General features: G+C 64.8%; 107 protein-coding genes and 2 tRNA genes (2 of these 109 running past the window's edge). 64 read left to right on the forward strand and 45 right to left on the reverse strand.

Going from position 1 to position 113742, the window contains the following annotated elements:
* Positions 1-700 carry the 3' portion of an RluA family pseudouridine synthase gene (locus J2S32_RS06470; protein ID WP_253518672.1) on the forward strand. Its footprint begins 245 nt before the window's first position, so the window shows 700 of its 945 coding nt (coding positions 246-945); the start codon falls outside the window, past its left edge; the stop codon is at positions 698-700.
* 122 nt (positions 701-822) lie between these two features.
* The gene (gene rpoH, locus J2S32_RS06475) at positions 823-1728 is read left to right on the forward strand and encodes an RNA polymerase sigma factor RpoH (RefSeq protein ID WP_253518675.1); all 906 of its coding nucleotides are present in this window, start codon (positions 823-825) and stop codon (positions 1726-1728) included.
* 71 nt (positions 1729-1799) lie between these two features.
* Here rpoH and J2S32_RS06480 read toward each other — a convergent pair whose 3' ends face one another.
* Complete coding sequence (locus J2S32_RS06480; protein ID WP_253518678.1) at positions 1800-3134, reverse strand: amidohydrolase; 1335 nt, start codon at positions 3132-3134, stop codon at positions 1800-1802.
* A gap of 111 nt (positions 3135-3245) precedes the next feature.
* On the opposite strand from J2S32_RS06480, the gene mtgA reads away from it, so the two are divergent.
* The 5 genes from mtgA to J2S32_RS06505 all read left to right on the forward strand — a co-directional run bounded on the left by mtgA (position 3246) and on the right by J2S32_RS06505 (position 6781).
* Positions 3246-3914: a monofunctional biosynthetic peptidoglycan transglycosylase gene (gene mtgA / locus J2S32_RS06485; protein ID WP_253518681.1), complete on the forward strand. Its 669-nt coding sequence runs from the start codon at positions 3246-3248 to the stop codon at positions 3912-3914.
* 5 nt (positions 3915-3919) lie between these two features.
* On the forward strand, positions 3920-4831 hold the full coding sequence (locus tag J2S32_RS06490; protein WP_253518698.1) for a cation diffusion facilitator family transporter: 912 nt from the start codon (positions 3920-3922) through the stop codon (positions 4829-4831).
* A complete protein-coding gene (locus tag J2S32_RS06495; protein WP_253518702.1) occupies positions 4831-5400 on the forward strand; it encodes a sigma-70 family RNA polymerase sigma factor in 570 nt (189 codons plus the stop codon). Before J2S32_RS06490 ends, J2S32_RS06495 begins: the two co-directional genes overlap by 1 nt.
* Positions 5397-6116: an anti-sigma factor gene (locus tag J2S32_RS06500; protein ID WP_253518706.1), complete on the forward strand. Its 720-nt coding sequence runs from the start codon at positions 5397-5399 to the stop codon at positions 6114-6116. The genes J2S32_RS06495 and J2S32_RS06500 overlap by 4 nt, the downstream gene beginning before the upstream one ends.
* Before the next feature lie 95 nt (positions 6117-6211).
* Positions 6212-6781 carry a fasciclin domain-containing protein gene (locus tag J2S32_RS06505; RefSeq protein WP_253518709.1) on the forward strand — a complete coding sequence of 190 codons (570 nt, stop codon included), beginning with the start codon at positions 6212-6214 and terminating at the stop codon, positions 6779-6781.
* 115 nt (positions 6782-6896) lie between these two features.
* On the opposite strand, the gene J2S32_RS06510 is transcribed toward J2S32_RS06505, so the two are convergent.
* From J2S32_RS06510 to J2S32_RS06520, 3 genes are all read right to left on the reverse strand, one after another.
* Positions 6897-7139, reverse strand: a complete 243-nt coding sequence (locus tag J2S32_RS06510; RefSeq protein WP_253518712.1) for a phosphotyrosine protein phosphatase — start codon at positions 7137-7139, stop codon at positions 6897-6899.
* Positions 7140-7222: 83 nt separating this feature from the next.
* On the reverse strand, positions 7223-8488 hold the full coding sequence (gene clpX / locus J2S32_RS06515) for an ATP-dependent Clp protease ATP-binding subunit ClpX (protein ID WP_253518729.1): 1266 nt from the start codon (positions 8486-8488) through the stop codon (positions 7223-7225).
* Positions 8489-8676: 188 nt separating this feature from the next.
* Positions 8677-9372: an ATP-dependent Clp protease proteolytic subunit gene (locus tag J2S32_RS06520; RefSeq protein WP_253518732.1), complete on the reverse strand. Its 696-nt coding sequence runs from the start codon at positions 9370-9372 to the stop codon at positions 8677-8679.
* Between the two features lie 267 nt (positions 9373-9639).
* On the opposite strand from J2S32_RS06520, the gene J2S32_RS06525 reads away from it, so the two are divergent.
* Positions 9640-11736 (forward strand): TonB-dependent receptor plug domain-containing protein, encoded by a 2097-nt coding sequence (locus J2S32_RS06525; RefSeq protein WP_253518751.1) that lies wholly within the window; start codon positions 9640-9642, stop codon positions 11734-11736.
* 55 nt (positions 11737-11791) lie between these two features.
* The gene (locus J2S32_RS06530; RefSeq protein ID WP_253518754.1) at positions 11792-13135 is read left to right on the forward strand and encodes a cation:proton antiporter; all 1344 of its coding nucleotides are present in this window, start codon (positions 11792-11794) and stop codon (positions 13133-13135) included.
* Between the two features lie 67 nt (positions 13136-13202).
* Here the strand turns inward: J2S32_RS06530 and tig are convergent, their stop codons facing one another.
* Both tig and J2S32_RS06540 read right to left on the reverse strand, forming a co-directional pair.
* Positions 13203-14780 carry a trigger factor gene (gene tig, locus J2S32_RS06535; RefSeq protein WP_253518757.1) on the reverse strand — a complete coding sequence of 526 codons (1578 nt, stop codon included), beginning with the start codon at positions 14778-14780 and terminating at the stop codon, positions 13203-13205.
* Positions 14781-14843: 63 nt separating this feature from the next.
* Positions 14844-14928: transfer RNA gene (locus J2S32_RS06540), tRNA-Leu, on the reverse strand.
* 133 nt (positions 14929-15061) lie between these two features.
* On the opposite strand from J2S32_RS06540, the gene J2S32_RS06545 reads away from it, so the two are divergent.
* From J2S32_RS06545 to J2S32_RS06555, 3 genes are read left to right on the forward strand one after another with little or no spacing between them, the layout of a single operon-like run.
* Positions 15062-15283, forward strand: a complete 222-nt coding sequence (locus tag J2S32_RS06545) for a hypothetical protein (protein WP_253518760.1) — start codon at positions 15062-15064, stop codon at positions 15281-15283.
* Between the two features lie 11 nt (positions 15284-15294).
* Complete coding sequence (locus J2S32_RS06550) at positions 15295-15474, forward strand: hypothetical protein (protein ID WP_253518763.1); 180 nt, start codon at positions 15295-15297, stop codon at positions 15472-15474.
* Positions 15475-15513: 39 nt separating this feature from the next.
* Positions 15514-15798, forward strand: a complete 285-nt coding sequence (locus J2S32_RS06555) for a DUF3297 family protein (RefSeq protein ID WP_253518766.1) — start codon at positions 15514-15516, stop codon at positions 15796-15798.
* On the opposite strand, the gene J2S32_RS06560 is transcribed toward J2S32_RS06555, so the two are convergent.
* On the reverse strand, positions 15799-16377 hold the full coding sequence (locus J2S32_RS06560; protein WP_253518769.1) for a CHAP domain-containing protein: 579 nt from the start codon (positions 16375-16377) through the stop codon (positions 15799-15801).
* 121 nt (positions 16378-16498) lie between these two features.
* On the opposite strand from J2S32_RS06560, the gene der reads away from it, so the two are divergent.
* The 3 genes from der (at position 16499) to J2S32_RS06575 (ending at position 18726) form a co-directional block, all read left to right on the forward strand.
* Positions 16499-17899, forward strand: a complete 1401-nt coding sequence (gene der, locus J2S32_RS06565; RefSeq protein WP_253518772.1) for a ribosome biogenesis GTPase Der — start codon at positions 16499-16501, stop codon at positions 17897-17899.
* 2 nt (positions 17900-17901) lie between these two features.
* Entirely contained in the window at positions 17902-18402 is a 501-nt protein-coding gene (locus J2S32_RS06570; protein WP_320180798.1) for a DUF2721 domain-containing protein, read from the forward strand.
* A 117-nt stretch (positions 18403-18519) separates the two neighbouring features.
* Positions 18520-18726 carry a hypothetical protein gene (locus J2S32_RS06575; protein ID WP_253518775.1) on the forward strand — a complete coding sequence of 69 codons (207 nt, stop codon included), beginning with the start codon at positions 18520-18522 and terminating at the stop codon, positions 18724-18726.
* 87 nt (positions 18727-18813) lie between these two features.
* Here J2S32_RS06575 and bfr read toward each other — a convergent pair whose 3' ends face one another.
* The 4 genes from bfr to J2S32_RS06595 form a co-directional block, all read right to left on the reverse strand.
* Positions 18814-19305 carry a bacterioferritin gene (gene bfr / locus J2S32_RS06580; RefSeq protein WP_253518778.1) on the reverse strand — a complete coding sequence of 164 codons (492 nt, stop codon included), beginning with the start codon at positions 19303-19305 and terminating at the stop codon, positions 18814-18816.
* 124 nt (positions 19306-19429) lie between these two features.
* Positions 19430-19618, reverse strand: a complete 189-nt coding sequence (locus J2S32_RS06585; RefSeq protein ID WP_253518781.1) for a (2Fe-2S)-binding protein — start codon at positions 19616-19618, stop codon at positions 19430-19432.
* A gap of 82 nt (positions 19619-19700) precedes the next feature.
* Entirely contained in the window at positions 19701-20990 is a 1290-nt protein-coding gene (locus J2S32_RS06590; RefSeq protein ID WP_253518785.1) for a DUF418 domain-containing protein, read from the reverse strand.
* A 66-nt stretch (positions 20991-21056) separates the two neighbouring features.
* Complete coding sequence (locus J2S32_RS06595; protein WP_253518802.1) at positions 21057-22169, reverse strand: SPOR domain-containing protein; 1113 nt, start codon at positions 22167-22169, stop codon at positions 21057-21059.
* A gap of 230 nt (positions 22170-22399) precedes the next feature.
* On the opposite strand from J2S32_RS06595, the gene J2S32_RS06600 reads away from it, so the two are divergent.
* The 3 genes from J2S32_RS06600 to J2S32_RS06610 are packed head-to-tail and all read left to right on the forward strand — an operon-like array spanning position 22400 to position 24998.
* Positions 22400-23116: a ParA family protein gene (locus tag J2S32_RS06600; protein WP_253518805.1), complete on the forward strand. Its 717-nt coding sequence runs from the start codon at positions 22400-22402 to the stop codon at positions 23114-23116.
* 22 nt (positions 23117-23138) lie between these two features.
* Positions 23139-23648, forward strand: a complete 510-nt coding sequence (locus J2S32_RS06605) for a hypothetical protein (RefSeq protein WP_253518808.1) — start codon at positions 23139-23141, stop codon at positions 23646-23648.
* A gap of 39 nt (positions 23649-23687) precedes the next feature.
* Positions 23688-24998, forward strand: coding sequence for an SPOR domain-containing protein (locus J2S32_RS06610; protein ID WP_253518811.1), 1311 nt, complete (start codon positions 23688-23690; stop codon positions 24996-24998).
* A gap of 68 nt (positions 24999-25066) precedes the next feature.
* Here the strand turns inward: J2S32_RS06610 and J2S32_RS06615 are convergent, their stop codons facing one another.
* Both J2S32_RS06615 and J2S32_RS06620 read right to left on the reverse strand, forming a co-directional pair.
* The gene (locus J2S32_RS06615; protein ID WP_253518814.1) at positions 25067-26296 is read right to left on the reverse strand and encodes a dihydroorotase; all 1230 of its coding nucleotides are present in this window, start codon (positions 26294-26296) and stop codon (positions 25067-25069) included.
* Complete coding sequence (locus J2S32_RS06620; protein ID WP_253518831.1) at positions 26293-27318, reverse strand: aspartate carbamoyltransferase catalytic subunit; 1026 nt, start codon at positions 27316-27318, stop codon at positions 26293-26295. Before J2S32_RS06620 ends, J2S32_RS06615 begins: the two co-directional genes overlap by 4 nt.
* 102 nt (positions 27319-27420) lie before the next feature.
* On the opposite strand from J2S32_RS06620, the gene sppA reads away from it, so the two are divergent.
* Positions 27421-29301, forward strand: coding sequence for a signal peptide peptidase SppA (gene sppA / locus J2S32_RS06625; RefSeq protein WP_253518849.1), 1881 nt, complete (start codon positions 27421-27423; stop codon positions 29299-29301).
* Between the two features lie 79 nt (positions 29302-29380).
* Positions 29381-29455, forward strand: a tRNA-Val gene (locus J2S32_RS06630).
* A 272-nt stretch (positions 29456-29727) separates the two neighbouring features.
* Here J2S32_RS06630 and J2S32_RS06635 read toward each other — a convergent pair.
* Positions 29728-29952, reverse strand: coding sequence for a hypothetical protein (locus J2S32_RS06635; protein ID WP_253518852.1), 225 nt, complete (start codon positions 29950-29952; stop codon positions 29728-29730).
* Entirely contained in the window at positions 29921-30163 is a 243-nt protein-coding gene (locus J2S32_RS06640; protein WP_253518874.1) for a plasmid stabilization protein, read from the reverse strand. The genes J2S32_RS06635 and J2S32_RS06640 overlap by 32 nt, the downstream gene beginning before the upstream one ends.
* A gap of 252 nt (positions 30164-30415) precedes the next feature.
* Here J2S32_RS06640 and J2S32_RS06645 point away from each other — a divergent pair, with 252 nt between their 5' ends.
* A complete protein-coding gene (locus tag J2S32_RS06645) occupies positions 30416-30913 on the forward strand; it encodes an MgtC/SapB family protein (RefSeq protein ID WP_050599070.1) in 498 nt (165 codons plus the stop codon).
* A gap of 87 nt (positions 30914-31000) precedes the next feature.
* On the opposite strand, the gene J2S32_RS06650 is transcribed toward J2S32_RS06645, so the two are convergent.
* From J2S32_RS06650 to J2S32_RS06695, 10 genes are all read right to left on the reverse strand, one after another.
* A complete protein-coding gene (locus J2S32_RS06650) occupies positions 31001-31870 on the reverse strand; it encodes an SDR family oxidoreductase (RefSeq protein ID WP_253518878.1) in 870 nt (289 codons plus the stop codon).
* A 43-nt stretch (positions 31871-31913) separates the two neighbouring features.
* The gene (locus tag J2S32_RS06655) at positions 31914-32531 is read right to left on the reverse strand and encodes a flavodoxin family protein (RefSeq protein ID WP_253518881.1); all 618 of its coding nucleotides are present in this window, start codon (positions 32529-32531) and stop codon (positions 31914-31916) included.
* A 45-nt stretch (positions 32532-32576) separates the two neighbouring features.
* Entirely contained in the window at positions 32577-33371 is a 795-nt protein-coding gene (locus tag J2S32_RS06660) for an SDR family NAD(P)-dependent oxidoreductase (protein ID WP_253518886.1), read from the reverse strand.
* A 2-nt stretch (positions 33372-33373) separates the two neighbouring features.
* The gene (locus J2S32_RS06665; protein ID WP_253522991.1) at positions 33374-34555 is read right to left on the reverse strand and encodes a zinc-dependent alcohol dehydrogenase; all 1182 of its coding nucleotides are present in this window, start codon (positions 34553-34555) and stop codon (positions 33374-33376) included.
* Complete coding sequence (locus J2S32_RS06670) at positions 34555-35199, reverse strand: SRPBCC family protein (RefSeq protein WP_253518889.1); 645 nt, start codon at positions 35197-35199, stop codon at positions 34555-34557. Before J2S32_RS06670 ends, J2S32_RS06665 begins: the two co-directional genes overlap by 1 nt.
* 134 nt (positions 35200-35333) lie before the next feature.
* Positions 35334-37298, reverse strand: coding sequence for a tetratricopeptide repeat-containing sulfotransferase family protein (locus J2S32_RS06675; RefSeq protein WP_253518893.1), 1965 nt, complete (start codon positions 37296-37298; stop codon positions 35334-35336).
* 79 nt (positions 37299-37377) lie between these two features.
* Positions 37378-40023, reverse strand: a complete 2646-nt coding sequence (locus J2S32_RS06680) for a TonB-dependent receptor (protein WP_253518897.1) — start codon at positions 40021-40023, stop codon at positions 37378-37380.
* Positions 40024-40397: 374 nt separating this feature from the next.
* Complete coding sequence (locus J2S32_RS06685; protein ID WP_253518900.1) at positions 40398-42080, reverse strand: BCCT family transporter; 1683 nt, start codon at positions 42078-42080, stop codon at positions 40398-40400.
* Positions 42081-42254: 174 nt separating this feature from the next.
* Entirely contained in the window at positions 42255-42518 is a 264-nt protein-coding gene (locus J2S32_RS06690) for a hypothetical protein (protein ID WP_253518903.1), read from the reverse strand.
* 60 nt (positions 42519-42578) lie between these two features.
* Positions 42579-43232, reverse strand: a complete 654-nt coding sequence (locus J2S32_RS06695) for a TetR/AcrR family transcriptional regulator (RefSeq protein ID WP_437181919.1) — start codon at positions 43230-43232, stop codon at positions 42579-42581.
* Positions 43233-43315: 83 nt separating this feature from the next.
* Between J2S32_RS06695 and J2S32_RS06700 the strand changes: the two genes are divergently transcribed.
* On the forward strand, positions 43316-45646 hold the full coding sequence (locus J2S32_RS06700; RefSeq protein ID WP_253518922.1) for a TonB-dependent receptor: 2331 nt from the start codon (positions 43316-43318) through the stop codon (positions 45644-45646).
* Positions 45647-45700: 54 nt separating this feature from the next.
* On the opposite strand, the gene J2S32_RS06705 is transcribed toward J2S32_RS06700, so the two are convergent.
* Entirely contained in the window at positions 45701-47002 is a 1302-nt protein-coding gene (locus J2S32_RS06705; RefSeq protein WP_253518925.1) for a sulfotransferase family protein, read from the reverse strand.
* A 131-nt stretch (positions 47003-47133) separates the two neighbouring features.
* Here J2S32_RS06705 and serS point away from each other — a divergent pair, with 131 nt between their 5' ends.
* The 3 genes from serS to J2S32_RS06720 are packed head-to-tail and all read left to right on the forward strand — an operon-like array spanning position 47134 to position 50349.
* Entirely contained in the window at positions 47134-48414 is a 1281-nt protein-coding gene (gene serS / locus J2S32_RS06710) for a serine--tRNA ligase (RefSeq protein ID WP_253518945.1), read from the forward strand.
* Positions 48414-49178 (forward strand): 5'/3'-nucleotidase SurE, encoded by a 765-nt coding sequence (gene surE, locus J2S32_RS06715; protein ID WP_253518948.1) that lies wholly within the window; start codon positions 48414-48416, stop codon positions 49176-49178. Before serS ends, surE begins: the two co-directional genes overlap by 1 nt.
* Positions 49179-49230: 52 nt before the next feature.
* Positions 49231-50349, forward strand: a complete 1119-nt coding sequence (locus tag J2S32_RS06720; protein WP_253518965.1) for a potassium channel family protein — start codon at positions 49231-49233, stop codon at positions 50347-50349.
* Positions 50350-50352: 3 nt separating this feature from the next.
* Here J2S32_RS06720 and J2S32_RS06725 read toward each other — a convergent pair whose 3' ends face one another.
* Positions 50353-50751: a DUF1761 domain-containing protein gene (locus J2S32_RS06725; protein WP_253518968.1), complete on the reverse strand. Its 399-nt coding sequence runs from the start codon at positions 50749-50751 to the stop codon at positions 50353-50355.
* 77 nt (positions 50752-50828) lie between these two features.
* On the opposite strand from J2S32_RS06725, the gene rimO reads away from it, so the two are divergent.
* The 8 genes from rimO to J2S32_RS06765 all read left to right on the forward strand — a co-directional run bounded on the left by rimO (position 50829) and on the right by J2S32_RS06765 (position 61451).
* Positions 50829-52205 (forward strand): 30S ribosomal protein S12 methylthiotransferase RimO, encoded by a 1377-nt coding sequence (gene rimO / locus J2S32_RS06730; RefSeq protein ID WP_253518972.1) that lies wholly within the window; start codon positions 50829-50831, stop codon positions 52203-52205.
* 238 nt (positions 52206-52443) lie between these two features.
* Complete coding sequence (locus J2S32_RS06735; RefSeq protein ID WP_253518975.1) at positions 52444-54807, forward strand: EAL domain-containing protein; 2364 nt, start codon at positions 52444-52446, stop codon at positions 54805-54807.
* A 193-nt stretch (positions 54808-55000) separates the two neighbouring features.
* Positions 55001-55798, forward strand: coding sequence for a transglutaminase-like domain-containing protein (locus J2S32_RS06740; protein WP_253518978.1), 798 nt, complete (start codon positions 55001-55003; stop codon positions 55796-55798).
* 85 nt (positions 55799-55883) lie between these two features.
* A complete protein-coding gene (gene zwf, locus J2S32_RS06745; protein ID WP_253518981.1) occupies positions 55884-57326 on the forward strand; it encodes a glucose-6-phosphate dehydrogenase in 1443 nt (480 codons plus the stop codon).
* Positions 57316-59133, forward strand: coding sequence for a phosphogluconate dehydratase (edd, locus tag J2S32_RS06750; protein WP_253518984.1), 1818 nt, complete (start codon positions 57316-57318; stop codon positions 59131-59133). Before zwf ends, edd begins: the two co-directional genes overlap by 11 nt.
* A gap of 2 nt (positions 59134-59135) precedes the next feature.
* Positions 59136-60104 carry a glucokinase gene (glk, locus tag J2S32_RS06755; protein WP_420493538.1) on the forward strand — a complete coding sequence of 323 codons (969 nt, stop codon included), beginning with the start codon at positions 59136-59138 and terminating at the stop codon, positions 60102-60104.
* Positions 60105-60118: 14 nt separating this feature from the next.
* On the forward strand, positions 60119-60712 hold the full coding sequence (gene eda / locus J2S32_RS06760; protein WP_253522998.1) for a bifunctional 4-hydroxy-2-oxoglutarate aldolase/2-dehydro-3-deoxy-phosphogluconate aldolase: 594 nt from the start codon (positions 60119-60121) through the stop codon (positions 60710-60712).
* 82 nt (positions 60713-60794) lie between these two features.
* Positions 60795-61451 (forward strand): L,D-transpeptidase family protein, encoded by a 657-nt coding sequence (locus tag J2S32_RS06765; RefSeq protein WP_253518991.1) that lies wholly within the window; start codon positions 60795-60797, stop codon positions 61449-61451.
* 6 nt (positions 61452-61457) lie between these two features.
* Here the strand turns inward: J2S32_RS06765 and tilS are convergent, their stop codons facing one another.
* From tilS to J2S32_RS06790, 5 genes are all read right to left on the reverse strand, one after another.
* Positions 61458-62402 (reverse strand): tRNA lysidine(34) synthetase TilS, encoded by a 945-nt coding sequence (gene tilS / locus J2S32_RS06770; protein WP_367398990.1) that lies wholly within the window; start codon positions 62400-62402, stop codon positions 61458-61460.
* Positions 62398-63309 carry a tetratricopeptide repeat protein gene (locus J2S32_RS06775; RefSeq protein WP_253518998.1) on the reverse strand — a complete coding sequence of 304 codons (912 nt, stop codon included), beginning with the start codon at positions 63307-63309 and terminating at the stop codon, positions 62398-62400. The genes tilS and J2S32_RS06775 overlap by 5 nt, the downstream gene beginning before the upstream one ends.
* Positions 63310-63413: 104 nt before the next feature.
* Positions 63414-64241: a helix-turn-helix domain-containing protein gene (locus J2S32_RS06780; RefSeq protein WP_253519003.1), complete on the reverse strand. Its 828-nt coding sequence runs from the start codon at positions 64239-64241 to the stop codon at positions 63414-63416.
* Positions 64242-64381: 140 nt separating this feature from the next.
* On the reverse strand, positions 64382-66652 hold the full coding sequence (gene ptsP, locus J2S32_RS06785) for a phosphoenolpyruvate--protein phosphotransferase (protein WP_253519007.1): 2271 nt from the start codon (positions 66650-66652) through the stop codon (positions 64382-64384).
* 70 nt (positions 66653-66722) lie between these two features.
* A complete protein-coding gene (locus tag J2S32_RS06790) occupies positions 66723-66878 on the reverse strand; it encodes a YdcH family protein (RefSeq protein WP_253519010.1) in 156 nt (51 codons plus the stop codon).
* Between the two features lie 165 nt (positions 66879-67043).
* Here J2S32_RS06790 and J2S32_RS06795 point away from each other — a divergent pair, with 165 nt between their 5' ends.
* Together J2S32_RS06795 and J2S32_RS06800 are read left to right on the forward strand one after the other, a co-directional pair.
* Positions 67044-67253 carry a YdcH family protein gene (locus tag J2S32_RS06795; RefSeq protein ID WP_253523001.1) on the forward strand — a complete coding sequence of 70 codons (210 nt, stop codon included), beginning with the start codon at positions 67044-67046 and terminating at the stop codon, positions 67251-67253.
* 91 nt (positions 67254-67344) lie between these two features.
* A complete protein-coding gene (locus tag J2S32_RS06800) occupies positions 67345-67800 on the forward strand; it encodes a DUF1465 family protein (protein ID WP_253519015.1) in 456 nt (151 codons plus the stop codon).
* Here the strand turns inward: J2S32_RS06800 and J2S32_RS06805 are convergent, their stop codons facing one another.
* Complete coding sequence (locus tag J2S32_RS06805) at positions 67801-69264, reverse strand: glycerol kinase (protein WP_253523004.1); 1464 nt, start codon at positions 69262-69264, stop codon at positions 67801-67803.
* A 62-nt stretch (positions 69265-69326) separates the two neighbouring features.
* Between J2S32_RS06805 and J2S32_RS06810 the strand changes: the two genes are divergently transcribed.
* The 6 genes from J2S32_RS06810 (at position 69327) to J2S32_RS06835 (ending at position 76289) form a co-directional block, all read left to right on the forward strand.
* The gene (locus tag J2S32_RS06810) at positions 69327-70199 is read left to right on the forward strand and encodes an MBL fold metallo-hydrolase (RefSeq protein WP_253519018.1); all 873 of its coding nucleotides are present in this window, start codon (positions 69327-69329) and stop codon (positions 70197-70199) included.
* The gene (locus J2S32_RS06815; protein WP_253519021.1) at positions 70184-70873 is read left to right on the forward strand and encodes a DUF4230 domain-containing protein; all 690 of its coding nucleotides are present in this window, start codon (positions 70184-70186) and stop codon (positions 70871-70873) included. The genes J2S32_RS06810 and J2S32_RS06815 overlap by 16 nt, the downstream gene beginning before the upstream one ends.
* Before the next feature lie 70 nt (positions 70874-70943).
* On the forward strand, positions 70944-71720 hold the full coding sequence (locus tag J2S32_RS06820) for a hypothetical protein (RefSeq protein ID WP_253519024.1): 777 nt from the start codon (positions 70944-70946) through the stop codon (positions 71718-71720).
* Between the two features lie 65 nt (positions 71721-71785).
* On the forward strand, positions 71786-72772 hold the full coding sequence (gene nadA / locus J2S32_RS06825; RefSeq protein WP_253519027.1) for a quinolinate synthase NadA: 987 nt from the start codon (positions 71786-71788) through the stop codon (positions 72770-72772).
* A 24-nt stretch (positions 72773-72796) separates the two neighbouring features.
* A complete protein-coding gene (locus J2S32_RS06830) occupies positions 72797-74914 on the forward strand; it encodes a prolyl oligopeptidase family serine peptidase (RefSeq protein WP_253519032.1) in 2118 nt (705 codons plus the stop codon).
* Between the two features lie 58 nt (positions 74915-74972).
* Positions 74973-76289: a DUF2254 domain-containing protein gene (locus J2S32_RS06835; RefSeq protein ID WP_253519035.1), complete on the forward strand. Its 1317-nt coding sequence runs from the start codon at positions 74973-74975 to the stop codon at positions 76287-76289.
* 3 nt (positions 76290-76292) lie between these two features.
* Here J2S32_RS06835 and J2S32_RS06840 read toward each other — a convergent pair whose 3' ends face one another.
* A complete protein-coding gene (locus J2S32_RS06840; protein ID WP_253519037.1) occupies positions 76293-77198 on the reverse strand; it encodes a DMT family transporter in 906 nt (301 codons plus the stop codon).
* Positions 77199-77251: 53 nt separating this feature from the next.
* Between J2S32_RS06840 and J2S32_RS06845 the strand changes: the two genes are divergently transcribed.
* Positions 77252-78364 (forward strand): alkene reductase, encoded by a 1113-nt coding sequence (locus J2S32_RS06845; RefSeq protein WP_253519040.1) that lies wholly within the window; start codon positions 77252-77254, stop codon positions 78362-78364.
* A 30-nt stretch (positions 78365-78394) separates the two neighbouring features.
* Positions 78395-79270, forward strand: a complete 876-nt coding sequence (locus J2S32_RS06850; protein ID WP_253519043.1) for an HpcH/HpaI aldolase/citrate lyase family protein — start codon at positions 78395-78397, stop codon at positions 79268-79270.
* Here the strand turns inward: J2S32_RS06850 and J2S32_RS06855 are convergent.
* Both J2S32_RS06855 and lipB read right to left on the reverse strand, forming a co-directional pair.
* Positions 79267-79584 (reverse strand): hypothetical protein, encoded by a 318-nt coding sequence (locus J2S32_RS06855; RefSeq protein ID WP_253519047.1) that lies wholly within the window; start codon positions 79582-79584, stop codon positions 79267-79269. The genes J2S32_RS06850 and J2S32_RS06855 overlap by 4 nt on opposite strands.
* Positions 79581-80252, reverse strand: a complete 672-nt coding sequence (lipB, locus tag J2S32_RS06860) for a lipoyl(octanoyl) transferase LipB (protein ID WP_253519050.1) — start codon at positions 80250-80252, stop codon at positions 79581-79583. Before lipB ends, J2S32_RS06855 begins: the two co-directional genes overlap by 4 nt.
* A 59-nt stretch (positions 80253-80311) precedes the next feature.
* On the opposite strand from lipB, the gene J2S32_RS06865 reads away from it, so the two are divergent.
* Positions 80312-81136, forward strand: coding sequence for a glycerophosphoryl diester phosphodiesterase membrane domain-containing protein (locus J2S32_RS06865; RefSeq protein ID WP_253519053.1), 825 nt, complete (start codon positions 80312-80314; stop codon positions 81134-81136).
* Here J2S32_RS06865 and J2S32_RS06870 read toward each other — a convergent pair.
* On the reverse strand, positions 81133-81741 hold the full coding sequence (locus J2S32_RS06870; protein ID WP_420493539.1) for a class I SAM-dependent methyltransferase: 609 nt from the start codon (positions 81739-81741) through the stop codon (positions 81133-81135). The genes J2S32_RS06865 and J2S32_RS06870 overlap by 4 nt on opposite strands.
* A gap of 121 nt (positions 81742-81862) precedes the next feature.
* Between J2S32_RS06870 and J2S32_RS06875 the strand changes: the two genes are divergently transcribed.
* On the forward strand, positions 81863-83215 hold the full coding sequence (locus J2S32_RS06875) for an MFS transporter (protein ID WP_253519060.1): 1353 nt from the start codon (positions 81863-81865) through the stop codon (positions 83213-83215).
* Here the strand turns inward: J2S32_RS06875 and J2S32_RS06880 are convergent.
* The gene (locus tag J2S32_RS06880) at positions 83212-83556 is read right to left on the reverse strand and encodes an arsenate reductase family protein (RefSeq protein ID WP_253519064.1); all 345 of its coding nucleotides are present in this window, start codon (positions 83554-83556) and stop codon (positions 83212-83214) included. The genes J2S32_RS06875 and J2S32_RS06880 overlap by 4 nt on opposite strands.
* Positions 83557-83702: 146 nt before the next feature.
* Between J2S32_RS06880 and J2S32_RS06885 the strand changes: the two genes are divergently transcribed.
* Positions 83703-85967, forward strand: coding sequence for a TonB-dependent hemoglobin/transferrin/lactoferrin family receptor (locus tag J2S32_RS06885; protein ID WP_253519078.1), 2265 nt, complete (start codon positions 83703-83705; stop codon positions 85965-85967).
* Positions 85968-85978: 11 nt separating this feature from the next.
* Positions 85979-87013, forward strand: coding sequence for a DUF6607 family protein (locus J2S32_RS06890; RefSeq protein WP_253519081.1), 1035 nt, complete (start codon positions 85979-85981; stop codon positions 87011-87013).
* Positions 87014-87045: 32 nt separating this feature from the next.
* On the opposite strand, the gene J2S32_RS06895 is transcribed toward J2S32_RS06890, so the two are convergent.
* Positions 87046-87594, reverse strand: coding sequence for a (2Fe-2S)-binding protein (locus tag J2S32_RS06895; RefSeq protein WP_253519084.1), 549 nt, complete (start codon positions 87592-87594; stop codon positions 87046-87048).
* A gap of 37 nt (positions 87595-87631) precedes the next feature.
* The gene (locus J2S32_RS06900; protein ID WP_253519087.1) at positions 87632-88399 is read right to left on the reverse strand and encodes a class II aldolase/adducin family protein; all 768 of its coding nucleotides are present in this window, start codon (positions 88397-88399) and stop codon (positions 87632-87634) included.
* Between the two features lie 86 nt (positions 88400-88485).
* Here J2S32_RS06900 and J2S32_RS06905 point away from each other — a divergent pair, with 86 nt between their 5' ends.
* From J2S32_RS06905 to J2S32_RS06945, 9 genes are all read left to right on the forward strand, one after another.
* Positions 88486-89889: an MATE family efflux transporter gene (locus tag J2S32_RS06905; protein WP_367398973.1), complete on the forward strand. Its 1404-nt coding sequence runs from the start codon at positions 88486-88488 to the stop codon at positions 89887-89889.
* Positions 89890-89932: 43 nt separating this feature from the next.
* Positions 89933-92323: a chemotaxis protein CheA gene (locus tag J2S32_RS06910; RefSeq protein ID WP_253519091.1), complete on the forward strand. Its 2391-nt coding sequence runs from the start codon at positions 89933-89935 to the stop codon at positions 92321-92323.
* Entirely contained in the window at positions 92320-92754 is a 435-nt protein-coding gene (locus J2S32_RS06915) for a chemotaxis protein CheW (protein ID WP_253519095.1), read from the forward strand. Before J2S32_RS06910 ends, J2S32_RS06915 begins: the two co-directional genes overlap by 4 nt.
* A gap of 56 nt (positions 92755-92810) precedes the next feature.
* Complete coding sequence (locus J2S32_RS06920) at positions 92811-93176, forward strand: response regulator (RefSeq protein WP_253519099.1); 366 nt, start codon at positions 92811-92813, stop codon at positions 93174-93176.
* Positions 93177-93187: 11 nt separating this feature from the next.
* On the forward strand, positions 93188-94273 hold the full coding sequence (gene cheB / locus J2S32_RS06925; RefSeq protein WP_253519103.1) for a chemotaxis-specific protein-glutamate methyltransferase CheB: 1086 nt from the start codon (positions 93188-93190) through the stop codon (positions 94271-94273).
* Positions 94264-95130, forward strand: coding sequence for a CheR family methyltransferase (locus J2S32_RS06930; protein ID WP_253519106.1), 867 nt, complete (start codon positions 94264-94266; stop codon positions 95128-95130). The genes cheB and J2S32_RS06930 overlap by 10 nt, the downstream gene beginning before the upstream one ends.
* A 105-nt stretch (positions 95131-95235) precedes the next feature.
* The gene (locus J2S32_RS06935; protein WP_253519109.1) at positions 95236-96774 is read left to right on the forward strand and encodes a putative bifunctional diguanylate cyclase/phosphodiesterase; all 1539 of its coding nucleotides are present in this window, start codon (positions 95236-95238) and stop codon (positions 96772-96774) included.
* A complete protein-coding gene (locus tag J2S32_RS06940; protein ID WP_253519112.1) occupies positions 96771-98555 on the forward strand; it encodes a methyl-accepting chemotaxis protein in 1785 nt (594 codons plus the stop codon). The genes J2S32_RS06935 and J2S32_RS06940 overlap by 4 nt, the downstream gene beginning before the upstream one ends.
* A gap of 59 nt (positions 98556-98614) precedes the next feature.
* Positions 98615-99958, forward strand: a complete 1344-nt coding sequence (locus J2S32_RS06945) for a methyl-accepting chemotaxis protein (protein WP_253519116.1) — start codon at positions 98615-98617, stop codon at positions 99956-99958.
* Positions 99959-100022: 64 nt separating this feature from the next.
* Here the strand turns inward: J2S32_RS06945 and J2S32_RS06950 are convergent, their stop codons facing one another.
* Positions 100023-103349, reverse strand: coding sequence for an amidohydrolase family protein (locus J2S32_RS06950; RefSeq protein ID WP_253519119.1), 3327 nt, complete (start codon positions 103347-103349; stop codon positions 100023-100025).
* 29 nt (positions 103350-103378) lie between these two features.
* Entirely contained in the window at positions 103379-104407 is a 1029-nt protein-coding gene (locus J2S32_RS06955; protein WP_253519124.1) for a LacI family DNA-binding transcriptional regulator, read from the reverse strand.
* 170 nt (positions 104408-104577) lie between these two features.
* Between J2S32_RS06955 and J2S32_RS06960 the strand changes: the two genes are divergently transcribed.
* Genes J2S32_RS06960 through J2S32_RS06975 form a run of 4 tightly spaced genes read left to right on the forward strand, consistent with a single transcriptional unit; the run spans position 104578 to position 108813 of the window.
* Entirely contained in the window at positions 104578-106086 is a 1509-nt protein-coding gene (locus J2S32_RS06960; RefSeq protein ID WP_253519156.1) for a flavin-containing monooxygenase, read from the forward strand.
* 33 nt (positions 106087-106119) lie between these two features.
* Positions 106120-106878: a competence/damage-inducible protein A gene (locus J2S32_RS06965; RefSeq protein ID WP_253519161.1), complete on the forward strand. Its 759-nt coding sequence runs from the start codon at positions 106120-106122 to the stop codon at positions 106876-106878.
* A 52-nt stretch (positions 106879-106930) separates the two neighbouring features.
* Complete coding sequence (locus tag J2S32_RS06970) at positions 106931-107899, forward strand: hypothetical protein (RefSeq protein ID WP_253519182.1); 969 nt, start codon at positions 106931-106933, stop codon at positions 107897-107899.
* Positions 107896-108813 carry a GNAT family N-acetyltransferase gene (locus J2S32_RS06975; RefSeq protein WP_253519185.1) on the forward strand — a complete coding sequence of 306 codons (918 nt, stop codon included), beginning with the start codon at positions 107896-107898 and terminating at the stop codon, positions 108811-108813. Before J2S32_RS06970 ends, J2S32_RS06975 begins: the two co-directional genes overlap by 4 nt.
* On the opposite strand, the gene J2S32_RS06980 is transcribed toward J2S32_RS06975, so the two are convergent.
* The 3 genes from J2S32_RS06980 to rplK all read right to left on the reverse strand — a co-directional run bounded on the left by J2S32_RS06980 (position 108810) and on the right by rplK (position 110283).
* Positions 108810-108989, reverse strand: coding sequence for a hypothetical protein (locus J2S32_RS06980; protein ID WP_253519189.1), 180 nt, complete (start codon positions 108987-108989; stop codon positions 108810-108812). The genes J2S32_RS06975 and J2S32_RS06980 overlap by 4 nt on opposite strands.
* 165 nt (positions 108990-109154) lie before the next feature.
* Complete coding sequence (gene rplA / locus J2S32_RS06985; RefSeq protein WP_253519206.1) at positions 109155-109847, reverse strand: 50S ribosomal protein L1; 693 nt, start codon at positions 109845-109847, stop codon at positions 109155-109157.
* 4 nt (positions 109848-109851) lie between these two features.
* Positions 109852-110283 (reverse strand): 50S ribosomal protein L11, encoded by a 432-nt coding sequence (gene rplK / locus J2S32_RS06990; protein ID WP_067462399.1) that lies wholly within the window; start codon positions 110281-110283, stop codon positions 109852-109854.
* Between the two features lie 255 nt (positions 110284-110538).
* On the opposite strand from rplK, the gene J2S32_RS06995 reads away from it, so the two are divergent.
* The 4 genes from J2S32_RS06995 to J2S32_RS07010 form a co-directional block, all read left to right on the forward strand.
* A complete protein-coding gene (locus J2S32_RS06995; RefSeq protein ID WP_253519210.1) occupies positions 110539-111702 on the forward strand; it encodes a sensor histidine kinase in 1164 nt (387 codons plus the stop codon).
* Between the two features lie 102 nt (positions 111703-111804).
* On the forward strand, positions 111805-112830 hold the full coding sequence (locus J2S32_RS07000) for a retroviral-like aspartic protease family protein (RefSeq protein WP_253519228.1): 1026 nt from the start codon (positions 111805-111807) through the stop codon (positions 112828-112830).
* A gap of 52 nt (positions 112831-112882) precedes the next feature.
* Positions 112883-113260, forward strand: coding sequence for a hypothetical protein (locus J2S32_RS07005; protein WP_253519231.1), 378 nt, complete (start codon positions 112883-112885; stop codon positions 113258-113260).
* Between the two features lie 67 nt (positions 113261-113327).
* Positions 113328-113742, forward strand: partial view of a transporter gene (locus tag J2S32_RS07010; protein WP_253519234.1) — the 5' end (the start) only. Its footprint extends 698 nt past the window's final position; the window shows 415 of its 1113 coding nt (coding positions 1-415); it begins with the start codon at positions 113328-113330; the stop codon falls past the right edge of the window.

Here is a 113742-nt window from a genome sequence, read left to right on the forward strand (position 1 = left end):
GGTGTTCGAGGACGCGCATCTGGTGGTGGTGGACAAACCGGCGGGGATGGTGGTTCACCCGGCAGCGGGCAATCCGGACGGCACGCTGGTCAATGCGCTGCTGCATCATTGCGCGGGTCAGCTGTCAGGGATCAACGGCGTCGCGCGGCCGGGGATCGTCCACCGCATCGACAAGGACACCTCGGGCCTGCTGGTCGTCGCCAAGTCGGATGCAGCGCATGAAGGACTGGCGCGCCAGTTCGCCGACCATTCGATCACCCGCCGCTATCTCGCGGTGTGCGCCGGCCACCCGAACCCGCCCGCGGGCACCATTGCAGGTCGGCTCGGCCGTTCGGACCGCGACCGCAAGAAGATGGCGGTGCTGCCCGACGACACGTCCCGCGGCAAGCACGCGGTCACGCATTACGAGACCCTCAAGGCGCTGACCCACGCATCGTTGATAGAATGCCGCCTCGAAACCGGGCGCACGCACCAGGTCCGTGTTCACTGTGCGTCAATCGGTCATGCGCTACTAGGGGACCCTGTCTATGGACGCACCCCGAAGGCCCTCAGGCCCCTGCTCGAAGAGCTCGGTTTCGCGCGCCAGGCATTGCACGCCGCACGGTTGGGATTCAGACATCCTATCAGCGGCGAAAGCTTGGATTTCTGCGCCGAACCGCCCTCCGATATGCGGGAACTGATCGACCAAACCGCACGTTGAAATCGACGAAAGGCGTGTGCAATCTGGGCTGCGTCCGCTATAGGTAACCTTAGTGGCCCGAAGGTCGGATGCCCATCAGGGGTCCGCCACACGAGGTCGACGCTAGAAAGGTCAGGGTACAAGTGAGCAATACCAAAACTTTGAGCGTTCCGGCGCTCGGCGGTGAGCAGAGCCTCAACCGCTATCTCTCCGAAATCAAGAAATTCCCCGTGCTGACGCAAGAGCAGGAATACATGCTCGCGAAGCGCTACGAGGAACATGACGATACCGAAGCTGCTGCGCAGCTCGTTACCTCGCACCTGCGTTTGGTGTCCAAGATCGCCATGGGTTACCGCGGCTATGGGCTGCCGGTGTCCGACCTCATTTCCGAAGGCAATGTCGGCCTGATGCAGGGCGTCAAGAAGTTCGAGGCCGATCGCGGTTTCCGCCTCGCGACCTATGCGATGTGGTGGATCAAGGCGAGCATCCAGGAATATATCCTGCGTTCGTGGAGCCTGGTGAAGATGGGCACCACCGCTGCACAGAAGAAGCTGTTCTTCAACCTGCGCCGGATGAAGAAGAACCTCGACGCTTACGAGGACACCGATCTTCATCCCGACGATGTGACCAAGATCGCCACCGATCTCGGCGTGCCCGAGCAGGAGGTGGTCAATATGAACCGCCGCATGCTGATGGGCGGCGATGGTTCGCTCAACGTGCCGATGCGCAATGGCGAAGAAGGTTCGGGCGAATGGATGGACTGGCTCAAGGACGATGGTCCGTTGCAGGACGAGCTGGTCGCCGACGCGCAGGAATCCGAAGTGCGCCACGACATGCTGGTCGAGGCGATGGACAGTCTCAACGAGCGCGAGAAGCACATCCTTACCGAACGGCGCCTGACGGAAAACCCGCAGACGCTGGAGGAACTGAGCCAGGTCTACGACGTCAGCCGCGAACGCATTCGCCAGATCGAAGTGCGCGCGTTCGAAAAGGTGCAGAAGGCGATGAAGACCATCGCCGGTGACCGGCTGCTGGCCGGCGTGGCGTAAGGCAGACGCAAACCGACACTGAAAAGGCCGCCGATACCCTGGGTGTCGGCGGCCTTTTCGTATCACCAGTTCTAACCGGCGGGTGCCAAGTCCAGCACCGCGGCGACCATTGCCTCGGTTCCCAGAGTCACGCTCTCGCGCGGGGCGATCTTGAACAGCGGCGAGTGATGCGACGGGACCGGCGGTCCGCCATTTGCTGCCGCGTCGAACGCAGCCTGAGGGGTACCGCCGACCGCGAAGTAATAGCCGGGGACGCCATACTCCTCGGCCACGAAATAGGCGAAATCCTCCGCTCCCATGCCGCGCTGCTGGAACGGGATGAAGACATCCTCGCCAAGATCACGCTGCATCACCGCATTCAGCCGGCGCGCCAGCGCGGGATCGTTATTGGTGACCGGGGTCCCTTCCGAAACGCGGACCTGCACGGGCATATCGTCGGGCAGGCCATGCGCTGCGCCGATATTGACCGCGATCCGTTCGATCGCGGCAAGCAGCTGCGCCCGCGTGCCCTCGTCATTGGCACGCACGGTCAGTTGCAGATCGGCGCGGTCGGAAATGATGTTGTGCTTGGTGCCCGAATGGAAGGCGCCGACCGTGATCACAGCGGGTGACAAAGGCTCGACCTCGCGGCTGACGACCGACTGCATCGCAGTGACGATCTGCGAGGCGATATAGACCGGGTCGCGGCCCGCGTGGGGGCTGGCCCCGTGCGCGCCCACGCCGGGCACCATGATGTCGACCGAATCCGCGCTCGAATACTGAATGCTTTCCGAGGCCGAAATCTTGCCCGCGGGCAGGATCGAGGCGACATGGAATGCCAATGCGTAATCGGGCGTGCCGAAGCGGTCGTAAAGCCCGTCCTCCAGCATTGCCGCCGCGCCGCCGACGCGTTCCTCGGCCGGCTGCACGACGAACATCAGCGTACCCGACCATTGTTCCCTGGTCGCCATCAGCCGCCGCGCGGTGCCGACCATCGAGGTGATATGCACATCGTGGCCGCAGGCATGCATGACCGGGTATTCCTGGCCATCCTGCCCGACCTGCGTCGCCGTGGACGCATAGTCGAGGCCGGTCTTCTCGGGCAGCGGCAGCCCGTCCATATCCGCGCGCAGCAGGATCAGCGGCCCGTCGCCATTGCGTACCATGCCAACCACGCCCGTTCCGCCGACGCCTTCGGTCACCTCGAGACCCGCGGCGCGCAATTCCGCCGCCATCCGCGCGGCGGTTGCGGTTTCGAGGAAGGACAGTTCGGGATTGGCGTGAAAATGGAGGAACAGGTCTTCGAGGTGGCTGTCGTAATCCGCCGCCACTGCCTGCTTCACTGCCGCGGGATCTGCCGCTGCGGGCGTCGCCGCCCATGTCAGTGCCACTGCCGAAGCGGCCAGTCCGAAAATTGCCTTGCGCATGAAAATGTTCCCTCCAGGCCCCCGTGGCCGCGCGGCGAAGTAAGCATGCGTGGCGGCGCGCGGCAAGCAGGCAGATTGCGTTGCCCTGTCCCCGCGGCTAGATGCGCTGGCATGCGCTGGCTGGTCCGTTTCCTGTTCAAGACATTGATCGGCTTCGTGGGCCTCAGCCTCGCGCTCGTCCTGCTGTTCAAATTCGTGCCCGTGCCGGTAACCGCCACCATGCTGCTCGACGGCAATGGCATCACCAAGGACTGGACCGCGCTGTCCAATATCGACCGCAATATGGTGCGCGCGACCATCGCGGCGGAGGACGGGAAGTTCTGCACCCATGACGGGTTCGACCGCGAAGCGATCGAGAACGCCATCGCCAGCAATGCGCGCGGCGGACGGATCCGCGGCGGCTCGACGATCAGCCAGCAGACCGCCAAGAACGTCTTCCTGTGGCAGGGCGGCGGCTATGTCCGCAAAGGCTTCGAAGCGTGGTTCACCGTGCTGATCGAACAGATCTGGGGCAAGCGGCGGATCATGGAAGTCTATCTCAACGTCGCCGAAACCGGCATCGGCACCTACGGCGCGGAGGCTGGCGCGCGCCGCTATTTCGGCAAGTCCGCCGCCTCGCTCACCCCGCTCGAAGCCGCGCGGATGGCCGCCGCATTGCCGCTCCCCAAGGAACGCTCGGTCGTCAATCCCCGCGGCTGGCTGGCGCGCCATGGCAATACGATATCCGCACGGATCGGGTCGGTATCCCGTGACGGCCTCGATTCCTGCGTCTATCGGTAGGGTCGATGGGAGCGGGTCACAGCCATTCGCATGATCACGGGCATGGGCACAGCCATGCCCCCGCCGATTTCGGCAATGCCTTCCTGATCGGTATCGTGCTCAACACCGCATTCGTGGCGATCGAGGCGGTGTATGGCTGGATTTCCGGTTCGATGGCGCTGATCGCGGATGCCGGGCATAATCTCTCCGATGTCCTCGCCCTGCTGCTCGCATGGGGCGCCAGCGTCGCTGCCAGACGCCCCGCGTCGGAGCGGTTCACTTATGGGTACAAGAGCTCGACCATCCTCGCCGCGCTGGCCAATGCCGGGCTGCTGCTGGTGGCTATCGGTGCGATCCTGTTCGAGACGCTCAACCGGATTGCCGAACCCGCCCCGGTCGCGGGCGAAACCATGGTGGTGGTCGCCGGGATCGGCATCGTCATCAATGCCGGCACCGCTGCGCTGTTCATGCGCGGACAGCACGATATCAACATCCGCGGCGCGTTCCTGCATATGGCAGCCGATGCGCTGGTCAGCCTCGGCGTGGTCATCGCGGGGCTGGCAATCATCATGACAGGGGAGCGCTGGATCGACCCGGCGGTAAGCCTGGCCATCGTGGCAGTGATCGCCTGGGGGACCTGGGGCCTGCTGAAGGACAGCGTCGCCATGAGCATGCTCGGCGTGCCCAAAGGCATTTCGGAGAACGAGGTGCGCGCCTATCTGTCCGGCCTGCCCGGGGTCGCAGCGGTGCACGATTTGCATATCTGGCCGATGAGCACGACCGAGACCGCGCTGACCGCGCATCTGGTGATGCCGGGCGGCCATCCGGGCGATCCGTTCCTGCTCGAACTGGCGCATGAACTGGAGCATCACCACCGCATCGGCCATCCGACGATCCAGATCGAAACGACCCGCGCCAATTGCGGGGCGGGCTGCTGATGCAACCCGTCAGCCAGGAAGCCCGCGATCGGCTCAAGGCTGCCATGAGCCGGCTCGCCAGCGGCGACCGCGCGGCGCTGGAGGACATCTACCGCGCGACCTCGGCGAAACTATTGGGCATCTGCTACCGTATCTTGGGGGACGAAAAGGAAGCCGAGGACGCATTGCAGGACGTCTATCTCACCCTCTGGCGGCGCGCGGATCGCTACGATCCGGACCGCGCCAGCCCGATCGCCTGGCTGGCGACGTTCGCGCGCAACCGCGCGATCGATCGCCTGCGTACGGGCAAGGTGCGCCGGGGTTCGGTATCCGAGGACGAGGCGGCACCGCTGGCCGACGAGACACCGCTTGCCGAAACCATGCTGATCGACGCCGAACGCGAAGCCCGCGTGCATGGCTGCCTCGACACGCTGGACGACACCCCGCGCGATGCCATCCGGACCGCATTCTTCGAAGGCCGTACCTATGCCGAGCTGGCCGACCGCATGGACGTGCCGCTGGGAACGATGAAAAGCTGGATCCGCCGCGGCCTCGCCAAGCTCAAGGCCTGTATGGAGGCGGGTGAATGACCGCCGACCAGACCCTCGCCGCCGAATATGCGCTCGGCCTGCTCGAAGGCGAAGATCTGCTGGCGGCGCGTGCACGCGTTGGCAGTGACGCCAAGTTCGCTGCCGAGGTCGATCAATGGCAGGAACGCCTCGCTCCGCTGGCCGACCATATCCCCCCGCGCCTGCCGCGCGCGGAGGTGTGGGAACGGATCGAAGCCGAGCTGTTCCGCGATACCGGCAGCGCCGAAGTGGTTTCGCTGCGCCGCAGCCTGCGCCGCTGGCAATGGGCGGGCGGGCTGAGCGCAGCCGCCGCCGTGGTGCTCGCCTTCCTTGCGCTGCCGCAATTGACCGGCCCCGGCGATACGCTGCCCGATATTGCGCAGGGCCCGGCTACCGCTGGTCCGCCGCTGGCCGCCAACATGCCCATCGCGGGAACGCCGCTGCGGCTCGACTTTACCTATCTCCCCGCCGAAGACAGCCTGCTGGTCGGGGCGATCGGGCTGACGGCGGACGGGGTCCACGATCACGAAATCTGGTTCGTCCCGCCCGAGGGCGAGCTGGTATCGCTGGGTATCGTGACGCCTGGCAAGGTGGTCGCGCACGATGTACCCGATGCGGTTGCGCAGGCCTTGCACGATGGTTCGCAGCTGGTGCTGACCCGCGAACCGCTCGGCGGCAAGCCCGCCGATGCCGGGGCGGGTCCGGTGGTCGCGGAGGCCCGTTTCACCGCTATCTGAAAATAAATCGAGCGGCTGCGTGCATCCGGCGCGTAGCTCCTTGCGTAACTCGGTGCACAGGCTGGACGGGGCCTGGCGCATAAGGAGAGTTACACATGCCGATTTCCAGCACGCTCAAGGCCGCGGCCTTCGCATCGATCGCCGCCATGGGCAGTTTCGCCCTCATGACCGGGACCCCGGCGTTTGCCGACCACCACGCCAAGGCAGCCGAAGCCAACCAGCCGAACATTGTCGAAACCGCAATGGGCACGGGCGTTCACGCCACGCTGGTCGCGGCGGTCAAGGCCGCCGATCTCGTCGAGACGCTGTCTGCCCCCGGCCCCTATACGGTCTTCGCCCCAACCGACGATGCCTTTGCCGCTTTGCCCGCAGGCACCGTCGACACGCTGCTCAAGCCCGAGAACAAGGACCAGCTGACCTCCATCCTGACCTATCACGTGGTCGCGGAACGGGTTCCCGCCGCGGCGCTGACGCAGGCGATCCGCGGCGCGGGCGGAAGCTATGAATTCACGACCGTCGCCGGCGAGACGCTGAGCGCGCGCTTCGACGGGCACACCATCGTGGTCACCGACGGCGCGGGCCGCGAAACCAAGGTCGTGCAGGCCGATGTCGATACCGCCAATGGCGTGATCCACGTGACCGACGGCGTGTTCCTGCCCGGCTAAGCCATCCCCACGGGTGCCGATCGGGTCACTTCCATCTCCGCCCGGCACTCCACTGTCCCCGTCCGGCGCTCAGCAGAGGCCGGGCGGGGTTTTTTGTGGCAAGGACGAAGCCTGCTCAGCCGATAAAGCGCGTCATCTTGCGCTCGAGCAGGTCGATTAGGTGGGGGTCCATGTACCGATAGCGATCGGGTATCCCGAGGCAGACGATCGGTGTCGAACCCAGCGACGATCTGAACTGCCGCCGGACGGCGGTCCGGTGTCTCTGTTCCATCACGAAAATGCGGTCCGCCCAGCGCACCAGCTCGTCATCGAGCGGCGTGTCGGCTTCGGATGCAATTCCGGCAGAAAGGACATCCACGTCCTTCCTGCCGGAAAAAATATGCTCTGCTGTCGGACTTCGCCAGCGGTTCTTCCCGCAGACGAACAGGAAGCGCTGCCTGGTCAGGCCGCCTCTTCCTCGTCCTTCTTGCCGCCATGGACCTGGATCGGCTCTTTCTTGCCTTCGACCACGTCCTTGTCGATCACGATTTCAGTGACGCCGTCCATGTCGGGCAGGTCGAACATCGTGTCGAGCAGAATGCCTTCAACGATCGAACGCAGTCCGCGCGCACCGGTCTTGCGCTTGATCGCGCGTTCGGCGATCGCGCGCAGCGCTTCGTCGGTAAAGGTCAGCTCGACATCCTCGAGCTCGAACAGCTTGTGATACTGCTTGGCGATGGCGTTCTTCGGTTCCTGCAGGATCGTCACCAGCGCATCGACATCGAGGTCGTGCAGCGTGGCGATGACCGGCAGGCGGCCGACGAATTCGGGGATCAGACCGAATTTGAGCAGATCTTCCGGTTCGCTCTTCTCGAGCAGTTCACCCACCCGCCGCTTGTCCGGATCGGCGACATGCGCACCGAAGCCGATCGAACGCTTCTGCAGGCGGTCGCCGATGATCTTGTCGAGCCCGGCGAAGGCCCCGCCGCAGATGAACAGGATATTGGTCGTGTCCACCTGCAGGAATTCCTGCTGCGGATGCTTGCGTCCGCCCTGCGGCGGGACCGAAGCGGTGGTCCCTTCCATCAGCTTGAGCAACGCCTGCTGGACGCCCTCGCCCGATACGTCGCGCGTGATCGAGGGGTTTTCCGCCTTGCGCGTGATCTTGTCGATCTCGTCGATATAGACGATGCCGTGCTGGGCCTTCTCGACATTGTAGTCGGACGACTGGAGCAGTTTGAGGATGATGTTTTCCACGTCCTCGCCCACGTAACCGGCTTCGGTCAGCGTGGTCGCATCGGCCATGGTGAAAGGCACGTCGAAAGTGCGCGCCAGCGTCTGCGCCAGCAGCGTCTTGCCCGAACCGGTCGGACCGACGAGCAGGATGTTCGACTTGGCCAGTTCGACATCGCCGGCCTTCGCGCCATGCTTCAACCGCTTGTAGTGGTTGTGCACCGCGACCGAGAGGACGCGCTTCGCGCGTTCCTGGCCGATCACATAATCGGCGAGCGTGGCGCAGATTTCGGCCGGCGTGGGAACATCGCCTTCCTTCTTGCCGGTCAGCCCTGCCTTGGTTTCTTCGCGAATGATGTCGTTACACAGTTCGACACATTCGTCGCAGATGAACACGGTCGGGCCCGCGATGAGCTTCCTCACCTCGTGCTGCGACTTGCCGCAAAAGCTGCAATACAGGGTCGATTTACTGTCGGTTCCGCTCAACTTGGTCATATCCTAACGTCTTTCCCGCGTCCCCATCAGAAGGCTCCAGACTGTAGGGGCCATGGGGTATGGGTCAATATCCCAGGTATCACACACCCCTTGCCACAGTCTGAAGCGGCAGGGTTGCCCAATTCCTACGACATTCTTGCAACAGTCCCGCGCGGGCACACTACCCGCGCCGGAACCTGAGTGCCGTCCTATTCGGGCGCGCCGCCCGAACCTTCGGCATCGCCGTTTTCGGATTCGGGACGGGTTTCGAATACCTTGTCGACGATACCGAACTTCATCGCCTCATCGGCTTCGAGGAAGGTATCGCGGTCCATCGCCTTCTCGATATCGTCGAGGCTCTGGCCAGTGTATTTCACATAGAGGTCGTTCATGCGCTTCTTGATGCGCAGGATCTCGCGGGCCTGGATCTCGATATCCGAGGCCATCCCGCGCGCGCCGCCCGAAGGCTGGTGCACCATGATCCGCGCATTGGGCAGCGCGATCCGCATCCCCGGCTCGCCCGCGGCAAGCAGGAACGAACCCATGCTCGCGGCCTGACCCATACACACCGTCGACACGCGCGGCTTGATGTATTGCATCGTGTCATGGATCGCCATGCCGGCGGTCACCACGCCGCCCGGCGAATTGATGTACATGCTGATCGGCTTCGAAGGGTTCTCGCTTTCGAGGAACAGCAGCTGCGCGGTGATGAGCGAAGCCATGCCGTCTTCGACCTGCCCCGTCACGAACACGATGCGTTCGCGCAGCAGGCGGCTGAAGATGTCGAAGCTGCGTTCGCCGCGGCTGGTCTGCTCGACCACCACGGGCACGAGCGCACCGGTTACGGGATCGGTGGTGAACTGGCCCTGCGCGCCGTGGGCGTTGCTGCCGAACAGGTCGATCATGAATAGTCCTTTTGTCGGGTCAATTGGCCGCCTATGTCGCCATGCATCCCGGGATGTTCAAGGGCCTTAACCCTCGAAAGCCGCGGATATGTCGGATGCGGCCAAGATCGGGGCACTTTCTCGGCCTATATGGAGAGGCATACACTACAGGTTGCTGTCCGGAATCCGTTTGTCGGACGTGGAACGACATCGGTCGAGGCGCCATTGGCCCGCTCGCCTACACTCGTAGACGAACGCTCGACGAGATGGCGGGGAGGCTAATAAACCATGACTTTACGTTCGTTGACGCTGGCAGCGTCTACCCTTGCGCTGATTGCCGCTGCGCATGCGCCGGCCCACGCCCAGGGCAGCGACGATGTGGCGGATACCGCCACCCCGGCAACCGCGCCAAGTGCGGGCGCGCAGGTGTTCGAGCCGGCCTATTTCGACCAGTTCGCACCGCGCAATGCGCTCGACATGGTCGATCGCATCCCCGGCTTCTCGATCAGCGGGGGCAATGACCAGGGCCAGCGCGGGCTTGGTCAGGCGACGCAGAACGTGATCGTCAATGGCGAGCGCCTGTCGAGCAAGTCCGAAAGCGTGCACGACCAGCTGCGCCGCATCCCCGCACCCGATGTAATCCGGATCGAGATTCTCGACGGCAATGCCACCAGCATCCCGGGTCTGACCGGGCAGGTCGCCAATGTCGTTTACACCACCACCGGCTCATCCGGGCAGTTCGAATGGACGACCGGTTTCCGCCCCTACAACACCGCGGCGCAGCTCTTCGGCGGTGAAATCTCGGTGATCGGCAGCAGCGGCGCGCTCGATTACACGGTCTCGCTGTCGAACGAGAACAACCGTTTCGGTGCGGATGGACCGGTCACCATCACCGATCGCGACGGGGCGCTGATCGAACTGCAGGACACCAAGTTTTCGGGCCGGTTCGACAATCCCAAGCTCTCCACCGCATTCTCCTACGATTTCGGCGGCGGCGTGCTGGCCAATCTCAACCTCAGCTACGGGGTCGACTACTATTCGCGCCAGGAACCCGAAACCGGGACGCGCGCATCGGGCGAAACTCGCACCCGCGAATCGCGGACCGATGAAGATGGTCCCTTCTACGAGCTGGGCGGCGACATCCAGTTTCCCTTCGGCCCCGGCTCGCTCAAGCTGATCGGCCTCGAGCGGTTCGAGCGCGATAATTACGCCTCGACGCTGATCGACAGGTTCTCCGACGGCAGCCCGTCGCGGGGCTCGCGCTTCCAGCAGACCAACGGCGAAGGCGAGCGGATCGGGCGCTTCGAATATGACTGGCGATTGTGGAAGGCCGACTGGCAGCTGTCGGGCGAGGCCGCCTTCAACCGGCTCGACCGGCGTTCGAGGCTGTTCGAACTGGCCCCCGGCGACGAATTCGTCGAGCGCGCCTTCCCGCAAGGCACCGGCGGGGTGACCGAAGATCGCTACGAAGCCAGCCTCAGCGTCTCGCGGTCCCTGTCACGCACGCTGTCGGTCCAGCTGATCGGAGCAATGGAATTCTCGACCATCGAGCAGACCGGCTTTGCCGCCAATTCGCGCAGCTTCAAGCGGCCCAAGGGATCGTTTGCCGCGACGTGGAAACCGCGCGACGATTTCGACGTCTCGGTCACGCTGGCGAAACGCGTCAGCCAACTGTCCTTCGGCGATTTCCTCGCCTCGGTATCGCTCAACAACGACAATCAGAACGGCGGCAATAACGAGCTCGTCCCCTACCAGAGCTACAATGTCGAGATCGAAGCCAACAAGACCTTCGGTCCGTGGGGCTCGATCAAGCTGGAAGCCCGCAAGGCGTGGTTCGAAGATTTCATCGACTGGTTCCCGCTGCCCAATGGCGGCGAGGCGCGCGGCAATATCGGCGATGCGGACCGGCTCCATCTGCAGGCCAATGCGACGCTCAACCTCGACCCCGTCGGATTTCGCGGTGCGCGGCTCGATGTCGAGGTGATCAAGCGGTTCATGAATGTCACTGATCCCTTCACCGGTCTGGAGCGCCCCTTCTCCTACGACCAGGAAGGCGCGTTCGAGATCGATTTCCGTCACGATATTCCCGGCAGCGCCTGGGCGTGGGGCGCAAGCCTCGATCACGATGACCCGGCGCCCTATGCGCGGCGATACGAGGAGGGCCGCGAATGGGAAGGCCCTGTGTGGGGCGGGCTGTTTATCGAGCACAAGGATGTATTCGGCCTCACGGTTCAGGCCCGCGCGAGCAATCTGCTGGGTGCGCGCAACTACTTCCGCCGCACGGTCTATGACGGCGAGCGCCCCGATGGCGATATCCGCTTCGAGGAGTATCAGGACCGCCGCATCGGCCCGATCTTCCGCCTGACCGTGAGCGGGGATTTCTAGGGCCTCGCGGACCCCTCCCGCGTTCCACGCGTTAGGCGGAACAAGGGAGACCATCTTGGAATTCGATCCGCGTATTGTGATGTTCGTCGTTTTCGGCGCGGGGCTGACGCTGGCCGTCACGCTCGAGCGGTGGCTGGCGCGCTACTGGCTGTCGCTGCCGATCCTCTATGTCGCGGTCGGTTTCGCGGTGTGGTCGCTGCCGCTGGGGCTGCCGCATTTCAACCCGACGGTCGACGGCTTCGATGCGATGACGCTGGAATATGCCACCGAGTTCATCGTCATCGCTTCGCTGATGGCCGCCGGGATCGCGATCGACCGGCCGGTCAGCTGGGTCAACTGGCGCCAGATCTGGCCGCTGCTGGTGATCGCCATGCCGCTGACGATCGGCGCGGTGGCGCTGCTCGGCTGGTGGGGCCTGGGACTGGCCCCCGCGAGCGCGATCCTGCTAGGCGCAGCCCTGGCCCCGACCGATCCGGTGCTGGCGCGGAGCGTCCAGGTCGGCCCGCCGGGCGAGGACCAGCGGCACGACGTCCGGTTCAGCCTGACGGTCGAAGCCGGGCTCAACGACGGCTTCGCCTTCCCCTTCACCTATCTGGCAATTGCCGCGGTCGGGATGACCGCACTGGGCGGCTGGACGCTCGAATGGGCCGCGCTCGACCTTGGCTGGCGGATCGTGATGGGCTGCGCGGTCGGCTGGGCCGTGGGCCGCATCGGCTCGTGGTATGTCTTCGAACGCGAAGCCGATTCGCCCATGGAAGAGATCGACGAAGCCAGCGAGAGCGCCGCCCAGCCCAGCTATTCGACCAGCGAGGGATTGATCGTGCTCGGCACGCTGCTGCTCGCCTATGGGCTGGCCGAACTGGTCGAGGGCTACGGCTTCCTCGCGGTCTTCGTCGGCGCCGTGACCGCCCGCCAGCGCGAGAACCGCAGCCGCTATCACAAGATCAGCCACCACTTCATCGACCAGATCGAGCAGATCGTGCTGGTCGCGGTGCTGTTCGGCTTTGGAGCGATGCTGGCAAGCGGCGTGCTGTCCGCGCTGACCTGGCCCGCCGCGCTGGTGGGGATTGCGCTGATCTTCATCATCCGCCCGATTGCGGGTCTGCTCGCAGAGCTGAACTGCGATCTGCCGGTGGTCGGCAAGCTGGCGGTAGCGTTCCTCGGGGTGCGCGGAATGGGTTCGATCTATTATCTCGCCTATGGCCAGAACCACGCCGACTTTGCCCAGATCGACCTGTTATGGGCCACGGTCAGCTTCACCATCCTGCTATCGATCGTGGTCCATGGCGTCGTTTCGGGGCCGCTTATCCGCCATGTCGAGAACCGCCGTGCGCATGTCCATGCCGGGCAGGATACCAGCATGGCCGCCCTATCGCCCGAGGCGGCAAAGCCGGAATAACATCGCCCAACGACAAGGGGCGGCGAACCGTAGTCCGCCGCCCCTCGCGTAACCCGTTGGTGCGGGATTATTTCTTTGCGGCGGCCTTCTTGGCGGGCGCTTTCTTGGCGGCCGGCTTCTTGGCAGCGGGCTTCTTCGCCGGAGCCTTGTCCTCGTCCTTGGCGGCAGCAGCCTTCTTCGGCGCGGCTTTCTTGGCCGGCGCCTTCTTGGCGGCGGGCTTGTCGTCCGCGTCCTTGGCAGCATCCTTCTTGGCCGGAGCCTTCTTCGCGGCGGCCTTCTTGGCCGGGGCCTTCTTCTTCGGCTTTTCCTCGGTGGTCTCTTCCGCTTCGATCGCGGCTTCGAGTTCCTCGCGGGTCACTTCCCGGTCGGTGATCTCGGCCTTGTCGAACAGGAAGTCGACGACCTTGTCCTCATAGAGCGGCGCGCGCAGCTGGGCGGCGGCCATCGGTTCGGACTGGACGTACTGGACGAACCGCTCGCGGTCTTCGGCGCGATATTGCTGCGCTGCCTGCTGGATGAGCATGTTCATCTCGTTGGCATTGACCTCGACGCCGTTCTTCTGGCCGATTTCCGACAGCAGCAGGCCAAGGCGGACACGGCGTTCGGCGATCTTGCGGTAATCGTCCTTCTCGTCGTCCATTTCCTTGAGCATGGCTTCGGCATCGTCCGACTGCGCGGCTTCCTGCTGGAGCTGGGCCCAGATCTGTTCGAATTCGGCTTCGACCATGCCCTGCGGCACGGCGAAATCGTGACCGGCGGCCAGCGTGTCGAGCAGCTGGCGCTTCATCTGCGTGCGGGTGAGGCCGGCAGTTTCCTGCTCGAGCTGGCCGCGCAGCAGTTCCTTGAGCTTGGCGAGATCCTCGAGGCCGAGGTTCTTGGCGAACTCGTCGTCGATCGCAGTGTCGGTCGGGACCTTGACCTGCTGGACGGTGATGTCGAATTCGGCATCCTTGCCCTTGAGGTTTTCCGCCGGGTAATCGTCGGGGAAGGTCACCGTGATGGTCTTGGTGTCGCCGGTCTTCACGCCCGTAAGCTGTTCTTCGAAGCCGGGGATGAACTGGCCCGAGCCGATCACCAGCGGGGTGTTTTCGGCCTTGCCGCCTTCGAATTCGGTCCCGTCGACACGGCCGACGAAATCGATGATCAGCTGGTCGCCGTCGCCGGCCTTCTTGGTCTTGGCAGCGTCCTTATAGCTCTTGTTGTTCGACGCGATCCGCTCGACCGCTTCCATGACCTGCTCGTCGGTCACCGGAACGGTCAGGCGTTCGAGTTCGAGGCCATCCACTTCGGGGGCGTCGATTTCGGGAAGGATTTCGACTTCGACGCTGAGCGAGGCATCCTTGCCTTCTTCATAGCCCTCGTCGATCTCGACCTTCGGCTGCATCGCAGGGCGCAGCTTGTTGTCGGCCATCACCTTGTCGACCGATTCGCGGATCATGTCGTTGACCATCTGCGCGTGCAGCTGTTCGCCGTGCATCTTGCGGACCAGGTTCGCCGGCACCTTGCCCGGGCGGAAGCCGGGCATCTTCACCTGCGGGGCGATCTTCTTGACTTCGCTGTTGACGCGCTCGTCGATTTCCTTGGCAGGAATGGTGACGGTGTAGGCGCGCTTGAGGCCCTCGTTGGCGGTCTCTTTGATCTGCATGGGTTGAAACTCGTGACTTTCCAAAAGCGACTATGTGCAAGGGGATTCGCGCGGCGGCGGCACTGGTGCGGGCGAAGGGACTCGAACCCCCACATCTTTCGATACTGGTACCTAAAACCAGCGCGTCTACCAGTTCCGCCACGCCCGCTAACCCGAACGAAGCTGCGCGTTGGCGACATGCGCTACGCGTGTAGGCGCGTGCCTCTAGTAGGATGCGACCAAATGCGCAAGCGCGGCGACGGGTGAGGGAACGGCTTTGCGCGCGCACGTGTTTTGTAATCATGCACGACTACGATAAACCCAAGCCGCCGGCCAATACTCCGCCGGTCATCGATCCCGGGGCACAGCCGGAAAGTCCGGCCGGACCGAAGGCCGATGGCGAGGTGCCTGCCGAAGACACAGAAGACGAAAAGGTCGAAGTCGAGAAAGCGCTCGGCAACGCGCAAGAAGGCGGTCGCGACGGTGCGGGTGAAGCCGCGCTCGACAGTCCGCCACCCGATTGAGGATACCATATATGGCGACGCAACCCGACCCCGATCCCGACACCATCAATCCCGGTGCACCCGACGAGATGCCGCCCGCGAGTCCGCCCGACGAGGCACCGATGCATGAACCGCCCGGTTTCGAGCCGCCGCAACCCGACTTCGACGAGCCCGACCGCGGTCCCGATGAAACACCCCCGCCGCCCGATTGATCTTGCCCGCGCGCGCGCGTCGCAGTATCGGCGCGCGCCATGAGCGAAGAAACCAAGAGCCAGACCCCGCCCGATCACCTTTCGGTCAATCCGGATAGCGAGCATTTCAAGATGGAAGCGCTCGAGCGCGGCGTCGGCATCCGCTTCAAAGGCAAGCAGCGCACCGACATCGAGGAATATTCGATTTCCGAAGGCTGGGTGCGCGTTCAGGCAGGCAAGACCGTGGATCGCCGCGGCAAGCCGCTGACGATCAAGCTGACGGGTCCGGTCGAAGCCTGGTTTGAAGATATGGGCGACGAACCGCCGGTGGCCAAGGCCGACTGATCAGTCTGCGAAATCGGCGAAGGCGCTGAGAAACCTCTTCGAGGTTTGCTTGCGCGCCGGGGCCATTGCGATCTGGCGGCGCGGCTGCGGCTTCCGATCGCTATAGATGAAGCCATCGACCGGCCAGGCCGTCGTCCCGACCTTGCCCAGCGGGGCGTACCAGACGCGCACCTCGCTCCAGTCATTGTTGGGCGAAACGTCGACCGCGAGCACATCCTTTTCGATCTGACCGCGGCGGCCATTGATCGGCGACCAATTGGCGTGATCGAGCAGCACCCGCCGCGAATCGAGCACGCGGCTGACAGCGGCCACATGACCTAACTGCATATTGCGATGCGCGCTGAAGGCCATCACTGCGCCGGGACGCGGGGTGGACCCGGTGGCGTAGCGGCCTTGCGCCTGGTCCCACCAGGTATGTGCATCGCCGTATATCTGGATACCTGAGACATCGCGCGCATAGGGTACGCACTGGAGGTAGGCGTCCAGTTCCGCGCCTTGGGCGGCGAAGGTGTCGAAGTCCTCGGCAAGCGCAGGTGTGGCGCAGGCAAGCAAGGCGATCACGGCAAGATTCTTCCTCATACCGGCAGGATTATGCCGGTTAAGCTTATCGCGATCTTTCCACTTACGGTTAACGTGATTTAACCATGATCCCTGCTGCCGCTTGCAAAGCGGCGCGCAAAGCGCCACTTGCCGCGCCATCATGGTGCCCTCCTCCTCCAAGCCAACGGTGATCATCATCGGCCGGCCCAATGTCGGCAAATCGACGCTGTTCAATCGGCTCGTGGGCAAGCGCCTAGCGCTGGTCGACGACCAGCCCGGCGTCACGCGCGACCGGCGCTTCGGCAATGCGGAAATCGCCGGGCTCGAGTTTCAGGTGGTCGACACTGCCGGGTGGGAGGACGAAGACCCCGCCAGCCTGCCCGGGCGGATGCGCATGCAAACCGAAGTCAGCCTCGAGGGCGCCGATGCCGCGATGTTCGTGTTCGACGCGCGCGTCGGCCTGACCCCGCTCGACGAGGAAATCGCCCGCTGGCTGCGCGGACAGTCGGTCCCCGTAGTGCTCGTCGCCAACAAGGCGGAAGGCACGCAGGGCGACGCCGGCATCTACGAAAGCTTCTCGCTCGGCTTTGGCGAACCGGCCGGCATCAGCGCCGAACACGGCGAAGGCATTGGCGACCTGTTCGAACGCCTCTGGCCGATCATCGGTGACAAGGCCGAGGCGGCTGCCGAAACGCTCGAACTGAGCGAAGAGGATGAAGAGGCGCTGCTTGCCGGACCGCTTAAGCTGGCCATCGTCGGCCGCCCCAATGCGGGCAAGTCGACGCTGATCAACCGCATGCTGGGCGAAGACCGCCTGCTGACCGGTCCCGAAGCCGGGATCACGCGCGATTCGATCGCGGTCGATTGGGAATGGCATGACCCGCGTAGCGGCGAAGACCGCGAAATCCGGCTGATCGACACTGCGGGCATGCGCAAGAAGGCGCAGGTCATCGACAAACTCGAACGGCTTTCGGTCGCCGATGCCCGCCGCGCGGTCGACTTCGCCGAGGTCGTCGTGCTGCTGCTGGATGCTACCCGCGGTCTCGAATCGCAGGATCTCAAGATTGCCAGCATGGTGCTCGAAGAAGGGCGCGCGCTGATGATCGCGATCAACAAATGGGATGTCGCCGAAGGCGCCAGCGCGCTGTTCAACGGCATCCGCGAAGCGCTCAACGAAGGTCTGGCGCAGGTCCGCGGAGTGCCGCTGTTCGCGGTCAGCGCGAAGACCGGCAAGGGTATCGACCAGATGCTCGGCGCGGCGTTCGACCTGCGCGAAGCATGGAGCCGCCGTGTGCCCACCGCCGCGCTCAACCGCTGGTTCGACGATGCGCTTGAAGCCAATCCGCCGCCCGCCCCCAAGGGCAAGCGGATCAAGCTGCGTTATATCACGCAGGCCAGCATTCGCCCGCCGCGTTTCGTGGTGTTCGGTACGCGGCTCGATATGCTGCCCAAGAGCTATGAACGCTATCTGATCAACGGCATCCGCGACAAGCTGGGCTTCGACGCGGTGCCGGTCCGCGTGGTGCTCAAGAGCCCCAAGAACCCCTTCCAGAAGGATTGAGTTTGCCGCTGCTCGACATCCTGTCCGGCGTCGGCGCTTTCGACCTGATCGAGCGCACCAGTTCGACCCTGCGTGTGCAGCAGGTCGTCCAGCTCAGCCTCGCGCCGGCCTTCCTGCTTGCTGGGATCGGCGCGGTGATGAACGTCATGACCAACCGGCTGATCTGGGTCGCCAACAAGATCGAGCGGATTCTTAACGCGGGGGAAGATGGCGATGTCAAAGCCATGCGCGCCGAACTGCCCGCGCTGGAAATGCGCCGCAATTACGCCCAGCGCGCGGTCATGTTCAGCACCGCTTCGGCGCTGGCGATCAGCGTGGTCATCGTCCTATTGTTCGTGAGCGCCTTCGTCACCACGCCGCTGGGCACGCTGGTCGCTGCGACATGGGTGATGTGCATGGGACTGCTTGTTGCAGGGCTCGCGTCCTTCCTGATGGAAACCCGCACCGCCGCCCGCCGCAACCGCGAACGGATCCGCGAACGCCGGGCTGCCGCCAAGTCCTGACGCAGTTTGCGCCCCGCGCGCGACCGACCGAAGTCATTTGCGCGACGATTGGCGTAAAAACGTCGGCCACGGTTCATCTCCACCTGTCATAAACGCGGCGGGGCAAGGAGGTGAGATATGAGCAAGCTCCGCGTTTCAATCCACGGGCATCCCAATCGCGCGGACGACCAGTTCGCCCTCGAAGCACTCGACATCGCCACTGCATTGACGATTGCCGATATCAACGTCGGCACGGGCGATGCGGAAATCTGGGATGGCGAGCAGCGGCTGGCCCGCCTGTCCAAGCACGGCGGCGTCCACGCGACCTTCTGGCGCGTCACCTGACCGGCGGTATCTCGGGACCGAACACCAGCGGGACGAGGCGTGGCAAGGAGGCTGAGACTGCGTGGCTTCGAATGAGCCGGCTCTAGGTCAGCCCGCTTCGCCGCCGCCCACCGGCTTGCTGTTGAGCTGAACATAGTTTTCCAGTCCCATCCGCGCGATCATGTCGAATTGCGTTTCGAGGAAGTCGACATGCTCTTCCTCGCTGGCGAGGATGTCTTCGAAAATCTGGCCCGTGGTAAAGTCGCGCACGTCCTGACAATAATCCGCCGCTTCCTTGAGCAGCGGGATCGCTTCCATTTCCATCGCCAGATCGGCCCTGAGGATTTCCTCGACCGTCTCGCCGACCTTGAGCTTGTGGATCGCCTGGAAGTTGGGGAGCCCGTTGAGGAACAGGATCCGCTCGGCGAGGATGTCGGCATGCTTCATCTCGTCGATCGATTCGTGCCGCTCGTATTCGGCGAGCTTGGTCACGCCCCAATCGGCCAGCACGCGATAGTGCAGCCAGTACTGGTTGATCGCGGTCAATTCGTTGGTGAGCGCCTTGTTGAGGAACTCGATGACCTTGGAATCGCCTTTCATGGCCGTGTCTCCTGGCTGCTGGATGCGGCGCAGCTATGCGCTTTTCCACCGGCGCTTGGCAAGGTCGAAGGTCGAAAAATCGGCGTAATTCCGCCAGTTGCGAGCAATTCTTGTTAGCGGAAAGTCACGCCGCAGCAGAGACGAGACCGAACTCGCGTTCTTCCTGCAGGATGTCGTCGGCATCGTCGAGACAGGTTCCGCAGCACGGTGCCTTGCCCAGCGCGGCGTAGCACGCCTCGGCATCGCCCGAGACGTGACGCGCCGCGCGGCGCAGTTCGCTTTCCCGGATCGCGTTACAGATGCAGACGTACACTCGACAACTCCTGCGATTGACTCGCATGAGCAGTTCTAGTGAGAGTCGTTCTCATTATCAAGCGTCGTTTTCCACGGCACGCTCAGCGCCGCAGCGGGAACATTTGCCAATAGGTCAGGCAGCGCCACAACCATTCGAGCGGGCCGAACCGGAAACGCCCCAGCCACGGTTTCGACCAGAGCAGCATGAGCGCCCAGGTGGCGAGCATGACCAGATAGAGCTCGCTGCGCCCCAGCTCGCCATAAAGCCCGCCTGCCCAGCCGTGGAACACCAGCAGCATAATCAGCGATGTGCCGATGTAATTGGTGAACGCCGCACGTCCTGCCGCCGAGATCCGCTCCGCCAGCCAGCCCGATGTGCACGTGCCGATCACCGCGAGCACCGCGGCGAAGCCGAGGATGACGGGCAGGCGCGGGAGCATCGAAAAGCTCATGAAAGCGGCGAGCGTGCTCCAATAGGAGAACCCGATCCCCTTGACCCACAGCGCGATCAGCAGGGTCACCGCGCTTCCGATCGCGATACCGGCCAGTCCCCAGCGCAATTGCCGGCCCGGGTTTAGGCCGCCGCTGAACAAGCCGAAGCGGTAAAGCGCCATGCCGATCAGCATCAGCGGTACGGATTCGAACGCGAAGAGGAACAGTCCGAACAGCGGGTCGCCGCCATGCTCCGTGATGTTGTGGCGCACGTAGTCCGGGTAGGAGCCTTCGGCGATGACCTGCCGCTCGGCCTGTCCCTCTTCGAGCGTGGTTTCCTTGTCCGCGGGCAGTTGCTCGCGCAATTCGGCATAGGCGGGCTGTTCGCCGAGCGACGTCTCGGCGATGAAATAGGGGGCAGCAGTGAAGCTGGCGACCATGGCGATCCCCGCAGCATATCCGAGCAGACCGACGATCAGCTGGGTCTTGGCCGCCCAGCGTATGCCGATCATCGTGACAAGGCCGAACACGGCATAATAGATCAGAATGTCGCCGCGCCAGATCAGGTAGAAATGCACCAGCCCGAACAGCAGCAGCCAGAACAGGCGGCGGACCTGGAGCTCGCGCCCCTCGCCCTTGGCCCAGGCCTTCTCCATGAACAGATACAGCCCCGCGCCGAACAGCAGCGTGAACAGGCCGCGCATCTTGCCGTCGATCAGGACGAATTGCGCCACCCACATCCAGTCTTCCGCGTCGCTGTGCGGGACGAGGAAGCCATCGGGGTACATATAGGCGGAAAACGGCTGGCCGAAGGCAACGATATTCGCCGCCAGGATACCCATGACGGCGATGCCGCGGATGAAATCGAGACTGACGATGCGGTTGCCCGCGAGCGCGCTCGGCAGCGGATCGTCCCCTGCAGTATCGGCGATCGCCGCCCGATCGTTCGCTTGGCTCATTTGGTGCCCCCTTCGCCTGCGGGCCTTAGCCCCGACAAGCGGAAGAGCAACCCATGTCCTTGCGCGCTACCGGGTAACGAGGCAGCCCTGCCCGCTACGCTTGAGCGAAGCACAGGCCGCCGCCGCCTGATCGCGCGTGGCATAGCCGCCTGCCAGCAGCTTGGTCAGCCGCCCCGATTTCTCGAGCAGGCGGGTGCGCCCGGCAATTTCGCTGCGACCGGCCAGCTGGCTCCATAGCCGTTCGGCATTGCCCGGCACGCCAAACGCGCCAAGCTGGACCTTCCACGGACCAGTGGCTGCTGCCACGCGCGTAACTGCCGCGGGGGCCGGCGCGGGAGATGAGGGAACCGGGCTGGACGCCACGACCACCGCTTCGCGCGAGAGAGCTTCCTCATCCTGCCGCGCGACGACTGTCGGGCGCGAGGCGGGGAGCGTGTAATCCGCCCCCGCGGTTGCCGGTGCAGAGGCCGCAGTACTGCCCGCGACACGCGGAGTCCCGGCGGGGCGCGTCGTCGGCGCGGGAGCGGTGACCACCGGCCCGGTCGGCGCATCGGTGCCCAATGCGAGGTCGACCGCGGCCAGTTCGCGCGCGCGCGCCGCTTCGGCCTCGGCCTTGAGCGATGCGGCGAGCGGCTGTGCGGCCTGTCGGTCCTCGAGCGAGATATATTCGTCCATCTGCGCCAGCGCGCCGCGTGCCTGCGGCAAGCCCGCCGAATTGGCCAGCGTCAACAGCGCATAGGCGCGGCGCCAGTCCTTTGCGACGAGATCGCCGTTGAAATGCGCGATGCCGAGCAGATATTGCGCGCGCGGATCGCCGCGTGAGGCAGCGGCCGAAACATAGGGCAGCGCTTCCTCGCGCGCGCCGCGCTGGAATAGCAGCAGCCCGTAATTGTCCGCCGCCTTCACATGTCCCTGCGCTGCGGCCAAAGCATAGAGCGCCTCGGCCTGCTGCGGATCGGCGTCGAGCCCGCGGCCCAGCCGGTAAGCCTGCGCCATGTTGAACTGCGCATCGGGGTCGCCCTGCGCGGCGGGCCCGGCCCATTCGCGCACTGCGGTGGCGAAATCGCCCCGCGTCCAGGCATCGACACCGGTCTTGACGTCGGCCTGCGCCGGAACCGAAACCATCGTTGCCGCGGCCATTGCGCCGGCCAGCCATGCTGCTTTCGCCACTCGTAGCATCGTACCCTTCCCATGCGACGACGCGCGGGAACGCGCCGGATCAGCGGCATCCTATAGTAAATCACTCGTTAGCAAAGTGTTGCGAGGCGTTTTGCAGCGTTCGGCCCTGACCAAAGTCGCATCCGGTTAACCCAAAATTAGGGGTAGTCTGCGATTTCCATGACAAGAGCGCTGCAAAGCAAAGCAGCACGAGTGAATTGAATACTGGCGCAAACCAGGGGGACCAAGTCTTGCGTGTACTGGCATTGGCATCGCAGAAGGGCGGATCGGGCAAGACCACGCTCTCGGGACATATGGCCGTTCAGGCCCAGCGCGCCGGCGCCGGTCCCGTCGTCCTGATCGATATCGATCCGCAGGGGTCGCTGGCCGATTGGTGGAACGAGCGCGAGGATGAATATCCCGCTTTCGCCCAGACCACCGTCGCCCGCCTGGCAACCGATCTGGCCATTCTGCGCCAGCAAGGTTTCAAGCTGGCGGTGATCGACACCCCGCCGGCCATCACCATGGCCATCCAGTCGGTTATCTCGGTCGCCGAACTGATCGTCGTCCCGACCCGTCCCAGCCCGCACGATCTGCGCGCCGTGGGCGCCACGGTCGATCTGTGCGAACGCGCCGGCAAGCCGCTGGTGTTCGTGGTCAATGCCGCGACGCCCAAGGCCAAGATCACCTCGGAGGCCGCCGTCGCGCTGTCGCAGCATGGCACGGTCGCGCCGATTACCCTGCACCACCGCACCGATTTCGCCGCCTCGATGATCGATGGCCGCACGGTGATGGAGGTCGACCCCGAAAGCCGCTCGGCCGCCGAGGTCACCGCGCTGTGGAAATATATCGCCGACCGTCTGGAAAAGAACTTCCGCCGCACGGTTTTCGCCGCGCCCAATTCGCAATCCGCGATGCCCGGCGTCCATCGTCCTGCCGGTGGCTTTGGCCGCCGCGTAGCCCAGTAACAGGAAGGGCGGAGACTCCCGGATGTCTGACGCCAATTTCGCCTCTCTTTCCTCGACCCTGCTGGCACGCAAGGGCGGCGCGAAGCCTGCCATGCGCCCCCAATCGGGGATTCTCGGCCCGGTCGACGGCAAGGAAGCCGCCGCCAGCCTCGAGGATCTCGGCTGGAACGACATGGGCGAGAGCGAGCAGGCCCCGGCCGATCCGGCCGAGGAAAAGGTGGTCGCGATTACCTCGCGCGCCGCGAATGAAGCGGGCGCACCCAACCAGGTGCGCGAATCGCTGACCAAGATCCAGGCGCAGCTCGAACGCCCCGCCCAGCCCCGGCCGATGGTCCGCAAGGCCGCCGCCGCGCAGGGCAAGCGCGCAGCCTTCACGCTGCGACTCGACCAGGAACGCCATCTCATGCTGCGTCTCGCCTGCACTGTCCGCGGTCGCAGCGCGCAGCAATTGGTGACCGACGCGCTTGACGCGTTGCTCGCCGAAATGCCCGAAATCGCAAGCCTCGCTGCCCAGGTCCAGCGCGGCGAATAAGCACATTAACGACGTGGGATCGCCTTCAAGGGGGTAATTATGAGCATCGAGACGAAAGCCAGGAACAAGCGGTTCGTCCAGCTCGCCGTCACCACGGCGCTGGCGACGACCGCGCTTACGGCGTGCACCGGCAAGGCTGCACCGAGCCATTCCTATTCGGCTGCGCATGCCGAACAGGCGCTGAGCAAGGGCCGCACCTCGAAGGCCGTCCAGCACGCCGAAGCGGCGGTACTGGCCAGCCCGCGCGACGCCTATTCGCGAACGCTGCTGGGCAATGCCTATCTCGAAGACGGGCGCTTCGCATCGGCCGCGACGACTTTCGCCGAGGCCGTCGAGCTGGGCGACACCGCCCCGCGCACCATCATCAGCTATACGCTGGCGCAGATCGCCATTGGTGATCAGGTCGGCGCGCTGGCCACGCTCGATCAGTTCGAAACCGCGCTCGACCCGGCCGATTTCGGCCTGGCCATCGCGCTCGCCGGTCGCCCCGACCACGGCGTCCATGTGCTGAGCAATGCGCTGCGCGCGGGCCAGAACACGCCGAAGGTTCGCCAGAACCTCGCCTATGCCTATGCGCTGCAGGGCAATTGGCGCTCCGCACGCATCATGGCGGCGGAAGACGTGCCCGCGGGCGAAGTGGGCGACCGGATGGCCCAGTGGGCCGCGGTCGTCCGCCCCGAAGCCTTTACCACCCGCGTTGCCAATCTGCTCGGCGTAGAGCCGCAGGCCGATCCGGGGCAGCCGCAGATGCTCGCCCTCGCCAATCATCCCAGCTTCAACATGCTGGCCGCGCAGGAAGTGGGCGAGCTGGAGGCCGTGGCCGAGCCGCAGGGCGATTTCGCCTTTGCCGAGGAACTTCCCGCAGTGGGCGCCGCGCCGACCATCGACGATCGTGGCGACGCAGCGCTCGCCGACGGCGGCCTTGCGCCGAGCATCGGCGGTGTTCGCTATGTGTCGCGCGAAGTGGTCCAGCAAACACCGGTCCAGTCGCGCAAACCCGTTGCCCCGCGCATCGCGGGTACCGCAGCGCCCGCCAGCACTGCCCGCAGCGGCGACTACAACGTCCAGCTTGGCTCGTTCTTCTCGATGTCGGATGCCAATGAAGCCTGGAAGCAGTTCCAGAAGCGCTATCCCGAACTCGGCGATGCCGAGCGCGTGATCACCGAGGCGCGCGTCAATGGCAAGATCTACTACCGCGTCGCGGCTGCCGGTTTCGCCAAGGCATCGGCCGATTCGATGTGCCGCACGGTCAAGGGCAAGGGCGGCGGCTGCATCGCCTATGCCTCGAGCCGGCCGCTGCCCGGCGCGATCGACGTTGTTGCCGGTGACATGCGGGTCGCCGCACGCTAGTCGGCCCACCAAACCAGACCACCGAGCGACCCCGTCCGGAGTAATCCGGGCGGGGTTTTTCGTGGCGCCTAGTGGTGGATTCGCACCCCGCCCTTGAACAGTGTCTTCACGCGCCCCTGCGTCGGCTGGCCGTCGAACGGCGTATTGCCGGCGGTGGCTTCCATCCGGGCGCTCTGGATTACCCAGGGCTGGTCGGCATCGACGATCGCGATATCGGCTTCGAGCCCCACCGCGATCGCACCGGCATCGACCCCGAGGATGCGCGCAGGCGCCGTCGCCACCAGCGCGAAGGCCCGCGCCATATCGATAACCTCGTCGCGCACCAGCGACAGCGTCATTGCCAGCAGCGTCTCGGCCCCTGCCATGCCCGGCTCGGCATCGGCAAACGGCAGCCGCTTGTCTTCCGGGCCGCGCGGATCGTGGCCGCTGGCAATGACGTCGATCGTCCCGTCGACGATCGCCTCGCGCACCGCTTGGCGGTCGTCCTCGGTGCGGAGCGGCGGCGACAGCCGGGCGAAGGTCCGGAAATCGACCGTCGCCAGATCGGAAAGCATGAAATGCGCCGGCGTGACGCCGCAGGTGACGGGTAGTCCGCGCGCTTTCGCTTGGCGGACGATGTCCAGCCCCGCCCGCGTGGTGACTTGGCGGAAATGGATCCGCGTGCCCGCCAGTTCGGCCAGCGCAATATCGCGGGTGAGCGCGATTGCCTCGGCTTCGGCAGGTGCGCTTGGCAGGCCGCGCCGCGTGGCGATTTCGCCCGCCGTAGCGACCGCGCTGCCGACCAGCGCGGCATCCTCGGCATGGGCGACCACTACAAGGTCGAGCATCGCGGCATATTGCAGCAGTCGCAGCATCGCCCCCGAATCCGCGATCCACTGCCGCCCGGTGGCAACGCCGCGCGCACCGGCAGCGCGCATCAGGCCCAGTTCGGCAATCTCGCGCCCTTCGAGCCCGCGGGTCGCGGCGGCGAGCGGATGGACCCAGAAATCGGGCTTGCCGCTCTTGGCGATGTAGGAGACCCGACTGGGCAGATCCAGCGGGGGGGATTGGTCGGGCATCAGCGCCGCACGCGTGATCCCGCCGAAATGGAAGGCGGGCTTGTCGATCGCAAACACGCCGAGATCGACCAGGCCGGGGGCGACCAAACGGCCCCTCGCATCGACGATTTCATCGCCATCCTGCGTTTCACTGCCGATCGCCTCGATGCAGCCGTCGACCAGCCGCAGCGCACCTTCGCGCACGCCGTCGGGTGTGACCAGCCGGCCACCGGTGATCGTCAGCGGGGTTTGCTGCTTCATGCCGCGTCTCCCCAGCCGGTTACACCGCGGGCACGGCGGGTAAGCACGTCGAGCGCGGCCATGCGGATCGCGACGCCCATCTCGACCTGCCGGGTGATGATCGACCGGTCGATCATGTCCGCCACCTCGCTGTCGATCTCGACCCCGCGGTTCATCGGACCCGGATGCATCACGAGCGCATCCTTCGAGGCTTTCTCCAGCCGCTTTGCAGTCAGTCCGTAAAGGTGATGATACTCGCGTGCAGAGGGGATGAACTGGCCGCTCATCCGCTCGGTCTGCAAGCGCAGCATCATCGCGACATCCGCCCCGTCGAGCGCCGCGTCGAAATCGTGGAACACTTCTGCACCCATCGCTTCGATACCCACCGGCATCAGCGCCGGCGGCGCACAAAGCCGCACAGAGGCACCGAGCGCCTGCAGGCAGAGCAGGTTGGAGCGCGCGACACGGCTGTGCAGGATATCGCCGCAGATGACGATCCTGAGCCCGGTAAAATCGTCCGCCGTCTCGCCCCGGTCGCGCAGGGCATGCCGCAGCGCGAGCGCGTCGAGCAAGGCCTGGGTCGGGTGTTCGTGCTGCCCGTCGCCCGCATTGAGCACCGGGCAGTCGACCTTGTCGGCAATCAGCTGCGTCGCCCCGCTCGACCCGTGGCGGATGACGATCGCATCGGCGCGCATGGCGTTGAGCGTGATCGCGGTGTCGATCAGCGTCTCGCCCTTCTTCACGCTCGACTGCGCGGCATGCATATTGACCACATCGGCGCCAAGGCGCTTGCCCGCGATTTCGAAGCTCAGCAGCGTCCGCGTCGAGTTTTCGAAGAAGGCGTTGATGACCGTGAGACCCGAAAGCACGTTCTCGTGCTTGGTCGGCTGCCGGTTGAGCGCGACCCATTGCTCCGCCTCGTCGAGCAGGAAGAGGATTTCGTGCCGCTCCAGCTGGCCGATCCCGATCAGGTCGCGGTGCGGGAAAGCGAGCGCACCCGCCGGATAGCGGGCCGCAGGGGGCGAAGTTTCCGTCGATGTCATTGAGACCACGCCCTTAGTCGAGGGGTATCATGTGCTCAAGCGCTTTCCGGTGGCAAAGCGCCACGCCCTCCCCTAACTCTCCCGCAACAGGAGATTTTACGCATGCAGTTCGCCGGAAAAGTGTGGCGCCTTTTGGTCGGCATCAAGGACGGGCTCGTCCTTTTGTTCATGCTGTTGTTCTTCTCCGCCCTGTTCGCAGTGCTGACTGCGCGCCCCAGCCCAGCTGCGGTGCGCGACGGAGCGCTGCTGCTCGATCTCAACGGCGTGGTGGTCGAGGAACGGACGCGGATCGATCCGCTCGAGGCGCTGCTGTCGGGCCAGACCCCGATGGGCGAATACCAGGCGCGCGACCTCGTCCATGCGCTCGACGAGGCGGCGGGGGACGAACGGATTTCGGCCGTGGTGCTCGATCTCGACCGCTTCATGGGCGGCGGGCAGGTCCATCTGCAGGAAATCGGCGAAGCGCTCGACCGCGTGCGCGCGGCGGAAAAGCCCGTACTCGCCTATGCCACCGCCTATAGCGACGACGGCATGCTGCTGGCCGCGCATGCAAGCGAGGTGTGGGTCAACCCGATGGGCGGCGCGGTCGTCGCCGGCCCGGGCGGCGAACGGCTCTATTACGCCGGTCTGCTCGACCGGCTGAAGGTCAACGCGCGGGTCTACAAGGTCGGCGACTACAAGAGCGCGGTCGAACCCTACAGCCGCGCCGACATGTCCGACCCGGCGCGCGAAAACGCCCGTGCGCTCTATGAGACATTGTGGGAAGAATATCGCGCCAATCTCAAGAAGGCGCGGCCGGCGGCGGATATCGAACGCATCACCACGCAGCCGGTCGCCTGGATCGAAGCCGCGCAGGGCGACCTCGCCACGGCCGCGCTGCAGGCCGGGCTGGTCGACCAGATCGGCAGCCGCGCCGACTTCGAGCAGCGCGTCGTGGAGCTGGTCGGCGAAGACGAATGGGGCGACGGCGCGAATGCCTATCCGCACACCAGGCTCGCGGTGTGGCTCGAGGACAATCCGCTGCCGACCCCCGGCCGCCCGATTGGCGTGATTACCGTGGCGGGCGAAATCGTCGATGGCGAGGCCGGCCCCGGGGTGGCGGGCGGCGACCGGATCGCCGCGCTGCTCGACGAAGCGCTCGAGGACGAGCTGGCCGGACTTGTCGTCCGCGTCGATTCTCCCGGCGGATCGGTGCTTGCCAGCGAATTGATCCGCGAGGCAGTGCTGCGCCACAAGGCGCAGGACATCCCGATCGCAGTCTCGATGGCCAATGTCGCAGCGAGCGGCGGCTATTGGGTTTCCACCCCCGCCGACCGCATTTTTGCCGAGCCCGAGACGATCACCGGATCGATCGGCATCTTCGCGGTCATCCCCACCTTCGAGGAAACCGCAGCCGCAGCCGGTGTCACCAGCGACGGCGTGCGCACCACGCCGCTGTCGGGCCAGCCCGATCTGATCGGCGGCTTCACCCCCGAAACCGACGCGATCCTGCAGGCCTTCATCGAAAACGGATATGAGGATTTCCTCGACCGCGTCGGCGAAGCGCGCGGCATGACACGCGACCAGGCCGATGCGGTCGGCCAGGGCCGCGTCTGGGATGGCGGAACCGCACGCCAGTTGCGGCTGGTCGATGAATATGGGGGCATGGAAGAGGCGCTGGCGTGGACCGCCGCGCAGGCCGACCTCGGCAGCGACTGGCATGTCGTCTACCTCGGCACCAACCCGTCGACCTATGACACGCTGCTGCGGCAATGGCTGATCGGCGATGGCGAGGAAACCGGATCGGGCGGCGATGTCTTCGCCCGCATGGCGCGCGGACAGGCGAGCGTGGTGACGCAGGTCGCCGCCGATGCCGACCGCCTGCTCGGTGCCAAGGGCGCGCAGGCCTATTGCCTCGCCTGCCCTTCGCCGGACGCCGGGCAATCGCAGGCCAGGGCGCCCGACGGCTGGCTCGCGCGGATCGCTGCGCTGCTGTTCGGCTAGGGTGCTTGCCATGCGCCGATTCGCACAGTAAAGGCGCGCCCCTGCCCTGCCGCGGCTCCGCCCGCGCGCACCATCGGGCGGGCGCGTAGCTCAGTGGTAGAGCACACCCTTCACACGGGTGGGGTCGCAAGTTCAATCCTTGCCGCGCCCACCATCTTTTCAGTGACTTAGAGGAGATGGTCGGGGTTTCCATGAAAAGAACGTGAAAAACGTGGGTGGTCCTCGGCGAACATCGGCGGTTATCTCCCCGCCACATTCCGTCAGGCTGCTCTTGGTGGAATCTGCCGGTCAGCTAAGCGCCCCCATCCCGGACGTTTACGGCTACTTTTGGATGCCCTTTTAGCTATCGCGCGCCGCGAATTCGAAAAGCAGACGCAGAGCCGGAGACTACCAGCGGTCCGCGGGCTGCTTGGCTAAAAGTGCCCTTCAGCAGTCAAGATCAGAACGCGGTTCTCCAACCAGCCACACGCCTGTAGCCGCCACCAGTTCCATCGAACAGATCGGCGCGCCATCTTGGTAGAGATCGGCTTGGCCGGCTTTGACCATGGCCTTGGCCTTGTCCAGAGCGCCGGCAATCGAGAGACATTCGAAGTCGATCTCTTCAATCACTGAGTTGTGATCATCGCGGGCGCGCAGCTTGTAACTGTGCATCACTTGCTTTCCGCCCCGTTTCGCGCGAACTCTGTTGGCCGCCCCGGCCGGAGCCGGACTTGTTGCCGCCGCCACTTTCCTTGTTGATGGTCGCCCAGGCGCGGCGTTCGGCCTCTTCCTGCGAGATGCCGCGGTCCTCGTAGCTCTCTTCGATATGCTCGGCCTTGCGCTTCTGCTTGTCGGTGTATTTGTCCTTGTCTCCCTTCGCCATCACGTTTCTCCTCGTGTCGTGTCGAGACCCGTCCGCACTAAGAAAATATATGAGCAACCCCGTATAGGGCAAGGGTCCCACGAAGATATTGCCTCACCTTTGCAACGGGTTATCGTAGGAGCGCTGCCCGGCTGTCTACATAAGAAAGCATCCGACCCGGCGATTGCAGCACTCGGGTTGGTTGTCCTATCAGCTTGCGGCGAGCGCAAAGGCCCCATCCCGGGACCGGGGCAGAAAGCGGAATAGCGAACCATGGAACTCAACCCTGTCACATCCCTCGAATGGCTCGATTGGGATATCATCAGCCGGCTTGGCGTGGCTGCAATTCTCGGTCTGGTCCTGGGGCTCGATCGCGAATGGCGCGGCCATGCCGCCGGCATGCGAACGCATGGCCTGATCTGTGTCTCGGCAGCGGCCATGGTCGTGTCGATCATGGCCCTGTACCATCAGCTCGACGGTCCGCGGATGGACCCCCTGCGCCTGTTCGAGGCAGCCGGAGCGTTCATCGGGATAATCGGGGCCGGCCTGATCGTCTTCAGCAAGGGCCAGCTCCACAATCTGACGACGGCGGCGCATCTATGGCTGGCGACCATGGTGGGTATTGCCTGCGGTGCTGCGCAATGGCCCCTGGTGGCGATTCTGACCGTTGTCAGCCTGATCATGATCACGGTCCTGCGGGTTGCGGAGGACAAGTTCGGCAAGGAGGATCGTAACATCGCGCGCTCAATCGGAAGGTCGCCCGACGAATAGGCGTCCGCGCCGGACCCGCATCTTCGTCGGGGCAGCCCAAACTGGTCAGCCGCGCTGTGCCGCCCCCTTACTCGGGCAGCCGGGAGGTCACATCATCGGTTTGCCGCCGGTAACGGCGATTGTGGCTCCCGAGATGTAGCTCGCTTCATCGCTCGCCAGCATGACGTATGGCGGCGCGAGTTCGGCGGGCTGCGCGGGGCGGCCGAGCGGATAATCCTTCCCGAATTCGGCGACGTCCTCTTCCGGCATGGTAGAGGGGATAAGCGGTGTCCAAACCGGGCCTGGCGCGACACAGTTCACCCGGATTTCCCGGTCTGCCAGCAGTTGCGCGAGGCCGGCCGTGTAATTCTGGATCGCTCCCTTCGTGGTCGCATAGGGCAGCAGCGTGGGATTGGGCTGGTCGGAATTGATCGACGCCGAATTGATGATCGAACTGCCCTCACCCATGTGGGGCAAGGCGGCTTTGGCGAGATAGAACATCGCGTGGATGTTGGTGGCGAAGGTCCGCTCCCACTCCTCGTCGGGAATGTCCTCCAATGTCTCGAAAGTCATCTGGTGGGCAGCGTTGTTCACCAGCACATCGATCCCGCCGAAGGTGCGGACAGCCTGGGCGATTATCGCCCGGCAATGCGCCGCATCGCTGATATCGCCACGCATCAAGGCGCATTTGCGCCCCGCTTTTTCGACCCATTCCTTCGTTTCCTGCGCGTCGTGATCCTCGCACAGATAGGCTATCAGCACATCCGCGCCTTCGCGCGCGAAGGCGATAGCGACCGCGCGACCGATCCCGCTGTCACCGCCGGTGATGACGACCCTTTTTCCTTCGAGACGGCCGGAGCCCTCGTAGCTGTCTTCGCCGTGATCGGGCTTGGGGTGCATTGCCTCGGTCGCGCCCGGAACCCGCTGTTGCTGTTCAGGCAGGGGCGGCTCGATCCGGTTGGTGGTTCCTTGTCCCATGATGATCTCCCAGGAGATTACGGAGTGTGAGAGTTCCGGGCCGTCAGGACTTCGTCCCGGGGTAGGTGTCGCCTGCGAGAAGTTTGGCGAGATGCGCGGCATTGATCGCGCACATCTGCGCGGTCTCGGTCACCGCATCGGGGGTTTCGGCCAACTCCTTGAAGTCGGTGCTGCCCATCGCCTCGCCGACCCAATAGCAGGCCGCGCCCGCCGGGATCGTCCAGCCGGTGTCGTTGAGCGACTGGAACAGCTGCGCCGAACTCCAGTGCGCGCCATCCTCATTGCCGACGATCGCGGCAATCGCCACCTTGCCAAAGCTCGGCATCCGGCCCTGGTCGTCGGTTTCGCTGGTGAAGGCATCCATGCGTTCGAGCACGCGTTTGGCGACCGACCCGATCTGGCCCATCCAGATCGGCCCGCCGAAAACCAGGATGTCGTGGCTCAGGATTTTCTCGCGAATACCCGGCCAGTCGTCACCCTCGCCCTCGTCCGACGTCACGCCCGGCGGGACGTTGTAATCGGCGATGCGGATGGTTTCGGACAGTTCGACATCCTGCTCGGCCAGATGCTCTTTCAGCACGGCGATCATGGCGTCGGTCGAGCTTGCTTCGCCCGAAGATTTCTTGAGCGAGCAGTTCAGGGCGATGGCGGTGAGAGGCATAGGTGTTCTCCTCGGTTTCTTGCAGATTGGCGAAGGCGCGCGGGCCTAGCGATCGTCGGGTTCGGCCATGCGCCGGTGCATCTGTGCCAGCACCGTGTCGGGGATCACGCCGGCGAACATATCCTGGATCTTGTTCATGAAGCCGCTGACGGTGTGCGCGTCCCCTTCGAGAAGGGCCTTGTAGCCCGCCTCGGCGACCATGGCGGGATCGTCCTTGCTGTCCGATTTGCCGACATCGGTGTTCTCGAGCCCGGCGCGGTCGAAGAACTGGGTATCCGTCGGACCCGGCATCAGGCACGAGACGACGACGTCGGTATCCTTGAGCTCGTTGCGCAGCCCGAAGCAGAAGTAATCGATGTAGCTCTTGGTGCTGTTGTAGACGAGCTGGAACGCGCCGGGGATGTGCCCCGCGATCGAACCGGTCACGAGGATGCGGCCGGCGTTTTTCGCCCGCATCTTCTGCCCGACATGGTGCAGCAGCCAGGTCGTGCCGGTGACATTGGTGTGGATGACATGGGCGATGTCCTTCCACTCCTGATCGAGGAACGCTTCGCCCAGCCCGTGGCCGGCATTGGCCAGCAGGACATCGGGCGTACGGTCGCCGAGCGCCGTCACGAGGGTTTGGAGGCCATCGCGGGTGGCGAGATCGGTTTCAACCGTCTCGACACCTGCGGCACCGCACTGCCGCGCGGCGGCTTCGGCCGCGCCAAGATCACGGTCGGCGGCGAGGATGAGGTCGCAGCCATCGCGGGCCGCCAGCTTCGCGAGCTCAAGCCCGATGCCGCTCGAAGCACCGGTGATCACGCATAGCCCGGACAGTCTGTCGATTTTCCCGGCCATGATCAGTTCTCCATCCCAGGCTTCAGAATGACCTTGGTCCATTCATTCTGCTGCTCTTTGAAGTTCTTGTAGCCCTCGGCCGCCTGTTCGAGCGGCAGCCGGTGGCTGATCAGGAACGTGGTATCGAGCGTGCCATCCTCGATCTTCTCGAGCAGCTGCTTGGTATATTTCTGGACATGGGTCTGGCCGCCGCGGACCTGCAGACCCTTCTCCATCATTGCTCCGAGCGGCCATTTGTCGGTCATCCCGCCATAGACGCCGGGGATCGAGACCTTGCCGCCGAACCGGACCGCGAGAATCGCCTGCTTCAGCGCGCTCGCGCGGTCGGCGCCCATGCCGACCTTCTGCTTCACCACGTCGAACATGTTGTCGATCGCGAAGCCGTGCGATTCCATGCCGACCGCGTCGATCACCGCATCCACGCCGATCCCGCCGGACATTTCCATCAGGGCCTCGCGCACATCGGTCTCGCGGAAGTCGATAATCTCCGCGCCCAGCTGCTTCGCCAGCGCGAGACGGTTCGGATAGTGGTCGATCGCGATTACCTTGGATGCGCCCATCACAATGGCCGACTGGATCGCGAACAATCCGACCGGGCCGCAGCCCCACACCGCAACCGTATCGTCAGGCTGGATGTCGGCATTTTCCGCCGCCATCCAGCCGGTCGGGAGGATGTCCGAGAGGAACAGCACCTTGTCGTCCTCCAGATGGTCGGGAACGACGATCGGGCCGACATCGGAAAAGGGCACGCGGGCGTATTCGGCCTGTCCGCCGGAATAGCCGCCGGTCAGGTGCGAATAGCCGAACAGCGCGGCCATCGGCTGGCCGTACAGCGTCGCCGACATATCCTGCTTTTCAGCCGGGTTGGAATTGTCGCAGGCGGAATACTGCTGCTGCTTGCAGTGGAAACAGCCGCCGCAGCTGATCGTGAACGGCACGACGACGCGCTGCCCTTTCTTCAGATTGCTCGCAGACCCCGTCTCGACGACTTCGCCCATGAATTCATGGCCCAGCACATCGCCCGGCGCCACGCCGGGAATGACGCCATCGTAAAGGTGAAGGTCGGACCCGCAGATGGCCGTGCTGGTGATCTTGATGATCGCATCGCGGGGATTGATGATTTCCGGATCGCTGACCGTGTCCACGCGAACGTCGTTGGTTCCATGCCAGGTAAGTGCTCGCATCATCCGTTCTCCTGCTTGGCTGCACGGGTTTCGTCCCGCGTTCGCGCCGATGTCGCTATTTCCCCGGTTTCCATGAGCATCTTGAAACGCTTCAGATCATGCCGGGCCTGGACCTGCGGCTCGCGCAGGAACAGCTTCGCCACCGCTCGGCCGAGCGCGCCTGCAGGCGGGTCGTAGGCCATCACCAGGCTGACCCTGGTTCCGCGCTCGCCCGGTGCATCCTCGAAGCGAACTTCGCCGCTGGTCTCGATCTCGGAATCCTCGACCGAGCGCCAGGCGATCACCTCGTCCTGCTTCTTGCTGGCGATTTCGGTTTTCACCGCTACCGTCTGGCCCGCGGGGGCCTTGATCCGCCAGGTCGATGCCCCGTCCGCGCCGGCTTCGATCGCCTCCACATTCTCCATGAATTGCGGCAGGTTGGAGAAGTCCGACCAGAATGCGAACAGTTCGGCTCGCGGCTTGCGGATGGTTACCGATCGGCCGACCTGCGCGTTGTCGCCTTCAGGCCGGCGTTTGGTATGGTTGGCGGCATCGTCATATCCGCGATTTTGGTGCCTGTTGGACAGGAACGCTCCGAATGCGATCGCTCCGGCAGTAAGAACGACGCCGCCCAATCCGGCGCCGATTTTCGAATTTTGAGACATAGATTTTCTCCGCGACATGATGACGCAGCGAATTCCCGCTCAAACAGTTCCGGACATTTTCGGCGAGGCGTTGGTGGGTTGGGGTCAATCCTACCGAGGCACTGTTCGGCGGTGCTGCGGGCCGCGTGCGGGCCTCAGCCGTGCTCGCCCAGCGCCTCGCGTAGCGGGGCGAGCCATGGCTCGTAGGGTTTCCACGCATCCTGCCCGCTACGGTTGATCGGCTGGCGGACCTGCTCGCTGCTCGCGGTGCGCACCGCGCGGCGGGTCGTGTGGAAGGCAAGGCATTGGTCCTCGAACGGCAGGCCGAGATAGTCGAGCATGCGGCGCGTCTGCCCTTCGAGATCGTCGAGCACGTCTTCGTGCTGCACGCGCAGGATCTTGCCCGGCAGCACCGCGTCCCAATGGTCCATCAGTTCGACATAATCGGCATAGTAACGGCCGATCTCGGGCAGGCCGTAGGTGAACTCCTGCCCCTCGGCGAACAGCTGCTTGAAGCCCGAGAAACAGCAATCCATCGGCGCGCGGCGCGCGTCGATGATCTTCGCATTCGGCAGGATCAGGTGGATCAGGCCGATGTGGCGGAAATTGTTCGGCATCTTGTCGATGAAGAACGGCGCGCCCTGCCGGTGCACGCGGGTATCCTCGATGAACTTCGCGCCGAAGGCGGAAAACTGTTCGGCGGTCAGGTCATGCAGCACTTCGGGATAGCGCGACTGCCCTGCCCGGCGCCCGCGCAGGCGGTGGGCCAGCGCGAGGATGTTGGGCAGTTCCAGCGTCCCGTCGATCTGGCTGTGGCTGGCGAGCACCTGCTCGAGCAGCGTCGAACCCGCGCGCGGCAGGCCGAGAATGAAGATCGGATCGGGTGCCGGATCGCCCGCGCCGTCATGTTTGGCAAACAGCTCGGGCGTGCAGATGTCGCGCTGCCGGGCCAGTTCGGCGCTCATCGCGTCGGCGCTGTAGCGGGTCTGCGCGCGCTTGAGCGTATTGCCGCGCTCGTAGTGCACGAAGCTGTCCGCGTAATCGCCGCGGTCTTCTAGCGCCTTGCCCAGCGCAAAGGACAGGTGGACCCGGTCCATGAAGGCGAGATCGGGACGCGCCGCCTGCTCGCGCATCCGTTCGATCTCGTCGTCGGTGAAGCGATAGGTCTTGAGATTGGCGAGCGCATACCACGCATCGCCATGGTCGGGTTTGGCCGCGAGCGCCGCCTGATAGCTGGCAACCGCATCCTGCTGAGCGCCAGTGGTCTTGAGCGCATGGCCCTTGCTGGTCAGCGTCGCGGGATCGCGCGGCAGCTTGGCAAGCACGGCATCGAACAGTTCGAAGGCGCGTTCGTAATCGCCGGTCTGCATGCTCTCGATCGCCAAATGCGACTGGAATAGCGGATTGTCGGGATCGCGCGCATGGAGCGCTTCGGCCTGTTCGCGCGCCGCCGCGAATTTCTGCCGCCGCCGCAGCGCATCGATATAGTCGAGCCGGATCTGGATGTTGTCGGGTTCGAACGCCTGCGCGCTGTCGAGCAGGAACTCCGCATCGTCGAGAATCCCCAGCTTGATGCCGATCTGCGCCAGCAGCCGCATGCCTTCGACATTGCGCGGATTGGCACGCAGGAAGTGGCGGCAGATTTCCTCCGCCCGCAGCAGCCGGCCTTCGTGGAGATGGTGGGTGACCGCGACCAGTTCGCGCGGGAGCGCGGCGATACGTTCGGCCTGCGCGCGGGCCGCCTGTGCTTCGGCGGGGCGTCCGCGGGCCTGTTCGAGCTCGGCCAGCGCGCGCCAGCTCGCATCGAGCGCGGGATTGAAGCGTGTGGCGCGGCCGAAAGCAGCGATGGCGGCGGGGACATCGCCCGTCGCGCGCGCAAGGTGCCCGGCTTCCTGCCATGCGCGGCCGTATTCGGGCATGGCGGCGTGGAGCGCCGCCAGATGCCGGTCGGCCTCGTCGAAAAGTTCGAGATAGCGCGCTGCGACCGCGGCCAGATACAGCGCTTCGCCATCAGCCGGATCATCGACGAGCAGAGGTTCGACCAGGGCCGATCCCTTGGCGAAATCGCCCGCCTGCAGCGCCTGCTGCGCCTGCGCCAGCCTGTCGTCGCGTGTCGTCATTGCCTGCGACCCTTACAAAGGGAAACGGCGGAGGCGAACCCGTGTTCGCCCCCGCCGCCCCGTTTTCCAAAGCCAGCGATCAGTAGTCGTAGCCGACCCTGATACCGACCGTCAGCGGACGGTTGGTGCTGATCCGTGCGCGATCGTTGACGTAATTGCCCGAGATCTGCGCGCGTTCGTCGAACAGATTGTCGCCGAACAGCTCGAACTTCCAATTGTCCGAGGTGATCCCGGCGGCGAAATCGACCACGGTGTAGCTGTCGAGCTCGAGCTTGTTGATCTCGATCACATCGGTGAACTTCGACGCCGAATAGCTGACCTGCGGCTGGACATAAGCGCCCAGCGTCGCGGACAGGTCCCATTCGTAACGGACGCGCAGATTGCCCTGGAACGACGGCGCGAACGCAAGGTCCGAACCCTCGACGACATCGGACGTCGGGATCAGCACTTCGGTGATCTCGGTATCGAGCACCGAGACGGCACCCGCGACCGTCAGCCCCGGCGCCGAATAGGGCGCGAAGGTGAAGTCCGCCTCGACGCCCTTGATCCGCGCATCCGCGGCATTGGCCGAGAAGAACAGATTGGTGATCGAGGGATCGAAGATCGTCGTCTGCAGACGGCTGATGTCGACATAGAAGGCGCTGCCGTTGAAGCGGAACTGGCCATCGGCAAGATCGAGCTTCCAGCCCAGTTCGTAGTTCTGGACCTCGTCGGTCTCGAGCTCGAACGGCACGGTGAAGCCCGCGCCATTGGTCGCGCCGCCGGGCCGGTTGAGCATGCCGGGACGGAACCCTTCCGAATAGGTCAGGTAGAACAGCAGGTCTTCGGTCGGGGTGACCGTTGCCGTCGCCTTGTAGATGAACCCGTCGGTCTTGGCCGTATCGGGCGCGCGGACGGCGTTGAACACCTGCTGCGCCTGCGTTGCCGAAAGACCTGCTGCCTGGATATCGGCAAGGCTGTCATCGAGGTCGAAGGTCTGCCGCAGCGAGGCATCGCACGAGCCGATGAAGGTGTATTCGCCGTCGCCATCGTACAGATCGTTCAGATCGGTGCCGAAGGCGTTGGCATCGGTGGCCGCGCCGCTGTTGCAGAAGCTGCCATTGGCGCTGCCTTCGAAATCGACTTCGATATCGTAATAGCGCGCGCCCAGCGTGACGGTGAGCAGGTCGGGTACGATGTCGAAGCTGGCTTCACCGAAGATGCCCCACTGCTCGTCCGTCCGGCGGATGTCGTTGCGGAAGATCGTTTCGGCGGGGAACGGGCCGGGATCGGTGGTGAACCCTTCCTGCGGGAAGTTCGGGGCAAACGGGCCGAAGGGCTGCGCAAGGACATTGCCCGGATAGGCGAAGTCATTGCGTTCCTTCAGCTCGAGGTCCGAATAGAACCCGCCTGCCGTCACGCGCCAGCGGTTTTCCGCCGGCGTGCTGAAACGCAGTTCCTGCGTGAACACAGTCGTCTTGCTGGCCGAGGTCACATAGAGGTTGGGTGCCTGGCAGGTCCCGCTCGGATCGGCCGCGCCGGGATAGCTGACGCTGCCGTCGCAGATGTAATACGGCAGGTACTGGCCGACGAAGAGATAGTCCGAATAGTCGACGCGCTGTTCGGTCTCACGATCGGTGTAGGCACCAGTATAGACCACATCGAGCATCGCCAGGCGGCCTTCGACCGTCCAGCTGGTGTTCGAGAAATCGTCTTCGAGCCGGTCTTCCTCGTAGCGCTGGATTTCGAGGTCATCGAGACCGCCGAGTTCGGGATCGGCGAAGAACACGCCGTCGCTTTCGACGCTCTGGCGCGAATGCGCGACGGTCACGGTCCAGTCGGGGGTGATTTCCCACAGCGCGGTCGCCCGGAAGCCGGCGTATTGCGTGTCGTTGAAATCGTCTTCGACCATGCCGGCGTTGTCGGCATCGATGAAGTTCACGTTCGACAGATCGGCGCCGGCCTGGAAGCCGCCGCGCAGCGGGCTGACGGGCACGCCGTTCGAACGCACCGTTCCGGCGGGACGGAAGCGGGCGCTTTCGCTGGCGTTGCGGGTGCCCGCGACATTGTCGACATAGCCGCCCTGATCGTCGAGATAGACCACACCACGCAGCGCGAAGGTGTCGGTGACGGGCACATTGACCATCGCATCGACCTTGTAGCTCGACTCACCGCCCTTGGTGAAGGACACGCCGGTGTTGAACCCGGCATCGAAGCCGCCAAGGTCGGGCTTGTTGGTGATCAGGCGAACGACGCCGGCCTGCGAACTGGCACCGAACAGCGTGCCCTGCGGACCCGAGAGCACTTCGATCCGCGCCAGATCGGCGGCATAGACATCGAGGTTGCGGCCCGGCTGCGCGAGCGGCTGCTCGTCGAGATACATGGCGACATTGGGCGCGAGACCCGCGACGCCCGCAGTGGTGAGGTTGGGCGTGGTCGAGGCAAGGCCGCGAATATAGATCGTGCTCTGGCCCGGGCCGCTACCGCCCGCAGTGACGGTCGGCAGTTGCTCGAGGTAATCCTCGAAGGTGTCGATGGCGAGCTCTTCGAGCCCTTCTTCGCCGATCGCGGAAACCGACACGGGCACGTCCTGCAAATCTTCGCTGCGCTTCTGCGCGGTGACGATGATGACGTTGACGCCGCCCTGGCGTTCCTGCGTGGCAGGCGCGGTGTCTTGCGCCGCAACAGGTGCGGCGGATGCAATAGCCAGCGCGCCCAATGACGCACCGCTTACAAGATATTTCATTTCGGGAAGCCCTCGCTCTCGATTATGTCTCAATTGCCTCGCGGACAGACCCCGGTCCGACCGGCAAAAACAGGGCGCGAATTCAGATTGAACTCTTCGCCCTCGAAAGCAGTAACAAGCTAAATCGAACGCGACCACCGGAGACACCGGATAGGCGGGGGATTATGGTCACGCCTGTGACATCGAAACAACATTTAATTCCGCCAGACAGATTACTTTTTCACTCTGTCATGAAAATCCCAAATATTCATTTTGGGGACTTATAATTTGAAATTGCGCCTGGACTTTACTTATATGATGCGCAAATACCCACCAAGTGGCCGCGGATATCCATTTCGATCCGCCACCAATTGCCCAAAACTCTAGGAAAACGGTTACTTGCCGGCAGCGATTTCGTTGCAGGCCTGCGCAGTAGTGGGCACCCCGTGATGCTTGCGCCGCAGGTCGTAGGCCACCGCCTTGAGGATCGCGACGCCCATGATCGCCACCACGAAGCTGAACGGCAGAGCGCCGATGATCATGGTGATGCGGATCGCATCGATCCCGCCGAGGATCAGCATGCTGCCGACCACGAAGGCCAGTGCCGCACCCCAGAACAGGATGTGATGACGCCGCTCGCCTTCGCTTTCCCCAGCCCCATTGATCGTGTTGACGATCAGGATGGCGCTGTCGGCGGAGGTGATGAGGTAGGTCATCAGCAGGAGCACCACGAGGCCCGACACGACCGAAGCTATAGCGGGGTCGAGAAGCACCGCCAGCGTGGCGAACAATTGGTCCGAGATCCCCGCCTCGAGAATGCTGCCCTGCGCCGCGCCGCTCAGTTCGAGATCGATCGCGGTCCCGCCGACGATGGTCATCCACGCAAAGCACATCAGCGAGGGCACGAGGATCACGCCGAGAACATATTCGCGGATCGTCCGTCCGCGCGAGATGCGCGCGATGAACATGCCCACGAACGGCGCGAAGGCGATCCACCAGGCCCAGTAGAATACCGACCAGTCGAGCTGCCATTGCACCAGCGCATCGCCGAATTCACCGCCGCCCTGGAACAGGGTCAGCGAATTCGGAACGAGCGTGCGGATGTAATCCCACGTGCCCACACCCAGCAGTTTCAGGCCGTAGAGGCCCGAGCCGGCGACGAGGAAGAGCGCCAGCAGTGCGAAAGACAGGCCCATGTTGAGATTGGAGAGCCATTTGATCCCCCGGCCCACGCCGGAGAGCGCGCTCAGCGTGGAGGCACCGACCAGCACGAAAAGCGCGACGATCACCGCGAGGGCGGAGGACGACCCGTCGGGATCGAGCAACCAGTCGCCCAGTCCCAGGCGGGCGAGACCGGCGACAAACTGCTCCACGCCAAGGCCCATTGTTACCGCCACGCCGAGGATGGTCGCAACGACCGCGACGATATCGACGACATGGCCCCACCCGCCCGAGAGACGCAGGCCGAACAGCGGTGCGAGCGCCGAGCGGATGGTCAGCGGCAGATCGCGGCGATAGGCGACATAGCCGATCGCCAGCCCGACCAGCGCATAGGTGCCCCAGGCGGCGAAGCCCCAGTGGAGGAAGGTATAGACATAGGCGGGACGGATCGCTTCGGCGGTCTGCGCCTCGATGGTACCGCGGATAATGTCGGGATTGTTTGCGAAATGCGCCATCGGCTCGCCGGTCGAATAGGTGAGCATGCCGATCCCGATGCCCGCGCCGAACAGCATGGCGAACCACGAGAAGCGCCCGAACTCGGGTTTCTCCCCGGGATTGCCGATGCGCAGGCTGCCCGACTGCGGGACGATCGCGAGCACGAAACACACCAGCATCAGGAACGCCACAAGATAGACGTACCAGCCGGAGAACGTGGCGATGATGCTCGAATTGGCAGCGGTGAGCGTCTCGCTCGCGCTGACCGGAAAGAAGATCGCCCACATGATCAGCAGCGAGACGATGATCTTCGAGGGGATCGTCACTTCACGACTGAAGCCATCGTAAAATCCGCGGGAGGCGGTCTTGATCGGTAAATCTATCAGCGGAGGCTCGACTGGATAATCGGTCTCGGCTGTCATGCTATCTCCTGCCCTTGCACACCCTGGCGGGTGCGAAGTGGTCGTATGTTTCGGGGGGACCGTGTGGGGGAAGCATAGAAAGCGGGGCGCAAGATGCAAACGTCTTGTCCCCGAAACGCAGAAGGGCCGCCCATCGGGGCGACCCTTCGCTAGTCCAAAACGGACGAGACGGTGTCAGGCAGCCTTGGCCTTGGCCGTGCCCGCGGGCGCCGTCGAGGTGTGCGGCGGGGTGGTGGTGTCGTCGCCCGCCTGCTTCTTGTCGATGACCTTCTTGACGACGTAGCCGCCAACGCCGAGCGCAACCATTGCAGGCAGGCTCATGCGGCGCAGGACGCTGGTGGCGACCACGCCGAGCGCGGCACCGCTGGCGCCCCCGATACTGCCGGTTTGCTTGGCGAGCCTGTCGCCGACGAATGCTCCGATTACCTTGCCGATCATGTCGATTTCTCCTTTGGAAAACCAACGGCCCCGCCGCCCGGTGGTTCCAGAGAAGCGAGGCTAGCGCCCGATCCCCTGCGTCAGCAAGATATTGGCACGGCGCGCGATTTCCGCGAAATCGGGGTCGCCCTCGCGTCCCCAGATGACATAGCGCAGACCGAGGAACACATTCATCCCCATCAGCGCCCAGGCTTCGGGTGTCCCCAGCCCCGGGACGAATTCGCCACTCTCGCCGCCCTGCCTGAGCCGCTCCTCGATGCGGGCGCCGATGGTTTCGTAATGCGTACGGTAGCTGTCCGGATCGACGAATTCGGCTTCGTCGATAATGCGGTAGATTTCCTTGTGCTCGGCGGCGAATTCCAGAAAGGCGCGCAGCGCGGCGCGTTCGATCTCGAGTGCACCCATCGACGGGTCGAGCGCCTCGCGCGCCGCCTTGCCGACGCCCGCGCTCATATCGGAAACCAGCGCGCGGAAGACCGCATCCTTGCTGTCGAAATAGGTATAGAACGTGCCCAGCGCGACGCCGGCACAGCGGGTGATCCCGCTGATCGAGGCTTCGTGAAACCCCTTGTCGGCAAATTCGGTCGCGGCTGCATCGAGCAGTTTGCGCAGCGTTATGCGCCCACGCTCGGTGCGCGGCGTCTTGTCGCTCGGGCGGTGCGTTGCGGCCAATGTCGATCCCTTCGAATGCGCGGCCAGCCTATCAAATCGCACCCCCTGCGCAACAACAAACTTGAAAGGTGGTTCAGGTTTCAGTATTATGCCCTCAACAAGATAATCGGGAGGGAGATACCGAAATGCGTCCGACACAGATTCTAACCGCCAGCCTGCTTTGCGGTGCAGCGACCGCGGCACTTGCCGCAGCCCCTGCACAGGCCCAATCCGCCAGTGACGAAATCGCCGAGGCCGCACCCGCTGCCGACGACAATGTCATCATCGTCACCGCGCGCCGGCGCGAGGAGCGGCTGATCGACGTGCCGGTGGCCGTTACCGCAATCAGCGGCGAAGAGCTTTCGCGGCGCGGTGCGCTCGACATTACCGATGTCGGCCAGAGCGTGCCCAACGTCACTCTCGAAGCCAGCCGAGCGACCAATTCGACGCTGTCGGCCTTTATCCGCGGGATCGGCCAGCAGGACCCCGTTTCGGGCTTCGAACAGGGCGTCGGCATCTATCTCGACGATGTCTATCTCAACCGCCCGCAAGCCGCCGTGCTGGATATCTATGATGTCGAGCGCATCGAAGTCCTGCGCGGTCCGCAGGGCACGCTCTATGGTCGCAACACGATCGGCGGCGCGGTCAAATACGTCACGCGGCGCCTGCCGCTCGATCCCTCGATCGAAGTGCGCGCGACTTACGGCACCGACGACCAGGCCGAAGGCGTAATTACCGCCTCGGCGCCGATCAGTGATCTGGTTCGCGTCGGCGGATCGGTCGCGCGGCTGTCGCGCGGTGGGTTCGGCGACAACCTCACCACCGGTCTGGAAAACTACAATAAGGATATCTGGGGCGGCCGGATGAGCCTCGAGGTCGGCGGCTACGGCGAGCCCGGCTTCATCCGCATCCAGGGCGATTACACCAAGGATACGAGCGATCCGCGCGGCGGCCATCGGCTCATCCCTGGGCTGGTGTCGGGCGCGCCCGTGCTCGACAATGTCTTCGACACGCGCGGGGCGCTCAACGATCCCGAGCAAGAGGTCGAATCCTACGGTCTGGCGATGCATGCCGAAATCGAGCTGAGCGACGCGCTGACGCTGCGGTCGATTTCCGCCTGGCGCAAGGATGACAGCTATTCGCCGATCGATTTCGATGCGCTCCCCGCGGTCGATCTCGACGTGCCCGGCGCCTATCTCAACGAACAGATCAGCCAGGAATTCCAGCTTCTGTGGGATAATGACGGACCGTTCGCCGGGCTGCTCGGCTTCTACTACCTCGATGCCAAGGCGGACACGCTGTTCGATGTGCGTATCTTCACCACCTTCGCCGGCCTGACCGCTTTCACCCAGGCGAATGTCGATACCGAAACCTTCGCCATCTTCGGCGACTTCACCTATGATCTGACTGACCAGTTCAGCCTGTCGGTCGGCGGACGCTATACCTGGGACGAACGCAGCGCGGAAATCTTGCGGCAGAACTATCTCGGCGGCGGGTCGCCCGAGTTCGGCGGGGCGGGCGTACCCTTCGGGGCCGCAAGCACCGATTTCAACGGCAGCCGCGAGTTCAAGAAGTTCACGCCGCGTGCCTCGCTCAGCTTCATGCCGACGCCCGATCACAATATCTACGCCAGCTATTCGAAGGGCTTCAAGGGCGGCGGCTTCGACCCGCGTGGGGTCGGCACCAACGCACCGGCAGCTACGCCGGGGGCGCCGACCGATGCCGAAGTGGCCGCGTTCCTCAGCTTCGCACCCGAAGAGGTCGATAGCTACGAAATCGGCTACAAGGGCAATATCGGCATTCTCAACATCGCCGCCGCAGCCTTCTATGCGGACTACACCGATGTGCAGATACCGGGTTCGGTCGCCTGTGAAGTGGGCGGATTGCCCAGCTTCTGCGGCGTCGTATCGAATGCCGGCAAGGCGACCTTCAAGGGGGTCGAACTGGAAGCCAATGCCCGCTTCGGCGGTGGTTTCGGCCTTGCTGGGTCGCTCGGCTACATCGACGCGCAATACGATGAATACATCACCAATATCGGCAACACGCCGACCGATGTCGCCGGATTCCGCGTGGTCCAGAACACGCCAGAGGTAACCGGCAGCATCACTGCCAGTTACGATACGCCGGTTGGCGCAGGCGATCTCTATCTGGGAACGACGCTGTCCTATCGCAGCAAGACCAGCCAGTTCGAAATCCCCAACCCCTATCTCGACCAGGGCGGCTATGCGCTGCTCGACGCGAGCGTGGTCTATAGCGCGCCCGACGATCGCTGGAGCGTGGGGCTGTACGGGAAGAACCTGCTCGACAAGGAATACAAGACCAGCGGCTACACCTTCGTTGCCACCGATCCGGTCACCGGCGACATCGTCAATGGTGCCAATGGGTTCCCCGTCCCGACGCTCGGGCCCGAGGGTACGCTTACGGCGTTCTACGGCAACCCGCGGCAGGTCTTCGCCACGGTTACCTTCAGCTACTGATCGACTGAGATTGGCAAAGGGGCGGGAAGTTCGCTTCCCGCCCCTTTTGCTTGCCTATTCGGCCAATCGCATGCGGGGCAACGCCGGAGCGTCGCCCACCGGAATGCCGTATGTCTCGGTATAATCCGCAAATAGCGCATCCACCTCGCCCTCGCCCAGCCCGAATTCCTCGAGACTGTAGCGATGCGGGTGCCGCTTGAGCCGGGCCGAACGGTCGAGATAGTCTTCCATCCCTGCGACCGCGGGTTCCATCTCGAGATCGAGGAAGCGGTAGACGCGCTCCATCGTGCCGCGCCAGTCGGTTTCCATGTCTTCGTACTGGACATCGATCATCCTCTCGCGCGGGATCGCGTCGCGCGCGGCGCGCATCCGGGCGATCATGGTCGCGGTCTTGCCCAGCCAGTCGCGGCCGGTCTGCGCGGGATCGTTGTGATCCGAATAGATAATGGTCTGGTTCCACGCGAGCGAGGCAGCGCTGCCGACCACCTGTTTGGGATCGCGGTGGGTGAAGATCAGCCGCGCGTCGGGGAAGACTTCGAGCAGCGCGGGCAGGTCGAGCATGTGCTGCGGCGTCTTGAGGATCCACGGGCGCAGCGAACTTTCCTGCTGCGACCAGCCGATCAGGCGCAGCAGGTTGGCCATGTGCCGATAGGCGGGAATGGCGCTCTCCTCGTGGCACCATTCGGCATAGGAAGGCACGTTCCACTGCGCTTCCCATTTCATGCCGTACATCGAGGCGGCAACGAGGCCGAGTTCCTCCTCGGGCTCGTAGGCGCCGGTCGGATGGATCGACAGCGTGCGCGGATTGGCGAGCCGCGCGACCTTGAGGATGCGTGCGGCCAGCTTGGGCCGGAAGTCCTCCGCCTCGCCGGCGAGCACCTGCTCGAACTCGGGCCGCGGCACCGGGCTGATCGTTTCGAAACTGCGCAGATGGGCAAAGCGCTGGTCGGCTGCGAGCAGGCGGTGAAGCCGCGTGGTGCCCGACCGCATCGGGCCGACGATGACCACCGGGTTCTTGAGCGGGCGGGCGAGGATTTCCGGGTGCCGCTTGAACCACATCTGCGTGTAGAGCCGGTCGCGCAGCACGTGGTGAAACATCTTCATGGCGGAAAATTCGCCTGCCGCGTTGAGCTGGGCTTCGCGTTTCACGCTGTCGAGCAGGACGTCCAGGGGGCGTTCGAACCAGCGATCGCCGAAATCGTCGAGCCCGGTGGCCTGTACGGCCTCTTCCATGAGGAAGTCCTTTTCCAGCCGCGCCGGGTCCATCAGCCCGAGCTTGCGTCCGCCCCGGAGCACCCCGTCCGCAATATCGATAAAGCGCGTGCGGCGCGGCGGCTGGATCGGCTGGTCGTTCAAGCTGGCAGCCCTTTCAAGCTCTTCGATGTCCCCCTGAACGTCCGGGGCCTAAAGCGGTGCCCGCAAAAGGACAAGGTCGCCCCGCGGGAAGTGGCTGGCCAAGCGGGAAACGAAACGGCATAGGCCGGGCCATGCACGACATCGCTTACATTCGCAGCAATCCGCAGGAATTCGACGCCGCCCTCACCCGCCGCGGGGCCGAACCGGTGGCCGACCGCATCGTCGCGCTCGACGCGCACAAGCGCGAGGCGACGACCAAGGTCCAGCAGGCGCAGAGCCGCCGCAACGAGGCGTCGAAAGCAATCGGCCAAGCGATGGGCCAGGGCGATAAGGACAAGGCCGAAGCGCTCAAGGCCGAGGTCGCCGAGATCAAGGCCTCGATGCCCGAATGGGAAGAGGCCGAGCGCGCTGCGGCAGCCGAGCTGGACCAGCTGCTGGCGACTTTGCCCAACCTCCCCGCGGAGGATGTGCCCGATGGCGCGGACGAGAGCGACAATGTTGAACTGGCGCAATGGGGCGAGAAGCGCAGCTTCGATTTCGAACCCCGCGAACATGCCGATATCGGCTCCGCGCTGGGAATGGACTTCGAAACCGGCACCAAGCTGTCGGGTGCGCGCTTCACCTTCCTGCGCGGCGACATCGCGCGGCTGCACCGCGCGCTGGCGCAGTTCATGCTCGACAAGCAGACGCGCGAGAACGGCTATACCGAATGCAACCCGCCCGTGCTGGTGGGTGACGACGCGATGTACGGCACCGACAAGCTGCCCAAGTTCGCGGAGGATAGCTTTCGCACCACCGATGATCGCTGGCTGGTCCCGACCTCCGAAGTCCCGCTGACCTATTCGGTCGCAGGCGACATCCTTACCGGTCTCGCGCAGCCGATCCGCCTGACCGCGCATACGCTGTGCTTCCGCTCCGAAGCAGGCTCGGCGGGCCGCGACACGCGTGGCTTCATTCGCCAGCACCAGTTCGAGAAGGTCGAGATGGTCAGCATCTGCCGGCCCGAGGACAGCGAGACGGAGCACGAACGCATGACCAAATGCGCCGAGGGCATCCTCGAGGCACTGGAACTGCCCTATCGCCGCATGCTGCTGTGCACTGGCGACATGGGCTTTGGCGCGCGCAAGACCTACGACCTCGAAGTCTGGCTGCCCGGGCAGGGTGCCTATCGCGAGATTTCCTCCTGCTCGAACACGGGCGATTTCCAGGCGCGCCGGATGAATGCGCGCTATCGCCCCGAACGCGAGAAGAAGACCGCTTTCGTCCATACGCTCAACGGTTCGGGCCTCGCAGTCGGCCGCACGCTGGTGGCGGTGATGGAAAACTACCAACAGGCCGATGGCAGCGTCGCCGTCCCCGAAGCGCTGGCCCCCTATATGGGCGGTGTCACCAAACTGGAGCCTGCAGCCTGATGCGTATCCTTCTGACCAATGACGACGGCATCCACGCGCCGGGTCTCGCGGTGCTCGAGAAAATCGCGCGGCAGTTCTCCGACGACATCTGGATCTGCGCGCCCGACGAGGAACAGTCGGGCATGGGCCATGCGCTTACCCTCACCCGCCCCGTACGCCTGCGCAAGCATGGCGAACGCCGCTTTTCGGTGACCGGCACGCCGACCGATGCGGTGACCATGGGTCTGCGCAAGGTGATCGAGGCGCAGCCCGACGTGATCCTGTCGGGCGTCAACCGCGGCGCGAACCTCGCCGACGACATCACCTATTCGGGCACCGTCTCGGCGGCGATCGAGGGCGCGCTGGCGGGCGTCCGCTCGATCGCGATGAGCCAGGTCTATACCAAGGAGACCCGCAACAGCGATTCCGCCTTCGCCGCTGCGACCGAATGGGGCGCGCGGGTGCTCGGCCCGCTGCTCGACACGCCGCTGCCCAAGCGCACGCTGGTCAATGTGAACTTCCCCCCGATCGCGCCCGATGCGGTCAAGGGCGTTCGCGCGGTGCGGCAGGGGTTCCACGATTATTCGCGCGGCACGGTCGTCGAAGGACGCGACCCGCGCGGCTTCCAGTATTACTGGTTCGGCCTCGAGGCGATCGAACACACGCTCGACCACGGCACCGACCTCGAGGCGATCGACGAGGGCTATATCTCGGTCACCCCGCTCCAGCTCGACCTGACGCACCATTCGTCGCTCGGCGCGCTCGCGGCACGCTACGAAGGCTGAGCCGACGCTATGCTATTGACCCTGCGGTCTTCCGCGCGCACCTAGGCGGCGCATGAGCAGCGAGAAAAAGGTCGACCGGATCGCCGCAAGCACGCGGGTGCGGACCTATCGAGGGCCCAGTTTCCAGCCCTTGCGCCGCGCGGTGAAATTGCCCGTCTGGGGCGATCTGGGGATCCGGCTTGGCGCGGCGCTGTTCCTGATTTTCGTCGTGGTGCTGGTCCATTGGTGGGACCGCGAGGGACTGGTCGACAATCTCGACGGCGAGGTCAGCTTCCTCGACGTCGTCTATTTCACCATGATCTCGATCACCACCACCGGGTTCGGCGACATCGCCCCGATTTCGGACCGTGCCAGGCTGGTCGAGGCAGTCATCGTTACCCCGATCCGCTTTGCGGTGTTCTTCATCTTCGTGGGCACCGCCTACAATTTCCTTATCAAGCGCAGCTGGGAGAAATGGCGCATGGCCCGCATCCAGGAACAGCTCTCGAACCATATCGTGGTGCTCGGTTACGGCATCTCCGGCTCCGAGGCGGTGGGTGAACTGATCGAACGCGGCACCGATCCCAGCTGCATCGTGGTCATCGACCCGAGCGAGGATCGGCTGCACGAGGCCGAAGCACTCGGCTGCAATGTGATGGCGGCCGACGCCACGCGCGACCAGACGCTGAAGGCAGTGCGCATCGCCGAAGCGCAGAACGTGCTGGTTTCGGCCGGGCGCGACGACACGACCATCCTGATCACGCTCACCGTGCGAGCGCTGGCGCCGCACGTACCGATCAGCGCAGTGGTTCGCGCCGACGATAACGAATCGCTCGCGCGGCAGGCGGGCGCGAACAATGTCATCAACCCGGTTCGCTTCACCGGCCTGCTGCTGGCCGGCAGCGCCAAGGGCGAACATATCGCCGACTACCTCGCCGATCTCGCGAGCGTGTCAGGCCGCGTCCAGCTGGTCGAACGCGAGGTCACCGAAGAGGAATGCGGCAAGACCATCGGCGAGCTGACCACCGGCGGGCGCGGGCTGCGCGTCTATCGCAACGGACAGGCGCTCGGCTTCTGGGAAGAAGAATGCCAGAGCCTGCTCGCGGGCGACATCGTGGTTGAAATCATCCCGACCCCCAATGGCGAAACCCGCGGCGACGGGCACGACCGCGACGATCTGGACAATGGCTAAGCGCTAGCGGAAGAGCAGGAAGACCCCGCCCATCGCCGCCATGCCGACGATGAAATGGCCCGCATCGATCAGGAAATGCGCGAGGGTCTTGCGCAGGTAGAGATAGTTGATCCCGATCGCGGGCACCATGATCGTGGCGCCGAAGCCGAGCGCCATCATCATCACCGCCCGATCGCTTGCGCCGCTGCGCGCGATCCCGTGCCACAGCGTCAGCGAAATCACGAGTTCGGCCAGAAACGTCAGTCCGAAAATCAGCGCCATATTGCCGCTCTGGATTTTCTCGTCGCTCATTCCCGCAGCCTTCTGCCAGGCCTTGGAAAACAGCACGCCATACCAGATCGCGCCCACCAGAAAGAATGCCAGCGCGCCCAGCAACACCGCCAACCAGTTGATTTCGGCCATATCCCATCCTCCCCATGTCTCTCGATGCGCAGGAAGCTAGCCTAATTGGGCGCACGGGTGTAGGGGCGCGCGCAATCATGAGCACGACCACCACCGCAATCCCCGACCAGAAGAAGGTCGGCATGGTATCCCTCGGCTGTCCCAAGGCACTTGTCGACAGCGAGCGCATCCTCACGCGGCTGCGCGCCGACGGCTATGCGATGAGTCCCGATTACGCCGGGGCCGACGTGGTGCTGGTCAACACCTGCGGCTTCCTCGATTCCGCCAAGGAAGAGAGCCTGCAGGCGATCGGCGAGGCGATCGCGGAGAACGGCCGCGTCATCGTGACCGGCTGCATGGGCGAAGAGGCCGACGCGATCCGCGCCGCGCACCCGCAGGTGCTCGCAGTGACCGGCGCGCATCAGTACGAACAGGTCGTCGATGCAGTGCATACGCACGCCCCGCCCAGCCAGGGGCCCTATGTCGACCTGATCCCGCAGCCCGACATCAAGCTGACTCCGCGCCACTACAGCTATCTGAAGATTTCCGAGGGCTGCAACCACTCCTGCGCCTTCTGCATCATTCCCGATCTGCGCGGGAAGCTGGCCAGCCGCCGGATCGACGCAGTGCTGCGCGAAGCCGAGAAGCTGGTTGAGGCGGGCACGAAGGAACTGCTGGTCATCAGCCAGGACACCAGCGCCTACGGTGTCGATACGCGGCACGAGGAACGGCTGTGGAAGGGCAACCCCGTCCGCGCGCATATGACCGACCTCGCGCGCGAACTGGGCCAGCTCGACATCGGCGGCGGCACACCGCCCTGGGTGCGGCTGCACTATGTCTATCCCTATCCGCATGTTGACGCGGTCATCCCGTTGATGGCCGAGGGCCTGCTGACGCCCTATCTCGATATTCCGTTCCAGCATGCGAGCCCCAAGGTGCTGCGCGCGATGCGGCGCCCCGCAAACGAAGCCAAGTTCCTCGAACGGCTGAAGGGTTGGCGCGAGATCTGTCCCGAGATCGCGATCCGCTCCAGCTTCGTGGTCGGCTTCCCCGGCGAGACCGAGGACGATTTCAAATATCTGCTCGACTGGCTCGAAGAAGCCCAGCTCGACCGCGTGGGCGCGTTCCGCTTCGAACCGGTCGAAGGCGCGCGGGCCAACACCCTGCCCGATCCGGTACCTGAAGAGATCAAGGAAGAACGCTACGCCCGCGTGATGGAAGTCACCGAGCGGATCAGCGCCGCCAAGCTGGCGGCCAAGGTCGGCAGGAACATCCCGGTCATCATCGACGAAGTGGGCGAACCCGACGAGGACGGCGATGTCGGCGCGACCGGTCGCAGCGAGGCCGATGCCCCCGAAATCGACGGCGCGGTGTACCTGCGGAACGTGCCGCAAGGCCTAGCCCAGGGCGATATCGTAACTGTCTCAATTGAGGACAGTGATGCCCACGATCTGTTCGGGGTGGTAACCGAGTAAGCCCTCAATGGGCCGTTAACCTAGTGAAGTCACGCAATAGGCGTGGATGCAAGACATTGTTATACAACATATAATCTGCTGCGCGCGGCAACGAGACCGGCGGCAAGCGTGAATTCCCTTCACTCCAGTTCCTAAACCGGAATTTACCTTCGCAACCCGCGGCCCGGTTGGGTTACGAGGGATTCGCGCCCGCACCATCAAAACTTTCTTAAACTTAAGAGCGCCATAAGGGCGTTCGATGGGTGACCAACGCATCTCGAACCTTGCCGGGCCAATCCTCGCCCTTGGCCATTCGCTGTTCAGCGGACGGCTGATCGAGCGCCTGCGCCACATGCTGTGGGCGGGGCTGGTGAGCCTGGCCCTGTACGCCGTCTTCTTGCTGCAGCCCGCCGAACAGATCCTGTGGATGATCCAATCGCGGGTTGCCGATCGCACCCCGACCGGCGACGTGGTCTTCGTAGCTTCGAACGACGCGCTGAACGATCCGAACATCCCCCAGAGGCGGTACGAAGTGGCCGCCGCGCTCGACGAGCTGGACCGCCGCGGTGTGGGGAAAGTCTTCCTCGACGTAGCCTTTGCGGAATCGAACGATCCCGTCGCCGACGACCGACTATCGCGCGCCATCGCCGATCTCGGACCGCGGATCACGCTGGTCGACCGGATCGTAGAAGGAACAGGCGTCGAAGAGGTTCGCCGCGCCACATCGCCCACAATTGCCGGACCTGTAGCCCGGGTCGTATCCGATCAAACAGATCGCGACTGGCTGGGTTTTGCATGGAACCTACGCTACGCCTACACCATCGAGGGAACGACGATCCGTTCCTTCGGGGCCGCGATCGCTGGCGTTGAGGGAAGCCCCAAGTCCAGGTTCACGGTGGATTATGGGTTCCGCCATGATCTCATCCCCACCCTGCCCATTGCTGCTTTGGCGACGAGTGCCGAAGACGCGAAGATGCCAATCGAGATAACCGGGAAAACGGTTGTGGTGGGGCACACGGGCCAGGTTCCGGGAAGCCAGCAGCCCATCCCGCGCAAGATCGATGCAGCAGCCAGCTATGTCGATATCTATGCTGGTGAGACGCTCAAGGCAGGCCACACCGGCATCCTGCGCGGACCAGTGGTCCTGTCCCTGTTTGCCGCGCTTCTCCTCATAGCATTGCTGCTTTGCGCGAGCCGCAAGCATCGCTGGGTTGCCTATGGCGGGATCGTCCTTGTTGCACCGACGATCCTTATTTTGACCGCGAAGATCGGCGTCCGCGTCGAACTTTCCTACGCTCTTGCATTTCTGGCGATTTACGCCGTCCTGCGCTCGCGCATGCGCTGGAAGCGTCGCGTCGAAATGGTCAATCCGGACACCGGACTGCCGAAACTGCGCGCGCTCGAGGCGCGGCTGGTGCGCGATTCGATCGGCAACGGTCACATCGTCATCGCCAAGATCCAGAATTACGAACGCGTTTTGAAAACGCTACGGGCGGACGACAAGGGCAGCTATGTTCTCAAGCTCGTCGACCGGCTGCGCGCCGCCGATCCAAACCTCGCGGTTTACAGCGAAGGCCATAGCCTCGGCTGGCATGTGGCGAGCGACGAAACCGATGCAGTCGTAGAGCATCTCGAAGGACTGCGCGCGATCTTTGCCGCCCCGGTCCAGGTCGGCGGATTCTCGGTCGACGTAGGGATTACCTTCGGGGTCGCATCGATCGAGGGCGATCCGCCCGCGCGCCTGGCTGCTGCCGTCGCGGCGGCCGAGGAAACGTCCGAAGCCCATAATCCGATCGCCATCGCCGAAACCGGAACCGAAACCGACCTTCTGTGGGACATCTCGCTCCGCGCGCGGATCGACGAGGCGATGGAAGCCGGCGAGATTTACTGCGTCTACCAGCCCAAGATCGACCTCGCGTCGAAATCCATGGTCGGGGTCGAAGCGCTGGTACGCTGGCATGATCCGGCCCGCGGTTTCATTTCGCCGCTGCACTTTATCCAGCAGTGCGAAAAGGCCGGGCGGATGGAGCACCTGACCCGCTACGTCCTGCAAAGCGCCTGCTCCGCTGGTCAGCTCCTGCATTTCCGCGGCCGGACCATCTCCATGTCGGTCAACATCTCGGCCACCCTGCTGGGCGACATGCGCGTGGTTGGACTGGTGCGCAATGTGCTCCAGGCGACGCGGTTCGATCCCCAGTATCTGACGCTCGAGATCACCGAGACGGCGCGCATCTCCGATCACAACGTGGCTTCGAGCATCCTTCAGGAACTGCGTTCGATTGGCGTGCGCATTGCCATGGACGATTTCGGCGTCGGTGCGGCCAGCTACGAAGCGTTCTACGAATTGCCGTTCGACGAGATCAAGATCGACCGGCTTTTCATTACCAATATCGCCAAGGACCCGAAGGCTCGAGCCATCGTGTCGAGCATCGCGGCAATGGGTCGCGAAGCGCGAATCACTGTGGTGGCAGAGGGCCTCGAGAACCCGCAGGACATCGCCTTGCTCGAGCATGTCGGGTGCCAGCAGGTGCAGGGTTTCGCGTTTTCTCGTCCTCTCTCATTGTCCAATCTTTTGGAATATCAAGACTTTACGTCAGACAGGGCCATCGCAAACATGGTTTAGACTTTACAAACAGACATGGTTAATGAAATATAACTCTTGAGCAATCAGGAGGTACGACCATGTGGAATTTCTGGGAATGGCTGTTCGACGGCTGAATTTCATAACTTAAGTGATTCAAAGGGCCCCGTTTACGGGGCCCTTTTTCGTTTAGCAGGTGCGAAACGAACCTGCGGCTGCGGCGTTGACCCTTCATATGCCGATCTCCATCGAAACCCGCTTCGCCTTCCACCTGCCCGCACCAACCGATGTGCTGCTGCAATTCGAGGTGGCTGCCATCCCCGAACAGACGATCCTGTCGAGCGAGACGCGGCTGGGGGACAGCGAACATTGTGCCCGCGTCCCCGCGCGCGACCATATCGGCGAACGGATCTGGATCCGTGCCGAGGGCGATTTCGAAGTCGACTATCGCGCACGCGTCGAACTCAACCGGCAACTCGATACGCTGGAAGATATGGCCGCCCTCGCCCCGCACGAGCTGCCCGGCGAAGCGGTCGAATACCTCTTCGACAGCCGCTATTGCCCGGCCGACGATTTCCAGTCCTTCGTCGAAGCGCAGTTTGCCGGCACCACCGGCGGTGCGCGGGTGGCCGCGATCCGCGACTGGATCGCCGAACATTTCACTTACACGCCCGGCAGTTCGACCACCGAAACCGGGGCGGCGGAAACCTTCATCTCGCGCAAGGGCATCTGCCGCGACTATGCGCATGTTCTGGTGACGCTCGCGCGCGCCAGCACGATCCCCGCGCGCTATGTCGCCTGTTTTGCCCCCGGCGTGCAGCCTCCCGATTTCCATGCGATAGCAGAGGTCTTCCTGGCCGACCCAAGCCGCGCCGACGGGGGGACCTGGCAGCTGGTCGATGCGACCGACATGGCCGACCCGGCCGAAACCGTAAAAATCGGCGTCGGCCGCGACGCCGCCGATGTCAGCTTTCTCACCAGTTTCGGCCCCAACGACTTCCGCTCCAGCTCGGTCAGCGTGAAGAAAGAATAGGAATGCAGGCGGCTGGTGTGCATGAGTTGGCGCTGGTAACCGCATCGACCAGGAGTGACCAACCGATGATTGCCTGCCCCCGCGCATGAGTGTGAACGCCGACCGCCTGCTGCTCTTCGGCGCGACCGGAGACCTCGCGCAGCGCATGCTGCTGCCCTCGCTCTGCGCGCTGGATGCCGACGGCCTGCTCGAGCCGGACCTCAAAATCGTCGGCACCGCCCGCTCGGAAATGACCACGCGCGAATATCGCGACTGGGCGCGCGCCGCGCTGGAGAAAAATCTCCCCGACCACCGCCGCGGCGGTGTCGCCACCTTCCTCAACCGGCTCAGCTACGTACCCGTCGATGCCACGACGCCCGATGGCTATGACGAGCTCGCCAAGGAAGTCGGCGCCTATGACAAGGGTCTGGCGATCTTTCTGTCGACCGCGCCCAGCCTGTTCGAACCGACCATCGACGGGCTCGTCCATGCCGGGCTGACCGAAGGCAATGTCCGCATCGGGCTGGAAAAACCGCTCGGCACAGATCTCGCCAGCAGCGAGGAAATCAACAATGCGGTCGCCAAGGCGTTCAGCGAAGACCGCATCTTCCGCATCGATCACTACCTCGGCAAGGAGACGGTGCAGAACCTGCTCGCGCTGCGCTTTGCCAATCTGCTGTTCGAGCCGGTCTGGAACGCGACCTATATCGACCACGTCCAGATCACCGTCGCCGAAACGATCGGGCTGGAATCGCGCGTCGCCTATTATGACGACAGCGGCGCCTTGCGCGACATGGTGCAGAACCACATGCTGCAATTGCTCGCGCTGGTAGCGATGGAGCCACCGACGAGCTTCGATTCCACCGCCGTGCGCGACGAGAAGGTCAAGGTCCTGCGCGCTCTGCGACCGATCGCGAAGGGCGAAACCGTGACCGGCCAGTACCGCGCGGGCGCGGTCGATGGGGCCGCGGTCCCCGGCTATGACGAGGAACTAGGCAAGCCCAGCGACACCGAGACCTTCGTCGCATTGAAGGCGCATGTCGACAATTGGCGTTGGAAGGGCGTGCCCTTCTACCTGCGCACCGGCAAACGCCTGCCCGAACGCGTGACCGAAATCGTGATCCAGTTCCGCTGCGTCCCGCATTCGATCTTCGAAGGGCGCGGTGCGAGTACCAAGCCCAACCGCTTGGTTATCGGCATCCAGCCCGAGGAAAACGTCCAGCTGTCGATGATGGCCAAGGTGCCGGGGCTCGACCGCGAGGGCATCCGCCTGCGGCAGGTCCCGCTCGATATCGCCATGCCCGACGCCTTTTCGGGCACGGTCCGCCGGATCGCCTACGAGCGCCTGCTGCTCGACCTGATCGAAGGGGACCAGACGCTGTTCGTCCGCCGGGACGAGGTCGAGGCGCAATGGGAGTGGATCGATGCGATTCGCGCATTGTGGGAGCATGGGGAAATCACCCCCAAGCCCTATGGCGCGGGCAGCTGGGGGCCCAGCGCGGCCATCGCGCTGGCCGAACGCGACGGAGTGACCTGGCATGACGAATAAACCGCTCAACGACACGATCCACCGCGTCACCCAGCGGGTGATCGACAATTCGCGCGACAGCCGTAGCGACTATCTCGACCTGATGGACCGCGAAGGCGACCGGCAGGTCAACCGCGGCTCGCTATCCTGCTCGAACCTGGCGCACGCCTTTGCCGGGGCGGAGGAAGACCAGGCCGCGATCATGGCCGCGCGGGGGCCGAACCTCGGCATCGTCACCGCCTATAACGACATGCTCTCCGCGCATCAGCCTTACCACCGCTACCCCGAGCGGATGAAGATCTGGGCGCGCGAGGTGGGCGCTACCGTTCAGGTCGCCGGCGGCACCCCCGCCATGTGCGACGGAGTGACGCAGGGCGAAGCGGGGATGGAACTGTCGCTGTTCAGCCGCGACACGATCGCGCTGTCGACCGTCGTCGCGCTGAGCCATGCCATGTACGATGGCGTCGCGCTGCTGGGCATTTGCGACAAGATCGTGCCGGGCCTGCTGATGGGCGCGCTGCGCTTTGGCCATCTCCCCGCTATCTTCGTGCCCTCCGGCCCGATGGGGACCGGCATTTCCAACAAGGAAAAGCAGCGCGTCCGCCAGCTCTATGCCGAGGGCAAGGCGACCCGTAAGGAACTGCTGGCAAGCGAGATGGGCAGCTACCATTCCGCGGGCACCTGCACCTTTTACGGCACTGCCAATTCCAACCAGATGATGATGGAGATGATGGGCCTGCACGTGCCCGGTGCGGCCTTCGTCCAGCCGGGCGCCAAGCTGCGGCAGGAACTGAGCCGCGCGGCCACGCACCGGCTCGCGGCGATCGGCAAGTCGGGCGACGATTACCGCCCCCTCGCCCGCGTGGTCGACGAAAAGTCGATCGTCAATGCGGCGATCGGCCTGCTGGCCACGGGCGGATCGACCAACCACGCGATCCATATCCCTGCGATGGCGCGCTCGGCAGGCATCCGCTTCGACTGGGCCGATCTGGCGGAATTGTCCTCTGTCATTCCGCTCGTCGCACGCGTCTATCCCAATGGTTCGGGTGATGTGAACCATTTCCACGAGGCGGGCGGGATCGGCTATGTGATCGGCACGCTGCTGGATGAGGGCCTCGCCCATTCCGACATCATGACCATCTGGGATGGCGGGTTCGAAAGCTATTCGCGCGAACCCGGCATGGACGGCGATGCGCTGACCTGGCGCGACCCGGGCCCCTCGGGCGACAGCGAGATGCTGCGCCCGGCCTCCGCGCCGTTCGAACCCGACGGCGGCATGCGTCTGGTCGAGGGCAACCTTGGCCGTGCCTGCTTCAAATCCTCCGCCGTCGAACGCGAGCGCTGGATCGTCGAGGCACCGTGCCGCGTGTTCGAGACCCAGCATGAGGTGAACGAGGCGTTCAAGCTGGGCGAGCTCGACCGCGACGTTGTCGTCGTGGTCCGTTTCCAGGGTCCCCGGGCCAATGGCATGCCCGAACTGCACAAGCTCACTCCCGCGCTCGGTGTCCTGCAGGACCGCGGATACCGCGTCGCGCTGGTCACCGATGGCCGCATGTCGGGCGCATCGGGCAAGGTCCCGGCGGCGATCCACTGCACACCCGAGGCGCGGGGCGGCGGTCCGCTGTCGCGGCTGCGCGATGGCGATATCGTGCGGGTCTGCGCCGCCACGGGGACGCTATCCACCGAGGCCGATCTCGACAATCGCGATCCCGCCATGGCGCCCCCGCCCGAGACCGGCATGGGCCGCGAGTTTTTCGCGATGTTCCGCGCGAATGCCGATGGCGCCGAACAGGGTGCCTCCTCGATGCTGGCGCTGGCCGGGCTGTGAGCGTGGATCTCGTCAGCGTCGATATCGGGGGCACCCATGCGCGGTTCGCACTGGCCACCGTGCATGACGACGGGACGATCGTTCTCGGCGAACCCGAAACGCTGCACACCGACGAATATGCCAGCTTCCAGACCGCATGGGAGGATTTCCGCAAGCGGATGGGCGGCACCCTGCCCCCGCGCGTGGCGATGGCGATCGCGGGGCCGGTGGGGAGCGATGTCATCCGCTTTACCAACAATCCGTGGATCATTCGCCCCGCGCTGATCAAGCAGAAGCTGGGCGTCGAGAACTACTTCCTCGTCAATGACTTCGAAGCGGTCGCACATGCAGTGGCGCGCGCGCCAGAGGAGCAGTTCCTGCACCTTGCCGGGCCCGACGAACCGCTTACTGCCGATGGCACGATCAGCGTGCTTGGTCCCGGCACCGGTCTGGGCGTCGCCCACCTGTGGCGCTCGGGCAGCGATTACCGCGTGCAGGCGACCGAGGGCGGCCATATCGATTTCGCCCCGCTCGACAGTATCGAGGATGCGATCCTTGCCCGGCTGCGCAAGCGCCATACGCGCGTATCGGTCGAGCGGGTCGTCTCCGGACCGGCGATCGTCGACATCTACGAAACGCTGGCCGCAATGGAAAAACGCAAGACGCGGGACGAGGAAGATATCGCGATCTGGACCCGCGCCATGAGCGACGAAGAAAGCCTCGCCGCCGCAGCGCTAGACCGGTTCTGCCTGTCACTGGGCAGCGTCGCGGGCGATATCGCGCTGGCGCAGGGCGGCTTTGGCGGTGTCGTGATCGCGGGCGGACTCGGCTATCGTCTGCGCGACCATTTGCCCAAATCGGGTTTCGCCCAGCGTTTTCGCGCGAAGGGGCGCTTTGCTCAATTGATGGCGACCATTCCGGTCAAGCTCATCACCCATCCCCAACCGGGCCTGTTCGGCGCGGCTGCAGCCTTTGCCAGGAGACACGCTTGACCATTGCCGACATCATGCAGACCGCGCCGGTTATTCCAGTGATTGTGATCGATGAGTTGGAGCATGCCGAACCGCTCGCGCGCGCGCTGGTGGCGGGCGGGCTGCCAGTGCTGGAAGTGACGCTGCGCACGCCTGCCGCGCTCGATGCGATCCGCGCAATGCGCCAGGTCGAAGGCGCTGTGGTCGGCGCGGGGACGGTCACCAACCAGTCCGAGCTTGCCGCTGCAGTCGATGCCGGCAGCCAGTTCATCGTTTCGCCCGGGCTGACCGAACCGCTGGGCAAGGCTGCCATTCGCGCGGATATTCCCTTCCTGCCGGGCATCGCCAATGCGGGCGACATCATGCGCGGGCTGGATATGGGACTCACTCATTTCAAATTCTTCCCCGCGATGGCCGCCGGCGGCCTGCCCGCGCTCAAGGCCCTGGCCGCACCTTTCGGACAATGCCGCTTCTGCCCGACCGGAGGTATCTCGCTGGCCAATGCGCCCGAATGGCTCGGCTTCGATCCGGTCCTGTGCGTCGGCGGTAGCTGGGTCGCCCCGCGCGGCGCCGTCGACGAAGCGGAAGTCGAGCGTCTGGCGCGCGAAGCCGCCGCGCTGGCTGCTTAGTACCACCGCCGATCCGTCCCTGTGCGGGGCGTTCTTTCCAGCCTAGGTGGAAAATTCACCCATTCATGCGCATAATGGGTAGATGGACGTGATTCTGAAATGGATCGGCGGGGGAACCGTCGTCGCAGCGCTGGTGCTGGCGGGCGTCGCTGTGGGTGGCCGTGCAACCGCCGAAGCGGAAACGCCCGATGTGGTGGCCGCCGCGCCCGAGCCGGCGGTAGAACCGGTCGAAGTCCATGGCGCGCTTGCAGCCAAGGCAGTGGCCGATGCCAAGCGGCTTTACACTGTCCGCAGGATCCTGCCGATCGACGGACCGATCAAATATGGCGAGTGGCATTGGGACGACGAAGGCGTCCCCGATGGCCCGCTGCTGGTGACCGTCGACCTCGAAGCGCGGGTGATCTCGATCTTTCGCGGCGGGTATGAAATCGGCGCCGCGGCGGTGATGCTCGGCACGGACGAGCATCCGACCCCGACCGGTGTCTTCCCGATCCTGTGGAAGCAGCGGCACAATGTCTCCGAGAAATACGGCAATGCGCCGATGCCCTGGAGCATGTTCCTGACCACCGACGGGGTCGCCATCCATGGCGGCAGCGTGGTCGAAAACGGCTATGCCAGCCATGGCTGCATCGGCGTGCCCGACGACATCGCCAAGCGTCTGTTCGCGATCGCCAAGAAGGGCGACAAGATCGTGATCACCAGGGGCGAGCAGATGACCGTCGGCGACAGCATCATCTGATGTGTGTCAGCCGCTGCGACGCGGCGGTTCGGGCGTACAGATAAATCTATCGCCGCGCCGTTCGACCAGCACACCCGCGATATTGCCGCGCCGATCCGCCGCTTTCAGGAATGCGGCGACCTCGCCGTGCGAAATCTCGCCGCCAAGAATGGCAATGGCACGTGCGACCAGCCGCGCGGAGGTATCGCGCGTGGGGCCGACCGGCACCGCAACGCGTGCATCGCCGATCACAGCCGCATCGTCCCACAATTGGTCCGCGACTATCTCTAGCGCCTGTTCCGCCTCCTCCAAATGCGACGCGGAACGGGCCAGCGCCATGGGGTCGATCCAGTCGGCTGCCTCCAGCGCACGCCGGATACGCACCCGATCGTAGCTTTGGTCGCGGTTGCTCGGGTCCTCGGCAAATGGAGTTCCCAGACGCTCGACGAGATCGCGTAGCTCCTGCTTGCGGAACGCGAGCAGCGGGCGAAGCACGGGAACCGCGCAGCCCGCGATCATCGTCGACGAGCGGATGCCTGCAAGCCCCGCCAACCCGCTTCCGCGGTTGAGGCGCATCAGCAGCGTTTCGGCCTGGTCGTCGGTATGGTGCGCCGTGGCGATCGCGGCCAGTTCGCGCGCCTGCGCCCATTTGCCCAGTGCCGCATAGCGCGCCGCACGCGCGCGGTCCTGCACATTGCCCTCATCCACGCTGACATTGAGCAAACGGCACGGGATGCCCCGGTCCGAGCAGACCCGCGCGACCAGCGCGCATTCCTCGGCTGCCTCGGCGCGCAGGCCATGGTCGACCGTCGCGACCTCGATCGCATCGCCGAGCAGGTCATGCGCCAATGCCAACAGCGCCATGCTGTCGGGCCCGCCCGATACCGCGAGGCCCAGCTTTCCGTTCAGCTGGAAGCGGTCAAAAGCCGCTTCGAAGCGCGCTAGCAGCGCGGGAGCGATATCCCCGTCAATTGCACGTCACCTTGCCGCGATTGGCCTCGTACTGGCTCTGCAAGCGGCCCGCGGCGAGCGCGGGATAGGTTTCGGAGAATTCGGCCAGCGCGATGCAGGCACGCCGCGTGTCATCGAGCGCGATCATGGTCTCGGCAAGATACAGGAGGCTGTCACCCGCGCGCGCGCCGGTCTTGTCTTCCTGGTAGTTTTTGAGGAACCACGGCGCCGCTTCCTTGGCCTTGCCGTCATCCAGATAGGCCCGGCCGAGCAGGTTGCGGCCATAGGTCGTGCGCCAGTGATCGGGATTCTGCTCGACGAACAGCGTCAATTGCTGCTGCGCTTCGGGGAAGAAGCCCGCATCCCACAGGCGGAAGCCATAGGAATATTCGTCGTCCGCCGCATCGTCGGTCTGCGGTTTGGCAATCGCCTGCACTGCGGCGACACGTTCCTCGCTCGGCCCAGCGGGCGTCGCCGTCGCGGCAACATTGCGCGTTGCGCCCGTACTCGCGGCAGGCGTGGCAGTGGGCGTCGGCGCCGCGACCGTGGTCGATCCCCTACCACCTTCGAGCGTATCCATCCGCTCGCTCAGCAGGCGGATCGCATTGGCGTTTTCCTCGTTCAGCGCAGTCTGGCGCTGGAGTTGCGCTTCGAGCGCGTCGAGCCGCGTCAGAATGTCGGTCACCGCCGTGGTCGACGTGCTCGGCGCGGTCGAGGAAACAGTCGGCTGCGCCGAGATCTGGGGTTCGAAAAAGCGCCCGTCACCGCCGGGGAAGACCTTGCGCTGCAGCGCCCGCACCTCGGCTTCGAGCCGGCGCATGCGCGCTTCGTCATTGCCGTCCTGCGGCAGCGCCGGCGTCGCAGTCGCCAGCAAGGCAAAACCCGCCCCGAGAAACGACAGGTTGCGGGTAATCGATCCGAAAGTCATCGGGAGGCTCCTGGTGGGATGTCCGTAGGCGGCGGAAATTGCCCTAGCCCCGCGAATCTGTCGAGGCCATGAAACGCGCTTATCCCCCCTTCGGAAGGGGAAAATTAACCGCCGTCGGCGGCAGGAGAGGCGGGAGTTGCCGGTCGTTCGGCGCGCGCCAGCAGGGCTTCGGCGGTGATCGGCGCGTCCTTGATGACCTCGTCTACTTCGGACAGCTTGGGGACCGAACGGCCGCCCACGGTGATCGCCAGCGCATAGGGCCGACCGGTCCAGACCTGCGGCCCTTCGGCATCGGCGGGCACGGTGAAGCTGTCACCCTCGGCCATCTGCGCCTCGTACAGACGCTCGCCATTGGCGTCGTAAAACTTGACCCAGGTACCATCCATCTCGCTGGTGAAGACCACCGGACCCGCAGCCGCGGGGGCCGCTGCCTGCGCGGGTGCATCGCCGTTCGCGGCCGTGTCCGCAACCTCGGCCTTCGGGTCCTGCAGCGGCGCAGGCCCCATGCCGGGGGCAAAATAGCTGCTGTAGAAGGCGTAGATCCCGCCCAGCAGCAGCACGGCTGCGAACAGCGCGAACCACGCCAGTCCGCGCCCCGGGACGCGCGCCGGATCGCCGGGCTCGAACTTGGCGGGCGCATCGCCGGCATCTTCGCCATCGGCCAGCTCCAGGCGGGCCTGTTCCACGATCTCGCGTTCATCGAGCCCAACCAGCCGGGCATAGGTGCGCGAGAAACCGACCGCATAGGTTCGTGCGGGGAGATCGGCGAGCCGACCGTTCTCGATAGTCAGCAAATGGCGCTGCGGTATGCGAGTCTCTGCCGCGACCTGCGTCAGCTCCATCCCCGCGTCCTCGCGCGCCTGCTTGAGCCGCGCGCCGACGGTGCCGGCTGGTACAACCGGTTCCTGTTCAAGAATTTCTTCGTCGCTCATGCGATCCCCGATAATGCGATCCTGCGGTTTTCCCGCATGTGGTCTTGACGCAGGAAAAGCGAACCCGCGGTACGCCTGTCAAGCATGCATCATAACACAGTTGGTATCTATGGACGAGAAGAGGCGGTTTCGCGACGAAATCAGTCGAGATCGATATCGCGTTCGCTCGCCCATTTGTGCAACTCGGCGCGCATGTCTTCGGGCGGGGAAGCCAGCAGGCGCGTCATATGCTCGGTCAGTTCGGCCAGATCGACCTTGCGCACCAGTTCCTTGATCGGGCCCACCGCGGCGGGCGTGATCGACAACCGCCGATAGCCGATCCCGAGCAGCGCCAGCGCTTCGAGCCGCCGCCCGCCCATTTCGCCGCAGACGCCAAGCCGGACATTCTGCCCGACCAGCGTCTGCGAAACGCGTGCTAGGAAGCGCAGGATAGCCGGGCTGAGCCAGTCGTAGCGCTCCGCTAGCTTGGGGTTGGCGCGATCGGCTGCAAACAGGAACTGCGTGAGATCGTTGGTCCCGACCGAGATGAAAGACAGCTTGGGCGCCAATACGTCGAGCATGTCGGCCAAGGCCGGCACTTCGAGCATGCAGCCATATTCGATCGTTTCGGGCACCAGCTTGCGCCGGTCGCGCAGGAAGGCGAGCTGTTCGTCGAACACTTTCTTCCCGGCATCGAACTCCCATGGCTCGCTGACCATCGGGAACATCACCGAAAGCGTGCGGCCCGCCGCGGCTTCAAGCAGCGCCCGCGCCTGGGCCTTGAGCAGCCCTTCGCGTTCGAGCGAGAGCCGCAGCGCGCGCCAGCCCATCGCCGGATTCTCTTCCCGCTCGGCCACGGCATTGGCGAGATAGGGGACCACCTTGTCGCCGCCGATATCGACCGTGCGGAAGATAACCGGCTTGTCGCCCGCCGCGTCGAGCACATCGCGATAGAGCCGCATCTGGCGGTCGCGCTGCGGGAGGGTGGAGGACACGAGGAACTGGAATTCGGTGCGAAACAGCCCGACGCCGTCCGCGCCGCTCATCGCCAGCGCGCTCATGTCGTCGCGCAGGCCCGCATTCATCATCACGGTGATGCGCGTCCCATCGCGGGTGAAGGGCTCGACATCGCGCAGTTCGGCGTAGGCAGCCTGTTTTTCGCGCGTCCTGGCGAAGCGGGTCTCGAATGCCTCGAGCACCTGCTGGTTGGGGCGCAGAGTGACCCGCGCCCTGTCGGCATCGAGGATCACCTCGTCGCCTTCGGCCACCCGCGTCCGGATACCTGTGACGCGGCCCAGTACCGGAACGCCCATGGCGCGCGCCACGATCACGACATGCGCGGTGAGCGAGCCTTCCTCCAGCACCACACCCTTGAGCCGGCGCCGGTCGTATTCGAGCAGTTCGGCCGGACCGAGATTGCGCGCGAACAGAATCGTGTCACGCCGCAGCCCCTGCGTCGCCGCCGTGCCAAGCTGGCCAGACACGATCCGCAGCAGGCGATTGGAGAGGTCCTCCAGATCGTGCATCCGGTCCTGCAGCAGCGCATCGTCGATCTCGCGCATGCGCATGCGGGTGCGCTGCTGGACGCGTTCGATCGCCGCCTCGGCGGTCAGCCCGCTGTCGATCGCCTCGTTGATCCGGCGGCTCCAGCCTTCGTCATAGGCGAACATCTTGTAGGTCTCGAGCACTTCGACATGCTCGCCGCCCTTGCCGAATTCCGCTTCCTTGCCGAGCGCGTCGATCTGGTCGCGCATCTTGTCGAAGGCGCGATAGACGCGCTGGCGCTCGGCTTCGATATCCTCGGCCACGACCTGATCGATCTCGATCCGCGGCTGGTGGAAAACCGCGTGGCCTGCCGCAAGGCCTTTCACCAGTGCCAGTCCCTCGAGCACATCGTTCTCGACATGCGTAACCTCGAGGTCGATCGGCCCTTCGCCATCGACCAGTTCCTTGTGCGCGATCAGTTCCGACAGGACCATGGCGGTGGTCTGCAACGCCTCGATCTCGATTTCCTCGTAGCGGCGCGGATCGACATGCTGGACGCACAATACGCCCACAGCGCGTTCGCGGTAGACGATCGGCACACCGGCAAAGGAGTGGAACTTTTCCTCCCCCGTCTCGGGGCGATAGGCGAAGTCGGGGTGGGCCTTGGCCTCGGCCAGGTTGAGCGTTTCGATATTGTTGGCGATGGTCCCGGTAAGGCCCTCGCCCACGGCCAGCCGCGTGACGTGGACCGCTTCGGCATTGAGGCCCTGCGTCGCATACAGCTCCAGCGCGCCTTCGCGCAGCAGGTAGATCGAGCAGACCTCGCTCGACAGGCTCTCGGCGATGATCTCGACCACGCGGTCGAGTTTGTGCTGTGCATGGGTACGCCCGGCCATGACCTCGTGCAGGCGCGTAAGTATCTGGCGGGCGGAAGCAACTGCGGACATGCCTCAGCCTATAGCAAATAACTGGTCGGGCGGAAGCGGGGCACGTGGCCCCGCCCCCCGTTTGCCATTGTCAGCAGGAAGCGATCTCTTCCTTGATCCGGAGTTTCTGCTTCTTGATCTGCTGGATCATCGCGATGTCGGGTGCCGGTCGGATCTGTTCCTCGTGCAGGCGGACCTCGAGACCGGCGTGCTTGGCTTTGAGCGCGTCGACATGGGATGATTGCATCGGGTTGTCTCCTTGACGGTTGTTTGACCCCAGGAGCGACTCGTACGCTTGCGCGGAACGAGCCGCAGACCAGGTAACAAACCACAGGATTGCCAATTTACAAAGAGCCTTGTTGTGGGCATGCGACAAAGCGGTCGCGAGGGGCGATTGTCCGGAAAGGTCGGCGTGAACGAACAGGAACTGCGCAAGAGGCTCGCGCTGCTCCGCAGCGAGCATCGCGATCTCGATGTCGCGATCGCGGCACTGACTCACGCGGGCGAGCAGCGGGGCTTTACCGACCAGTTGCAGATGGCCCGGCTGAAAAAGCGCAAGCTCGTGCTCAAGGATCGGATCGCCGCGATCGAGGATGTGCTGCTGCCCGATATTATCGCCTGATTCCCGTAGCTTGCGCCGCACCCGCTGTCTTGTGAGCGGCGCCGTGGTTAATCCGCTGGAAGGAATGACGCGAAATGCGTAAGAAAAGCGCATGTCGGCCCGCGATATCAACGAAGAGATCATCGAAGATCTCTACAGCGCAGCGCTTATGCTCGCCGATGATGCGCGCGCGGCTTTCGACCTGCGCTGTGACGATACCAGCGCCGATCCCGACGACCTGACGCGCGTAGCGCTGTCGATCGAGGGGCTGCGCGCGACCACCCGGTTGATGCATGTGCTCGCGTGGTTGCTCAACCAGCGTGCCTATATGGCGGGCGAGCTGTCCGAGCAGCAGCTTGAGCGCTGCGGCACCCTGCCCGAGGAACGCGAAGCCGATGCCGACAATCTTGCCCGGCTCGAACCGAGCACCCGCGCGCTGATCGAGGACAGCGAGCGGTTGCATGCGCGCGTGGCACGGCTCGATCGCCACCGGCGCTCGCAAGTCGTGGCAGCCACGCCGGTTGCCTCGCTGCAAGGGCGGATTGCGCAGGCCTTTGCCACCGGCTGATCAGGCGGCGGTCAGTGCCCGCGCGTAACGTGCCAGGCGGGCTTCGCGCACGTCCCCGGTCATCTGCGGATTGAACGTTTTTCCGCCGCCGCGCATGGCCTGCGCGGCCTTTTCGAGACTAACCTGCATCCCGCATCCCACAGCAGCGAGGATGGCGGCGCCGAGCGCGGTCGTCTCGACGAAATCGGGCCGTTCGACTTCGAGAGCGAGAATATCGGCCAAGTCCTGCGCCATCCAGTCGTTGGCGCTCATCCCGCCGTCGATATGCAGGCGGCACCAGGGGGCCCCGTCCGCGGCGAAGGCGCTTGCCAGATCATGCGTCTGGTGTGCCATCGCCTCGAGCGCCGCACGCGCAATCTGCGCGCGCCCGCTGGCAAAGCTGAGGCCCGAAATGACCCCGCGCGCATCGGGGTTCCAATGCGGCGCACCCAGCCCGGCGAGTGCGGGCACGATCACCACCTCGCCGCTATCCTCGATCGAGCGCGCCAGATCCTCGGTCTCGGCAGCGCTGCCGATCAGGCCAAGCTGGTCGCGCAAATACTGGATAAGGCTGCCCGCGACGAAGCATGAACCCTCGATCGCGTAGGTTCGCACACCGTCCTGCTGATAGAGCACCGTGCCGAGCAACCGATGCTCCGAGCGCGGGATGTCCTGCCCCATATTGGTCAGCACGAAGGCCCCGGTGCCGTAGGTCGCCTTGGTTTCGCCGAAACCAAGGCACCCCTGCCCGATCGTCGCCGACTGCTGATCGCCCGCCAGCCCGCAGATCGGAACCGCCGCGCCCAGCCACTGCGCAGCGCAGGTCGCCAGCTGCCCATGCGTGTCGACCACTTCGGGCAAGGCGGCGCGCGGCACGCCGAACAGTTCGCACAGATCCTCGTCGAACTGCGCCCCGTCGAGCGGGAGCAGCAGCGTGCGGCTGGCATTGCTCGCATCGCTCAAATGCGCGCCGCCCGACAGTTTGTAGACCAGCCAGCTCTCGACCGTGCCGAGGGCCAGCGTGCCGGTTTGCGCAGCCGACCGGACACCCTCGTCATGGTCGAGCATCCAGCGCATCTTCGTGCCCGAGAAATAGGGATCGAGCAGCAGGCCGGTGCGCCGCTGCACTTCCGGTTCATGGCCATATTGCTTCATGCCCGCGCAGAAGCCCGCGGTCCGCCGGTCCTGCCACACGATCGCACGTGCCAGCGGCTCGCCGGTCTCGCGGTCCCAGGCAACCACCGTCTCGCGCTGGTTGGTGATGCCGATGGCGGCGATCCTGCCGACATCGTCTCCGGTCACTTCGCGCGCGCAGGCGAGCGTCTTGTCCCAGATCTCGGCGGCATCGTGCTCGACCCAGCCGGGCCTGGGATAATGCTGCGTCAGCGCCTGCTGCGCGACCGCTTCCATCGTGCCGTCGGCGGCGAACATCATGGCCCGTGTGGAGGTGGTCCCGGCGTCGAGGACGAGGATGCAATCGGCCATGCTGTCTCCCATGCAAGCGGCGAGACGTGACATGGCGCAGCCTAGTCCCCATATGCAAGGGCATGGCTGGACCTCCTCCCAAACCGTGGCCGACCGGCAAGGCGATGCAACTCGAGCCGCTGGTGCGGCGCGTGCTGGCGCCGAACCCCTCGCCTTATACCTACACCGGGACGCAATCTTACATCGTCGGTATCGGCGATGGCTGCGCAGTGATCGATCCCGGCCCGGACGAGACCGAGCACTTGCTCGCGCTCGATGCCGCGATCGGCGAGGAGCACGTCTGCGCGATCATGTGCACGCATACGCACCGCGACCATTCGCCCGCAGCCAGGACGCTCGCCGCGCGCACCGGTGCGCCGATCGTCGGCTGTGCCCCGCTGGTGCTCGACGACAGCGGCCCGCGCGCCGATGCCTCCTTCGACCGCACCTATGAACCCGACAGGGTCATGGAAGATGGCGAACAGATGACCGGCCCCGGCTGGACGCTGACCGCGGTTGCCACGCCCGGACACGTGTCGAACCACCTGTGCTTCGCGCTGGAGGAAAGCGGCGCGCTGTTCACCGGCGACCATATCATGGGCTGGTCGACCAGCGTCGTGATCCCGCCCGATGGCGACATGGGCGACTATATGAAGAGCCTCGAGCGGCTTTATGGGCGCGAGGATCGGGTCTTCTACCCCGCGCATGGCGAGGCAGTCGACAAGCCGCGTCAGCTCGTGCGCGGGATGATCGGGCACCGCCGCCAGCGCGAGAACCAGATCGTCCGCCTGTTGGGTGACGGCCCGCACGAAGCCCCCGATTTCGTCGGCAAGATGTACAAGGGCCTCGACCCCAAACTGCACAAGGCGGCCGAAATGTCGGTAACCGCGCATCTGATCGATCTGGAACAGCGCGGCCTTGTCGCCCGTTCGGGCAATACATGGCAGACGATCTGAAAACCGCCGAACAGACCATCGCGCCTGAACTGGGCGAGGAGCGCCCGCTGGCGCGCGTCCAGGCGGTGCCGTGGCTGATCGTCATCGTTCTGCTTGCGGCAGTCGCCTGGCTCGGCTGGCGGGCCTTCTTCTACGAGGAAGAAGGCGACCCGGTGGGCAGCGCGATGCTGGCGTTCGAGAAGCAGAATTCGCTGACCGTCTTTTCCAGCCGCTTCGAGGTTGTTGCCGAGAGCGTCGACCGGCGCGGCGTGCTGAATATCGACCTGCTCGAAAGCCGGCAGGCGGCGATCATTCCAGCGACGGTCGAATACCGCCTCGACCTGTCGACCATGGACCGCGACCGGTTCGCCTGGGACGCGGAAAGCGAAACCCTTTCGGTGGTGCTGCCGGCGCTGCGCATCTCGCGGCCCAATCTCGACGAGGCGGCGCAGAAAACCTTCACCGAAGGCACCTATGTCAGCCGCGATGCGAGCGCCGACCTTGCACGCAACAATTCGCAGCAGGCCGAACGCAAGGCCGCTGCCTTCGCCAAGAACCCCGAAGTGCTCGCACTGGCACGGCAGGCCGCAAAGGATGCGGTACGGCAGAACCTCGCCATTCCGTTACAGATCGCCGGCTATGGCGATGTGACGGTCGCAGTCCGGTTCGACGGGGAAGCCCCTCCCGGAAATTGACGCCTCCCGAACCGCCGGGTAGCTTCCTCCAAAAATAGCCAGGTCGCGTTTTTGGAGGAGATACGGGATCATGGCGACCATTCATCCGCCGCAGGTTGCAGCGCCGCGCGAACAGACGCGGTTTTTCTTTGTCATGGCTTTGGTCATGGCGCTGGTGATCGTGGGCGGCTTCACCCTCCAGCTGGCGATGGGCCGGTCCAGTTTCGCGGTCCCTGCCGCCTATCACCTGCATGCCGCGGTCTTCATGGGCTGGATCGGGATCTATCTGATGCAGCACGTCACCGCGCTGCGCGGGCAATGGGCATGGCATGCCGGTTTGGGCCGGATCGCCTATCTCTGGATCCCGCTGATGCTGGTCTTCGGCAGCGTGCTGATGGTGGTGGTTGCGCGGCGCACCGGCGGGCCGTTCTTTTTCCACGTGAGCGAGTTCCTGTGGAGCAACATGATGCTGCTGTGGTGCTTCGGCGGGCTCGCCTTCTGGGCGCTGCGCCGGCGGCGCTACACCGGTTGGCACAGGCGCTTGATGCTGTGCGCCATGGCGATCCTGACCGGACCCGGTCTCGGCCGGATCCTGCCCCTGCCGCTGATGATCCCGCATGCCTGGACGATCACCACGCTGGCTACGATGGTGTTTCCCGTGATCGGCATGATCGCCGACAAGCGCGCCAACGGACGCGTGCATCCCGCCTATCTGTGGGGCCTCGGCATCTACGCCGCCGTGTTCGTCCTGTCGTTGCTGCTCGCCCATTCGGAAGCGGGCATGGCGATTACCCGCAGCGTCATCGCGGACACGCCGGGCGAACTGCGTCCGATGGAGGCGTTTCTGCCGCCCGGCTTCACAATGTAGGAACGCCCTCGCCTTCCGGGCCGTTCAGTCTATAAGCGCCCCAAACGCAGCAGACGGGACCCCACATGACCGCACAGACCGACCTGCCCACCGGCCAGGACCTGCTCGCCGAGATCAATCGCCTCCGCAAGGAGAAGAACGCGATCATTCTCGCGCATTACTACCAGACCGCCGATATCCAGGACCTTGCCGATTTCGTCGGCGACAGTCTGGAATTGAGCAAGAAGGCCGCCGAAACCGATGCCGATGTCATCGCCTTCTGCGGCGTGAAGTTCATGGCTGATACGGCCAAGATCCTCAGCCCCGAAAAGATCGTGGTGCTGCCCGACATGGACGCGGGCTGCAGCCTCGAGGACAGCTGCCCGCCGGACAAGTTCAGGGCCTTCCGCGAAGCGCATCCCGACCATATCGCGCTGACCTACATCAATTGCTCGACCGAGGTTAAGGCGCTCAGCGACGTGATCGTCACCAGCTCCAGCGCGGAAACGATCATCAGCCAGATTCCCGAGGACCAGAAGATCATCTTCGGCCCCGACCGGCATCTGGGTGGCTATATGAGCCGCAAGTTCAACCGCGAGATGCTGCTGTGGCCGGGCGTGTGCATCGTCCACGAGGCCTTCAGCGAGACCGAGCTTCTGAAGCTCAAGGCGCAGCATCCCGATGCGCCGGTCGCCGCGCACCCCGAATGCCCGCCGACCATCGTCGATCATGCCGATTACGTCGGTTCGACCAGCGGCATCCTGCAGTTCGCGGAAACCTTCGAGGGCGACACGCTGATCGTGGCGACCGAGCCGCACATCATGCACCAGATGGAAAAGGCGCTGCCCAACAAGACCTTCATCGGCGCGCCCGGCGCCGACGGCAACTGCAGCTGCAACATCTGCCCCTACATGGCGCTCAATACGATGGAGAAGCTCTACGCCTGCCTGCGCGATCTCGAACCGCGGATCGAGATCGAGGAAGGCCTGCGCCTCAAGGCCAAGCAGAGCCTCGACCGCATGCTCGAAATGGCCAGCGGCACGATCGGCAAGGGCGATCTGGGCCGCGTATAGGATACTATTTCAGGGAGAGAATTGATGGTCGCACGTCTGGCGCTGGCCGCCGCGCTCGTTTTCACCGCCGCACCGATCGCAGCGCAGGAGGGCGATGCGGAGGATTCGCATATCTGGCTCGAGGAAATCCAGGGCGAACGCGCGCTGGCCAAGGTCGACCAGTGGAATGCCGATACCGAGGCGGTGCTGACCGCGCAGGCGGAATATCCGCTGGCCAAGGCCTGGGCCAGGCAGATCCTCGACGATACGCGGCAGATCGCGATGCCCGATGCGATCATGGGCGATCAGGTCACGAACCTGTGGCGCGATGCGGACAATCCGCGCGGGTTGTGGCGCACCGCGACGCTCGAGAGCTATCTGGCGGGCGCCCCCGAATGGCGCACACTCATCGATGTCGACCAGCTGGGTGAGGACGAGGGCCAGAGCTGGGTATGGCACGGCGCCAACTGCCTTGCGCCCGAATACACCCGCTGCCTGGTCTCGCTTAGCCCGGGCGGAACCGATGCCGACGTGGTCCGCGAGTTCGACATCGCGACCGGCGCCTTTGTCGAAGGCGGGTTCACGCTTCCCGAAGCCAAGTCGAATGTCGCCTGGTATGACGAGAACACGCTGTTCGTCGGCACCGACGAAGGCGACGGATCATTGACCGATTCGGGCTATCCGCGTCTCGTCAAACTGTGGGAGCGCGGAACCGATTTTGCGCAAGCCCGGCTGATTGCCGAGGGCGAACAGACCGATATCAGCATGAGCGGCTTCTCGGTGCTCGACGGCGAGACCCGCTATCGTTTCGTGCGCCGCGGCCCCAGCTTCTGGACCAGCGAATATGCGCTGGTGACCGACAGCGGCGACACCGTCGCGCTGCCAATGCCCGAGGATGCCGAGTTCGAAGCGGTGCTTGGCGGCTTTGTGATCGGCAAGCTCAATTCCCCGATGGAAACATCTGCGGGCACCGAACAGCCCGGCGCACTGCTCGCCTGGTCGCTCGACGACGTGCTCGACGGGGGCGATCCGCAGCCCTTTGCGGTCTTGCGTCCGAGCGAAACGCAGGCGGTCGAACAGGTCGCGGCGTCGGAAAACAAGCTGTGGGTCAAGGTGCTCGACGATGTGTCGGGCAAGCTGATCGAGCTTACGCCGGGTTCGGATGGATGGTCCGCACGGGCCATGGACTTGCCCGCCAACAGCACCATCCAGATTGCCGAGACCACCGGTACGGGCGACACCGCTTTCGTCACCGTGGAAAGCATGCTGACCCCGCCGACGCTCTATGCCGTGCCCAGCGACGGATCGCCCGTCGCGATCGCCAGCGAGCCGGCACAGTTCGATGCGAGCAAGTTCAGCGTTGAGCAGAAGTTCGCCATTTCGAAAGACGGTACCAAGGTGCCCTATTACCTCGTTCGTCCGAAAGATGCCGAAGGTCCGCTGCCCACGCTTATTCACGCCTATGGCGGGTTCCGCGCGGCGCAGACGCCCAAATACCTTACCGCCGAACCCTATCGCAGCGGTCCGCTTGGCCTGTTCTGGGTCGAAAGCGGCAATGCCTATGTCCTCGCCAATATCCGTGGCGGCGGTGAATACGGGCCGCGCTGGCACGAAGACGCGCTGCGCGAAAAACGCCAGAACAGCTTCGACGATTTCCATGCGGTGGCCGACGATCTCGTCGCCAACCGGCTGGCTACCCCGGGCCGTATCGCCGCTTCGGGCCGCTCGAACGGCGGCGTGCTGGTCGGCGCGGTAGCGAACCAGCGCCCCGATCTATACGGCGGGATCATTTCGGGCAGTCCGCTGATCGACATGAAGCGCTACAACAAGCTGCTCGCGGGCGCATCGTGGATGGCCGAATATGGCAATCCCGACGTACCGGCAGACTGGGCCTTCATGCGCGAATGGTCGCCCTACCAGAACATGCGCGATACGCCCGACGTCCCCGCGGCGTTCTACTATCTCTCGACGCTCGACGACCGTGTGCATCCCGGCCACGCGCGCAAGGCGGCGGCCAAGCACGAAGCCTGGGGCCAGACCTTCTATTATCACGAGTATCGCGAGGGCGGACATTCGGTCGGATCGGACCATGAAGAAGACGCGAAGCGCGCCGCATTGCTGCTCGCCTATCTCAATCGCGAGATCGGTAGCGGAGCGGACTAGGCACGGAGATGGGCTTCGCGCGTTCATCCCCTGACCGCAACTGGCAGGGGATGGGCGCGTGACCGCCGACATACGCTTTTTCTGGGCACGACTGAACGCGAATTACTGGTTTTATCCGGCGCTGTTCTCGATCATGGCGGGCGCGCTGGCGTTCATCATGGTCTGGCTCGACCGTGCGGGGCTGGCCGAATTCCTCAACGAAGTCGACTGGATCGTGCCCGCGCGCCCCAAGGGGGCGGCGGACATGCTGACCGTGATGGCGGGGAGCATGATCGGCGTCGCCTCGACCGTGTTTTCGATCACCATCGCCGCGGTCGCCTATGCCAGCGGCAATTACGGTCCGCGGCTGCTGACCAATTTCATGGAGGATCGCGGCAACCAGCTGAGCCTGGCGACCTTCATCGGCAGCTTCGTCTATGCGCTGATCGTGCTGCGCGCGGTGCGGGCCGAAGATGAAACCCCCGCCGCGCTGGCCGATGCCACCGCCACCGCCCTGCCCGGCTTTACCCCGCAATTGTCGCTGCTGGTCGCCTATGTCCTGATGGGCCTGTGCGTCGCGGTGCTGGTGTTCTTCCTCAACCACATCCCGTCGAGCATCCGCATCAACAAGGTGCTCAAAGGTATCGGGGAACGGCTGCTCGAGGCGGTCCGCGAGACCTATCCGGTCGAAGACGAGTTCTACGAAGCAGTCGAACCCAAGGGCGGCAAACCCTTGACCGCACGCGGCACGGGCTATGTCCAGCTGGTGGACTTCGACGAATTGGTGAAGATCGCGCGCGATTGCGGCTGCACCATCTCACTGCGCGTGCGCACGGGCGACTTCGTCCATCGCGACATGCCGTTCCTGGATGTCGATGGCTGCGATCCCGCGACCATCGATGAACGCATCCGCGGCTGTTTCACACTCGGCTCCACCCGGACACCCGAACAGGATCCCCAATTCCTGATCGACGAACTGGTCGAGATCGGGCTGCGCGCGCTGTCCCCCGGGATCAACGATCCCTTCACCGCGATCACCGCGCTCCATTGGCTGGGTGCCGCGACCGCAGAGATCGGACGGCGGGACTTGCGCAAGGATATCTGCGGCGAGGATTGCGACGATTGTCCGGTGATCCCGCTGCCCGACGATTTCGCCCACTACGTAAGCCGCGGATTCGGCGCGATCCGCAGCGGGGTAGCGAGTTCGCCCACCGCAGCGGAAGTCATGCTCGATACGCTTGCCAATGCCGCGGTGCCGATCCGCGACGAGCGCCGCCAGACGCTGCTCAAGGACCAGGCCGACAAGCTCGCGCGGCAGACGCGGCTGGTGCTTGTCGGCCCGGACCTCGACCGGTTCGAGCGTCACGTCGCACGGTTCAACAAGGTCTTCTGGTAGGGGCTAGCGAACCCGGCCCGGCCGCCCCGCGCGCGCCAGCACCAGCGCGGTACCGACCAGCACCATCCCGACGACATCCAGCGGCGCCAGCAATTCGCCGAATGCCAGCCAGCCGACCGTGGCGGCAATGGCGGGCTGGGTCAGCAGCGCCATCCCGATGATAAGCGGCGGGAAATGGCGCAGCGAGAAGACCAGCAAGCCCTGCCCGACAAGCTGGCTGCTGAGCGCGAGCACCAGTACCGGCGTCCACCCCGCGTCACCCGGCCACACCGGTTCGCCCGCAGCCAGCGCGATGGCGAGCAGCAGCGGCGCGGCGATGAGGCTGACCAGCAGCAGCACTGCCCACGGCCCCAGTGCGGCCCGTGCCCGCTGGGCGGGAAGCAGGTAGAAGGCATAGAAGATACCCGCTGCGAGGCAGAACAGGTCGCCCACGAAGGTGGTCGCGGAAATCTCGAGGCTGCGGCCCAGCAATATGCCCGCGCCGAGCAGCGCCGCGAGCACGCCCACCCCTTCCTGCCCCGACGGCGCACGCCGCGCCGCGATGATGCCCCAGGCCATCAGGATCACGCTGCCCGAATTGCCGAACAGCGTGGCATTCGCGAGCCGGGTCCGCTCGATCCCGACATGCCAGCTGGCGAGGTCGACTGCGAAAAACGCGCCGGCGAGCAGGCACAGCAGCACCAGCCGACCGTCGATCGGTCCCGGCGAACGGCCGCGCCAGGCAAGCAGCGCCAGCACCGGGAGCGGCAGCAGAAGCCGCCAGAAACCGGCGGAGACGGGGCCGGTGTCGGACAGCCGGACGAGCCATGGACCCAGCGCCAGCGCGATGTTTCCCGCGACCAGCGCGGCGAAGTGCCATGCACTCGCCTGAAAGCCATTCTTGTCAGGTGTGGCGGTTGCGCTGCCCATGACCCGCCCCTAGCTCAATGGCCAACACGCGCTAGCAAAAAGGATTTGCCCGCATGCACGAAAGCCTGTTCCAGCCGCTCACCATGGGTGCCCTCGAAGCGAAGAACCGTATCTTCATGGCACCGCTGACCCGCGGCCGCTCGACCCAGCCCGGCTCGGTCCCCAACGAGATGATGGAAACGTACTATCGCCAGCGGGCGAGTGCCGGCCTGATCATTTCCGAAGCCACCGGGATCAGCGTCGAAGGCCTCGGCTGGCCCGCCGCACCGGGGATCTGGAGCGACGAACAGGTCGAAGGCTGGAAGCCTATCACCGACGCCGTCCATGCAGAAGGCGGGCTGATCGTTCTCCAGCTGTGGCACATGGGCCGCCTGGTGCACCCCGATTTCCTCGGTGGCAATCCGCCGGTGTCCGCCAGCGCGACCACCGCGCCGGGTCATGCGCATACTTTCGAAGGGCGCAAGGATCACCAAGCCGCGAGGGCCCTGTCGGTCGATGAAATTGCGCGCGTGGTCGAGGACTATCGCCATGCCGCCGAGAACGCGAAGAAGGCCGGCTTCGATGGCGTCCAGCTGCACGCGGCGAATGGCTATCTGGTCGACCAGTTCCTGCGCGACAGCACCAATCTGCGCGATGACGATTATGGCGGCAGCCCTGAAAACCGCAGCCGCTTCCTGCGCGAAGTGCTGACCGCGCTGGTCGATGTCTGGGGTGCGGACCGCGTTGGCGTCCGCCTGTCGCCCAATGGCGAGACGCAGGGCTGCGACGACAGCGACCCGGCAGCTACCTTCGGCGCCGCCGCCCGGGTGATCGAGGAACTCGGCGTCGCCTTCCTCGAATTGCGCGAACCGGGTCCCGACGGCACCTTCGGCAGCACCGACGTTCCCAAGCAAAGCCCGCTGATCCGCGAGCTTTATACCGGCGCGCTGGTGCTCAACAGCGACTACACGCCCGAGGGTGCGGTGGCTGATCTCGAGGCCGACCGGGCCGACGCGATCAGTTGGGGCCGCGACTTCATTTCCAATCCCGACCTGCCGGCACGCTTCCGGACGGGCGCGGAGATTGCGCCGAATGTGAATGTGCCGCATAGCTGGTATGGTCAGGGACCTGCCGGATACATCGATTACCCGATGCTAACTAAGCAGGAGCAAGCTGCGGCCGAGTGAGTCGCCGTGCGGCGACACTTCGGAGGCTGAATGCGGTCGTGGATACTCATCCCGGCAGATAACGAGAAGGCGATCGGCTCGGCAGCGGGCACGGGGGCCGAGGCAGTGGTCATCGACCTCGCCCGGCCCCTTCGTGCTGCCCAGCAGGCCACCGCCCGGATCGCCGCGACGACCTGGCTGCGGCTGCATCGCGAACAGCTGGTGGCGCAGCGCAAGTTCGAACGCTGGGTGCGCATCCCCGCGCTCGGCACCCCGCACTGGCGCGATGATCTGGATGCCGCGATGGATGGCTCGCCGCACGGGATTGTGCTGTCGCACTGCCGCGGCGCGGACGATATCCGGCAATTGGCTTCGGTACTGTACGAATTCGAGGACCGGCTCGGGCTGGCGGCAAACATCACGCGGATCATGCCCGAACTGGGTTCGACCCCGGCCGGCGCGCTGACGATCCGTCGGCTGGCCGACGAGCTGCACCCGCGCGTGTCGGCACTGACCTGGGATGCGGTCGGGCTGGCCCATGCCATCGGCGCGCGCCGGCTGCGCGGGCCCGGCGGACGGTGGGGAGACGCGCTGGCGCAGGTCCGCGCGCAAATCCTGCTGATCGCCCATGCCCGCGGCATCGGCGCGATCGAACACCCGTTCCGCGATGTTCGCGACGGCGAAGCGGCTATCCGCATTGCCGATGCGGCACGGGCGGACGGGTTCACCGGCATGTTCGCCATCCATCCGGGGCAAGTCGAGGGCATCAATGCCGCCTTCGCCCCCCTCGAAAGCGAAATTTCCGACGCGCACAAGATCGTCTCGACCTTTGCGACCAATCCCGGGGCGATCTCGTTGTCGGTGGGCGAGCGCCGCGTGGGCCAAGCCGATCTGGAACGCGCCAGGCGGCTGCTCGGCGAGGACTAGTCCCCGGCGGGGTCGTCGCCCGCTTCTTCCGCGATCACCGGAGCAGGCGTAGGTTCGCTGGCTTCCTCGGGTTCGGCCGACGCTTCGCTGGCTGGCGCCGCGGCAGACGGCTGGCTCGGCGCTTCGCGTACCGGTGGCGACTGCGAGCGCAGCCGGTCGAGCGGAATCATCGCATCGCTGATCGTTCCGCCGATTACTTCACCCTTGGCGTTGCGCTCGGCCTCGACCTCGGTCTCCGCCGGGGGCGTATCATCGCCGCAGCCGGACAGGATCGCGGTGGCAGCGACAAGCAAGACAGCCGGACGTATCATCATGGCAGCGCATTGGCCTTTCCTTCGAGCGCCGCGAGGAAATCCCCGAAGCGCGCCCGCAATGCCTCATCGAAGGCCGCGGGCGCAAGATCGATTCCCAGCCGTTCGAGGCTGGTCACGCCGAACTCCTCGATCCCGCAGGGGACGATCCCGGTAAAGTGCGACAGATCGGGCGCGAGATTGACCGAGAAGCCGTGCATGGTCACCCAGCGCCGCACCCGCACGCCGATGGCACCGATCTTGGCTTCGCGGCCGTCGACATCTTTCGTCCAAATGCCGACCCGGCCCGCGCTGCGCCAGCTGGTTACGCCGATATCGGCCAGCGTGGCGATCACCCAGCCTTCGAGCGCATGGACAAAACCGCGCACGTCGCGTCCGCGTTCGCGCAAGTCGATCATCGCATAGCCGACCCGCTGGCCCGGCCCGTGATAGGTATAGCGCCCACCGCGTCCCGCCTCGACCACTTCGAAGCGCGGGTCGAGCAATTCGGCCCCATCGGCGCTGGTCCCCGCGGTATAGACCGGCGGGTGTTCGAGCAGCCACACCATCTCGCGCGCCTCGCCCTCGGCGATCGCACGATTGCGCGCGGTCATCACCTCGAGCGCATCGCGATAGCCGATGCGGCCCGGCTCGGCGCGCCATTCGACGGTTTCGGGGGGTGCAGACGACATGCACGATTGCGTGGCGACTGGCGAAGCGCTTATCAAGAGGCAAACGGGAGAGCCGCTGCATGAAATTCGATCTCGACACCGCGTGGAAAGACACCATGGGGCTGCTGTCACGCAATTTTGGCCTGCTGGCGGTGCTGGCCGGCGTCTTCTTCTTCCTGCCCTATGCCGGGTTCATGATCGCCGTGCCCGAAATGGGCGCTATGCAAAGCGCGCAGGCAGGCGGTGACTTCGAAGTCGTGATGGCGGCGGTGACCGAGCTGTATCTCGAATATTGGTGGGTGTTCCTGCTGCTCGCGCTGATCCAGGGCGTCGGACTGCTGGGGATGCTGGCACTGGTCCGGCGACGCGCCAACCCAACCGTGGGCGAAGCGCTGGCGACCGGCGCGCGCTCGGTCCCCAGCTATATCGCGGCGCAATTGCTGCAGACCGCGCTGATCGTGATCGTCGCGACGCTGCTTCTGACCGTCGGCGCGCTCACCGGCTTGAGCGCGCTTGCGGTGCTTGGCGGGATCATCGCTTTCGTCATCACCTGCTATATCGTGACCAAGCTGTCGCTTGCCGCCCCGGTCATTGCGATCGAGGGGCAGCTCAACCCGGTCAAGGCGCTACAACGCTCGTGGTCGCTGACCCGCGGCAACAGCATGCGCCTGTTCCTGTTCTACCTGCTGCTGACGGTCGCCTTCATCGTGGTATCGGCGGTCGTCTCGCTGGTCCTCGGCCTCGTGTTCGCGCTTGCCGGGGAACAAGGCGCGCTGCTGGGCGAGGCGATCGTATCGGGGCTGCTCAACGCGGTGATGATCGTGCTGATGGTGTGCGTGATGGCAGCGGTGCACACGCAGTTCAGCCGCTTGGCTACCGCCCCGCAGCCCGACGCCGAAGACTAGCTTTCGCGATCCTTCCAGCCCCAGAAGAGCTGGCAGGGAAGCACGTTGAGCAGTTCGAACCCGCGATCGATGCGGCGGAAATGGCGCGCCATGAAGTCGCGCGCCTTGGCCGAGAACTGGTAGACAAGGAAGGCCCCGCCCGGGCGGATCACGTCATAGGTCGCCTGCGCAATCGCGGGGCCGACGCCATCGGGCAGGGTCGAGAAGGGCAGGCCCGACAGCACGTAATCGGCGCCGTCATGGCCATGCGCCTTGACGATCTCGACCACATCGGCGGCCGATCCGTGGACCGCATGGAAGCGGCTGTCGCGGAAATGCTTGCGCAAATAATCGACATAGAGCGGGTTGGTGTCGATCACGATCAGCGTACCGTCGCGCCGCAAGCGGTCGAGCACCGGCTGGCAGAAAGTGCCGACCCCGGGGCCGTATTCGACGAACACCTCGCACTGGTCCCAGTCGACCGGGGCGAGCATCTTGCGGATGGTGAAGCGCGAAGACGGGATGATCGAGCCGACCATCCGCGGTTCTTCGACAAAGCCACGGAAGAACACTCCCCACTGGCCGAAGAAACGCGCTGCGCGTGTACGCAGCCGGGGCCGCGAAATGGTGCCAACGCCCTGATGTCCGGTCAAAATCGCGTACCCTGTGATTGTTTCACTAAGGCGCCGGTTTGCCAGTCCCGCTGCACCATTGCAAGGAGCCGAGCGCGCGCCTACCGCCTTGGCGATGGCCGATGTCGAACCCACCGCCCCGCTGGCACCGCCGCCGCCGGCGCCCGCTGCGCGCACCATTCCGCGCGGGCGGATGGCGCTGCTGTTCGCGGTCATGCTGACCACCGCGGCGGGCAATACCGCGATGCAGTCTGTAATGCCCTCGATCGGCACTTCGCTGGGCGTGAACGATGTGTGGATCAGCCTCGCCTATAGCTGGTCGGCGCTCCTGTGGGTGATCTGCGCACCGATCTGGGCGCAGAAATCGGACCAACGCGGACGCAAGGCGATGATGGCGCTGGGCATGCTGGGCTTCATCGCAAGCTTCTTATTGTGCGGGCTCATGCTGTGGCTGGGACTGGCGGGTATCCTCCCGGCATTCTGGGCGTTGATGCTGTTTGCTGCGGCGCGCAGCCTCTATGGCGGGTTCGGCAGCGCCGCGCCGCCCGCGGTCCAGGCCTATGTCGCCAGCCGCACACCGCGTTCGGAACGCACGCAGGCCTTGTCGCTGATTGCGTCGAGCTTCGGGCTCGGCACGGTGATCGGCCCCGCGCTTGCGCCGCTGATGGTGATGCCCGTGCTGGGCCTTGCCGGACCGTTCCTGGTCTTCGCGCTGATCGGGCTGGTTACGCTGATCGCGCTGCGCCTGCGGCTGCCCGACGACGAACCGCAGTTCGCCGCGCGCGGCAGCGCCTATGACGCGCCTTATTCGGGCGGTCCGACTGCCGAGGTTTCGAAGGACGAGGATGAGGGCGACGAGCCTGAACCGGGTAAGCTGCGCTGGTTCGAACCGCGTCTGCGCCCCTGGGTCATCTCGGGCCTGCTGGGCGGGCATGCGCAGGCCATGATTCTGGGGATCGCGGGCTTCCTCGTGCTCGACCGTCTTGGGCTGCGCGGCGATCCCGCAGCGGGGGCCGGACCTGTCGGGCTCGTGCTCATGGCGGGCGCAATTGCCACGCTGCTGGCGCAATGGGGGCTCATCCCGCGGCTCGACCTCGGGCCGCGCGCGGCTTCGTTATGGGGCATCGCCATCGCCGCGGCGGGTACAGTGGTCCTCGGTCTGGGCCAGACCATTCATACCATCGCCCTGGGATATTCGATCGCCTCGCTTGGCTTCGGCCTGTTCCGCCCCGGGAATACGTCAGGCACATCGCTGGCGGTGACCCGCGCCGAGCAGGGCCAGGCAGGCGGGGTCACCGCCTCGGTTGCGGGCGCGAGCTTCATCTACGCCCCCGCGCTTGGCGTCTGGCTCTACAGCCATTCAGACTGGCTGGGCTTCGGGCTGATCGTCGCGCTATGCGCGATCGTGTTCGTCTATGGCTCTCGCGCGCTGCAAGCCGACGCTGCGCTGACGCAGGACCGCCGCTAGAGAATTTCGAGCACGGTGTCCTGCGGCCGGCACAGGCGGACGCCCTTGTCGGTTTCAACCAGCGGACGCTCGATCAGGATCGGGTCGGCCGCCATCGCCGCCAGCACATCCTCCGCCGCAGCCTCGGGCAGGCCGCGCTCCGCAGCATCGGTTCCCCGCAGGCGCAGGCCCGCGTTCGGAGTGATGCCCGCATCCTTGTAAAGCTGCGCCAGCTTCTCCGCGCTCGGCGGATCCTTCAGATATTCGATCACCTCGACCTCGACCCGCGACAGGTTCTCGAGGATGGCCAGCGTCTTGCGCGAAGTGCCGCATTTCGGATTGTGCCAGATAGTCGCTTTCATCGGTACGATCTCCTTTTCCGGCTCGCTACGCCAGCCAAACCCCGACGAAAAGAGGGCATTGTCGAAAATCCCAGAGACTTCTTGCAAATGCGACTGACTCGCAATATCAGCGCGGCGGACGCAAAACATCATCAACAGGGAAAATCATGGGATCGACATTCGAACGCACTGCGCGCGCCTCCGGCATGGCAGCACGCCAGCGGCTGGCCACACTCAAGCTGGGCTCGGCACTCGCCGCGCTAGCCGCAGCGAGCCTTCCGGCGCTGGCTATCGCTGCCGAAGAGGATTTGCCGGGAGACGACCAGATCGTGGTGACGGCCACGCGCACCCCGCTCCAGATCGAGGACGCACCGGCCACGATCACCGTGATCGACGACGAGCAGATCGCCGATGAACTGGCCACTGACATCAAGGACCTCGTGCGCTACGAACCCGGTGTATCGGTGCGCCGCGCGCCCGCCCGCTTCGGTGCCGCGCTGGGTGCGACTGGCCGCGCGCGCAACGAAGACTTCATCATCCGCGGCATCGGCGGCAATCGCGTGCTGATCCAGGTCGACGGCATCCGCAGCCCGCAGGGCTTTTCCTTTGGCGCGCAGGATGCGGGACGCGGCGGCTATACCGACGTCTCGTTGGTCAAATCAGTCGAGATCCTGCGCGGCCCGGCTTCCGCCCTATACGGCAGCGACGGGCTGGCCGGCGCAATCAGCTTCACCACCAGCGACCCGGTCGATCTCGTCGAAGCGGGACAGCGGTTCGGCGGATTTGTCCGCGCCTCCTATTCGAGCGCCGACGAGGAGTTCACCGAAACCGCCGCGATCGCAGGCCTGTTCGGCGATCTTTCGGCCATGCTGTCCTACACCCGCCGCGACTTCCACGAGCTGGAAAACGCGGGCGAGGTCGGCGGTCTGGGTAGCGGGCGCACGCTGCCGAACCCGCAGGACGGGACCTCCGACGCATTCCTTGGCAAGCTGGTGTGGGATACCGGCGCGCACCGGGTGCGGCTGTCGGGCGAATATCTCGAGACCGAAGTCGCCACCGATGTCCTCTCCGGGCAGGGTCCGGCCTTCCTCTTCGGCCCCTTCCCCAGCTGGATCGTCGACGATCTGACCGCCCTCGACACTACCGAACGCGGCCGCGTGTCGCTCGACTGGACCTATGTCGGCGAAGGCGCGATCGATTACGCGCATGCCGCGGCCTATTACCAGACGGGCGAGGACGTGCAGTTCACCGACGAGGACCGCTCGCCCGTCAGCGCCACACCGCGCCCCGATCGCGAGCGGCTGAACACGTTCGAGAACGAAGTCTATGGCGCCTCCGCAGAAGCGCGCAGCGTCTTCGGCAGCGACGCCTTCCGCACCACGCTGGCCTTCGGCGGCGATGTCAGCTGGACCCGGCAGGAAGGGCTGCGCGACGGGACCGAACCGCCGTTTGGCGAGGTATTCCCGACGCGCGCCTTCCCTGCCACCGACTTCATGCTCGGCGGCGTGTTCCTCGCCACCGAATTCACCTTCCTCGACGGGGCGGTGACGCTGTTTCCCGCGCTGCGGTACGATTTCTACGATCTCGATCCGACCGACGATCCGCTGCTGCCCGATTTCGCGGGGTCTGCGCAGAGCGATGATCGCCTGTCGCCCAAGCTGGGCGTGACGGTGAAGCTGGCGGACGATGTCCTGCTCTACGGCAATTACGCCCAGGGCTTCCGCGCGCCGACACCGTACCAGGTGAACAACTTCTTCGAAAACCTGGCCTATGGCTACACCTCGCTGCCCAATCCCGATCTCGGCCCCGAGACCAGCGAGAGCTGGGAAGCCGGGATCAAGTTCTCGACCGAGGCAGTGTCGCTGCAGATTGCCGTCTTCACTGCCGACTATGACGATTTCATCAGCCAGCAGGTGGTCGGCGGGTCGTTCACCCCGATGGACCCGGCGCAGTACCAGTTCGTCAATTACGATGCGGTCGAGATCGAGGGCGTCGAGGCCAAGGCGAGTTTCCGCATGGAGAACGGCTTCTACAGCCGCTTCGCGATCGCCTATGCCGATGGCGACATCCTGTCCCCGGGCGCGGCATCCCGCCCGCTCGACACGATCGACCCGCTCAATCTGGTGGTCGGCATCGGCTATCGCGAGCCGCAAGGCCGCTTCGGCGGCGAGCTGATCGCAACGCATCACGCACGCAAACCGCTCGACGAGACCGACGGCGGCTATCGCCCCGATGCCTTCACCATCCTCGATGCCACGGCTTTCTTCGCCGTGACCGACGCGCTCAAACTGCGCGCGGGCATCTTCAACATCTTCGACGAGAAATACGCCTACTGGCAGGACGTCAGGGGTCTCTCGGCCACATCCACCACGACCGACGCCTATACCCGGCCCGGCCGCAATGCGAGCGTTTCGCTCAGCTTCCAGTTCTGAGGGAGGACACCATGACCAACGTACGAACTTTCTTCCGCACCGCCCTTCTCGCCACCGCACTCGTCGCCGCACCCGCACTGGCCGACGGCCCGATCGCGGACCGCGGCGAAGCAGTCGAAACCGCGCAATTCGAGCGCGACCGCGCCACCATCCTGAGCATGGCAGGCGACTACAAGGTCCGCTTCGACATGCAGGAATCGACGCCCTGGATGGCGGGCTACGAACCGCTCGAACGCAAGATTTCGGGTGGGCACGAATCGGTCCGCGTGATCGAGGATACCGGCACCAGGATCATCCTCCAGCACCTGCTGGTGGTCGGGTCCGAGGGCGAGGAATTCGTTATCAAGCACTGGCGCCAGGACTGGGAATACGAGCCCGAGAAAATCCTCGCCTATACCGGCCCCAACAGCTGGGAATGGATGGAAATGCCCGAACGGCTGCGCAATGGTCGCTGGTCGCAGACGGTCTATCAGGTCGATGATAGCCCGCGCTATGCCGGGTGGGGCGAATGGCAGGACAGCCAGGGTATCCGCCGCTGGCGTTCGAACTGGACGTGGCGTCCGCTTGCCCGCCGCGATGCGGTGCGCGGCCCGGTCTACGATCGTTATGCGTCGATCAACCGCCACCAGCTGACCCCCACCGGCTGGATCCATTGGCAGGACAACACCAAGATGATGCCCGACAGTGCGGGTGAGGACGGACTTGCGCCGGTGGTGCAGGAATATGTCCTCAACACCTATGACCGGTTCGACGGTTACAACGTCGCGGCCGCCGACGAATACTGGGCGGCGACCGCGGATTACTGGGCAGCCGTACGCACGCAATGGGACGCGGTGGCCGAGGCAAATGGCGGGATCGCGATTGCCGAGGAAGCGCAGACCGGAACGGTCATCTCGGGCCGCCTGCTGACCATCGCCAACGAGATCAAGGATGGCGCGCTGAGCGAAGCCGATGCCATCGCCGAGGCACGGCAGCTTATCACCCAGGCCACTGCCGAAGGCGCCGCAGCGGCGGCTGAAGTGGCCGAGGCCAACGGCGAATATTGATCACACCGCCGGGTGCGCGGCTGCGCGCCCGGCTATTCGCGCGGTTCGGGGGCGCTGATTGCGGGGACTTCCTGCGCGGCGTCCCCCGCGCTGATTCCGGGCGCGGGTGCGGCGCTGATCGTCTCGGCACGACGCGTCACCCGCCCCGCACGCTGGATCGAACGGACCAGCCGCGGATAGACCCCGCAGCGGCACAGATTGGGGATCGCCGCCTTGATCTCGGCTTCGGACGGCGCAGGGTTCTTGGCGAGCAGCGCGCTCGCCGCCATGACGATGCCCGGCGTGCAATAGCCGCACTGGATCGCCTGTTCGGCCACCATTGCCTGCTGCACCGGATGCGAGCGGTCCCGGCTCAGCCCCTCGATCGTGGTGATGAAGCGCCCTTCGGCTTCGGCAATGGTGATCAGGCAGCTGCGCAGGGCCTCGCCGTCGACATGGACCATGCACGCGCCGCAATCACCCTCGCCGCAGCCGAACTTGGTGCCGGTAAGGTTGGCCGCATCGCGCAGCGCCCACAGCAGGGGGGTGTCGGGATCCATCAGGAAGCGGAGCGGCTTCCCGTTGACGGTCATGCCGGTCATGCGCGCTGTGCCTTACGTCCTGCGCCTGTGGCCGGGTTTAGGATTTCCAGCTGTCGTCGATCTTCGACACGCGGCGCTTCCACGCTTCGAAATCGAACACGCCCGCGCCGCCCTGCGATTGCATCACCGACAAGTCGCGCTGGTGCACGTCGACGACTTCCTGCGAGATCACATTGGCTTCGCCCTGGCTGAGCGTGGCGACCTGGATTTCGCAGGCCCGCTGGAGCGCCCACATCTTCACGAACATTCCCTGGATGGTCTTGTCCATCACCACCGGGCCGTGATTGCGCAGCATCAGGATCGAATGATCGCCGAGGTTCTGGACCAGCCGTTCGCCTTCTTCACTGCGGACGGTAACGCCCTCGAAATCGTGATAGCCGATCTGCCCCTGGAAATTGCAGGCGTAGAAATTGGTCGGCACCAGCCCGTCCTTATGGCTGCACACTGCCATCGTGGCAGTCGTGTGGACGTGGCAGATCGCATTGGCGCGGGTGCCCAGCTTTTCATGGAAATAGGCATGCTGCGTGAAGCCCGCCTTGTTGACCATATATTGCGACGGGCCGACATTGTTGCCCTCGACATCGATCTTGACCAGGTTCGACGCGGTAACCTCGTCGTAGAGCAGCCCGAAAGGGTTGATCAGGAAGACGTTTTCCTCGCCCGGCACCGCCACCGAGATATGGTTGTAGATGCTTTCGCCCCAGCCGAGATGGTCGAAGATGCGATAGCATGCCGCAAGATCTTGCCGCGCCTGCCATTCGGCATCGCTGCATTCGAAATCGCGGGTCTTCATTTGCGTCGCCATGGCAAGCTCTCTCCGTAAGGGGTTTTGTTTGAGGACCTGTATCGCACGGGCGGGCGCGAGTCGGCAAGATGGCAGGACTTGGCGCTATGCAAGCCAGCCCCGCCCCGCTAACGCCGCCCGCGATGAGCGAGATGGCCAAACTCACCCGCGGGAGTATTCGCGGCCATCTTGTCAGCCAGACGATGCCGATGATCTTCGGCGTCGCGGCGATCATGTCGGTCGGGCTGATCGATGCCTATTTCATTGGCCAGCTGGGCGCGCAGGAACTGGCGGCAGTCAGCTTCATCTTCCCCATCACCATCGCGCTTTCGAGCCTTGGCGTCGGCGTCATGGTGGGGATCAATTCGGTTATCGCCCGCGCGCTGGGCGAAGGCGACGTTCCGCGCGCGGAGCGGCGGGCGAATTTCGGCGCGGTGTTCGCGCTGGGCGCCGGACTCGTGCTCGGGCTGGGGCTTTATCTGCTGCTCGATCCGCTGTTCCGGCTGATGCAAGCGTCGGAAAACCTGCTCCCGCTCATCGGCCAGTACATGCGTCCCTATGCGCTCGGGCTACCGATCATGCTGCTGCAGATGGGCCTCAACGGCGTGCTGCGCGGACAGGGTGAGGCGCGCAAGACCAGCTATGTCTCGCTGACCTATTCGGTGGCCAACTGGATCCTCGATCCGATCCTGATCACCGGCGCATTCGGCATTGCCGGTTTCGGCATCGCCGGTGCCGCCTATGCCACGATTGCCGGGTTCTTCATCGCGATCCTCGTCGCGCTGTGGCTGATCCGCGGCGCGAAACTGCACATCCACCCCGCCGCGATCCGCGATTGCGATGTCGGCGCTTCGAGCAAGGCGATCCTCTCGGTCGCCGCGCCCGCCGCCTTTTCGAACGCGATCAATCCGATCGGCCTGTCGGTCCTCACCGCCCTGCTTGCCAACCAGGGCGAAGCGGCGGTGGCGGGCTTCGGTGCGGCCGGGCGGCTGCAGAGTTTCGCGGTCGTGCCCCTGCTCGCCCTGTCGGGATCGATCGGGGCGATCGTGGGACAGAACTGGGGCGCGCGGCGACCCGATCGGGCACGCCGGGCGATGTGGTGGTCGGGGCTGTTCTGCATCGGCTATGGCCTGGCGATCGCGCTGGTCCTGTTCTTCACCGGCGACTGGTTTGCCGACATCTTCACCGACGATCCCGCAGTGATCGAGGAATTCTCCCGCTATCTCGCGATTTCGGTCTGGGGCTATGCCGGTTTCGGCCTGCTGATCGTGGCCAATGGCGCTCTCAATGCCGTCGACAAGGCGGGCTTCGCGCTCGCGCAGAGCGCCGCGCGCGTGTTCCTGGTGATGCTGCCGTTCGGCGGGCTGCTGCGTGCATATTGGGGCTCGCCCGCGATTTATGCCGCCGAACTGGTCGCCAACCTGGCCGGCGGGGCGCTGGCCGCGTTCATCGTCTGGCGCGTGCTGCGCGCACCGTCCGAAAAGGGCGGCGCCGCCCAAACCAATAGTTAACCATCCTCGTCCATAGCCGTTCGCATCGTACGAGGGGCTTACAATGATGGATGACCTGCTGGCGGATTTCGTGGCCGAAACCCGCGAAATGCTGGAAGCGAGCGGCGGCGAGATCGTCGCCTGGGAAGCCGATCCTTCGGACAAGGCGCGGCTCGATACCATTTTCCGCTTCGTCCACACGGTGAAGGGCAATTGCGGCTTCTTCGATTTCCCGCGGCTGGAAAAGCTCAGCCACGCGGCCGAAGACACGCTGGCCGAATGCCGTTCCGGACGCCGCGAACCCGACCGCGCGCTGGTATCCGCCGTCCTCGCAATCATCGACCGCATCAGCGAGATGACCGATTCGATCGAAGCGGGGGAGGAATATCCCGAAGGCGGTGACGACCAGTTGATCGCCGCATTGCAGGCAGGCGCAACCATCGAAGTCACCGGCGGCGCATCGTCGCAGCCCCCTACCGAAACACCGGCCGCAGCAAGCGAGGAAGACGCCGCGCCGAAAGCCGCGCCCAATGCGGGTGTCCAGCGCTCCATCCGCCTGCCGACCGAATTGCTCGACGAAGTAATGAAGGGCGTGTCGGACATGGTCCTTGCGCGCAACGACCTTGCGCGCCGCCTGCGCGAAGCGGGCGAACAGCCGACTATCGATGGCCCATTCGATCGTCTCAGCGCGATCCTTGCCGACGTCCGCACCTCGATCACCCGTATGCGCATGCAGCGGCTCGAACATCTGTTCACCTCGCTGCCGCGGCTCGTCCGGGACCTGTCGAACGAGCTCGGCAAGCAGGTCATGGTCGATTTCGAAGGCGGCGAAGTCGAACTCGACCGCGAAATGGTCGAGATGGTCCGCGACCCGCTCACCCATATCATCCGCAATGCCATCGATCACGGGCTCGAAGGCCCGGGCGAACGCCTCAAATCGAACAAGCGCGAAATCGGCCTGCTCAAGTTTGCCGCGCGTCAGGCGGGCAACCAGATCACCCTGACCATCACCGACGACGGACGCGGGATCAACACCGATCGGCTCGCGGCCAAGGCCGTCGCGGCAGGCATCTACAGCCAGTCCGAAGTCGACAAGATGTCCGAACGGCGGCGGCATTACCTGATCTTCGAACCCGGCCTCTCGACCGCCGACCAGGTCAGCTCGGTATCGGGCCGCGGCGTGGGGATGGACGTTGTGCGCGCCAATATCGAACGCGTCGGCGGCTCGATCGACGTTGCCACCAAGCCGGGCGAAGGCACCAGCTTCTATCTCAAGCTGCCGCTCACGCTGAGCATCATCGCCGCGCTGACCGTGGGAAGCAGTGGCCAGCGCTACGCGATCCCGCGCAGCTATGTCGAAGAAATCGTCTTCGGTTCGAGCGACCATGTCGACTTTGCCGAAGCGGGCGAACGCCAGCTCATGACCTTCCGCGGCAAACGTGTGCCGTGCCTCTCGCTCGGCGAGATCCTCGGCACCGAAACCAACCGGGACACCGACTGGCAGGACAAGACGCTCGTGCTTATCCGCCTTGCCAGCGAGGATGTCTTCGCGCTCGCGGTCGACCGGGTCTACGACCACGAAGACGTCGTGGTGAAGCCGATCGCACCCGCAATCATGGAGACCCGGCTCTATGCCGGGACCACGCTGCTCGACGATGGCCGCCCGATGATGCTGCTCGACCTGCCGAGCATCGCCGAACAGCGCCAGCTGGTGAACGAAATGCGCAGTTCGACCCGCGTGGACGAAGAAGAACAGGTCGAACGCCGCAAGGCCCATCCGGTCATGCTTTTCACCGGCCTCGACGGGCGCCGCCGCGCGGTCCGCCTCGAACTGGTCCGCCGCATCGATACGATCGCGCGCGAAGCGATCGATATCGAGGGCGCCCGCGCCCAGGCGGTCATCGACGGAGCGATCTTCTCGCTCGTCGGCCAGGAATATGGCGACCTGCCCGAAGACAAGTGCCGCCTGCTGCGCCTCTCGGATGGCGAATGCGAAGTGGTCTATGCGGTGCGCGAGGTGCTCGACGCTGCCGATATGGATGGCGACATCATCCCTTCGCATGGCGATACTTCGGTCGAGGGCGTCACCCTGATCGGCGACCAACCGGTCCCGGTGATCGACGGCCATGCGCTGTTCGCCAAGCACCACGCGCCGCGCCGCACCGAGCAACCGATGTCCTGCCGCCTGCCCGCCGATAGCGATTGGGCCCGGACCATTCTCGAACCGCTGGTCGAAGCTGCCGGCTACCGCGTTTCCACCGACGAAACCGAGGAAGCCGACCTCGCGATCGAACTCGCCGAAAACGCGCCCATGGCAAGCGGGCCGGCGCGCCGCGTGATCCGCCTGCGTCCCGAACCCGAATTACCCGAGACCGCGGACGACACCATTTACCGCTACGACCGCGACGCATTGCTCGACGCGCTCAAGCAAGCTCGCATGGGGAAGACAGCATGAACGAACTCCTGCTCATGTGCCTGATCGCCGGGCGCCGTGCGGCGATCCCCGCGATTCGCGTCCAGTCGGTGATAGAGATCGACGACATCACGCCCATCCCGGGCGTACCGTCCTTCATCCGCGGGCTGACCGCCTTGCGCAGCCAGGCGCTCACCGTGATCGATTGCCCGGTCGCGCTCGGCTTTACCGGCCGGCAGGATACCTCGGGACAGCGCGCCGCCGTGGTCGATGTCGAAGGGCATCTCTACGCGCTGCTGGTCGATGAAGCCTATGATGTGGGCGAGGCACGGAGCGATCCGGTCGGGGTTCCCGGCGGCTTTGGCGAAGGGTGGCAGGCCGCCGCGCGCGGCATGGTCGAAACCGATGGCGGCCCGACCCTGCTGATCGATGTCGAAGCGCTGGTTTCAGGACCGATCGCGCAGGCGGCTTAAGCTAATAGTTACCTACTGACTCTACGAATTGCTGGGAAACACCAGAGGGTATTAGAATGAAATCTTGCCTTATCGTCGACGATTCGCGCGTCATCCGGAAGGTTTCGAGGCATATCCTCGAGACGCTGGGCTTCCATGTCGAGGAGGCCGAGAACGGCCAGGAAGGCCTCGACAAATGTGCCGAGGGGATGCCCGATGTGGTCCTGCTCGATTGGAACATGCCGGTGATGACCGGTATCGAATTCATCACCCAGCTGCGCCAGCGTGAGGGCGGCGACAAGCCCAAGGTCGTGTTCTGCACGACCGAGAACGATGTCGCGCATATTCGCGAAGCGATCAGCGCGGGCGCCGACGAATATGTGATGAAGCCGTTCGACCACGAAACATTGCAGATCAAGCTCCAGCTTGTCGGCATGGCCTGAGGAGGCGTGACATGGGCGCGCTTCTCCGTTCCGAACCCGTAGCTTCCGACCCCTCCAACCCCACTTGCGCCGATCCGGTGCGGGTAATGATCGTCGACGATTCGCTGACCGTGCGCACGGTGTTCACGCGCATGATCGGGCTCGAAACCGACATGGAAATCGTCGCGACCTCCAATACGGCGGAAAGTGGGCTTAGCGAGCTGGCTTCGGTGACTGCCGACGTCATGCTGCTCGACCTCGAGATGCCCGGCATGGGCGGGCTCGAGGCGCTTCCCAAGATCATGGAAGTCGCACCCGAGACCAAGGTGCTTGTCATCTCCTCGCTCACCGCCGACGGCGCGGAAGCGACCGTCAAGGCGCTTTCTCTGGGTGCCGCCGACACGATGCTCAAGCCGCGTCCGGGCGGTTTCAACGACGATTACAAGTCGACCCTGCTGGGCAAGATCCGCGCGCTCAAGGGCATTGCGCCCGACGCGAACTCCGCCTCCCCCGCTATCAAGGGATTCGGCAAGCCGCCCCAGATCGTCGCCATCGGCGCCTCGACCGGCGGGATCCATGCGCTCAACCTGTTCCTCGCCCAGGTGCCGAAGAATTTCGACCTGCCGATCCTGGTGACGCAGCATCTTCCGCCCAGCTTCATCCCCGTGTTCGCCCAGCAGATGGAAATGGCTGCGAAACGGCCTGCGATCCTCGCCGACGAAGGCGTGCGGATCGAACGCGGCAAGATCTATATCGCGCCCGGCCATGGCCATATGGTGGTGCGCAAATCGGGTGGCTTTCACACCCTCGGGCTCGCCTATCATCCGGTGAAGAGCGGCTGCATGCCCTCGGTCGATCCGATGTTCGACACGCTGGCCGAAGCCTATGACGGGCATGTCGCCGGCGTCCTGCTGTCGGGCATGGGCCGCGACGGTAGCGATGGCGCCCAGTCGATCGTGTCGGCGGGCGGAACGATCTTCGCCCAAAACGCTGAAACCTGTGCTGTCTGGGGCATGCCCCGCGCCGTGACCGAACTGGGACAGGCGGCTGCCGTTCTGCCCCCGGCCGAACTCGCCGACGAGTTGCTCGCGAGCGCGGGAGCCGACGCATGGCGGTAGACGACGCTTCGCATCGCATCATCGGTGAACTTCTTGCACAGCGTACAGGACAGCAATTGACGGAAGGGCGCCGCTGGCGTGTCTCGAGTGCGCTGTCCGGCCTGTTCCGCGAATTCGAGATCGAGAATGTCGATCAGCTTGCCTGCATGCTGGAACGCCCCAGCGAGCAGCAGTTGGCCACCAGGGTGGTCGAGGCCCTGCTCAACAATGAAACCTATTTCTTTCGCGACAACGCCTATTTCTCGGTGCTCGCCAACCAGGTCCTGCCCGACCTTGCGCGCAAGCGCGAAGCACGCAAGCGGCTGACGATCTGGTCGGCCGGCTGCTCGACCGGGCAGGAAGCGCTGAGCCTGGCGATGATCTTCGCCGAACAGCCTGCCCGCTGGGCCGACTGGACGATCGAGATCCTCGGGACCGATGTGTCGAGCAAGGCGATCGATACCGCGCGCGACGGGCTTTATACCCAGTTCGAAATCCAGCGCGGGATCAGTGTCGCGCAGATGCTGAACTTCTTCGTCGAGGACAAGGGGCATTGGCAGGCGACCGACAGGATCCGCGCAATGACGCGTTTCCAGCAACACAACATCCTCGACTTTCCGCCCTCGCCGGGCCGGTTCGATCTGGTGATGTGCCGCAATGTCCTGCTCTATTTCGATCCGCAGACCCGTGCGACCGCTTTCGACCGGCTCGCCAGCGGTATTGCGGCCGATGGCTGGCTGATGCTCGGCGCGGGTGAAACGGTGGTCGGGCAGACCGAAAGGTTCAAGCCAGCCGAATTCGGATCGTCGCTTTATGCGCCAATTCACGAGGACACGTCCTTGGCCGCCGCACCGCGCCAGCGGGCCGCCGGGTTCTGACTTCACCCGTCGAAGCTTCGCCAAGGTAAACCGCTGATTTACCCTTATTTAGCGAATGAACTCTAAGTCACTGCAAGGATCGTAATAAGAGGCGTGTGTTGAGGGATGACGGTGGGCTCGTACCAGTCTGACGAATGCGGCGGCACGCGGACGATCATCTTCGGTCCGATGGCTGCACTCGTGGGCATTTTCATCCTGACCTGGCTGGTCGCGCTGGCCAATCGTCACCTCGACTTCAGCTCGCCGTCGGTCATTCTCGGCTTCGGTGCACTGGCGTCCAGCGTCGCAACCGCCATCTGCGCCTATCTCGGTGTGCGCTACCTGCGCCGCGTGGATCAGCTCTCACGCAGCGACAGCCTCACCCTGCTGCCCAATCGCCGCGCGCTGCATTTCGATATCCAGCAGGAATACCGGCAGGGCCATGAGGTCGCGCTGGCGATGATCGATCTCGATGGCTTCAAGCAGATCAACGACCATTACGGGCATTTCGTCGGGGACGCCGCGATCCGCGAATGCGCCGAAATCTTCCTACAGGTCAGCGATGGCGAGGCGACAATCTATCGCCTTGGCGGCGATGAATATGCGATGATGATCGGCGGCCCGGTTGCCGGAACGCTGCTCGAAGGATTGTGCCGCCGGATCATCGACCGGCTGACCAAACCCATCCATGTCGAGGACCGCCGGCTGACACTGGGGGCCAGTATCGGTCTCGCTCGCCGGACCATGCAGGACGACGTGCCCTCCTCCGAATTGCTCCGCCGCGCCGACATTGCGATGTATGCCGCCAAACAGGGCGGCAAGATGCGTTGCACCTGGTTCAACACCAGCTTCGACCGCAGCCGCGAACAGCTCAAGGAAATGGATGACGAGCTGCGCCATGCGCTCGCCAATGACGAGTTCCGCGTACACTACCAGCCGCTGGTCGACAGCAATACGCGCGAGATCGTGGCGGTCGAATGCCTGCTGCGCTGGGCGCGCCCAGACGGCAAGGAACTGGGACCCAACGTGTTCATCCCCGTCGCCGAACAGAGCGGGCTGATCAATGCGATCGGCCTGTGGGTCATGCGCCAGGCCTGCTGCGATGCGCTCGCGTGGGACGACATCACCTTGTCGGTCAACATTTCCGCGGCGCAATTGCGCAATCCCGAATTTCCGATCCAGCTGGGGCACATCCTCGAGGAAACCGGCTTCGATGCCCACCGCCTCGAACTCGAGATTACCGAGACCTGCCTCGTGCTCGACCCGGTGGTCGCCGAGCGCAGCCTGGCGGTCATTCGCAGCTTCGGGGTCAAGATCTCGCTCGACGATTTTGGCACCGGTTATGCCTCGATCGGCTTCCTGCGCCAGTTCCGCTTCGAAAAGCTCAAGCTCGACCGCAGCCTGGTGGTCCAGGCGAGCGAGGACGACGGCAGCCGCGCGATGATGCTCTCCAGCATCACCGTGGCGCGCGCCATGAAAATGGCGGTCACCGCTGAAGGCGTCGAAACCGAAGAACAGGCCGCGATGGTCCGCGCCGCCGGGTGCGACCAGATCCAGGGCTGGCTCTATTTCAAAGCCATGCCGCCCGAGGAAATCGGGCAGCATCTGGGCAAGCCGATCGCGCTCGCCCGCAAATCCAAGAACAAGGAAACCAAGGTCGCATGAGCGCGCTTGATGACATGGTCAACGGCATGGTTGCCGAACACGAAGTTTCGTCGCCCGGTACTGTACCCGAAAGCTCGGCCTATCGCACCGCGCCGGACGAGGAAGTTGCCAGCGGCTGGAAAGGCTGGCTGTCCAACCGGTCGGTCGGCGAGAAGCTGCAGAGCATTTCGCACGCCAATATCGCCGTGGTGCTGCTGTGCCTGACCGCCACCTGCCTCGGCGGGTATTTCGCGCTGGAAGCGCGCACCGAACGCATGGCGATCACTGCCGCGGCCGTGTCCGCCGAGCGGATGGTGGCAGATACCAATGAAGGCCGGCTGTTCGTGCAGCGCTATGCCGTCTCGGGCGAGCGCAGCGATCTGGTCGCCGCGCAGGATGCATTCAACGACACCGACCGGGCACTGAGCGCGCTCGAGGGCCAGGTGACCGATGTCGCCCCCTCGGTGCTGCCGCAGATCGACCAGCTCGACGCAATGCTCACCCGGATGCGCCTGCGCATCGATGCTGCGCAAAGTTCGCGCGGCACGCAGGAGCAGTGGCAGGAATTTTCCGACAGCGTGTATCTCGAAGGGCAGGATTTCGTCGATCTCGCCATCACCTCGCGTGAGGAAATCGAGCGGATCGGCGAAGAGTCGGACGCCGAGTCACAGGGAATGGTGATGTGGATGTTCGCTGCCTTCTTCATGGTAGCCGCGATCGGCATTGCGATCGCGATGCTGAGCGCGCGTTACCTCGGCCGCGATGTGTCGACCACGCTGCACCGCATGACCCATGTCGCGACGCGCCTCGCCAATGGCGAGAAGGACATGCATATCCCCGCGACCGGCCGCTATGACGAGATCGGCGATCTGGCCCGTGCATTGGAGGTCTTCCTCCAGCGCGCCTGGCAGCTGGAAAAGCTTTCGCAGGAACGCGAGGCCGAACGCCGCGAGCGTGGGCAGGACATGGTCCGCTTCGCCGAACGCTTCGAAACCACTGTCGGCGAAGTCGTCAACGGCGTGGCCTCGGCCTCGGCCCAGCTTCGCGTCACTGCCGGATCGATGGCCACCGCCGCCGAGCAGGCTTCGACCAAGACCTCGAACGTCACCGTCTCGATGGAGCAGGCCTCCAACGGGGTTACCGCAGCCGCGGCAGCGTCGGACGAATTCGCCATGTCGATCAACGAGATCAGCCGCCAGGCGTCGCATTCCGCCAACCTTGCGCGCAAGGCCACCGATGCCGCGAGCGGAGCCGATGAAACGATTTCCGCACTGGCCAGCTCGGCCGAGCAGGTCGGCCAGATCGTCGAACTGATCCAGTCGATCGCGCAGCGCACCAATCTGCTCGCGCTCAATGCCTCGATCGAGGCCGCGCGTGGCGGCGAAGCCGGACGCGGGTTTGCCGTCGTCGCCAGCGAAGTGAAGGAACTGGCCGCGCAGACCAGCCGTGCGACCGAAGAGATCGCCGACCAGATCCGCGCGATGCAGGATTCGACCGGCGCCAGCGTCGGCGCGCTGCGCTCGATCGCGGGCCAGATCAAGGAACTCGAGACCACCGCCACGTCGATCGCCAGCGCGGTCGACCAGCAATCGGTCGCCGGACAGGATCTGGCGCGCAGCATCGACCTCGCCGCGCGCTCGACCGATGAAGTGTCGACCAATATCGGGCAGGTCCGCGAAACCAGCCTCGCGACCGGTGCGGCGGCGAGCCAGGTGCTCAATTCCTCGACCGAATTGGAAGCGCAGGCCGGCACGCTCAAATCGCAGGTCGCGCAGTTCCTCCAGCTCATCCGGGCAGCTTAACGCGATCTCAAGCATTCCCCCTTAGGGTTGATGCAGCCTTAAGAGGGGGATGCTTGGGGATGAACGCGCATAGTTCGATTATAGCGGACGACTTGGCCAGCGAAATCGCGGAAGTCGAAATCGCCGATGCCATGGATGGTGAAGAGCTGACCGGGCTGAGTGGCTGGTTCATGCGGCGAACGCTCGCAGCCAAGGTCAGGATCGCTTCGGTGTTCTCGCTCGGCGGGCTGGCCGCGATCACCACCTTCGCCCAACTGGGCTTCTTCTTTCCATCTTTCGCCCCGACCGCGCAGGTGCTGACGCTGGTCGTCGCGGGAATATCGCTGCTCGTCGGGTTCGCCAGCATGCACTTCGTGCTGCGGCACATCGTCGAGCCCTTCATCACGCTCAAGGACGGCATGGCGCGCCTCGCCCAGGGCGAACGCGACATCGAAGTGCCCGACACGCACCGACAGGACGAGATCGGCGACCTTGCGCGCTCGCTCTCGGTGTTCCTGCGCTCGGGGCACAAGCTCGACGAGCTCTTTGCCGGGCGCAAGAAAGCCTCTGCCGAGCGCAAGGCCGAACTGATCCGCATGGCCAACGATTTCGAGGGCGGCGTGAGCGATGTCGTCAGCGGCGTGGCCACGGCGGCCAGCCAGCTCAATTCGACCGCTTCGGGAATGGCCGCGATTGCCGACCAGGCAGCCGACCAGTCCAACCAGGTCACCGCCTCGATGGAGCAGGCCAGCGGCGGGGTTACCGCTGCGGCTGCCGCATCGGACGAATTTGCCATGTCGATCGGCGAGATCAGCCGTCAGGCCTCGCATTCCGCCGAACTCGCGCGCAAGGCGACCGATGCCGCCAATGGTGCCGATGTCACCATTTCCGCGCTGGCCAGCTCGGCCGAGCAGGTCGGCCAGATCGTCGAGCTGATCCAGTCGATCGCCCAGCGTACCAATTTGCTCGCGCTCAATGCCTCGATCGAGGCCGCGCGCGGCGGCGAAGCGGGGCGCGGTTTTGCCGTCGTCGCCAGCGAAGTGAAGGAACTCGCCGCACAGACCAGCCGCGCGACGCAGGAAGTCGCCGAGCAGATCCGTGCGATGCAGGATTCCACCGGTGCCAGTGTCGGCGCGCTACGTTCGATTGCCGGCCAGGTGAAGGAACTGGAATCGACCGCCATCTCGATCGCCAGCGCGGTCGACCAGCAATCGGTCGCCGGCCAGGATCTGGCGCGCAGCATCGATGTGGCGGCACGCTCGACCGAAGAGGTATCGGCCAATATCGGTCAGGTTCGCGAGACCAGCCTCGCGGCGGGCGCTGCCGCGAGCCAGGTGCTCAATTCAGCTTCCGAACTCGAAGGCCAGGCGGGCGCGCTCAAGAGCCGCGTCGATGCTTTCCTGAACCATATTCGCGCCGCCTGACCGCGGCTGGACAGGCGCCGAAACCGGCGGCGCGGGGTCGTTTCCCGCGCCGCCTTTTTTCGGGTTATTCCCACCAATAGGGCAGGCGCCGGGCAGAACCGGTCTCGACCTCGTTCATGGTGCGCGCATCGTACAGCCGCCCGCCCAGCATGACGCGGTCGATCTTGTCCGAATTGCGGATGTTCTCGCTCGGGTCGGCGGACAGCACGAGCAGGTCGGCGAGCTTGCCCACTTCGAGGCTGCCGATATCGCGGTCCATGCCCAGCGAACGGGCGGATTCGATGGTCCCGGCACGCAGCGCCTCGACCGCGGTCATTCCGCCGCGGGCAAAGCTCCACAGTTCCCAATGCGCGGCGACCCCGGCCTGCTGGCCATGCGCGCCAATGCTGACCTTGACCCCGCGTTCGGCGAGCTTCTTCGCTTCGCGCGCGGCTTCATCGTCGACGAAGGCCCAATCGGGGGCGGTTACGCGGCGTGCGGTCTGCGCAATCAGCTGGCGCGGCGGCGTGTGGACCATCAGCGGGGTGTCGAACACGTCGGTCGCCTGGCGCCAGTAGGGATCGCCGGCGAGACCGCCATAGGTCACCACCAGTGTCGGCGTGTAGTTCGACTGCGATCCCTGCCAGAACTGCAACACGTCCTCGTAGAAGACCTCGCCCGGGACATTGTGCTCGATGGTCGAATTGCCATCGGCGATCAGGTTCATGTCCATGCCGAACAGCGAGCCGCCCTCGGCCACCACGAGCATGTTTTCCGCGCGCGCCGCTGCGACCACCTGCTGGCGCTGGTCGCGCCGGGGCTGGTTGTAGTTCTTGATCGAAATCCCGCCCTGCGCCTTGATCCGCTGGATATGCGCCAGCGCATCGTCATAGCTGTCGATCCGGGCATAGACGCTGGGCGCCTTCGCGCCGTAGACGATTTCCGCAGTCGAGAAGATGCGCGGGGCGAGCAATTGCCCCGCCCGCTGCCGTTCCGAAGCCGAGAAGATCATGCTCGCGCTCGACGAGGGATCATGCAGCGTCGTCGTGCCCATCGCGAGGTTCTGCACGAGCGACCAGTTCTGCTGCGGGACCAGATCGCCGACGCCCTGCGGGCCATGCGCATGCGCATCGACCAGGCCCGGCATGATCGTCTTGCCGCCGGCATCGATCACCGTCGCCCCTTGCGGGACCGTGACACTCGACGCGGGGCCGATCGCGGCGATCCGGTTACCCGTGATGACGATGGTGCCATTGGCGATTTCGCCTGCGCCCTCGCCCGCCATGGTGAGGATTTTCGCGCCGGTGATGGCAACCGTGCCGCGCGGCTTGTCGGCCGCGATGGTCCGTTCGAGCGAGGTACCGCTGGTCGGCGGGACGAATTTGGGGGCGTCCTTGTCCTTGGGCGCGTTGGCGAACATCGACGCGACGCTGGCACGATAGAGCACCGGCCCCATCGTCCAGGTCAGCATGTCGCCATCCTGCGTCCAGCCGATGTAATCCGCCCCGCCCTTCGACGCGCGCACGACTGGCAGCGAACTCGCCTTTTCGCCCACGGTCACCGCCTGCCCGCCGGGCATCAGCGGCGTGGCGAAGACTTCGTAATTCTCGCGGAAAGCGACGAAATCGCCGCGCGGGCTGACGTGGTATTCGGTCGCCAGCTCGCCTTCGGCATGGACCTGCCGCGCCTCGCCATCGAGATCGGCGCTGAGCAATTGCAGCTTGCCGTCCTTGCGGCCGAGCATGAACACGCGGTCGCTCGATGCGCCGAACTGCGGGTTCGAGGTATCGCGGGCAACCAGCTGCGCCGCCCCGCCACTCGCGCTGACGCGGTAGATGCCCTCGTTCTCCGAATATTCGGGTGCGGTCAGATACCCGCCCGAGCGCTTCTCGAAGACGATGGTCGAGCCATCGGGCGAGAAGCGCGGCTGTGCGTAATGCCCGGGCATGCGGGTGACGACGCGTGCGCCCGAGCCATTGGCATTGGCGCTCATCACCTGGCCGAGCCCGTCATCGGTCCAGCGGATATAGGTGATCCGCCGCCCGTCGCGCGACCAGGACGGCCAGAGTTCGAGCGCCGCGTCGTTGCCCGAGGTCAGCCGCCGTGCGGTGCCCCCTGCGACCGGCTTCGCGTACAGCTTGCCGAGGCTTTCGAAGACCACCGTACGCCCGTCGGGCGAAACGCTGGCGAAGCGCGGAATTTTGGCGGTGAAGCTGTCGGGCGCCACCGGGATGGCCGGATGCGGCGCATCGGCCACGCCGCGCGTATCGTTGACGGTGAAGGGAATCACGCTGTCGCCGCTGCCATCGGCGGCCACGCGGCGTAGCTTGCCCCCGGCCCACAGCACCAGCGCATTGCCGTCGGGGGTCCAGTCGATCAGCGGGTAGAACCCGTGGACCGCCCAGGTTTCCTGCATGTCCATATCGAGATCGCCATAGATCATGCGCTGCTCGCCGCTGGCGAGGTCCTTGATCCACAGCTCGGTCTGGTCCTTGTCGCGGCGGATGAACGCCAGGCTGTTGCCATCGGGCGAGGGCTGCGGGCGGACCGCACCGCCAAAGCCGCTGACCGCGGTGGTGACTTCGCCTGTCGCCAAATCATAGCGTTCGATGGCGAAGGTGCCCTGCGTCGAATCCTGCGCATATTCGAAGATCGGCCCCGGGGTGACATTGCGAGAGTAATAGACTGCGCCGCCATCGGGCGAATAGACCGGTTCGCCCAATTCCTTCTGCAGCGTTTCACTGGCGCGCGCGACCAGCTTGACGCCGCCGCCGCCCGAGACGTGGTAGAGCCAGATCTCGCCGGTGCCGAGCGAACGCTGGGTGGTGAAATGCTTCTTGGCTACGATGTAATTGCCATCGGGCGACCAGCTTGCCTGGTTCAGCAGGCGGAACTCCTCCTTGGTGAGTTGGCGCTTGTCCGATCCGTCGGCGTTCATGATCCAGATGTTGTCGCCGCCGCCGCGGTCGCTGGTGAAAGCGATCCGGCGGCCATCGGGCGAGAAGCGCGGCTGCACTTCCCATGCCAGCCCTTCGGCGATCCGCGTCGGCGTGCCGCCCGTGATCGGCATGGTGTAGACGTCGCCCAGCAGCGAGAAGGCGAGCATCCGGCCGTCGGGCGAGACATCGACATCCATCCACGTGCCTTCGTCGGTGCGGATCGGCACTTGCCGGATCGTTGCCCCGCGCGGCGCGGTGACGTCCCATTTCTCGGCCTCGCCGTCGTCGGCGGCCGGATTTGCAGTCGCCGGGGCGGCATCGACCGTCATGCCGCTGCCTTCGGCGGGACCACTTTCTGCCGAGGCGTCGACCTCCTGCTCCTCGACCGGATTGGGGCTCGGCTCGGAATCCTGCGCATAGGCCGCCTGGCTGGCGAAGAGGACGGCAAGGACGGAGGCAATACTGGTTTTCATGGCTATCTCTCTCACAGGAACAGGCAAGGTCAGCGCACGCTGGCGCGCTCGACAAGATGGACCGCGACGCGCCGCTCGGGGCGCTCCGCTTCGGAGGCAAGCGCGGTTTCGACCAGCAATCTGCCGGCCAGCGCAAAATCGGGTTCGACAGTGGTCAGCGGGGGCGCGCTGAAGGCGCCCGAGCCCAGCCCGTCGAAGCCGATCACGGCAACATCGTCGGGGACCGAAATCCCGCGCGCGGCGAGTTCTTCGAGCGCGCCCAGCGCCATGGCATCGCAGGCGAAAAACAGCCCGTCGAAGCGCGCGCCGCTATCGACCATCTGGGCCGTGGCATTGCGGCCCTGCGACACGCGGTCCTCGCCCGCGCTCACCACCGCCTCGCCCGGTGTCAGGCCCGCGGCTTCCATGGCGCTGCGATACCCCTCGTACCGCTCGCGGAACTGGCGCTGGGAAGAGGTCGGATCGCCAACGAAGACGATCTGCTTCGCCCCGCCCTGCACCAGCCGTTCGACCGCCAGCTGCCCGCCCGCGCGGTTGTCCGAGCGAACCCAGACGCTGTCGTCGAAGGGCGAGCCCCAGAAGGCCATACGCGGCGCTTCTTCGGCGCAATTGCGGAAATAGTCCCACGCCGCTTCATTTGTCGCAGTGCCGATGACCACCACGCCATCGGCATGGCGCCGTGCGACATAATGGCCGAAGAATTGTTCGGGCTTGGCCTGGAACGACACCAGCGCTTCATAGCCTGCCTCGGCGGCGGCGGCGCAGGTGCTGCCCAGCAGGCTGTAATAGAACGGGTTGATCGCGGTTGGCCCCTCCCCGTCGCGGCCGATGACGACGATCGCGATGGTCCCGGTCTCGCCCCGGCGCAGCCCCGCGGCGCGGGCATTGACCTGATAGCCGAGTTCCGCGGCGGCGCGCTCGACTCGGCTGCGGGTCGCTTCGGTAATCGTCTCCGATCCCGCCAGCGCGCGGCTCACGGTTGACTGGCTTACTCCCGCCCGCTCGGCCACGTCGATCGATGTAACCCGCCGCGGCTCGGGCTTGTCGCTACTGGACATGCTCTGACGGCTCTCCCTTTGCGGCTGCCCTACCGCAGGCTTTTGCCGAAAGCGAGAGCGAAGCGCCATGCTGCGGACCCCGCGCGTGGGAGCGGTTAGGTTGCGTGCTGCAACTGAGGCTGGCGCTACGCCGCAGTCTAGGTTACGTTCGCGTCTCTTGGGAGAGAACAATGAAGAATACGGCGACCGATTTCGACGTGATGATCGTAGGTGCGGGGATTTCCGGCATCGGCATGGCGGCGCATATGAAGGAAAAGACGCCGGACCATGGCTTCGTCATCGTCGAACGCCGCGAGAATCTGGGCGGGACCTGGGACCTGTTCCGCTATCCCGGCATCCGCTCGGACAGCGACATGCATACGCTGGGCTTCGATTTCGAACCGTGGAAGCACGAGAAATCGATCGCCGATGGCCCCGCCATCCTCGATTATCTCGACGACATCGTCGACGAGCGCGACATCCGCAAGCACATCCGCTTCGGGCACAAGGTGCTCGCCGCCGACTGGCGCGAGAGCGAGGCGCGCTGGCATGTCACGCTGGAAACGAGCGAAGGCGAGCGCAAGCACCTGACCGCCAATTGGCTCTATCTCGGATCGGGCTATTACGATTACGACGAGGCCTATGATCCGGGCTTCGATTTCGGCGACTTCGAAGGCACGGTGATCCACCCGCAGTTCTGGCCGCGGGACCTCGATTATACCGGCAAGAATGTCGTCGTGATCGGTTCGGGCGCGACCGCCGTCACCATCGTCCCGTCGATGAGCGACAAGGCGGCCAAGGTGACGATGCTGCAGCGCACGCCGACCTGGATGTTCAGCCGTCCGGCCAAGGACGCCATGGCCAATTTCCTGCGCAAGATCCTGCCCGAGAAGGTCGCCTACCGGATCACCCGGTGGAAGAATATCACGCTGCAGGACATCGGTTTCAAGCGCGCGCGCACCAAGCCGCAGAAGATGGGCGAGGCGCTGCACAAGCGTATCCGCAAATCGCTCGGCGAGGATTGCGATCTGGCGCCCTTCACCCCGCCCTACAATCCATGGGACCAGCGGCTCTGCCTCGTCCCCGACGACGATCTGTTCACAGCGCTGAAGAGCGGCAAGGCCGATATCGTCACCGGTCATATCAAGGCCTTCGAAAAGGGCGGTGTGCGGCTGACCGACGACCAGTTCATCCCTGCCGATATCGTGGTCACCGCGACCGGTCTCAAGCTGGCGGTGGCGGGCAAGATCGCGCTGTCGAAGGAAGGCCAGCAGATCGATCTGTCCAAGCACTTCTATTACAAGGGCTGCATGTTCTCGAACGTGCCCAACCTGGCAGTGGTGTTCGGCTATCTCAACGCCAGCTGGACGCTGCGCGCGGATATCAATTCGGATTATGTCTGCCGCGTACTCAACACCAGCAGGAAGCGCGGCGTCGACGTGACCGAGCCGATCCTGACCGCGCAGGCCGAGGCCGCGATCGAGGAGGACGACATCTTCGATTTCTCCTCCGGCTATATCCAGCGCGGCAAGGCGATCATGCCGCGCAATGCGGTGGCCTATCCCTGGCGGCTCAACCAGGAATATGTCAGCGATCGCAAGCGCATGAAAGACGACCCGGTCGATGACGGCGTGCTCGAATTTCGCCGTCACGGGGCCAATGCCCGCGGCGCCGACGAGCAGCTCGAAGCAGCGGAGTAGCTTTCGCCTGCCAACCGCGTTACGCCAGCCGTCATGACCGAACGCATCTACACTGCCGGCCTCGTCGTGATCGGCGACGAGATCCTCTCCGGCCGCACGCATGACAAGAACATCGCGCAGATCGCCAGCTGGCTGCAGGTACAGGGCATCCGCCTGTCCGAGGTCCGCGTGGTGCCCGATGTCATCGAGCGGATCGTCGAGGCGGTGAATGCGCTGCGCGAGAGCTACGACTATCTCTTCACCACCGGCGGGATCGGCCCGACGCATGACGACATCACCGTCGATGCAGTGGCCGCGGCACTGGGCGTCCCCGTAGTCGTCCATCCCGAGGCGAAGGCGATGCTGGAACGCTATTACGCCAGCATCAACAAGGAACTGACCGAAGCGCGGTTGCGGATGGCCCGTGTCCCTGAAGGGGGCGAGCTGATCCCCAACCGCATGTCGGGCGCACCCGGGATCAAGCTGGGCAATATCCATCTGATGGCCGGGGTGCCGCATATCACCGCGGGCATGCTCGATGCGCTGACCGGCACGCTGGAAGGGGGCGCTCCGCTCCTGTCCGAAACCGTCGGCTGCTGGACACCCGAAAGCGAGGTCGCCGATATCCTGCGGCAGGTCGAAAAGTCCCACCAGGACTGCCAGATCGGCAGCTATCCGTTTTTCCGCGAAGGCCGCGTCGGCGCCAATTTCGTCGTCCGCTCGACCAGTGCGGAAAACCTCAAGAGCTGCGTCGACAGCCTGTGCGACGGGCTTGCCACCGCCGGGTTCGACTTCACCCCCGGCGGCATCTGACCGGATCGAACGGTCATCGCGCTGCTGCCGGGTGCATGCTAGGGTGTCGCCGATGACCGCGGTCTACATCACCATCGATACCGAGTATTCGGCGGGGCTGGCCATCCGGCTGGGGCTGCATGCGCGCGAGGCGGTATATGCCCGGTCGATCGCCGGCCACACCGCCGATGGCGCGGTAGGTATCGAGCATCAGATGGAAGTGATGGATGCGCATGGGATCAAGGGCGTGTTCTTCGTCGACCCGATGCCCGCGCTGGTCTGGGGCACCAGGGCGATCGCCGAAGTGGTCGAGCCGATCCTGGCGCGGGGTCACGAGGTGCAATTGCATCTTCATCCGGAATGGATGGAAATCGCCGGGGACGCCAATCCGCTGAATGGCCGAACCGGGCGCAATCTGCACGATTTCACCGAGGACGAGCAGGTCGAACTGCTCGAACTGGCACGCGAATATCTGATGCAGGCAGGGGCGCCTGCCCCCACCGCCTTTCGCGCGGGGAATTACGGTGCCGACGATGCCACGCTGCGCGCCCTGCACCGGGTCGGCATTCGCTATGACAGCAGCCATGTGCCGGGGATTGCCGGGTCGGACTGCCGCATCGGCCTGACCTCCGCCAACCGCGAGGTGGTCCGCCGCGAGGGAACGATCGAGGTGCCGGTCGGGTCGATCCGCAGCTTCCGCGGCCAGCGCCATGCGCAGATCACCGCGCTGTCGCATTGGGAAATGGCCGCCGCGCTGCGCTTCTGCGTGCGCGAGGGCGTGGCGATGTTCAATATCGTCAGCCACAGTTTCGAGCTGATGAGCCACGACCGCACCCGGGCCAATGCGATCGTGCGCGGCCGGTTCGCCAGGTTCTGCGAGACCGTTGCCGCGACACCCGGCGCGCATGGTGCGACCTTCACCAGCCGCCCGCCGCAGATCGGCGATGGCACCGGGGCGGCAGGCATGCCGCATAGCGAAATCCGCAGCGCGGCGCGGGTCGCCGAACAATTGGCCTCCAACGCATTGTACGGGGCATCGTGAGCGACGGTTCGATGCACTCCTACCGGATTCCCTTCTTCATTGGGTCGCGCCGCCTGCTGACGGTCGAGCGCGAGGTCGCCACGCTGGCCTTCTCGCTCAGGGATATCCTCTCCGAGCGGACCCCGGCGGTGCCGTCGCTCAACAATGTCGAGGGCTTGCGCGTACTGTCCGCCCCCCAAGCAGGCGAAGCGCGGCTGCGTGAGGCGATGCCGGGCTTCCTGATCGGCGGGCGCGAGGAATATGCGCGCAGCTATATCGACATGGCGCGCGGCTATGACCAATACTTCGCGCGGTTCTCGGGCAAGACCCGGAACACGCTGCGCCGCAAGCGGCGCAAGTTCGAAGAAGCTTCGGGCGGCGTGCTCGACCTGCGCACTTATCACTCGCCCGATGAAATGGACGCGTTCGTCCGGCTGGCGTTGCCGCTGTCGCAGCGTACCTACCAGGCGCGGCTGCTTGATGCGGGCCTGCCCGAAAGCGAAACCGCCCGCGCCGAAATGCGCGAACTTGCCTGGCAGGATCGGGTGCGCGCCTTCCTTTTGTTCCTCGATGGAAAGCCGGTCGCCTATCTCTATCTGCCGATCGAACGCGACACGCTGGTCTATGCGCATCTGGGCCACGATCCCGACCATGCCGGCCTGTCACCCGGTACCGTGCTCCAGCTCGCGGCGCTCGAAACTCTGTTTGCCGAGAACCGCTTTCGCTATTTCGATTTCACCGAAGGCGAAGGCGCGCACAAGGCGTTGTTCCGGACCGACAGCGTCCACTGCGCCAGTTTCCTGATGCTGCGCCCGAGCTGGATCAACCGGACGCTGCTCACCGGCCTGGAAGCCTTCGACCGGACGGTCGCGACGGGTAAACGGGTCGCGCAGCAGACCGGCGCGGAGACCGCGCTGCGGCGATTCCTGCGTTAAAGGTCGATGTCCTTCTGCGGACGTTCGGCAACTTCCTCGCGCAGTTCGCGCGCGCCGCGCTCGGCCGCGCGATCGACCGACCTGGAGGTCTTGCGATTGCGCAGCCAGGCATAGACGAGCGCTGCGAGAAGTAGGATCGGGCCAAGGACGGTGGCGACGGGAAGAATGGCTTCCATGGAAAATCTCCTGCGTATCTTGCCCCATCAATGCCCCAGCTCCGCGATCTTTCCGATCGCCCATGCAAAAGGGCCGGCAGGTCTGCACCCGCCGGCCCTTTCGGAAATGTATTCGGCCATAGGAAGGCGCAGCGTTCCCGCGCCATCGTTACGGGCGTAAAAGCGTCAGGCGCCTTCGACTTCGGCGAGGTCGACCTTGAGGCCGGGACCCATCGACGACGTCAGCGTGATCTTCTGGACATACTTGCCCTTGGATCCCGACGGCTTCGCCTTGACGATCGCATCGGTCATCGCCTTGAAGTTCGCCTTCAGGTCTTCGTCCTTGAACGACAGCTTGCCGATGCCCGAGTGGATGATGCCCTGCTTCTCGACGCGGAATTCGACCTGGCCGCCCTTGGCGTCCTTCACGGCCTGTTCCACGTTCGGGGTCACGGTGCCCAGCTTCGGGTTCGGCATCAGGCCCTTGGGGCCCAGCAGCTTACCGAGGCGGCCGACGACACCCATCATGTCCGGCGTGGCGATCACGCGGTCATAATCGAGATTGCCGTTCTGCATGTCTTCCATGAGGTCTTCGGCACCCACCTTGTCCGCACCGGCAGCAAGAGCCTTGTCGGCATTGTCACCCTTGGCGAAGACGGCAACCTTGACGTCCTTGCCGGTACCGCTCGGAAGCGACACCATGCCGCGGACCATCTGGTCGGCGTGGCGCGGGTCGACGCCGAGGTTCATCGCGACTTCGACGGTCTCGTCGAACTTCGCCTTGTATTCGCGCAGCGTGGCGATGGCCTCGTCCACGCTGTAGAGCTTCTCGCTGTCGAGCTTGGCGACAGTCTGCTGCTTCTTGGTCTGCTTTGCCATGGTCTTAGCCCTCCACCACGTCGAGGCCCATCGAACGCGCGCTGCCTTCGATGATCTTGGTGGCCTGTTCGATGTCGTTCGCGTTCAGATCCTTCATCTTCTGCTCGGCGATTTCGGTCAGCGCCGAACGCTTGATCGATCCGGCAGAAACCTTGCCCGGCTCCTTCGAGCCCGACTTGAGCTTGGCGGCCTTCTTGATCAGGAAGCTGGCCGGCGGGCTCTTGGTGGTGAAGCTGAACGAACGGTCGGCATAGACCGTGATCGTGGTCGGGATCGGCATGCCCTTTTCCAAGCCGTCGGTGGCGGCATTGAAGGCTTTGCAGAATTCCATGATGTTCACGCCGCGCTGACCCAGCGCAGGGCCGATGGGCGGCGAGGGATTGGCGGTGCCGGCAGGCACCTGCAGCTTGATATAGCCGTCGATCTTCTTGGCCATGAATGGCCTCCTTTCTCACTGTTGCCGCGGCACTTTCGAACCGCGGCTCATGGTAAGCGGTCCAGCGGTCCGCCTTGGCGAACCTCCCGCACGGGTTTCCCGAGGATGACTTGGGAAGGCGCGCACATAGCGATCTGGCCCCCGAATGCAAGCGATTCGCCGCCTCGGTGGCGTTCAAGAGCGGGTATAAGGGAGGTGCCCAACTATCGCGCCACGCCCACCATGCTACCACAAGTTCCCGCTAGTGGAGCACACATGCAGAACTTCATCGAAATCTGGCAATATATGCCGCATGGCATGTGCCTGCTGTGGCAACCCTGGCTGGTGGCATTGTGGGCCGGCAGCGACCTGCTGATCTTCCTGTCCTATACCGCCATTCCCTTCGCGCTGCTGACGGTGTTGCGCAAGCGCAAGGACATTCCCTTTTCCGGCCTCGTGGTGTTGTTCGCGAGCTTCATCCTGCTGTGCGGCCTCACGCATCTGATGGGTATCGTCACCCTGTGGTATCCGATCTATCCCTGGGTCGGAATGCTGAAGCTGGCGACCGGCCTCGTGTCGGCGGCCACTGCAGTGGTCCTGTTCCGGCTGATCCCGACACTGACTGCGCTGCCCTCGCCCGCGCAGCTGGCCGAAGCCAACCAGCAGCTCGAGGCGGAAGCCGCCGCCCATGACGCGACGCTGGCCAAGCTGGAAGAACTCGTCAGCGAGCGAACCGAGGAATTGCGCGTGGCCAACGCCAATCTCGCCGTCCAGGCGCGCGAAGCAGTGCACCGCAGCGCCAATCTGCTCTCGGTCGTCACCTCGCTCACCCGGCAGACGGCGCGCGGGCACGAGCGGACCGATGAATTCGTCGATACGCTGCTGGGCCGCATCCATTCGCTGGCCCGCGCCACCTCGACCGTTATCCGCGGGGACGACAACTATTCGGGCGACCTTGCGACAATCGTCAAGCTGCAACTCGAACCCGTCCTGCTGACCTATGGCGAGCGGATCGACATCCAGGGTCCGCCCACGCAGATCATCAGCGAAGCGGCGCAGCAGATTTCGCTGGCGATCCACGAACTGGCGACCAATGCGCAGAAGTACAGCTTCGCGCGCGATCCCGGTGCACGGGTGGCAATCGCCTGGACGGTCGAGGATCGCGACGGAAGCCAGCTGTTCACGCTGACCTGGCGCGAGGACCTTCCCGGCGGCGGCACAGCCGAAGAACCGTCTGCGGAACAGGCCGGGTTCGGTACCACGCTGCTGACGCGGATCGTCCCGCGGGTGCTGCGCGGGACCGCCGTGCGCACGCTGGCCGACGGCAAACTCGAATACCGTCTCGAAGCGCCCGCGTCCGCCGTGCTGGCCGACCCTGCCGATACCGCAGCGGCCGCGCTCGCCGCGCGGCTCGTCGACGAGAATTTCGACGACGATTAGGCGGCATTCCCGGCGCAGCACGCGGCGCGCCGGTCGGGCGGGGTGCACCCCTGATCGACCTGCGTTCGCGCGGTGCGCGATTATCGTCTATGGCTATGGATCATGAGCAAAGCTCTGACCTCGATCGCTGTTGCCGCGCTGCTGAGCATGGCTTCCGCCTCTTCCGCCCAGGACCCGTCAGCGGCAACCGTGCGCATGCCCGAACTGCCGTCTGCCGGGTTCGACGAGACGCTGGCCATCGGCGGCGAGGAAATCGGCGCACGCAAGCTGCGCAGCCGGATGACCGTCGATGTCATGGTCAACGGCACAGGCCCGCATAAATTCGTCGTCGACAGCGGGGCGGACAGCTCGGTGGTGGGCGAAAGGCTGGCCGGGCGGCTCGCCATGCCCGCCGGTTCCCCGGCGATGCTGCACGGTGTGACCGAGAGCAAGCTGGTCGACCGCGTATGGGTCGACGAGATCGTGCTCGGCCCCACGGCGACGACCGATCTCGAACTGCCGGTACTGGACGAACGCGACCTCGGCGGAGACGGAATGATCGGGCTCGACGCGCTGGTCGAACAACGCCTGCTGCTCGATTTCGAGAAACGCCATATCAGCGTGGACGACGGCTTCACCCCCGAACCGGTCATGGACGGCGTGATCGTGGTGCGCGACCGCCTGCAGCGGGGCCAATTGATCCTGACCGAAGTCAGGGTCGGCCGGCAAACGGTCGAGGCCGTGGTCGATACCGGGTCGGAAATCACCATCGGGAACCGGGCGCTGCGGAACCGGCTGGCGCTGAAACGCGCGGGCAATTTCAGCAAGATCAAGGTCTATGGCGTCACCGGCAAGGAGATGGAGATCGACTTCATGCTGGTGAAGGAGATGAAGCTCGGCCCGATCATGCTGCGCAATGTACCGATCGCCTTTGCGGATATTCCGCCGTTCGCGGTCTTCGGGCTGGAGGACAAGCCCTCGCTGCTGCTGGGCACCGATCTGATGGAGAACTTCCGCCGGGTGTCGCTCGATTTCAAGGACCGCAAGGTGCGTTTCCAGTTGAAGAAGTGCAAAGCCACTTCGCTGGTCCTGCGCACTACCACGATCGCGTCGCGCCTGCGCGCGGACCGGTCGACCGCGTGCAGCTGACCCGCGCAACCGATATTGCACCGCCGCTGCAGCGCGCTTAAAGGCGCGGCCGATGGAAGGCGTGCGTTCTACCAAGGCGATCTGGCTGTTGCTGGCGGCAACGCTGTTCCTGCGCGCGCTGGTCCCCGCCGGGTGGATGCCCGATACGGGCAGCGGCAGCGACGTGATCGTGGCCAAGATGTGCAATTCATCGATGGTGGTCACCATCCCGCTCGACCGCGAGCCTGCGCCCGGCGACAGCACCGCGCATCAAAGCGGGACCTGCCTGTTTGCCGGTTTCGCCGGCGACGCGCCCTTGGCACCCGCAGATCTCGCGCTGGTGGCTGCGCCGCCGGTGGAGCAGCAACCCGTTGCCATCCTCGCGGCGCTGCTGCTGCAGCGCACCGCCTTCCTGCTGCCGCCCGGTCGCGGACCTCCTGTCGCCGTCTGACCGGCGTTTCCCGTCGTCTTGGGGAGCGCCGCATCTCGGCACACCCATTTCACGACAGGAATATTCAATGAAACACGCTTTTGCGCGCGCCGTCCTGGCGTCGCTGCCGCTGCTCGCCGCCTATCCCGCCTATGGCCAGCAGGCCCCAGAGGGTCCGCCCTCAGCGGAAGAACCGATCGTCGTCACGCCGGTGGCGGTCTATCCCGCCGCCGGGCTGATGAACGGGCATACCCATGACGGGGGCGAGTTCATGATCGGGCTGCGCTACACCCGCAACAGCTATTCGGGTGCCAACCAGTCGGGCACCGATGCGGTGTCCGATGCCGAAGTGCTTGCTGCGGGCTACACCGTTGCAGCGAGCGAGATGACCATGGACATGGTCATGCTCGACCTGATGTATGCGCCCAACGACACGCTTACCTTCATGGTCATGCCGCACTGGATGCGCCACGAAATGACCATGGTCGGGATCGATCCGGCCA

Origin of the sequence: Qipengyuania citrea, assembly GCF_024171405.1 — a bacterium.
Taxonomy (GTDB): domain Bacteria; phylum Pseudomonadota; class Alphaproteobacteria; order Sphingomonadales; family Sphingomonadaceae; genus Qipengyuania; species Qipengyuania profunda.

Bases quoted from the DNA above. Each gene is read 5' to 3' on its own strand.
- J2S32_RS06480 (WP_253518678.1), bottom strand. From the start codon at position 3,134: ATGCGCAAGGCAATTTTCGGACTGGCCGCTTCGGCAGTGGCACTGACA.
- mtgA (WP_253518681.1), top strand. From the start codon at position 3,246: ATGCGCTGGCTGGTCCGTTTCCTGTTCAAGACATTGATCGGCTTCGTG.
- J2S32_RS06490 (WP_253518698.1), top strand. From the start codon at position 3,920: ATGGGAGCGGGTCACAGCCATTCGCATGATCACGGGCATGGGCACAGC.
- J2S32_RS06495 (WP_253518702.1), top strand. From the start codon at position 4,831: ATGCAACCCGTCAGCCAGGAAGCCCGCGATCGGCTCAAGGCTGCCATG.
- J2S32_RS06500 (WP_253518706.1), top strand. From the start codon at position 5,397: ATGACCGCCGACCAGACCCTCGCCGCCGAATATGCGCTCGGCCTGCTC.
- J2S32_RS06505 (WP_253518709.1), top strand. From the start codon at position 6,212: ATGCCGATTTCCAGCACGCTCAAGGCCGCGGCCTTCGCATCGATCGCC.
- clpX (WP_253518729.1), bottom strand. From the start codon at position 8,488: ATGACCAAGTTGAGCGGAACCGACAGTAAATCGACCCTGTATTGCAGC.
- J2S32_RS06520 (WP_253518732.1), bottom strand. From the start codon at position 9,372: ATGATCGACCTGTTCGGCAGCAACGCCCACGGCGCGCAGGGCCAGTTC.
- J2S32_RS06525 (WP_253518751.1), top strand. From the start codon at position 9,640: ATGACTTTACGTTCGTTGACGCTGGCAGCGTCTACCCTTGCGCTGATT.
- tig (WP_253518757.1), bottom strand. From the start codon at position 14,780: ATGCAGATCAAAGAGACCGCCAACGAGGGCCTCAAGCGCGCCTACACC.
- J2S32_RS06545 (WP_253518760.1), top strand. From the start codon at position 15,062: ATGCACGACTACGATAAACCCAAGCCGCCGGCCAATACTCCGCCGGTC.
- J2S32_RS06550 (WP_253518763.1), top strand. From the start codon at position 15,295: ATGGCGACGCAACCCGACCCCGATCCCGACACCATCAATCCCGGTGCA.
- J2S32_RS06555 (WP_253518766.1), top strand. From the start codon at position 15,514: ATGAGCGAAGAAACCAAGAGCCAGACCCCGCCCGATCACCTTTCGGTC.
- J2S32_RS06560 (WP_253518769.1), bottom strand. From the start codon at position 16,377: ATGAGGAAGAATCTTGCCGTGATCGCCTTGCTTGCCTGCGCCACACCT.
- der (WP_253518772.1), top strand. From the start codon at position 16,499: ATGGTGCCCTCCTCCTCCAAGCCAACGGTGATCATCATCGGCCGGCCC.
- J2S32_RS06575 (WP_253518775.1), top strand. From the start codon at position 18,520: ATGAGCAAGCTCCGCGTTTCAATCCACGGGCATCCCAATCGCGCGGAC.
- bfr (WP_253518778.1), bottom strand. From the start codon at position 19,305: ATGAAAGGCGATTCCAAGGTCATCGAGTTCCTCAACAAGGCGCTCACC.
- J2S32_RS06590 (WP_253518785.1), bottom strand. From the start codon at position 20,990: ATGAGCCAAGCGAACGATCGGGCGGCGATCGCCGATACTGCAGGGGAC.
- J2S32_RS06595 (WP_253518802.1), bottom strand. From the start codon at position 22,169: ATGCTACGAGTGGCGAAAGCAGCATGGCTGGCCGGCGCAATGGCCGCG.
- J2S32_RS06605 (WP_253518808.1), top strand. From the start codon at position 23,139: ATGTCTGACGCCAATTTCGCCTCTCTTTCCTCGACCCTGCTGGCACGC.
- J2S32_RS06610 (WP_253518811.1), top strand. From the start codon at position 23,688: ATGAGCATCGAGACGAAAGCCAGGAACAAGCGGTTCGTCCAGCTCGCC.
- J2S32_RS06615 (WP_253518814.1), bottom strand. From the start codon at position 26,296: ATGAAGCAGCAAACCCCGCTGACGATCACCGGTGGCCGGCTGGTCACA.
- J2S32_RS06620 (WP_253518831.1), bottom strand. From the start codon at position 27,318: ATGACATCGACGGAAACTTCGCCCCCTGCGGCCCGCTATCCGGCGGGT.
- sppA (WP_253518849.1), top strand. From the start codon at position 27,421: ATGCAGTTCGCCGGAAAAGTGTGGCGCCTTTTGGTCGGCATCAAGGAC.
- J2S32_RS06635 (WP_253518852.1), bottom strand. From the start codon at position 29,952: ATGCACAGTTACAAGCTGCGCGCCCGCGATGATCACAACTCAGTGATT.
- J2S32_RS06640 (WP_253518874.1), bottom strand. From the start codon at position 30,163: ATGGCGAAGGGAGACAAGGACAAATACACCGACAAGCAGAAGCGCAAG.
- J2S32_RS06645 (WP_050599070.1), top strand. From the start codon at position 30,416: ATGGAACTCAACCCTGTCACATCCCTCGAATGGCTCGATTGGGATATC.
- J2S32_RS06650 (WP_253518878.1), bottom strand. From the start codon at position 31,870: ATGGGACAAGGAACCACCAACCGGATCGAGCCGCCCCTGCCTGAACAG.
- J2S32_RS06655 (WP_253518881.1), bottom strand. From the start codon at position 32,531: ATGCCTCTCACCGCCATCGCCCTGAACTGCTCGCTCAAGAAATCTTCG.
- J2S32_RS06660 (WP_253518886.1), bottom strand. From the start codon at position 33,371: ATGGCCGGGAAAATCGACAGACTGTCCGGGCTATGCGTGATCACCGGT.
- J2S32_RS06665 (WP_253522991.1), bottom strand. From the start codon at position 34,555: ATGCGAGCACTTACCTGGCATGGAACCAACGACGTTCGCGTGGACACG.
- J2S32_RS06670 (WP_253518889.1), bottom strand. From the start codon at position 35,199: ATGTCTCAAAATTCGAAAATCGGCGCCGGATTGGGCGGCGTCGTTCTT.
- J2S32_RS06675 (WP_253518893.1), bottom strand. From the start codon at position 37,298: ATGACGACACGCGACGACAGGCTGGCGCAGGCGCAGCAGGCGCTGCAG.
- J2S32_RS06680 (WP_253518897.1), bottom strand. From the start codon at position 40,023: ATGAAATATCTTGTAAGCGGTGCGTCATTGGGCGCGCTGGCTATTGCA.
- J2S32_RS06685 (WP_253518900.1), bottom strand. From the start codon at position 42,080: ATGACAGCCGAGACCGATTATCCAGTCGAGCCTCCGCTGATAGATTTA.
- J2S32_RS06690 (WP_253518903.1), bottom strand. From the start codon at position 42,518: ATGATCGGCAAGGTAATCGGAGCATTCGTCGGCGACAGGCTCGCCAAG.
- J2S32_RS06700 (WP_253518922.1), top strand. From the start codon at position 43,316: ATGCGTCCGACACAGATTCTAACCGCCAGCCTGCTTTGCGGTGCAGCG.
- serS (WP_253518945.1), top strand. From the start codon at position 47,134: ATGCACGACATCGCTTACATTCGCAGCAATCCGCAGGAATTCGACGCC.
- surE (WP_253518948.1), top strand. From the start codon at position 48,414: ATGCGTATCCTTCTGACCAATGACGACGGCATCCACGCGCCGGGTCTC.
- J2S32_RS06720 (WP_253518965.1), top strand. From the start codon at position 49,231: ATGAGCAGCGAGAAAAAGGTCGACCGGATCGCCGCAAGCACGCGGGTG.
- J2S32_RS06725 (WP_253518968.1), bottom strand. From the start codon at position 50,751: ATGGCCGAAATCAACTGGTTGGCGGTGTTGCTGGGCGCGCTGGCATTC.
- rimO (WP_253518972.1), top strand. From the start codon at position 50,829: ATGAGCACGACCACCACCGCAATCCCCGACCAGAAGAAGGTCGGCATG.
- J2S32_RS06735 (WP_253518975.1), top strand. From the start codon at position 52,444: ATGGGTGACCAACGCATCTCGAACCTTGCCGGGCCAATCCTCGCCCTT.
- J2S32_RS06740 (WP_253518978.1), top strand. From the start codon at position 55,001: ATGCCGATCTCCATCGAAACCCGCTTCGCCTTCCACCTGCCCGCACCA.
- zwf (WP_253518981.1), top strand. From the start codon at position 55,884: ATGAGTGTGAACGCCGACCGCCTGCTGCTCTTCGGCGCGACCGGAGAC.
- edd (WP_253518984.1), top strand. From the start codon at position 57,316: ATGACGAATAAACCGCTCAACGACACGATCCACCGCGTCACCCAGCGG.
- eda (WP_253522998.1), top strand. From the start codon at position 60,119: ATGCAGACCGCGCCGGTTATTCCAGTGATTGTGATCGATGAGTTGGAG.
- J2S32_RS06765 (WP_253518991.1), top strand. From the start codon at position 60,795: ATGGACGTGATTCTGAAATGGATCGGCGGGGGAACCGTCGTCGCAGCG.
- J2S32_RS06775 (WP_253518998.1), bottom strand. From the start codon at position 63,309: ATGACTTTCGGATCGATTACCCGCAACCTGTCGTTTCTCGGGGCGGGT.
- J2S32_RS06780 (WP_253519003.1), bottom strand. From the start codon at position 64,241: ATGAGCGACGAAGAAATTCTTGAACAGGAACCGGTTGTACCAGCCGGC.
- ptsP (WP_253519007.1), bottom strand. From the start codon at position 66,652: ATGTCCGCAGTTGCTTCCGCCCGCCAGATACTTACGCGCCTGCACGAG.
- J2S32_RS06790 (WP_253519010.1), bottom strand. From the start codon at position 66,878: ATGCAATCATCCCATGTCGACGCGCTCAAAGCCAAGCACGCCGGTCTC.
- J2S32_RS06800 (WP_253519015.1), top strand. From the start codon at position 67,345: ATGTCGGCCCGCGATATCAACGAAGAGATCATCGAAGATCTCTACAGC.
- J2S32_RS06805 (WP_253523004.1), bottom strand. From the start codon at position 69,264: ATGGCCGATTGCATCCTCGTCCTCGACGCCGGGACCACCTCCACACGG.
- J2S32_RS06810 (WP_253519018.1), top strand. From the start codon at position 69,327: ATGGCTGGACCTCCTCCCAAACCGTGGCCGACCGGCAAGGCGATGCAA.
- J2S32_RS06815 (WP_253519021.1), top strand. From the start codon at position 70,184: ATGGCAGACGATCTGAAAACCGCCGAACAGACCATCGCGCCTGAACTG.
- J2S32_RS06820 (WP_253519024.1), top strand. From the start codon at position 70,944: ATGGCGACCATTCATCCGCCGCAGGTTGCAGCGCCGCGCGAACAGACG.
- nadA (WP_253519027.1), top strand. From the start codon at position 71,786: ATGACCGCACAGACCGACCTGCCCACCGGCCAGGACCTGCTCGCCGAG.
- J2S32_RS06830 (WP_253519032.1), top strand. From the start codon at position 72,797: ATGGTCGCACGTCTGGCGCTGGCCGCCGCGCTCGTTTTCACCGCCGCA.
- J2S32_RS06840 (WP_253519037.1), bottom strand. From the start codon at position 77,198: ATGGGCAGCGCAACCGCCACACCTGACAAGAATGGCTTTCAGGCGAGT.
- J2S32_RS06845 (WP_253519040.1), top strand. From the start codon at position 77,252: ATGCACGAAAGCCTGTTCCAGCCGCTCACCATGGGTGCCCTCGAAGCG.
- J2S32_RS06850 (WP_253519043.1), top strand. From the start codon at position 78,395: ATGCGGTCGTGGATACTCATCCCGGCAGATAACGAGAAGGCGATCGGC.
- J2S32_RS06855 (WP_253519047.1), bottom strand. From the start codon at position 79,584: ATGATGATACGTCCGGCTGTCTTGCTTGTCGCTGCCACCGCGATCCTG.
- lipB (WP_253519050.1), bottom strand. From the start codon at position 80,252: ATGTCGTCTGCACCCCCCGAAACCGTCGAATGGCGCGCCGAGCCGGGC.
- J2S32_RS06865 (WP_253519053.1), top strand. From the start codon at position 80,312: ATGAAATTCGATCTCGACACCGCGTGGAAAGACACCATGGGGCTGCTG.
- J2S32_RS06875 (WP_253519060.1), top strand. From the start codon at position 81,863: ATGGCCGATGTCGAACCCACCGCCCCGCTGGCACCGCCGCCGCCGGCG.
- J2S32_RS06880 (WP_253519064.1), bottom strand. From the start codon at position 83,556: ATGAAAGCGACTATCTGGCACAATCCGAAATGCGGCACTTCGCGCAAG.
- J2S32_RS06885 (WP_253519078.1), top strand. From the start codon at position 83,703: ATGGGATCGACATTCGAACGCACTGCGCGCGCCTCCGGCATGGCAGCA.
- J2S32_RS06890 (WP_253519081.1), top strand. From the start codon at position 85,979: ATGACCAACGTACGAACTTTCTTCCGCACCGCCCTTCTCGCCACCGCA.
- J2S32_RS06895 (WP_253519084.1), bottom strand. From the start codon at position 87,594: ATGACCGGCATGACCGTCAACGGGAAGCCGCTCCGCTTCCTGATGGAT.
- J2S32_RS06900 (WP_253519087.1), bottom strand. From the start codon at position 88,399: ATGGCGACGCAAATGAAGACCCGCGATTTCGAATGCAGCGATGCCGAA.
- J2S32_RS06905 (WP_367398973.1), top strand. From the start codon at position 88,486: ATGCAAGCCAGCCCCGCCCCGCTAACGCCGCCCGCGATGAGCGAGATG.
- J2S32_RS06910 (WP_253519091.1), top strand. From the start codon at position 89,933: ATGATGGATGACCTGCTGGCGGATTTCGTGGCCGAAACCCGCGAAATG.
- J2S32_RS06915 (WP_253519095.1), top strand. From the start codon at position 92,320: ATGAACGAACTCCTGCTCATGTGCCTGATCGCCGGGCGCCGTGCGGCG.
- J2S32_RS06920 (WP_253519099.1), top strand. From the start codon at position 92,811: ATGAAATCTTGCCTTATCGTCGACGATTCGCGCGTCATCCGGAAGGTT.
- cheB (WP_253519103.1), top strand. From the start codon at position 93,188: ATGGGCGCGCTTCTCCGTTCCGAACCCGTAGCTTCCGACCCCTCCAAC.
- J2S32_RS06930 (WP_253519106.1), top strand. From the start codon at position 94,264: ATGGCGGTAGACGACGCTTCGCATCGCATCATCGGTGAACTTCTTGCA.
- J2S32_RS06935 (WP_253519109.1), top strand. From the start codon at position 95,236: ATGACGGTGGGCTCGTACCAGTCTGACGAATGCGGCGGCACGCGGACG.
- J2S32_RS06940 (WP_253519112.1), top strand. From the start codon at position 96,771: ATGAGCGCGCTTGATGACATGGTCAACGGCATGGTTGCCGAACACGAA.
- J2S32_RS06945 (WP_253519116.1), top strand. From the start codon at position 98,615: ATGAACGCGCATAGTTCGATTATAGCGGACGACTTGGCCAGCGAAATC.
- J2S32_RS06950 (WP_253519119.1), bottom strand. From the start codon at position 103,349: ATGAAAACCAGTATTGCCTCCGTCCTTGCCGTCCTCTTCGCCAGCCAG.
- J2S32_RS06955 (WP_253519124.1), bottom strand. From the start codon at position 104,407: ATGTCCAGTAGCGACAAGCCCGAGCCGCGGCGGGTTACATCGATCGAC.
- J2S32_RS06960 (WP_253519156.1), top strand. From the start codon at position 104,578: ATGAAGAATACGGCGACCGATTTCGACGTGATGATCGTAGGTGCGGGG.
- J2S32_RS06965 (WP_253519161.1), top strand. From the start codon at position 106,120: ATGACCGAACGCATCTACACTGCCGGCCTCGTCGTGATCGGCGACGAG.
- J2S32_RS06970 (WP_253519182.1), top strand. From the start codon at position 106,931: ATGACCGCGGTCTACATCACCATCGATACCGAGTATTCGGCGGGGCTG.
- J2S32_RS06980 (WP_253519189.1), bottom strand. From the start codon at position 108,989: ATGGAAGCCATTCTTCCCGTCGCCACCGTCCTTGGCCCGATCCTACTT.
- rplA (WP_253519206.1), bottom strand. From the start codon at position 109,847: ATGGCAAAGCAGACCAAGAAGCAGCAGACTGTCGCCAAGCTCGACAGC.
- rplK (WP_067462399.1), bottom strand. From the start codon at position 110,283: ATGGCCAAGAAGATCGACGGCTATATCAAGCTGCAGGTGCCTGCCGGC.
- J2S32_RS06995 (WP_253519210.1), top strand. From the start codon at position 110,539: ATGCAGAACTTCATCGAAATCTGGCAATATATGCCGCATGGCATGTGC.
- J2S32_RS07000 (WP_253519228.1), top strand. From the start codon at position 111,805: ATGAGCAAAGCTCTGACCTCGATCGCTGTTGCCGCGCTGCTGAGCATG.
- J2S32_RS07005 (WP_253519231.1), top strand. From the start codon at position 112,883: ATGGAAGGCGTGCGTTCTACCAAGGCGATCTGGCTGTTGCTGGCGGCA.